General features: G+C 68.8%; 107 protein-coding genes and 4 tRNA genes (2 of these 111 cut by a window edge). 81 read left to right on the forward strand and 30 right to left on the reverse strand.

Annotation, left to right across the window (positions count from 1 at the left end; translation table 11 throughout):
- On the forward strand, positions 1–1,213 hold the 3' portion of the coding sequence (locus tag ACSUZC_RS10655) for a bifunctional acetate--CoA ligase family protein/GNAT family N-acetyltransferase (protein ID WP_439032745.1). 1,697 nt of this gene lie to the left of the window's left edge; only the last 1,213 of its 2,910 coding nucleotides appear in the window; its start codon lies beyond the left edge, outside the window; the stop codon is at positions 1,211–1,213.
- Between the two features lie 24 nt (positions 1,214–1,237).
- On the opposite strand, the gene ACSUZC_RS10660 is transcribed toward ACSUZC_RS10655, so the two are convergent.
- Complete coding sequence (locus ACSUZC_RS10660) at positions 1,238–2,176, reverse strand: sigma-70 family RNA polymerase sigma factor (protein ID WP_238419398.1); 939 nt, start codon at positions 2,174–2,176, stop codon at positions 1,238–1,240.
- A 271-nt stretch (positions 2,177–2,447) separates the two neighbouring features.
- Positions 2,448–2,903 carry a DUF3099 domain-containing protein gene (locus ACSUZC_RS10665; protein WP_439032746.1) on the reverse strand — a complete coding sequence of 152 codons (456 nt, stop codon included), beginning with the start codon at positions 2,901–2,903 and terminating at the stop codon, positions 2,448–2,450.
- A gap of 116 nt (positions 2,904–3,019) precedes the next feature.
- Between ACSUZC_RS10665 and ACSUZC_RS10670 the strand changes: the two genes are divergently transcribed.
- Positions 3,020–3,292, forward strand: a complete 273-nt coding sequence (locus tag ACSUZC_RS10670) for a DUF3039 domain-containing protein (protein ID WP_439032747.1) — start codon at positions 3,020–3,022, stop codon at positions 3,290–3,292.
- Positions 3,293–3,320: 28 nt separating this feature from the next.
- Here ACSUZC_RS10670 and ACSUZC_RS10675 read toward each other — a convergent pair whose 3' ends face one another.
- Positions 3,321–4,559, reverse strand: coding sequence for a YhjD/YihY/BrkB family envelope integrity protein (locus ACSUZC_RS10675; RefSeq protein WP_439033085.1), 1,239 nt, complete (start codon positions 4,557–4,559; stop codon positions 3,321–3,323).
- A gap of 365 nt (positions 4,560–4,924) precedes the next feature.
- Between ACSUZC_RS10675 and ACSUZC_RS10680 the strand changes: the two genes are divergently transcribed.
- A complete protein-coding gene (locus ACSUZC_RS10680) occupies positions 4,925–6,679 on the forward strand; it encodes a DEAD/DEAH box helicase (RefSeq protein ID WP_439032748.1) in 1,755 nt (584 codons plus the stop codon).
- A gap of 99 nt (positions 6,680–6,778) precedes the next feature.
- Here the strand turns inward: ACSUZC_RS10680 and ACSUZC_RS10685 are convergent, their stop codons facing one another.
- From ACSUZC_RS10685 to ppgK, 4 genes are all read right to left on the reverse strand, one after another.
- Positions 6,779–6,985 carry a DUF7455 domain-containing protein gene (locus tag ACSUZC_RS10685; protein ID WP_238419216.1) on the reverse strand — a complete coding sequence of 69 codons (207 nt, stop codon included), beginning with the start codon at positions 6,983–6,985 and terminating at the stop codon, positions 6,779–6,781.
- A 270-nt stretch (positions 6,986–7,255) separates the two neighbouring features.
- Positions 7,256–8,284 (reverse strand): sulfite exporter TauE/SafE family protein, encoded by a 1,029-nt coding sequence (locus tag ACSUZC_RS10690; RefSeq protein ID WP_439032749.1) that lies wholly within the window; start codon positions 8,282–8,284, stop codon positions 7,256–7,258.
- A gap of 393 nt (positions 8,285–8,677) precedes the next feature.
- Positions 8,678–10,234 (reverse strand): RNA polymerase sigma factor, encoded by a 1,557-nt coding sequence (locus tag ACSUZC_RS10695; RefSeq protein ID WP_439032750.1) that lies wholly within the window; start codon positions 10,232–10,234, stop codon positions 8,678–8,680.
- Between the two features lie 56 nt (positions 10,235–10,290).
- On the reverse strand, positions 10,291–11,088 hold the full coding sequence (gene ppgK, locus ACSUZC_RS10700) for a polyphosphate--glucose phosphotransferase (RefSeq protein ID WP_439032751.1): 798 nt from the start codon (positions 11,086–11,088) through the stop codon (positions 10,291–10,293).
- Positions 11,089–11,246: 158 nt separating this feature from the next.
- On the opposite strand from ppgK, the gene ACSUZC_RS10705 reads away from it, so the two are divergent.
- On the forward strand, positions 11,247–12,149 hold the full coding sequence (locus ACSUZC_RS10705; protein WP_439032752.1) for an inositol monophosphatase family protein: 903 nt from the start codon (positions 11,247–11,249) through the stop codon (positions 12,147–12,149).
- A 29-nt stretch (positions 12,150–12,178) separates the two neighbouring features.
- Here the strand turns inward: ACSUZC_RS10705 and cei are convergent, their stop codons facing one another.
- The gene (cei, locus tag ACSUZC_RS10710) at positions 12,179–12,871 is read right to left on the reverse strand and encodes an envelope integrity protein Cei (RefSeq protein ID WP_439032753.1); all 693 of its coding nucleotides are present in this window, start codon (positions 12,869–12,871) and stop codon (positions 12,179–12,181) included.
- A gap of 422 nt (positions 12,872–13,293) precedes the next feature.
- On the opposite strand from cei, the gene ACSUZC_RS10715 reads away from it, so the two are divergent.
- Entirely contained in the window at positions 13,294–13,593 is a 300-nt protein-coding gene (locus ACSUZC_RS10715; protein WP_004018846.1) for a DUF4193 domain-containing protein, read from the forward strand.
- A gap of 164 nt (positions 13,594–13,757) precedes the next feature.
- On the opposite strand, the gene ACSUZC_RS10720 is transcribed toward ACSUZC_RS10715, so the two are convergent.
- Positions 13,758–14,330 (reverse strand): DUF3093 domain-containing protein, encoded by a 573-nt coding sequence (locus tag ACSUZC_RS10720; protein ID WP_439032754.1) that lies wholly within the window; start codon positions 14,328–14,330, stop codon positions 13,758–13,760.
- A gap of 22 nt (positions 14,331–14,352) precedes the next feature.
- Here ACSUZC_RS10720 and dut point away from each other — a divergent pair, with 22 nt between their 5' ends.
- A complete protein-coding gene (dut, locus tag ACSUZC_RS10725; RefSeq protein ID WP_439032755.1) occupies positions 14,353–14,823 on the forward strand; it encodes a dUTP diphosphatase in 471 nt (156 codons plus the stop codon).
- A gap of 123 nt (positions 14,824–14,946) precedes the next feature.
- Positions 14,947–15,819, forward strand: coding sequence for a DUF3710 domain-containing protein (locus tag ACSUZC_RS10730; protein ID WP_439032756.1), 873 nt, complete (start codon positions 14,947–14,949; stop codon positions 15,817–15,819).
- A gap of 78 nt (positions 15,820–15,897) precedes the next feature.
- On the opposite strand, the gene ACSUZC_RS10735 is transcribed toward ACSUZC_RS10730, so the two are convergent.
- Positions 15,898–16,626 carry an alpha/beta hydrolase gene (locus tag ACSUZC_RS10735; protein WP_439032757.1) on the reverse strand — a complete coding sequence of 243 codons (729 nt, stop codon included), beginning with the start codon at positions 16,624–16,626 and terminating at the stop codon, positions 15,898–15,900.
- A 197-nt stretch (positions 16,627–16,823) separates the two neighbouring features.
- Between ACSUZC_RS10735 and ACSUZC_RS10740 the strand changes: the two genes are divergently transcribed.
- Both ACSUZC_RS10740 and ACSUZC_RS10745 read left to right on the forward strand, forming a co-directional pair.
- The gene (locus ACSUZC_RS10740) at positions 16,824–17,198 is read left to right on the forward strand and encodes an OB-fold nucleic acid binding domain-containing protein (protein WP_439032758.1); all 375 of its coding nucleotides are present in this window, start codon (positions 16,824–16,826) and stop codon (positions 17,196–17,198) included.
- On the forward strand, positions 17,177–17,935 hold the full coding sequence (locus ACSUZC_RS10745) for a DUF3159 domain-containing protein (protein WP_439033086.1): 759 nt from the start codon (positions 17,177–17,179) through the stop codon (positions 17,933–17,935). The genes ACSUZC_RS10740 and ACSUZC_RS10745 overlap by 22 nt, the downstream gene beginning before the upstream one ends.
- Here ACSUZC_RS10745 and ACSUZC_RS10750 read toward each other — a convergent pair.
- Together ACSUZC_RS10750 and ACSUZC_RS10755 are read right to left on the reverse strand one after the other, a co-directional pair.
- A complete protein-coding gene (locus ACSUZC_RS10750) occupies positions 17,877–18,539 on the reverse strand; it encodes a potassium channel family protein (protein ID WP_439032759.1) in 663 nt (220 codons plus the stop codon). The two genes, ACSUZC_RS10745 and ACSUZC_RS10750, sit on opposite strands and share 59 nt — an antisense overlap.
- A 46-nt stretch (positions 18,540–18,585) precedes the next feature.
- Entirely contained in the window at positions 18,586–19,251 is a 666-nt protein-coding gene (locus ACSUZC_RS10755) for a potassium channel family protein (protein WP_439032760.1), read from the reverse strand.
- Between the two features lie 78 nt (positions 19,252–19,329).
- On the opposite strand from ACSUZC_RS10755, the gene ACSUZC_RS10760 reads away from it, so the two are divergent.
- The 4 genes from ACSUZC_RS10760 (at position 19,330) to ACSUZC_RS10775 (ending at position 25,979) form a co-directional block, all read left to right on the forward strand.
- A complete protein-coding gene (locus ACSUZC_RS10760) occupies positions 19,330–21,345 on the forward strand; it encodes an APC family permease (protein WP_439032761.1) in 2,016 nt (671 codons plus the stop codon).
- The gene (locus ACSUZC_RS10765; protein WP_439032762.1) at positions 21,342–22,658 is read left to right on the forward strand and encodes a class I SAM-dependent RNA methyltransferase; all 1,317 of its coding nucleotides are present in this window, start codon (positions 21,342–21,344) and stop codon (positions 22,656–22,658) included. Before ACSUZC_RS10760 ends, ACSUZC_RS10765 begins: the two co-directional genes overlap by 4 nt.
- A gap of 168 nt (positions 22,659–22,826) precedes the next feature.
- The gene (dxs, locus tag ACSUZC_RS10770) at positions 22,827–24,785 is read left to right on the forward strand and encodes a 1-deoxy-D-xylulose-5-phosphate synthase (protein WP_439032763.1); all 1,959 of its coding nucleotides are present in this window, start codon (positions 22,827–22,829) and stop codon (positions 24,783–24,785) included.
- A gap of 51 nt (positions 24,786–24,836) precedes the next feature.
- A complete protein-coding gene (locus tag ACSUZC_RS10775) occupies positions 24,837–25,979 on the forward strand; it encodes a carboxylate-amine ligase (protein ID WP_439033087.1) in 1,143 nt (380 codons plus the stop codon).
- Between the two features lie 28 nt (positions 25,980–26,007).
- Here ACSUZC_RS10775 and ACSUZC_RS10780 read toward each other — a convergent pair whose 3' ends face one another.
- From ACSUZC_RS10780 to ACSUZC_RS10790, 3 genes are all read right to left on the reverse strand, one after another.
- Complete coding sequence (locus tag ACSUZC_RS10780; RefSeq protein WP_439032764.1) at positions 26,008–26,436, reverse strand: type II toxin-antitoxin system Rv0910 family toxin; 429 nt, start codon at positions 26,434–26,436, stop codon at positions 26,008–26,010.
- 168 nt (positions 26,437–26,604) lie between these two features.
- Positions 26,605–27,885, reverse strand: a complete 1,281-nt coding sequence (locus tag ACSUZC_RS10785; RefSeq protein WP_439033088.1) for an HRDC domain-containing protein — start codon at positions 27,883–27,885, stop codon at positions 26,605–26,607.
- A gap of 32 nt (positions 27,886–27,917) precedes the next feature.
- Positions 27,918–28,544 carry a DUF3000 domain-containing protein gene (locus ACSUZC_RS10790; protein ID WP_439032765.1) on the reverse strand — a complete coding sequence of 209 codons (627 nt, stop codon included), beginning with the start codon at positions 28,542–28,544 and terminating at the stop codon, positions 27,918–27,920.
- Positions 28,545–28,673: 129 nt separating this feature from the next.
- Between ACSUZC_RS10790 and hemE the strand changes: the two genes are divergently transcribed.
- The 3 genes from hemE to hemQ are packed head-to-tail and all read left to right on the forward strand — an operon-like array spanning position 28,674 to position 31,879.
- On the forward strand, positions 28,674–29,735 hold the full coding sequence (gene hemE / locus ACSUZC_RS10795) for a uroporphyrinogen decarboxylase (protein ID WP_439032766.1): 1,062 nt from the start codon (positions 28,674–28,676) through the stop codon (positions 29,733–29,735).
- On the forward strand, positions 29,735–31,123 hold the full coding sequence (locus ACSUZC_RS10800; RefSeq protein ID WP_439032767.1) for an FAD-dependent oxidoreductase: 1,389 nt from the start codon (positions 29,735–29,737) through the stop codon (positions 31,121–31,123). The genes hemE and ACSUZC_RS10800 overlap by 1 nt, the downstream gene beginning before the upstream one ends.
- Positions 31,124–31,183: 60 nt before the next feature.
- The gene (gene hemQ, locus ACSUZC_RS10805) at positions 31,184–31,879 is read left to right on the forward strand and encodes a hydrogen peroxide-dependent heme synthase (RefSeq protein WP_439032768.1); all 696 of its coding nucleotides are present in this window, start codon (positions 31,184–31,186) and stop codon (positions 31,877–31,879) included.
- A gap of 58 nt (positions 31,880–31,937) precedes the next feature.
- Here the strand turns inward: hemQ and msrB are convergent, their stop codons facing one another.
- The 4 genes from msrB to ACSUZC_RS10825 all read right to left on the reverse strand — a co-directional run bounded on the left by msrB (position 31,938) and on the right by ACSUZC_RS10825 (position 36,244).
- Positions 31,938–32,393, reverse strand: coding sequence for a peptide-methionine (R)-S-oxide reductase MsrB (msrB, locus tag ACSUZC_RS10810; RefSeq protein WP_439032769.1), 456 nt, complete (start codon positions 32,391–32,393; stop codon positions 31,938–31,940).
- Positions 32,394–32,458: 65 nt separating this feature from the next.
- The gene (locus ACSUZC_RS10815; protein ID WP_439032770.1) at positions 32,459–33,739 is read right to left on the reverse strand and encodes a glycosyltransferase family 87 protein; all 1,281 of its coding nucleotides are present in this window, start codon (positions 33,737–33,739) and stop codon (positions 32,459–32,461) included.
- A 52-nt stretch (positions 33,740–33,791) separates the two neighbouring features.
- Positions 33,792–35,402, reverse strand: a complete 1,611-nt coding sequence (locus ACSUZC_RS10820) for an alpha/beta hydrolase (RefSeq protein WP_439032771.1) — start codon at positions 35,400–35,402, stop codon at positions 33,792–33,794.
- A gap of 38 nt (positions 35,403–35,440) precedes the next feature.
- Positions 35,441–36,244 (reverse strand): dihydrofolate reductase family protein, encoded by an 804-nt coding sequence (locus ACSUZC_RS10825; RefSeq protein WP_439032772.1) that lies wholly within the window; start codon positions 36,242–36,244, stop codon positions 35,441–35,443.
- Between the two features lie 35 nt (positions 36,245–36,279).
- Here ACSUZC_RS10825 and zapE point away from each other — a divergent pair, with 35 nt between their 5' ends.
- On the forward strand, positions 36,280–37,293 hold the full coding sequence (gene zapE, locus ACSUZC_RS10830) for a cell division protein ZapE (RefSeq protein WP_439032773.1): 1,014 nt from the start codon (positions 36,280–36,282) through the stop codon (positions 37,291–37,293).
- A gap of 25 nt (positions 37,294–37,318) precedes the next feature.
- Here zapE and ACSUZC_RS10835 read toward each other — a convergent pair whose 3' ends face one another.
- From ACSUZC_RS10835 to ACSUZC_RS10845, 3 genes are read right to left on the reverse strand one after another with little or no spacing between them, the layout of a single operon-like run.
- Positions 37,319–37,846 carry a GNAT family N-acetyltransferase gene (locus tag ACSUZC_RS10835; RefSeq protein WP_439032774.1) on the reverse strand — a complete coding sequence of 176 codons (528 nt, stop codon included), beginning with the start codon at positions 37,844–37,846 and terminating at the stop codon, positions 37,319–37,321.
- A gap of 35 nt (positions 37,847–37,881) precedes the next feature.
- A complete protein-coding gene (locus tag ACSUZC_RS10840; protein WP_439032775.1) occupies positions 37,882–38,700 on the reverse strand; it encodes a sulfurtransferase in 819 nt (272 codons plus the stop codon).
- A gap of 22 nt (positions 38,701–38,722) precedes the next feature.
- On the reverse strand, positions 38,723–40,666 hold the full coding sequence (locus ACSUZC_RS10845) for a SidA/IucD/PvdA family monooxygenase (protein WP_439032776.1): 1,944 nt from the start codon (positions 40,664–40,666) through the stop codon (positions 38,723–38,725).
- A 137-nt stretch (positions 40,667–40,803) separates the two neighbouring features.
- Between ACSUZC_RS10845 and ACSUZC_RS10850 the strand changes: the two genes are divergently transcribed.
- From ACSUZC_RS10850 to ACSUZC_RS10865, 4 genes are read left to right on the forward strand one after another with little or no spacing between them, the layout of a single operon-like run.
- Positions 40,804–41,442: a nitroreductase family protein gene (locus ACSUZC_RS10850; protein ID WP_439032777.1), complete on the forward strand. Its 639-nt coding sequence runs from the start codon at positions 40,804–40,806 to the stop codon at positions 41,440–41,442.
- Positions 41,439–43,049, forward strand: coding sequence for a class I adenylate-forming enzyme family protein (locus tag ACSUZC_RS10855; protein ID WP_439032778.1), 1,611 nt, complete (start codon positions 41,439–41,441; stop codon positions 43,047–43,049). The genes ACSUZC_RS10850 and ACSUZC_RS10855 overlap by 4 nt, the downstream gene beginning before the upstream one ends.
- Positions 43,030–43,659, forward strand: coding sequence for a TetR/AcrR family transcriptional regulator (locus tag ACSUZC_RS10860; RefSeq protein ID WP_439032779.1), 630 nt, complete (start codon positions 43,030–43,032; stop codon positions 43,657–43,659). Before ACSUZC_RS10855 ends, ACSUZC_RS10860 begins: the two co-directional genes overlap by 20 nt.
- A complete protein-coding gene (locus ACSUZC_RS10865) occupies positions 43,656–44,762 on the forward strand; it encodes a CaiB/BaiF CoA transferase family protein (protein ID WP_439032780.1) in 1,107 nt (368 codons plus the stop codon). Before ACSUZC_RS10860 ends, ACSUZC_RS10865 begins: the two co-directional genes overlap by 4 nt.
- 40 nt (positions 44,763–44,802) lie before the next feature.
- On the opposite strand, the gene ACSUZC_RS10870 is transcribed toward ACSUZC_RS10865, so the two are convergent.
- The 3 genes from ACSUZC_RS10870 to ACSUZC_RS10880 form a co-directional block, all read right to left on the reverse strand.
- Positions 44,803–44,877 (reverse strand) — tRNA-Val (locus ACSUZC_RS10870).
- A gap of 20 nt (positions 44,878–44,897) precedes the next feature.
- Positions 44,898–44,971: transfer RNA gene (locus tag ACSUZC_RS10875), tRNA-Cys, on the reverse strand.
- 22 nt (positions 44,972–44,993) lie between these two features.
- A tRNA-Gly gene (locus ACSUZC_RS10880) sits at positions 44,994–45,066 on the reverse strand.
- A gap of 254 nt (positions 45,067–45,320) precedes the next feature.
- Here ACSUZC_RS10880 and ACSUZC_RS10885 point away from each other — a divergent pair.
- A tRNA-Val gene (locus ACSUZC_RS10885) sits at positions 45,321–45,392 on the forward strand.
- A gap of 86 nt (positions 45,393–45,478) precedes the next feature.
- Here the strand turns inward: ACSUZC_RS10885 and ACSUZC_RS10890 are convergent.
- Complete coding sequence (locus tag ACSUZC_RS10890; protein ID WP_439032781.1) at positions 45,479–46,243, reverse strand: GTP pyrophosphokinase; 765 nt, start codon at positions 46,241–46,243, stop codon at positions 45,479–45,481.
- 286 nt (positions 46,244–46,529) lie between these two features.
- Here ACSUZC_RS10890 and ACSUZC_RS10895 point away from each other — a divergent pair, with 286 nt between their 5' ends.
- The 26 genes from ACSUZC_RS10895 to ACSUZC_RS11020 all read left to right on the forward strand — a co-directional run bounded on the left by ACSUZC_RS10895 (position 46,530) and on the right by ACSUZC_RS11020 (position 72,156).
- Positions 46,530–46,826, forward strand: coding sequence for a DUF732 domain-containing protein (locus ACSUZC_RS10895; protein ID WP_439032782.1), 297 nt, complete (start codon positions 46,530–46,532; stop codon positions 46,824–46,826).
- Positions 46,827–46,836: 10 nt separating this feature from the next.
- The gene (locus tag ACSUZC_RS10900) at positions 46,837–47,166 is read left to right on the forward strand and encodes a hypothetical protein (protein ID WP_439032783.1); all 330 of its coding nucleotides are present in this window, start codon (positions 46,837–46,839) and stop codon (positions 47,164–47,166) included.
- A 65-nt stretch (positions 47,167–47,231) separates the two neighbouring features.
- Entirely contained in the window at positions 47,232–48,632 is a 1,401-nt protein-coding gene (locus ACSUZC_RS10905; protein ID WP_439032784.1) for a glycosyltransferase 87 family protein, read from the forward strand.
- Between the two features lie 58 nt (positions 48,633–48,690).
- Positions 48,691–49,176 carry a TIGR02611 family protein gene (locus ACSUZC_RS10910; protein ID WP_439032785.1) on the forward strand — a complete coding sequence of 162 codons (486 nt, stop codon included), beginning with the start codon at positions 48,691–48,693 and terminating at the stop codon, positions 49,174–49,176.
- Between the two features lie 145 nt (positions 49,177–49,321).
- Positions 49,322–51,415 carry a threonine--tRNA ligase gene (gene thrS / locus ACSUZC_RS10915; RefSeq protein WP_439032786.1) on the forward strand — a complete coding sequence of 698 codons (2,094 nt, stop codon included), beginning with the start codon at positions 49,322–49,324 and terminating at the stop codon, positions 51,413–51,415.
- Positions 51,408–51,968 carry an HIT family protein gene (locus tag ACSUZC_RS10920; protein WP_439032787.1) on the forward strand — a complete coding sequence of 187 codons (561 nt, stop codon included), beginning with the start codon at positions 51,408–51,410 and terminating at the stop codon, positions 51,966–51,968. The genes thrS and ACSUZC_RS10920 overlap by 8 nt, the downstream gene beginning before the upstream one ends.
- Positions 51,969–52,064: 96 nt before the next feature.
- A complete protein-coding gene (gene pgsA / locus ACSUZC_RS10925; protein WP_439032788.1) occupies positions 52,065–52,760 on the forward strand; it encodes a phosphatidylinositol phosphate synthase in 696 nt (231 codons plus the stop codon).
- Positions 52,757–53,677: a phosphatidylinositol mannoside acyltransferase gene (locus ACSUZC_RS10930; RefSeq protein WP_439032789.1), complete on the forward strand. Its 921-nt coding sequence runs from the start codon at positions 52,757–52,759 to the stop codon at positions 53,675–53,677. Before pgsA ends, ACSUZC_RS10930 begins: the two co-directional genes overlap by 4 nt.
- 43 nt (positions 53,678–53,720) lie before the next feature.
- Entirely contained in the window at positions 53,721–54,845 is a 1,125-nt protein-coding gene (locus ACSUZC_RS10935; protein ID WP_439032790.1) for a glycosyltransferase family 4 protein, read from the forward strand.
- Positions 54,845–55,390, forward strand: a complete 546-nt coding sequence (locus ACSUZC_RS10940) for an NUDIX hydrolase (protein WP_439032791.1) — start codon at positions 54,845–54,847, stop codon at positions 55,388–55,390. Before ACSUZC_RS10935 ends, ACSUZC_RS10940 begins: the two co-directional genes overlap by 1 nt.
- Positions 55,391–55,485: 95 nt before the next feature.
- Positions 55,486–56,397, forward strand: a complete 912-nt coding sequence (pdxS, locus tag ACSUZC_RS10945) for a pyridoxal 5'-phosphate synthase lyase subunit PdxS (RefSeq protein ID WP_439032792.1) — start codon at positions 55,486–55,488, stop codon at positions 56,395–56,397.
- Positions 56,398–56,528: 131 nt separating this feature from the next.
- Positions 56,529–57,395, forward strand: a complete 867-nt coding sequence (locus tag ACSUZC_RS10950; protein ID WP_439032793.1) for a PP2C family protein-serine/threonine phosphatase — start codon at positions 56,529–56,531, stop codon at positions 57,393–57,395.
- 11 nt (positions 57,396–57,406) lie between these two features.
- Positions 57,407–58,186: a hypothetical protein gene (locus tag ACSUZC_RS10955; RefSeq protein ID WP_439032794.1), complete on the forward strand. Its 780-nt coding sequence runs from the start codon at positions 57,407–57,409 to the stop codon at positions 58,184–58,186.
- A gap of 170 nt (positions 58,187–58,356) precedes the next feature.
- Entirely contained in the window at positions 58,357–58,848 is a 492-nt protein-coding gene (locus ACSUZC_RS10960; protein ID WP_439032795.1) for a LuxR C-terminal-related transcriptional regulator, read from the forward strand.
- A gap of 64 nt (positions 58,849–58,912) precedes the next feature.
- Complete coding sequence (locus ACSUZC_RS10965) at positions 58,913–59,767, forward strand: acyl-CoA thioesterase (protein WP_439032796.1); 855 nt, start codon at positions 58,913–58,915, stop codon at positions 59,765–59,767.
- The gene (gene pdxT, locus ACSUZC_RS10970) at positions 59,764–60,384 is read left to right on the forward strand and encodes a pyridoxal 5'-phosphate synthase glutaminase subunit PdxT (RefSeq protein WP_439032797.1); all 621 of its coding nucleotides are present in this window, start codon (positions 59,764–59,766) and stop codon (positions 60,382–60,384) included. Before ACSUZC_RS10965 ends, pdxT begins: the two co-directional genes overlap by 4 nt.
- Positions 60,385–60,526: 142 nt before the next feature.
- A complete protein-coding gene (locus ACSUZC_RS10975) occupies positions 60,527–61,282 on the forward strand; it encodes a YebC/PmpR family DNA-binding transcriptional regulator (RefSeq protein ID WP_238419297.1) in 756 nt (251 codons plus the stop codon).
- 103 nt (positions 61,283–61,385) lie between these two features.
- The gene (gene ruvC / locus ACSUZC_RS10980) at positions 61,386–61,955 is read left to right on the forward strand and encodes a crossover junction endodeoxyribonuclease RuvC (RefSeq protein ID WP_439033089.1); all 570 of its coding nucleotides are present in this window, start codon (positions 61,386–61,388) and stop codon (positions 61,953–61,955) included.
- Positions 61,952–62,545: a Holliday junction branch migration protein RuvA gene (ruvA, locus tag ACSUZC_RS10985; protein WP_439032798.1), complete on the forward strand. Its 594-nt coding sequence runs from the start codon at positions 61,952–61,954 to the stop codon at positions 62,543–62,545. The genes ruvC and ruvA overlap by 4 nt, the downstream gene beginning before the upstream one ends.
- Positions 62,546–63,634 carry a Holliday junction branch migration DNA helicase RuvB gene (gene ruvB, locus ACSUZC_RS10990; RefSeq protein WP_238419301.1) on the forward strand — a complete coding sequence of 363 codons (1,089 nt, stop codon included), beginning with the start codon at positions 62,546–62,548 and terminating at the stop codon, positions 63,632–63,634.
- Between the two features lie 145 nt (positions 63,635–63,779).
- Complete coding sequence (gene yajC / locus ACSUZC_RS10995; RefSeq protein ID WP_439032799.1) at positions 63,780–64,163, forward strand: preprotein translocase subunit YajC; 384 nt, start codon at positions 63,780–63,782, stop codon at positions 64,161–64,163.
- A gap of 245 nt (positions 64,164–64,408) precedes the next feature.
- Entirely contained in the window at positions 64,409–66,031 is a 1,623-nt protein-coding gene (gene secD / locus ACSUZC_RS11000) for a protein translocase subunit SecD (protein ID WP_439032800.1), read from the forward strand.
- The gene (gene secF, locus ACSUZC_RS11005) at positions 66,028–67,230 is read left to right on the forward strand and encodes a protein translocase subunit SecF (RefSeq protein WP_439032801.1); all 1,203 of its coding nucleotides are present in this window, start codon (positions 66,028–66,030) and stop codon (positions 67,228–67,230) included. The genes secD and secF overlap by 4 nt, the downstream gene beginning before the upstream one ends.
- Positions 67,231–67,239: 9 nt before the next feature.
- Positions 67,240–68,976 carry an ABC transporter substrate-binding protein gene (locus ACSUZC_RS11010; protein WP_439032802.1) on the forward strand — a complete coding sequence of 579 codons (1,737 nt, stop codon included), beginning with the start codon at positions 67,240–67,242 and terminating at the stop codon, positions 68,974–68,976.
- 15 nt (positions 68,977–68,991) lie between these two features.
- Positions 68,992–69,564: an adenine phosphoribosyltransferase gene (locus ACSUZC_RS11015; protein WP_439032803.1), complete on the forward strand. Its 573-nt coding sequence runs from the start codon at positions 68,992–68,994 to the stop codon at positions 69,562–69,564.
- A gap of 111 nt (positions 69,565–69,675) precedes the next feature.
- Entirely contained in the window at positions 69,676–72,156 is a 2,481-nt protein-coding gene (locus tag ACSUZC_RS11020; protein WP_439032804.1) for a RelA/SpoT family protein, read from the forward strand.
- Here ACSUZC_RS11020 and ACSUZC_RS11025 read toward each other — a convergent pair.
- On the reverse strand, positions 72,153–73,073 hold the full coding sequence (locus ACSUZC_RS11025; protein ID WP_439032805.1) for a peptidylprolyl isomerase: 921 nt from the start codon (positions 73,071–73,073) through the stop codon (positions 72,153–72,155). The genes ACSUZC_RS11020 and ACSUZC_RS11025 overlap by 4 nt on opposite strands.
- Before the next feature lie 256 nt (positions 73,074–73,329).
- Here ACSUZC_RS11025 and ACSUZC_RS11030 point away from each other — a divergent pair, with 256 nt between their 5' ends.
- Entirely contained in the window at positions 73,330–74,070 is a 741-nt protein-coding gene (locus ACSUZC_RS11030) for an MBL fold metallo-hydrolase (protein WP_439032806.1), read from the forward strand.
- Positions 74,067–75,332: a histidine--tRNA ligase gene (gene hisS / locus ACSUZC_RS11035; protein WP_439032807.1), complete on the forward strand. Its 1,266-nt coding sequence runs from the start codon at positions 74,067–74,069 to the stop codon at positions 75,330–75,332. The genes ACSUZC_RS11030 and hisS overlap by 4 nt, the downstream gene beginning before the upstream one ends.
- Positions 75,333–75,336: 4 nt before the next feature.
- Here the strand turns inward: hisS and ACSUZC_RS11040 are convergent, their stop codons facing one another.
- Positions 75,337–76,998, reverse strand: a complete 1,662-nt coding sequence (locus tag ACSUZC_RS11040; protein ID WP_439032808.1) for a DUF885 domain-containing protein — start codon at positions 76,996–76,998, stop codon at positions 75,337–75,339.
- 10 nt (positions 76,999–77,008) lie between these two features.
- Positions 77,009–77,869 (reverse strand): KPN_02809 family neutral zinc metallopeptidase, encoded by an 861-nt coding sequence (ypfJ, locus tag ACSUZC_RS11045; protein ID WP_439033090.1) that lies wholly within the window; start codon positions 77,867–77,869, stop codon positions 77,009–77,011.
- 217 nt (positions 77,870–78,086) lie between these two features.
- Here ypfJ and aspS point away from each other — a divergent pair, with 217 nt between their 5' ends.
- From aspS to aroB, 13 genes are all read left to right on the forward strand, one after another.
- The gene (gene aspS, locus ACSUZC_RS11050) at positions 78,087–79,901 is read left to right on the forward strand and encodes an aspartate--tRNA ligase (protein WP_439032809.1); all 1,815 of its coding nucleotides are present in this window, start codon (positions 78,087–78,089) and stop codon (positions 79,899–79,901) included.
- Positions 79,902–79,968: 67 nt separating this feature from the next.
- Positions 79,969–82,716: a circularly permuted type 2 ATP-grasp protein gene (locus tag ACSUZC_RS11055; RefSeq protein ID WP_439032810.1), complete on the forward strand. Its 2,748-nt coding sequence runs from the start codon at positions 79,969–79,971 to the stop codon at positions 82,714–82,716.
- Positions 82,713–83,633 (forward strand): transglutaminase family protein, encoded by a 921-nt coding sequence (locus ACSUZC_RS11060; RefSeq protein WP_439032811.1) that lies wholly within the window; start codon positions 82,713–82,715, stop codon positions 83,631–83,633. The genes ACSUZC_RS11055 and ACSUZC_RS11060 overlap by 4 nt, the downstream gene beginning before the upstream one ends.
- 146 nt (positions 83,634–83,779) lie before the next feature.
- Positions 83,780–84,958, forward strand: a complete 1,179-nt coding sequence (locus tag ACSUZC_RS11065) for a hypothetical protein (protein ID WP_439032812.1) — start codon at positions 83,780–83,782, stop codon at positions 84,956–84,958.
- Between the two features lie 7 nt (positions 84,959–84,965).
- Complete coding sequence (locus ACSUZC_RS11070; protein WP_439032813.1) at positions 84,966–86,345, forward strand: replication-associated recombination protein A; 1,380 nt, start codon at positions 84,966–84,968, stop codon at positions 86,343–86,345.
- A gap of 108 nt (positions 86,346–86,453) precedes the next feature.
- Positions 86,454–89,129: an alanine--tRNA ligase gene (gene alaS / locus ACSUZC_RS11075; RefSeq protein ID WP_439032814.1), complete on the forward strand. Its 2,676-nt coding sequence runs from the start codon at positions 86,454–86,456 to the stop codon at positions 89,127–89,129.
- Positions 89,129–89,590, forward strand: coding sequence for a Holliday junction resolvase RuvX (ruvX, locus tag ACSUZC_RS11080; RefSeq protein WP_439032815.1), 462 nt, complete (start codon positions 89,129–89,131; stop codon positions 89,588–89,590). The genes alaS and ruvX overlap by 1 nt, the downstream gene beginning before the upstream one ends.
- Complete coding sequence (gene mltG, locus ACSUZC_RS11085; protein ID WP_439032816.1) at positions 89,577–91,436, forward strand: endolytic transglycosylase MltG; 1,860 nt, start codon at positions 89,577–89,579, stop codon at positions 91,434–91,436. Before ruvX ends, mltG begins: the two co-directional genes overlap by 14 nt.
- Positions 91,424–92,323, forward strand: a complete 900-nt coding sequence (locus ACSUZC_RS11090; RefSeq protein ID WP_439032817.1) for a shikimate dehydrogenase — start codon at positions 91,424–91,426, stop codon at positions 92,321–92,323. The genes mltG and ACSUZC_RS11090 overlap by 13 nt, the downstream gene beginning before the upstream one ends.
- Before the next feature lie 81 nt (positions 92,324–92,404).
- Positions 92,405–92,800 carry an A24 family peptidase gene (locus ACSUZC_RS11095; protein ID WP_439032818.1) on the forward strand — a complete coding sequence of 132 codons (396 nt, stop codon included), beginning with the start codon at positions 92,405–92,407 and terminating at the stop codon, positions 92,798–92,800.
- A 38-nt stretch (positions 92,801–92,838) separates the two neighbouring features.
- Positions 92,839–94,047 carry a chorismate synthase gene (aroC, locus tag ACSUZC_RS11100; RefSeq protein ID WP_439032819.1) on the forward strand — a complete coding sequence of 403 codons (1,209 nt, stop codon included), beginning with the start codon at positions 92,839–92,841 and terminating at the stop codon, positions 94,045–94,047.
- Positions 94,044–94,607, forward strand: coding sequence for a shikimate kinase (locus ACSUZC_RS11105; RefSeq protein ID WP_439032820.1), 564 nt, complete (start codon positions 94,044–94,046; stop codon positions 94,605–94,607). Before aroC ends, ACSUZC_RS11105 begins: the two co-directional genes overlap by 4 nt.
- A gap of 11 nt (positions 94,608–94,618) precedes the next feature.
- On the forward strand, positions 94,619–95,761 hold the full coding sequence (gene aroB / locus ACSUZC_RS11110; RefSeq protein WP_439032821.1) for a 3-dehydroquinate synthase: 1,143 nt from the start codon (positions 94,619–94,621) through the stop codon (positions 95,759–95,761).
- 70 nt (positions 95,762–95,831) lie between these two features.
- Here the strand turns inward: aroB and ACSUZC_RS11115 are convergent, their stop codons facing one another.
- Complete coding sequence (locus ACSUZC_RS11115; protein WP_439032822.1) at positions 95,832–96,371, reverse strand: B-4DMT family transporter; 540 nt, start codon at positions 96,369–96,371, stop codon at positions 95,832–95,834.
- Between the two features lie 93 nt (positions 96,372–96,464).
- Between ACSUZC_RS11115 and ACSUZC_RS11120 the strand changes: the two genes are divergently transcribed.
- The 18 genes from ACSUZC_RS11120 to ACSUZC_RS11205 all read left to right on the forward strand — a co-directional run.
- Positions 96,465–97,574 (forward strand): M24 family metallopeptidase, encoded by a 1,110-nt coding sequence (locus ACSUZC_RS11120; protein WP_439032823.1) that lies wholly within the window; start codon positions 96,465–96,467, stop codon positions 97,572–97,574.
- A gap of 21 nt (positions 97,575–97,595) precedes the next feature.
- On the forward strand, positions 97,596–98,159 hold the full coding sequence (efp, locus tag ACSUZC_RS11125) for an elongation factor P (protein ID WP_238422303.1): 564 nt from the start codon (positions 97,596–97,598) through the stop codon (positions 98,157–98,159).
- A 3-nt stretch (positions 98,160–98,162) separates the two neighbouring features.
- Positions 98,163–98,648, forward strand: coding sequence for a transcription antitermination factor NusB (gene nusB, locus ACSUZC_RS11130; RefSeq protein ID WP_439032824.1), 486 nt, complete (start codon positions 98,163–98,165; stop codon positions 98,646–98,648).
- A 118-nt stretch (positions 98,649–98,766) separates the two neighbouring features.
- Positions 98,767–99,351, forward strand: a complete 585-nt coding sequence (gene pyrR / locus ACSUZC_RS11135; protein ID WP_439032825.1) for a bifunctional pyr operon transcriptional regulator/uracil phosphoribosyltransferase PyrR — start codon at positions 98,767–98,769, stop codon at positions 99,349–99,351.
- The gene (locus ACSUZC_RS11140) at positions 99,351–100,301 is read left to right on the forward strand and encodes an aspartate carbamoyltransferase catalytic subunit (protein WP_439032826.1); all 951 of its coding nucleotides are present in this window, start codon (positions 99,351–99,353) and stop codon (positions 100,299–100,301) included. Before pyrR ends, ACSUZC_RS11140 begins: the two co-directional genes overlap by 1 nt.
- A gap of 31 nt (positions 100,302–100,332) precedes the next feature.
- A complete protein-coding gene (locus tag ACSUZC_RS11145) occupies positions 100,333–101,658 on the forward strand; it encodes a dihydroorotase (RefSeq protein ID WP_439032827.1) in 1,326 nt (441 codons plus the stop codon).
- Positions 101,655–102,290 carry a PH-like domain-containing protein gene (locus ACSUZC_RS11150; protein WP_439032828.1) on the forward strand — a complete coding sequence of 212 codons (636 nt, stop codon included), beginning with the start codon at positions 101,655–101,657 and terminating at the stop codon, positions 102,288–102,290. Before ACSUZC_RS11145 ends, ACSUZC_RS11150 begins: the two co-directional genes overlap by 4 nt.
- Positions 102,287–103,456 (forward strand): glutamine-hydrolyzing carbamoyl-phosphate synthase small subunit, encoded by a 1,170-nt coding sequence (gene carA / locus ACSUZC_RS11155; RefSeq protein WP_439032829.1) that lies wholly within the window; start codon positions 102,287–102,289, stop codon positions 103,454–103,456. Before ACSUZC_RS11150 ends, carA begins: the two co-directional genes overlap by 4 nt.
- On the forward strand, positions 103,456–106,791 hold the full coding sequence (carB, locus tag ACSUZC_RS11160; protein WP_439032830.1) for a carbamoyl-phosphate synthase large subunit: 3,336 nt from the start codon (positions 103,456–103,458) through the stop codon (positions 106,789–106,791). Before carA ends, carB begins: the two co-directional genes overlap by 1 nt.
- The gene (pyrF, locus tag ACSUZC_RS11165; RefSeq protein ID WP_439032831.1) at positions 106,788–107,618 is read left to right on the forward strand and encodes an orotidine-5'-phosphate decarboxylase; all 831 of its coding nucleotides are present in this window, start codon (positions 106,788–106,790) and stop codon (positions 107,616–107,618) included. The genes carB and pyrF overlap by 4 nt, the downstream gene beginning before the upstream one ends.
- Positions 107,619–108,216: 598 nt before the next feature.
- Positions 108,217–108,531 (forward strand): integration host factor, actinobacterial type, encoded by a 315-nt coding sequence (gene mihF / locus ACSUZC_RS11170; protein ID WP_004021989.1) that lies wholly within the window; start codon positions 108,217–108,219, stop codon positions 108,529–108,531.
- A gap of 52 nt (positions 108,532–108,583) precedes the next feature.
- The gene (gene gmk / locus ACSUZC_RS11175) at positions 108,584–109,201 is read left to right on the forward strand and encodes a guanylate kinase (protein WP_439032832.1); all 618 of its coding nucleotides are present in this window, start codon (positions 108,584–108,586) and stop codon (positions 109,199–109,201) included.
- Between the two features lie 89 nt (positions 109,202–109,290).
- Positions 109,291–109,590, forward strand: a complete 300-nt coding sequence (gene rpoZ / locus ACSUZC_RS11180; RefSeq protein ID WP_086535422.1) for a DNA-directed RNA polymerase subunit omega — start codon at positions 109,291–109,293, stop codon at positions 109,588–109,590.
- A 30-nt stretch (positions 109,591–109,620) separates the two neighbouring features.
- Positions 109,621–110,892, forward strand: a complete 1,272-nt coding sequence (coaBC, locus tag ACSUZC_RS11185; RefSeq protein WP_439032833.1) for a bifunctional phosphopantothenoylcysteine decarboxylase/phosphopantothenate--cysteine ligase CoaBC — start codon at positions 109,621–109,623, stop codon at positions 110,890–110,892.
- Between the two features lie 89 nt (positions 110,893–110,981).
- Positions 110,982–112,190 carry a methionine adenosyltransferase gene (gene metK, locus ACSUZC_RS11190; protein ID WP_439032834.1) on the forward strand — a complete coding sequence of 403 codons (1,209 nt, stop codon included), beginning with the start codon at positions 110,982–110,984 and terminating at the stop codon, positions 112,188–112,190.
- A 58-nt stretch (positions 112,191–112,248) separates the two neighbouring features.
- Positions 112,249–114,225: a primosomal protein N' gene (locus tag ACSUZC_RS11195; RefSeq protein ID WP_439032835.1), complete on the forward strand. Its 1,977-nt coding sequence runs from the start codon at positions 112,249–112,251 to the stop codon at positions 114,223–114,225.
- Positions 114,225–115,184, forward strand: coding sequence for a methionyl-tRNA formyltransferase (fmt, locus tag ACSUZC_RS11200; RefSeq protein ID WP_439032836.1), 960 nt, complete (start codon positions 114,225–114,227; stop codon positions 115,182–115,184). The genes ACSUZC_RS11195 and fmt overlap by 1 nt, the downstream gene beginning before the upstream one ends.
- Positions 115,181–115,343: the start of an RsmB/NOP family class I SAM-dependent RNA methyltransferase gene (locus ACSUZC_RS11205; protein WP_439032837.1), read on the forward strand. The gene runs 1,319 nt beyond the window's last position; 163 of the gene's 1,482 nt are visible here — the first part of the coding sequence; the start codon lies at positions 115,181–115,183; the stop codon falls past the right edge of the window. The genes fmt and ACSUZC_RS11205 overlap by 4 nt, the downstream gene beginning before the upstream one ends.

A 115,343-nucleotide genomic window follows, 5' to 3' on the forward strand; every position in this document is an offset into this window, starting at 1 on the left:
CCTGGCCGCCGACACCGCCCGCAGCGGCGGTCTCGAGGTCGTCGACGCCGTCGACCTGGGTGCCGGGGCATCGGAGGAGGAGTTCGAGCTGACCGTCTCGGCCGCCATGGCCGATCCGGGTGTCGATGCGATCATCGTCGTCTTCGTGCCGCCCGTGGCGGTCGGGGCCGACTGGCACGCACGCGCCCTGATGGCGGCCGCCAACACGCCCGATGCCGACGGTGAGAAGCCGATCGTCACGACGTTCCTCGCCGTCGACGGCATCCCGCCGGGCCTGACCAGACCCGGCCCGAACGGCATGCCGGACAAGGGATCGATCCCGTCGTACGGCTCGCCGGAACGGGCGGCCGCATCGCTTGCCCGGGCGTGGCAGTACGCGCGGTGGCGGATGCGGCCCGAATCGGTGGTGCACCGCGCGGAGGGCACCGATCCCGAGGCGGCACGCATGTACGTCCGCGAGGCGATGGACGTCGACGGCGCTCCCGCTGATGGTCCCGGACACGATTCCCGACCCGACGGCGGTGTCGGGTGGCGCCCCGGCGACCGTCTGCTCGGCCAGGTCGAGTCGGCGAAGCTGCTGCGGTGGTACGGCATCGACGTGGTGCCCTTCCGCGAGGTCACCACGATGCACGAGGCATCGGCCGCGGCACGCGAACTCGGTTTCCCGGTCGCGGTGAAGGCGACGTCACCGCGGTGGCGCGGACGCCTGGATCGAGAGGGAGCTCGACTGGACCTGCCCGACGCCACGACGGTGGTCACCGCGTTCGCCGAGCTGACCGAACTCACCGGGGATTCGGTGCTGCACGTGCAGAAGATGGCGCCGAAGGGCGTCGGTACGGTCATCCGCGTCGAAGACGATCCGTCGTTCGGATCGGTGATGTCCTTCGGCCTGTCCGGCCGGACGTTCGATCTGCTGGGGGATCACGGTTACCGCGCGATCCCGTTGACCGAACTCGATGCCCGCGAACTGATCGACGAACCTCGATCGGCCCCGCTGCTGTCGGGGTATCGCGGGGAGGAACCTGCCGACACCGAAGCACTCGTCGACCTGCTGCTGCGGATCTCGACTCTCGTCGACGACATCCCGGAGGTCCGGGAAGTGTTCTGCGACCCGATCCTGGCGTCGGTGGACGGCGCCGCGGTGCTCAATGCTGAGATACGCGTCGGCCCGGTGCCCGACAGACGGGACACCGGACCGAGACGACTCAGTTGAGGAGGCGGTACTGCGTGTGGACGTTCAGCTCGCGTAAGCGCGCAGACGCTCAGCGCGATCGCCGTGGCGCAGCTTGCCCATGACCTCGCGCTCGATCTGGCGCACGCGCTCGCGCGAGAGACCGAACATCCGACCGATCTGGTCGAGGGTGCGCGGCTGACCGTCGTCGAGGCCGTAGCGCATCCGGATCACCTGCTGCTCACGCTCATCGAGGGTGGCGAGCACCGCGCGAATGTCGGAGTGCAGGAGACCGGCGATGACCGCATTCTCGGCGGAGGTGGCCTCGGCGTCTTCGATGAAGTCGCCCAGGGGTGCCTCCTCGTCGCTGCCGACCGGCATGTCGAGGCTCACCGGGTCCCGGCTGTGGTCGAGCAGATCGGCGATCTTCTCCGCCGGGATGCCCGACTCGTTGGCGAGTTCGTCGTCGGTGGCCTCGCGCCCGAGCTGCTGATGGAGCTCTCGCTTGATGCGCGCCAGCTTGTTGACCTGCTCCACGAGATGGACGGGGAGCCGGATCGTGCGACTCTGATCGGCCATACCGCGGGTGATCGCCTGACGGATCCACCAGGTGGCGTAGGTCGAGAACTTGAAGCCCTTGGCGTAGTCGAACTTCTCCATGGCGCGGATCAGACCCAGGTTGCCCTCCTGGATGAGATCGAGCAACGGCATCCCGCGGCCGGTGTAGCGCTTCGCCAGCGAGACGACGAGGCGCAGGTTGGCCTCGAGGAGATGCGCACGAGCGGCTTCGCCCTCACGCACGATGGTCGCCAGGTCGCGCTTCTTGACGGCCGAGAGCCGCTTCTTGGTCGCCAGAACATGTTTGGCGTAGAGGCCGGCCTCGATCTGCTTGGCGAGTTCGACCTCCTGCTCCGCGTTGAGGAGAGCGGTGCGACCGATTCCGTTCAGATAGACGCGGACCAGATCCGCCGCCGGAGACTGAGCGTCGAGATCCTGTTCGGTCATCGCCGGCCGGGTACCCGGAGGGGTGGGATCGGCGAATCCTGTGGTCGGGGTCGAACGTGCAACTGTCGAGCGTGACATGCGGCCTCCTGACTTGAGTGCGTTCACTGGGTCCAACGTCCATGTGTGGCCGATAGTTCCCGAGAGTGATTCGGCGCAAACCTGCCGGAGGCTTGGTTGACCTGCGAATTCTTTTTCGCGAGTCGACAAGCGGCTGAGAAGTTGCTGAGATGTCGCGCGCGGGGGAACGCGCGTGCCCGCGAGGGGCGGGGCGTCAGCGGCGGGGATCGTCGGGATCGACGACGTGACCGTCGACGGTGCGGGACAGCTGATGCTCGGTGTGGGTCACCGCAGGCGGCCCGACCACGTGGTGATCGGCCCCGTACTTGTACTGCGGCACCTCGCCGCGCTTGCGGGGCGGCCGGTCGTTGGCGATCAGGACAGCCATCCACGGCAGGGGAATGGAGACGGCGACGATCGCCAGGGCGAGCAGACCGGACCCGGTCAGGCTGTAGGCGATACCTGCGATCAGCAGTGCCGGCACACGAAACGCCATGAGGAACAAGTACTTCCGGACTCGCGCTCGGTGCTGTGCCTCGAGGGAGTCGGGGGCATCGGTGATCAGATAGGTCTCGGCGCCGACCGCTTGACTCCCACCGACACGACCGGAGTCACCTGCGTGCGGTGCACTGCTGCGGTGACCGTACTGGTCCCGACCGGTCTCACCCATGTCATCCCTTTGTTCGAACACCTTCTCCACTGTCCCACTTTCGTTCATCGAATGCACCCACGGGCATCGGCAGCCACCGTGTGACGCGCGCAAACCCGGTGACGCACAATAGAGGCATGGGAACCGAAACCATCGAACGTCCGGACCTCGACGAATGGTCCGACACCAAGACAGATGAGCGTCCTGATGCCGACGCGACGGATCGGGGCGACGATGACCGCCCCAAGTTCTTCCACTACGTGAAGAAGGACAAGATCGCCGAGAGTGCCGTCATGGGCAGTCATGTCGTCGCGCTGTGCGGCGAGACGTTCCCGGTGACCCGATCGGCCAAACCGGGATCGCCGGTATGCCCGAAGTGCAAGAAGATCTACAACAAGATGCGCAAGTGATCGCTCGGCTGGCCGGCCCGGGGGTCGGTCAGCCGTGGTCGCTGTCGCGGTGGTGGTGGCGGCGGATCGGACCCGACGACAACCGGTCGGGGAGGGTGCGGAGCTGACCGGTGAAGTCGGAGGTCTGTGAGTTCACCCAGTGGCGGACCTGCGTGGTGGTGGACTCCTTGGCGGGCCAGAACTGTTGGACCGAGGCGTTGAACTCGGCGCCGATCACGATGCCGAAGCCCAGCGAGAACGTGAAGAGCAGGAACGCGATCGGGGTCGCGAGCGCACCGTAGGACACGCCCGCCTCGGTGATCTTGGTCAGATAGATCCGCAGGACATAACTGGCGACCCAGAAGAACACCCCCGCCACGATCGCGCCGCCGATGAGCCGGTGCCATGGCAGCGGATTGGGCAGCGCCAGATGGTAGAGGGTCGTCAGGACGAGCAACAGCACGATGGCGACGAACGGGAAGTAGCCGTAGTCGATGGCCGACGTGATGAACGAACCCCATGATTCGGGGACGATCGCACGGAGGTAGTTCGGGCCGAGCGCGACCAGCGGCAACAGGAACACCGCCACACTGAGGAACCCCACGTAGAGGAACAGTGCGAAGAAGCGCTGCCACACCGGGTGTCGGACCTCGTGCTGGTTGTGGGCGTGCGCGATCGACGCGATGAAACAGGACACCGCCGACGATCCCGCCCACAGGGACAGGATGAACCCGACCGACATCGGACCGATGCGTCCTCGTCCCAGCACGCTGTCGACGGTCGGGATGATGAGGTCGTCGACGACGGTGGGGGTGAAGGTCCGCTCGGCGAAGTCGACGATGCGCGCGTAGATCACGTCGACGGTGTCCGGCCCGAACCACCCCGAGATGTAACCGACGGAGCCGAGCAGGCCGAGAAGCAGCGGCGGCAGCGACAGCGCCTGCCAGAAGGCGGCTTGTGCCGCCCAGCCGATGATGCCGTCGTCCCAGGACTTGACGATCGTGCGCCAGATCACGCGATGGATGTTGGGCAGGACCGGTGGGCCGGGAGTCGCCGCGGGCACCGGGTCGTCGGTGCCGCTGCGGTCCTGTTCGGTGGCTGGGTCGTCCGCCGGTGGCGGGGGTTCGGTCGTCGGCCGGTCGTCGGCGCCCGGGCGTACCGGCCCGACCGGGGTCGGCCCGGCCGCGAGGACCTCGACATCGCCCGATGCGGGTGCCGGCCGTCGTGGTGCGCGCAGCGGTGCGGTGGCGGCGTCGCCGCCGATGGGAGCCGTGACCGCACCCGACACCGCGGGAACCGAGTGGCCCGGTTGGGCGACCCGGCGTCGGGTCCGTCGCGAGAGGGCGTCGCCCGACGGGCGCGGCGCAGTCACCGACGACGTGTCGTCGGCGAGTGGTGCCGGGTTCCTCTTTCGCGTTGTGATGAGTTCAATATCCCCGATCCGGGGTGCAGATGGGTACCCGGGTCACCAGGCGAGTCGTTCGGATCGCGCACCCGCTTCGGTCTCGGCGCCCTCCGGGCGCGGTGTCGCGATGCGGAAACCGTCGGAGGGCGGCGGTACGATTGCCGGGTCCCCTTGGGCGCGGGTCCCGCACGCGAGGGGTCATTTCATGCCCGGCAGGGAACCCGCACGCCGTCAGGAGCAGCACACAGGTGACGTCAGCCGAACCCTCCGCCAGCACCACTGGCACAGCACCTCCGGGACCGAAACTCCAGCTCCGGGCCTGGCAGCGTCGGGCACTGACCAAATATCTGACGCAGAAGCCCAAGGATTTTCTCGCGGTCGCCACCCCCGGCGCCGGCAAGACGACCTTCGGTCTCCGGATCGCTCGTGAACTCCTCGACGATCGCACGGTCGACAAGATCACCGTCGTGGCGCCGACCGAACATCTCAAGCATCAGTGGGCGGAGGCCGCGGCACGGGTCGGTATCGCGCTCGACTCGCGGTTCACCAACGCCGCCGGACAGACGAGTTCGGACTTCCACGGAGTCGTCGTCACCTATGCACAGGTGGCCGCACACCCGGCTCGTCACCGAGTGCGCACCGAGAACTACCGGACTCTCGTCATCCTCGACGAGATCCACCACGGCGGCGACGCCAAGTCGTGGGGCGAGGCCATCCGTGAGGCGTTCGACGACGCCGAACGCCGCCTCCTGCTCACCGGAACGCCGTTCCGGTCCGACGATTCCCCCATCCCGTTCGTCACTTACGAGCCCGAGGCCGGTGGACATCAGCGGTCCAAAGCCGACCACACCTACGGTTACGCCGATGCACTCAAGGACGGCGTCGTCCGGCCGGTCGTGTTCCTGGCGTACTCGGGCGAGGCGAGCTGGCGCGACAGCGCAGGGGAGGAGTACACGGCCCGGCTCGGTGAGCCGCTGTCGGCCGAACACACCACGCGGGCCTGGCGCACCGCTCTCGACGCGCACGGCGATTGGATCCCGGCGGTGCTCACCGCCGCGCACACGCGGCTGGGTCAGTTGCGCGCCACCGGCACCCCGGACGCGGGCGGACTGGTCATCGCTACCGATCAGACCGCCGCGCGTGACTACGCCGAGCTGCTGACGGCGATCACGGGCAAGCCGCCCACGCTCGTGCTGTCCGACGATCCCAAGTCCTCGTCGCGGATCGGGCAGTTCGCGGCGTCCACCGACGAATGGATGGTCGCGGTGCGCATGGTGTCCGAGGGCGTCGACGTTCCCCGGCTCGCCGTGGGCGTCTATGCCACCAGTTCGTCGACGCCGCTGTTCTTCGCCCAGGCGATCGGTCGCTTCGTGCGGTCCCGCCGCCCGGGCGAGACCGCGAGCGTCTTCCTGCCCTCGGTGCCGGTGCTCCTGGATCTCGCCGCCCAGATGGAGGTCGAACGCGACCACGTGCTGGGCAAGCCACACCGGGAGAGCGACGGGCTCGACGATCAGCTGCTCATCGACGCCAACAAGCAGCAGGACGAGCCGGGGGAGGACGAGCCCACCTTCCAGTCCCTGCACGCCGATGCCGAGCTGGACCAGGTGATCTTCGACGGGACGTCGTTCGGCACGGCCACTTTCGCCGGCAGCGACGAGGAGTCCGACTACCTCGGGCTGCCCGGCCTCCTCGACGCCGACCAGGTGCGGGCACTCCTCCGCAAGCGTCAGGAGGACCAGGTCACCGCGCGCACGACCGCCGCCGAGACACCCGCGACGACCGAACAACCCACGCCGGGACGCGCACCCGGAACCACCGGGGACAACCTGCACGCTCTACGCAAAGAGCTCAACACCCTCGTGGCGATGCATCACCATCGCACCGGCAAGCCGCACGGCATGGTGCACAACGAACTCCGCACCCGGCTCGGCGGCCCGCCCACGGCGATGGCCAGCGCGGACCAGCTGAAGGAGCGCATCGCGGCCCTCCGCGAGTGGCGCTGACCCGTCGCCGAACCCGAAACACGAGAGAGCCCGGCCGGAATGCTCCGGCCGGGCTCTCTCGTGTTCAGACGGTGCCCGTGTCAGACCGCCGAACTCGTGTCAGACCAGTTCGCCCGCGGACTCGACGACGGTGGCACTGAGCTCGACGAGACGGGTCTCGTGCTCGTTGAAGTGGTGACGGCAGAAGAGAAGTTCGCCGCCCTTGGGCAGGACGGCACGTACCTTGGCTGCGGCGCCGCAGCGATCACAGCGATCGGCGGCGGTGAGCGGCAGGTAGATCGGGGCTGTGGTGGCGATGTCAGTCATGGTTCCTCCGTCCCGGTCCGGCGCCGGTGTCCGGACGCCTTCCCTTCGAGCCGACACATCCGGGCGATGCGTCAACCTCACTCTGTCAGACGCTGGACGCGTCCGTATTGTTCCGGCAGGTGCGCTCGGTGTGTCGTCACTCACCGTTTACATCGGACAACGAAACGACAACGGAAACGGCGGTTCAGAAACGGCACGCCTTGCGCAGAAGCAGAACGACCCGGCCGGTCGGCCGGGTCGCACCACTCTACGCGCTTCGCGCGCCGGCGATCAGTTCGTGCGGGTGGACGCCTGCGATGCGCTGTCCGAGTCGGATTCGGATGCGGCGTCGGCGGCCGGGATGTCGCCGGTCGACGACGTCTCCGCCTCACCCGCGGCGACGAGGGCCTCCCGCTCCTCACGGAGATGGGTCACCGCGTCGGAGGACTCGTTGTCGCGGTCGCGGAGGTACTCGCGCAGCGAGTAGGCGAACGCGGCGGCCCAGCCGATGGCGATCACGATGTAGAAGACGTTGCGGACGGAGCCGGGGGCGTCGATGAAGTCGCTCTTGAGGAGGCTGCGCGTATTGGTGAGGACGATGAGTCCGCCGACCGAGGAGCCGAGCAGGCGGGGCGGGACGTGGCGGACGAGCCACGCCGCGATCGGTGCCGCGATGACGCCGCCGACCAGGATGGCGCCCACCCACGCGAAGTTGATGCCCTGCGAGCCGAGGCTGAACAGGAAGCCGAGGCTCGCGGCGACCGCGATGATGAACTCGCTCGTGTCGATCGAGCCGATCACCTTGCGCGGTTCGAGGCGCCCGCTGGCCAGGATCGCCGGGGTCCCGACGGGGCCCCATCCGCCGCCGCCCGTGGCGTCGACGAAGCCGGCGACGAAGCCGAGCGGGCTGAGGAAGCGCTTGCGCAGCGGCTTGCCCAGGTTGTGTCGCGGAATGCCCTGGAAGGTGAAGCGAACCAGGATGTAGAGGCCGAGCAGCAGGAGGATCACGGCCATGACGGGCGCAGCGGCCTCGGTGGACAGATTCGACAGGATGGTCGCACCCAGGAACGCACCGATCGCGCCCGGGATGGCGATCCTCCGTACGACGCGCCAGTCGACGTTGCCGAACTTCCAGTGCGAGACACCCGAGACGAGGGTGGTGCCGATCTCGGCGAGGTGGACGGTGGCCGATGCCGCCGCCGGGTTGCTACCGATCGCAAGGAGCAGGGTCGTGGTGGTGACGCCGTAAGCCATGCCGAGACTGCCGTCGACGAGCTGGGCTGCCAGGCCGACGAGGCCGATCAGGACAATCGTTCTCATGGTGGGTCTTTCCGGGAAGTCACGCCGTCAAGGGGCGTGGCGAGGCTGAGCGGGCACGAAGCGGCCGCTGGAAGAGAAACGCAGGGATGGGGACGCACGTGGGCCCCGGGCTGGGTTGGGTCGTCTCACAGACACAGCATCGAGGCTGTGCGCAGCAGGTCGACGGCGGCGCGGCGCACCAGCATGGCGCCACGTCTGCTCCCGGTCACTGCGTATGTCACCGCGCCATCTTATGTAGTGCGCCGGAGAAAGTCCGACTCTGAGCCGTGTCGGAATCGGTGCGCGCACAAATCTTGACAAACGCCGTAACCGCGTGCTCGGGGTCTCGAACCCAGAACGCCGTCGCCCCCGTACCGATGAGGTACGGGGGCGACGGCGTCTGAGAAGCGGGTCCTAGTCCAGATAGTCGCGCAGGACCTGGGAACGCGACGGGTGGCGCAACTTCGACATCGTCTTGGACTCGATCTGCCGGATGCGCTCGCGGGTCACGCCGTAGACCTGGCCGATCTCGTCGAGCGTCCGGGGCTGGCCGTCGGTCAGACCGAAGCGCAGACGGACGACGCCGGCCTCACGCTCGGACAGGGTCTCGAGCACCGACTGCAACTGATCCTGCAGGAGGGTGAAGCTGACCGCGTCGACCGCGACAACGGCCTCGGAGTCCTCGATGAAGTCGCCGAGCTGGCTGTCACCCTCGTCGCCGATGGTCTGGTCCAGCGAGATGGGTTCCCGGGCGTACTGCTGGATCTCCAGCACCTTCTCCGGGGTGATGTCCATTTCCTTGGCGAGCTCTTCGGGCGTCGGCTCGCGTCCGAGGTCCTGGAGGAGTTCACGCTGGATACGACCGAGCTTGTTGATGACCTCGACCATGTGCACCGGTATACGGATGGTGCGGGCCTGGTCGGCCATGGCGCGGGTGATCGCCTGACGAATCCACCAGGTGGCGTACGTCGAGAACTTGTAGCCCTTGGTGTAGTCGAACTTCTCGACCGCGCGGATCAGTCCGAGGTTGCCCTCCTGGATGAGGTCCAGGAATGCCATGCCGCGGCCCGTGTAGCGCTTGGCGAGCGAGACGACGAGGCGCAGGTTGGCCTCGAGAAGGTGGTTCTTGGCGCGGTTGCCGTCGCGCGAGATCCAGTTCAGGTCACGCTTCTGGGCGGTGCTGAGTTTCTCGCCCGCATCCATGATGCGGCGCAGACGCTCGGTGGCGAACAGCCCGGCCTCGATGCGCTTGGCGAGCTCGACCTCCTCCTCCGCGTTCAGCAGCGCGACCTTGCCGATCTGCTTGAGGTAGGCGCGGACGCTGTCCGCCGAAGCCGTGAGCTCGGCGTCCTTGCGTGCCTGTCGCAGGGCCTCGGATTCCTCCTCGTCCCAGACGAAGTCGCCGGACTTGGCGGCCGCGGAGTCGTCCTTCGCCGCTGCTTTGCCGGCAGCCGGGGCCGCGCCCGCGGCGGGAGTTGCCTCTGCGGACTCGTCCTCGGGCTCTTCCGACTCGTCTTCGTCGTCGTCGACCTCGAGGTCGTCGTCGATCTCGACGTCCTCGAGTGCGGCGTCGGGCACGTCGATGTCGTCGATCGAATCCGGGTCGTCGGGCTCGGCGCCCGCGTCCTCGGCTCCCTCGGCAGAAGTGGCCTTCTTGGCAGCCTTCTTCGGTGCCGCCTTCTTGGTGGCCTTCTTCGCTGCTGCCTTCTTCGCTGGAGCCTTGCGGGCGGCGGTCTTCTTCGCAGCCTTCTTGGCGGTCCGCTTGGCCGGGGTGTCGGTCGCGGCGGGGGTCGACTCCGTCGACTCGTCGGCCTCTGCATCACCCTGGTGGGTCGTGATGGCTGCCACGTACAACCTTTCGAACTGTCTTCTGTGGTGTCGTCTGTCGTCTGTCTCCAGACGCGACACGGCAGCACGAGCCGCCGTGGACGAGGTCTTGGTTTCTCGGTTGGAATGACCGGTGACGACCATTGTAACGACATCGCCCTGCCCGGTGTGTCAAAGACCTGGTCAACCCAGGCGTGGCGCTAGGTTTTGAGCCCCTGGGACACGGCCATGGCCGCACCGACGATGCCGGCGGTGTTCAGGAGCGTCGCCGGGACCACGGGCGTCTTGTTGGTCAGCAGCGGAATCCACTTGTCCGCCTTACGGCTGATGCCACCACCGGCGATGAACAGCTTCGGCCAGAAGAGGGCCTCGTAGGTCGCGAGGACCTCGGACACCTTCTCCGTCCACTTCTCGTAGGTCCAGCCCTTCTCCTCGCGCACACGCGAGGAGGCCTGGTGCTCGGCCTCCTTCTTGCCGACCTGGAGGTGACCGAGCTCGGTGTTCGGGACGAGATTGCCGTTGTTCAGGATCGCCGATCCGATACCGGTGCCGAACGTCAGCAACATGACGACACCGTCGACGCCCTTGCCCGCGCCATAGGCGTCCTCGGCCATTCCGGCGGCATCGGCGTCGTTGAGCACCGACACCGTCCGGCCGTCGAGGTGTCTGCTGAAGAGGTCGTACACGTCGGTGCCGATCCAGGCCTTGTCGATGTTGGCAGCCGTGCGCATGACGCCTTCGGTGACGACTCCGGGCAGCGTGATGCCCACGGGCCCCGTCCAGTCGAAATGTGCGACGACCTCGGCCACGCCGTCGGCGACCGCGTCGGGCGTCGCCGGCTGCGGGGTGAGGACCTTGAACCGCTCGCCGACCAGATCGCCGGTGTCGAGATCCACGATCCCGCCCTTGATCCCCGAGCCTCCGACATCGACCCCGAAGGCGAGGTCGGCCGGTTGCTTCGCATCATCGGTGGACGTGGTGGTGCTGGGGGCAGTCATGGTGGGGCTCCCTGTCCGGGTCGGCGGCAATCCGAAGACCAGGCTATCCACGGGCGGGCCCGGATGCGCGTCATCACAGCAGATGTCGGCGACCGAACCGGCCCGGCGACCGAGACTTGGGTCACCGCCGCGCCGGCCCGTCGCGCCGATGTGCTGACATGGGAGGCGTGGATCAGACAATTCCGGTGGACGAACTCGCTGCGGTCGCCGACGCCGTGGCCCAGCAGGCCGCCGCGCACGTGCGCCGTCGTCGACCCGAATTGTTCGGTGCGACACCAGGTCACGGAGCTCCTGACGATGCCGCCACGCCGGCGTCGACGGCGCCGGACCCGGTCGCGACGAAGTCCACCGAGACCGATCCGGTCACGCTGGCCGACACCGAGACCGAACGATTGATCCGAGCGCTGCTGCACGATGCCCGGCCCGACGACGAGGTGCTGGGGGAGGAGGACGGCGGAAGTCGCGCCGTGCCCTCCGGGGTGCGGTGGGTCGTCGACCCGATCGACGGGACCGTCAACTTCATGTACGGCGTTCCCGCCTACGCCGTGTCGGTGGCCGCCCAGGTCGACGGACGTTCGGTGGCGGGCGTCGTGGTCGATGTCGCCCGCCACGTGACCTATGGCGCAACGCTCGGCCGCGGCGCCTGGGTGTCCGAGGGGCACGGTGTCCGGCGACCACTGCGATGCACTTCCGTCGAACGGGCCGAACTGGCGCTGGTGGCAACGGGTTTCGGATACGACGCGGATCGCCGGCGCCAGCAGGGCCGGATCGTCGCCGAATTGCTCCCGCGGGTACGCGACGTCCGCCGGATCGGCGCGGCCGCACTCGACCTGTGCATGGTGGCCTCAGGTGCGGTCGATGCCCACTACGAGCATGGCCTCAGCCCCTGGGACTGGGCGGCGGGCGGCCTCATCGCGGCCGAGGCCGGCGCGGTCGTCCAGACGCCGCCACCGGATTCGCGGGCCGACGAGGGACACATCACGGTCGCGGTCGCTCCCGGGATCGCCGAGGAGTTCTTCGCTCTCCTCGACGAGTTCGATGCCCGGGAACCTCTGCGCTGAGTCTCGGGTTCGCCCTCGACGGGATGCGCTCAGCAGCTCGCCGAGTGAACCGCCTTCACCAGCGCCGGGTCCACACCGGTCTCGGGGTTCTTGGGGTCCGCCGATCGGAGCGCCTCGAGGGCGGCCTGGGCATCCTGGGACATCTCCCCGCCCGAGTGATATGCCCCGAGCGCGACGTCGACGGCCGTACCCCGGCGTCCGTCGTCGATCAGCTGGGCGCAGGGGAAGGCCAGCCATGTGGCGGCGGCCGCAGCGCGCCCGGCAGGCCCGAACCGGATCTGCGCTACACAATTGAGGTCCTGGTTGGGATACAGCGGATCGTCGGCGTACGGGGTGTCGGGCACCGGGGTGAATCCCTGGGCGGTCAGGTCGTCCGACACCGAACGCGCCGCGCCGCGTTCGTCGGAGGCGTTGAGGACCCGGACGCCGAAGGTCGCCAGCGGGGCGGGGACGACCTCCAGCATCTCGTCCCGATCGACCACGGTGAGGGTCGGCGGCGCAGGCGGGGGAGTCGCGCCGGCTTCGACGGAGGTCGGCGGCGTCGGCTGATTGCACGCGGTGGGAACCGATTCGGCGTCATCGCCACCCAGCGCCACCGCCCACACGACGACGCCGAGGATCAGCAGGGCGACAACTGTGACGATCGCCGGGGTGTACCGCCGCCGGCGATACGGTCTGCCGTGCTCGTCGGTCGGATAGCCGGTCGTAATCTTCGACACCACCGTGGACTGGCTCCTCACTGGGTGTTGCGGCCCGCACCGGCCCGCTCGGTCTCGGATCACTCTAGAGGTTGCCGTTCCGCCCGCCGATGCGCCTCGCCGGTTGCACGGTCGGGCGTCGGGAACGACGTCTCAGTTGGAACACCCGACGATTTTTGCACCAATTGGGCGCACTATATTGACCGACGGATACCGGTCGTCTATGCTTCGGGCGCCCGCGCTTCCAGACCCGGGGTGCGCCCGATATCGAATCGTGACTGAACTCACACAATACGCGCGCCGCTCGGGTACGAATCTCGCCCGAGACGACGTTGTAGTGACCCCAACGGCAAGACAAGCCCGGCGGACTCGTGCGCACTCCACGTGGGAGGGCGACCCGCCTTCACCGTGAGCGCCCCTCCCACTCTCGACAAGTTAGGCACACAATGGCAACAGATTACGACGCGCCGCGACGCACAGAGACCGAGGATCTCAACGAGGACTCGCTCGAAGAGCTGAAGGCACGGCGCAGCGAGGCTCAGTCCTCGGCAGTGGACGTCGACGAGAGTGACACCGCGGAGTCCTTCGAACTGCCGGGTGCCGACCTCTCCGGCGAGGAGCTCTCGGTCCGGGTGATTCCCAAGCAGGCCGACGAATTCACTTGCACCAGCTGCTTTCTCGTCTACCACCGCAGCCGGCTGGCAGAAGAGAACGGAAGCTCACTCATCTGCGTCGACTGTGCGTGAGCGCGCCTGAGGGACTCCTCGGGTAGAACGTCCGGGCCGCACCGACGGCCATGGGCGACACAGCCGACGATGCTGTCGAAAGGGGCCGACGCCGATCACGGCGCGGCCCCTTCGTCGTGCCCCAGGTTCGGGTCGTGCCCAGGTTCTGGTCGTGTCCGGTCGCCTCAGGTGGCGACGTCGGGGCGGTCAGCCGCGGCGTCGTCGATGCCCAGCGCGGCGAGCAGCTCGGTCGGGCGGCGCGTCGACACCAGCCAGTAGGGGGTGGGGTCGTCTGGATCGTCGAGCACGATCAGCACCATCGTCTTCACCCAGGATCGGTGCACGAGATACGCGGCCGGATCGAGCTGGCGGCCGAGTGCGGCACTCTTCGCCGTTGCCGGGACGGTCGCGCCGCGGGCCACGACAGCGCGCGGTAGCCGGGCGCGGTGCGCGTGCAGCTCGCGGTCCGGCGACACCCGGACGCGGGTGCGTCCCATCGACCACAACATCAGAGCGCACAGGCACGCGGTGACGACATATCCGATCGCGCTCCAACGACTGCCGTGCGCCGACAGCTGGATCTCGTAGCCGATGACACCGGTCAGGACGACGGCCGCCAGCCACCACCACCACGGAACGTGGAGCCGCTCGTCGAACAGGTCGGCCGTCGAGTCGGTGACGACGGCGTCACGGCCTGCGGGTGCGTGGGGGGCGTCCGACGCGCCTCCGGGGCGTTCAGGCGAATGATCTGCGGTCACGTGACCAGCGTAGTCTGCGTGCGTGACCCCAGAGCTCCCCCCTGTGCCGCCGATCGCGGTGCGCCGCCTCGACCCCGATCTCCCCCTTCCCGTCCGGGCACATCCGGGTGACGCCGGGGTCGACCTGTACTCGACCATCGACCTCGAACTGCCCGCCGGGCGCCGGCAGCTGGTCGGTACCGGGATCGCGATCGCGCTCCCCTTCGGGACCGTCGGGCTCATCCACCCGCGGTCGGGCCTCGCCGCCCGCGCCGGTCTCTCGATCGTGAACTCGCCGGGCACGGTCGACGCCGGGTACCGCGGCGAGATCAAGGTCTGCCTGATCAATCTCGATCCCGAACAGACGATCTCGATCGCCCGTGGCGACCGGATCGCGCAACTCCTCGTGCAGCGTGTGGAGCTCCCGGACTTCGTGGAGGTCGACCAACTCGACGACACCGCCCGCGGCGAGGGCGGTTACGGCTCGAGCGGCGGCCACGCCATTCTCACCTGAGTCCGGGCCCTCCGGAGTCGATTACTGTTCTCTCTGTGACCGGCGGAGCGCTTCGCCGGACTCGCGGTGACGAGGACGAACAGCCCGGGGCATCCGAATGGCCCGGGCGGGCGAGGAGTAGCGATGGCACAGGACGAATCGGACGAGTTGCGGGTCGGTCAGGCGCGGGGACCCTACGACATCGACGCACTCGTCACGGAGCCGCGCGAGCTGGAGAACTCGCATCTGGACCTCGGGTCGGTCCTGGTCCCGGTGGTCGAGGGTGGCCAGGTGACCGTCGAGATGTCCGAGGCGCACCAGCCCCAGAGCGTCTACCTCGTGACTCCCATCGGGCGGATCTCGGTGAGCGCCTTCGCGGCACCCAAGTCGCCGGGTATGTGGCGTGAGGTGGTGCGGGAGCTGGCCGGCTCGTTGCGTGACGACGGCGCGGTGACCAGTGTCGAAGACGGTCACTGGGGCCGCGAGGTGGTTGCCGAGATCGATGGCGCCACGCACCGGTTCATCGGTGTCGACGGCCCGCGATGGCTGGTCAGGTGCGTGGGCAGCGGTCCGTCGGAGAGCGCTGACGATCTCGCGCGCCTGAGCCGGGCCGTTCTCGCCGAGACCGTCGTTCGTCGCGGCTCGGAGCCGTTCCCGCCACGGGACCCGCTGCCGATCGTGTTGCCGCCGGTACTCGCCGAACAGGTTGCCGCCGCCCAGCAGCAGATGTTCGCCGACCCGGCCGCCGCGGAGGCGCAGGCCGCTCCCCAGGCTCCCGTCGCCGATGCGCCGGACACCACGGACGACACGGGTCCGGTGACCGGTGGAGCGCTCGACCAGGTGGCGCACGCCACCGTGTACGGAGACAACGCCTACGCCCACGAGCCCGACGCCGAAGCCGCCCCGCCGAGCCAGGCGGCCGAGCCGTCGACGCCCGCACCTGCCGACGACGCCGACGACGAGCCCCAACCGCCGTCGTCGGGTTCGGCGATGCAGCGCTTTCTTCGCCGGCGATGACGCACTAGCCCACGATGACCGACTGATCACCCGGTCCGGATCCGGATCACTGAGCCCGGATCACTGAGCCCGAATCCGTCACGCAAGCTCGATCAGGCGTGACAGGCCGTCGAGGGCGCTCCGTCCCAGCAGCGCGGCATCGCGACCCCACCCGTCGAGGGTGACCTCGGCGAGCACCGAGCGTGGCGCCGCGCGGTGCCAGTCCCGCGCGACCGCGATCGGATGGACCGGGTCGTCGCCTGCCGCGACGATGGCGAGCGGCACGGCAAGGCCCTCGATGTCCGACGGGGTGGGGGCTCGGTAGGACGACGCCTCGCGCAGCGCGCCGAGCAGGCGCGGGTGCAGGCGTCGCCACGAACGGGTCAGCTCGGCGGCCAGCCAGGCGGGGCTGCTCGCGGACATCTCGGTGATCGTCGCCTCGAGACCGTTGCGCTCGAGCGCCTCGGCCGTGGCCCTCGCGCTTGCCGCGGCCGGCGCGACGCGTGCGTCCCCACTCCATGCGGGCAGCGCCGCGAGCACCCCCGCACAGTGTTTCCCACCATCGGCGAGGGCCCACTCCAGGGCGATCGCGGCGCCGATGGACACGCCGCCGACCAGGATCGGACCGTGGGACCGTGCGGCTCGTGTCAGGGCAAGGCGGTAACCCTCGACCAGCGGCGCGGCGGGTTCGAGGGCGATGAGATCGAGTCCCCGTGCCCCCGCGGCGGGACCGAAGGCGCGGGTGACGTAGTCGGCGTCCGACCCGGTTCCGGGGATCGCCACGAGTGCTGTCGGCCGGGGGCGATCGGAGCGGTCGGTGCCGAGCATCAGACGATCATCCCCTAGGGTGGCCCGGGGTCACGAAGGTGTCCCCGGACCACGGAATTCGACCGTGGTCGTCCACGTTGTCAGTGGACGATGCCGAGGTCTACGCTGGCGGACAGGCCACCGATCATGCGTTCGGTGGCCCACGGACACCGCCGCACACGTCCGCGGTGCCGTCCGAAATCCATTGGGAGGTTGAGATGCCCACTGCCGGCTATCTCAAGCGACTGACCCGTCGGCTCACCGAAGATCTCGGTGACATCGACGCCGAGAAGATCGCCGAGGAGTCGAAGGCGACGGGCGCCCAGCGCGCGTCCGATTGCTGTCGGGGCGAGGAGGTCACGATGCACGGTGAGCTCCGCGCCGTCGAGACCTGTTCACGCTCGGCCAAGGCCGGCGTGAAGGCCGAGTTCTTCGACGGCTCCGACATCGTGATGCTGAAGTGGCTCGGTCGGAACCGGATCACCGGCATCGAACCCGGCCGTAAGGTGACCGTCCGCGGGCGGCTCGCCGAGCAGGACGGCCACAAGGTGATCTACAACCCGTACTACGAATTGCACGGCGCCGACGAGTGAGCGATCCCGAGTCGCGCGCTCCCACGGTCCTCGAACAGATCGGCGGCGTGTCGGGGCTGATCTACTCCACGGTCCCGGTGATGGTGTTCGTCCCGGCCAATTCGTTCTTCGGCCTCACCGTGGCGATCTACGCCGCACTCGGTGTCGCGGCCGCGCTGTTCCTCTTCCGGCTGATCCGCCGCGAACCCCTCACCCCGGCGGTCTCCGGCCTGCTGGGTGTGGCGATCTGCGTCTTCATCGCCCGTGAGGTGGGAGATGCCAAGGGTTACTTCCTCTTCGGCATCTGGACCACACTCGCGTACGCGATCGCGTTCGCTGTGTCGATCCTGGTCCGCTGGCCCCTCATCGGGGTGGCGTGGCACCTGGTCAACGGCGAGGGGTCGGCCTGGCGCAAGCAGCGCAAGACGCTGCGCGCCTACGACATCGCCACCGCTCTGTGGACGCTGGTCTTCGCCGCGCGCTACCTCACCCAATCCGAGCTCTACGACGACGGCGCCACCGGCTGGCTCGCGTTCTCACGCATCGCGATGGGCTGGCCGCTGACCGCCCTGGTGGTGCTGGCGACGATCCTGCTCGTCCGGCGCGCTCACCGTGCCGAGGAGCGAATCGCCGGCAGCACCGACACCGATGTCGTCGCCGACGAGAACACCCCCACCGAGGTCGCGACCTCCGGGACTGTCACCGGGCGATCTGCATCGCCTCGTAGAGCGCGGGTTCCACTTCGGTGGGAGCGATGAAGACCAGCTCGTCTCCACCTTCGATGGGGTCGTCGCTCTGCGGGACGATGACGCGGCCCCCGCGCAGGATGGCCACGAGCGCGGCGTCGCGGGGGAGTGCGAGCCTGCGGACCGGTTTGCCCGCCATCGGCGTGTTCGACGGCAGGGTCAGTTCGACGAGATTGGCCTGACCCTGACGGAACGTCATGAGGCGGACCAGGTCGCCGACCGAGACCGCCTCCTCCACGAGAGACGCGAGCAGTCGCGGGGTGGAGACGGCGACGTCGACGCCCCAGTCCTCGTCGAACAGCCACTCGTTGCGCGGATCGTTGACGCGCGCGACAACCCGGTTGATCGCGAACTCGGTCTTCGCGAGGAGGCTGACAACCAGGTTGGCCTTGTCGTCGCCGGTGGCGGCGATCATCACATCGAACGTCTGCAGTTGTGCCGCTTCGAGATTCGCCAGTTCGCACGCGTCGGCGAGCACCCACGTGGCGCCGGCGACGGCGTCGTGGTCGATGTGGTCGGCGTTGCGCTCGAAGAGGGTGACCTCATGGGTGTTCACCAGCAGCTCGCGGGCGATGGAACGCCCGACCGCGCCGGCTCCGGCGATGGCGACCTTCACAGCGGGATCTCGTTCACTGCAGGGGACTCCTTCGGGGCTGAGGTGGTCACGACTCGGTCTGGGTGAACGGTGCCGCGGCGACTCCGCGGGCGTTCTTGAGGTTGTCGAGCAGGACCGCTCCGTAGATCACATCGTCCTGTTGCAGAACGGTTTTGGCATCGGGGAGGACGGGGCGTCCGACCCGGCTCAGGAAGGCGACGCGGGCGCCGGTCTGCTCCTGGAACTTGCCGACCGACACCCCGATCCAGGTGTCGTCGACGTCGATCTCCGCGAGGGCGAGCGAGCCCGAGGGATCGCGCCACTCCGTCATCGTCGTCTCACCGAGCGCCGAGACGAACCGTTCGGTGGTCCACGGCACGGTGGCCACGGTGGGGATGCCGAGCCGTTCGTAGACCTCGGCGCGTTTGGCGTCGTAGATGCGGGCGACGACACGTTCGACGTCGAAGGTCTCGCGGGCCACACGTGCGGAGATGATGTTGGAGTTGTCGCCCGAGGACACCGCCGCGAACGCGTCGGCATGCTCGATGCCGGCCTTCTCGAGGATCTCGCGGTCGAAACCGACCCCGGTGATGGTGCGGCCCGCGAAGTTCGGGCTCAGGCGCACGAAGGCGGACGGGTCGCGGTCGATGATCGCGACGTCGTGTCCGCGCTTCTGCATCGCCATCGCGAGCGATGACCCGACACGCCCGCAACCCATGATGACTACCTGCACGACATTCCTCTCCCCAGGCGGTCCGTCTGCCGCGAGTCGAACCTACCCGCCTCGCCGCGAACGCTCTAGGGTTGCCTGGTGTCCACCGTCTCCAAGGTGTCCGTCGCGACGAAACGCCTCCTGCTCGGCAGGCCGTTCCGCAGCGACACCCTCGGTCATACCCTGCTGCCCAAGCGGATCGCCCTCCCGGTTTTCGCCTCCGACGCCATGAGTTCGGTGGCGTATGCGCCGCAGGAGATCTTCCTGGTCCTGTCCGTCGCGGGGATCAGCGCGCTCGCGTTCACCCCATGGGTCGCGATCGCCGTCGCGGTCGTGATGATCGTGGTCGTCGCGAGCTACCGGCAGAACGTGCACGCCTACCCGTCCGGGGGCGGCGACTACGAGGTCGCCACCGTCAATCTCGGTCCCAACGCGGGTCTGACGGTCGGCAGCGCGCTGCTCGTCGACTATGTGCTGACGGTGGCGGTGTCGGTCACCTCGGCCGCCGAGAACATCGGATCGGCGATCCCGTTCGTCGGCGAACACAAGGTGTGGTTCTGTGTCGGCGCGATCATCCTGCTCGCCGCGGTGAACCTGCGCGGCATCAAGGAGTCCGGCGCGTTCCTCGCGATCCCGACCTACGGCTTCATCATCGGCGTCCTCGGCATGCTGATCTGGGGCTTCACCGAGATCTTCGTGCTCGGTCAGGACATCCACTCCGAGACCGCGGCGTTCGGGATCGCGGCCGAGCAGGACGACCTCACCGGGCTGGCGCTGATCTTCCTGGTGGCCCGCTCGTTCTCCTCCGGATGCGCCGCCCTGACCGGGGTGGAGGCGATCAGCAACGGCGTGCCCGCTTTCCGCAAGCCCAAATCGCGTAACGCCGCCACGACGCTGCTGTTGCTGGGCGCCTTCTCGATCACCCTGCTGCTGGGCATCGTGCTGCTCGCCGAGAAGATCGGTGCGAAGTACGTCATGAACCCCGAGCAGGACCTGATCGGAGCGCCCGACGGCTATCAGCAGAAGGCGATGATCGCCCAGCTGGCCCATGCGGTGTTCGACTCGTTCCCGCCCGCCTTCTTCTTCGTCGCCACGGTGACCGCGCTGATCCTGTTGCTCGCCGCGAACACCGCCTTCAACGGTTTTCCCGTGCTCGGTTCGGTGCTCGCCCAGGACCGCTACCTGCCCCGCCAGCTGCACACCCGTGGCGACCGGCTGGCGTTCAGCAACGGCATCCTGTTCCTGGCGATCGCCGCGATCATCTTCGTGGTCGCGTTCGGGGCGCAGGTGACCGCGCTGATCCAGCTCTACATCGTCGGCGTGTTCGTGTCGTTCACGTTGAGCCAGACCGGCATGGTGCGGCACTGGACGCGCCTTCTGCGCACCGAGACCGACCCCAGTGCGCGTCGGCGCATGAAGCAGTCGCGGATGGTCAACTCGGTCGGCCTGGTGATGACCGCGACCGTCCTCGTGGTGGTGCTGCTCACCAAATTCACCGAGGGTGCCTACATCGCGGTGATCGCGATGATCGCGCTGTTCGTGATCATGAAGCTCATCCACCATCACTACGCTTCGGTGCAGCGGGAACTCGACCGCGCGGAGAACGACGACGAGGCGGTGCTGCCCAGCCGTACCCACTCGATCGTCCTGGTCTCGAGTCTGCACATGGCGTCCAAACGCGCGCTCCGCTATGCCCGGGCCACCCGGCCGGACGTTCTGGAGGCGATCACGGTCAACGTCGACGACCGCGACACCCGCAAGCTCGTCTCCGAATGGGAGGCCAGCGACATCACGGTCCCGCTCAAGGTCATCGCCTCGCCGTACCGCGAGATCACCGGGCCCGTCATCGAATACGTGCGTCGGGTGCGCCGCGAGTCACCCCGGGACGTCGTCACGGTGTTCATCCCCGAATACGTCGTCGGGCACTGGTGGGAGCAGATCCTGCACAACCAGTCGGCCCTTCGCCTCAAGGGACGCCTGCTGTTCGAACCCGGGGTGATGGTGACCTCGGTGCCGTGGCAGCTCACGTCGTCCGATCGGCGCAAGGAAGAGCCGGCGTACTGGGCACCCGGCGAGACCCGGCGCGCGCTCGGCGAACCGGAACGGCGTACGTGAGCGGCCCGGGTCCCCGGCGCATCGAGGTGCGCGTCGACCGTGCGGCCAACGGCGGCGAGGCGGTCGGACGGGCCGACGGGCGGGTCGTCTTCGTCCGGGGCGCGATCCCGGGGGAACGTGTGCTGGCCGAGATCACCGACGACCGGCACGACGCCTACTGGCGTGCGGACGTCGCCGACATCATCGACGCCTCTGTGCACCGGGTGGAGACGCCGTGTCCCGCGGCCGCAGACGGCGCCGGGTGCTGCGACCTCGGGCACGTGGCACCGGGGTACGCGCGTGAGCTGAAACAGGCTGTCCTGCTGGACGTCCTGGGCCGGGTGGGGCACCTGTCGGACGAGGTCGTCGCCGGTACCGAGCTGGCCGTCCACGGTGTACGACAGCTGGGGAACTCCGACACCGGGTGGCGCATCCGCAGTCGGCTCGCCGTCGACCAGCGCGGGCGGCCGGGCCAGTCGGCCCATCGCGGCTCCCGGGTCGTCGTCGAGCCCTGCGTTCAACCGGCGGCAGGGATGCTCGACGGGCTCGACGACCGGCGGTTCACCCCCGGGGGCGAGATCGCCGTGGTCGTCGACTCGTCGGGTACACGGCACATCACCGAACTCGCACCCGTGCAGGCACCACGGCGGAGCCGGGGGGACAGCCGACGTCGAGCCCAGCAGAACCGCGTCCGCCGGGCGCGTCCGCGCGCCCAGGCCGTCGTCGACGGAGAGGCCTCGGCGCTGCATCGGGTGGGCGACCGGTCCTGGCGCATTCCCGTTGCCGGCTTCTGGCAGGCCCACCGCGACGCCCCGCGGGCCTACTCCGAGACCGTCGTCGAGCTCGCCGGGGCACACCTGACGTCGCCGCCTCGTGTCGCCTGGGACCTGTACGGCGGTGCAGGCGTCTTCGCCGGTGCGCTGCTCGACGCCGGAAAGTTCGGCAACGGTCTGGAGTCTGTGCACATCGTCGACTCCGACGCCTCCGCACTCGATGCCGCGGGGCTCACCTTCGAGGCGGAGCAGGACCGTGTGGTCCGCCATCGCGGCGACGTCGGTGCCGAGATCTCGGGGCCGGCCGCGCCGGCACGCCCCGACATCGTGGTGCTCGACCCGCCGCGCACCGGTGCCGGCGAGCAGGTGATCGGCGCGGTCGCGGCCGCGGGACCGTCCGTCGTCGTTCATGTGGGGTGCGATGCGGCGCGGTTCGCACGTGATCTCGGACTCTTCGAGCGGCATGGCTACCGCGTGACCGAGATCCGGGGTTTCGACGCGTTTCCGCTGACCCACCACGTGGAGGCGATCGCGTGCCTCGTCCCGGCCGCCGCCGGATGACGCGGCGGGGGTCCTGACGGGTCCCGGTCGGGGCATCGACGACCATCCGTGGGTCGGGTCGGTGACGAATGCTTCCGTAGACTGACCACACACGTGCCGGACCCGTCCGGTGCCCACAGCCGACCTGATGTCCTCGCGTGGTGGAGGAACGGGGTGATGGAGGAAAAGATGGGTGTGCTCGACCGGATCAGCTCGCCGGCCGATCTTCGGTCCCTGTCGGACGCGGAGATGGAATCGCTCGCGTCCGAGATCCGCACGTTCCTGATCGAGAAGGTGGCCGCCACCGGCGGTCACCTGGGGCCGAATCTCGGTGTCGTCGAACTGACCCTGGGGATCCACCGCGTCTTCGACTCGCCGTCGGACCCGATCCTGTTCGACACCGGTCATCAGAGCTACGTCCACAAGATCGTCACCGGCCGGAAAGACGGCTTCGACCAGCTGCGCCAGCGCGGCGGCCTCACCGGATACCAGGAGCGTGCCGAATCCGAGCACGACTGGGTGGAGTCCTCCCACGCCTCGGCCGCACTGTCCTATGCCGACGGTCTCGCGAAGTCGTTCGAGCTGACCGGCCAACCGGACCGTACGGTCGTCGCGGTCGTCGGTGACGGCGCTCTGACCGGCGGCATGTGCTGGGAGGCGATCAACAACATCGCCGCCTGCAGCCGACGCGTGGTGATCGTCGTCAACGACAACGGCCGGTCGTACGCGCCGACCATCGGCGGTCTCGCCAGCCACCTGTCCGGCCTCCGGCTTCAGCCCGGTTACGAGCGATTCCTCGACGAGGGACGACGCGTCGTCAAGCAGGTGCCCGTGGTCGGCGAGCCCGCCTATGCCGTCCTGCACGGGATGAAGAGCGGACTCAAGGATCTGCTAGCACCGCAGGCGATGTTCACCGACCTCGGCCTGAAGTACGTCGGGCCCGTCGACGGGCACGACATCGACGCGGTCGAGTCCGCGCTGCGCCAGGCTCGCGACTTCGGCGGACCGGTCATCGTCCACACCGTCACCCGCAAGGGGATGGGGTACGCCCACGCGGAGAACCACGTCGCCGACCTGATGCATGCGACGGGCATCATCGACCCGGTCACCGGCCGACCCACCAGTGTGTCGCCGCAGGACTGGACCGCGGTGTTCTCCGCCGCACTCCTCGACGCGGGCGCCAACCGGCCCGACGTCGTGGCCATCACCGCGGCGATGCCCGGACCGACCGGACTGACCCCGTTCGGGGAGCGCTACCCCGATCGGATGTTCGACGTCGGAATCGCCGAGCAGCATGCGATGACCTCGGCGGCTGGTCTCGCCCTGGGCGGGCTTCACCCGGTGGTCGCCATCTACTCGACCTTCCTCAACCGTGCGTTCGACCAGTTGCTCATGGACGTCGCGCTGCTGAAGCAGCCGGTGACCCTGGTGCTGGACCGGTCCGGCATCACCGGGCCCGACGGGCCGAGCCATCACGGGATGTGGGATCTGTCGCTCATGGCGATGATCCCGGGCCTGCGGGTCGCCGCCCCGCGCGATGCCGTCCGGTTGCGGGAGGAGTTCGACGAGGCGCTCGGGATCGATGACGGACCCACCGCCCTCCGGTTCTCCAAAGGTGCGGTGCCCGAAGACATCCGGGCCGTAGAGCGGCTCGACGACGGCGTCGACGTGTTGCACCGTTCCGATCGTGACCTCGGTCCAGCCGGCGGCGACGTGCTCATCGTCGCGGTCGGGGCGTTCTGTGGTCTGGCCGTCGACACCGCCGAACGGCTGGCCCGGCAGGGGATCGACGCGACCGTCATCGACCCGCGCTGGGTGCTTCCCGTGCCGGCCTCGGTGGTCGAGGTGGCGCGTCGGCACCGCCTCGTCGTGACGCTGGAGGACGGATGCACCAGCGGCGGTGTCGGCGCGGCTGTCGCGGCCGTCCTGTCTGCCGCCGAGGTGATGGTGCCGGTCCAGATCAAGGGCATCCCGCAGGCGTTCATCCCGCATGCCTCCCGGGGCGAGATCCTCGGCGAACTCGGTCTGACCGCGCAGGATCTCGCCCGTTCGGTCACGGCGACCGTGTCCGGGATGCAGGCCGGACCGGGTTTGTCGGGTCAGATCGAGAACCGACCCGACCCGGCCCGGAGTCGCGCCGACGACTAGACCCGGTCCGCACCGCGTTTGGCGGTGAACGGCGCTGGGCATTTCTCCGAGGTGAACGTCGAACCCGGTTCCGCGGGCCGGGATCGGTTGGACTCGCGGGTACCGACGCTCGGTGTCGAAGAGGAGTTCGTCCTCGTCGACCGCGATTCCGGGCGTCCGGTCGGACGCAACCGTGAGGTCGCAGCGGCCGCAGCGACCCGTGGTCTCGACCTCGAACTCGAACTGACCTCGTCCCAGGTCGAGATCGCCACTCCGGCGGCGGTGTCCGGCAACGAGATCGGTGCTCATCTGCGCCGTCTGCGCGCGATCCTCGCCGATGCGGCCGACGACGTCGGTGTCGACGTCGTCGCGTGCGGAGTGCCACCGAGAGTGCCGGACTCGTTCCCGGTGACCGATACCGGTCGGTACCGGGCCATCGCCGAACGGTACGGCATGCTCGCGCACGAGCAGGGCATCAGCGGTTGTCACGTCCACGTCGGTGTCCCCGATACCGACACCGCGGTGTCCGTCTGCAACTGGATGCGGCCATGGTTGCCCGCTCTGCTCGCGCTGTCGGCGAATTCGGCGATCTACCGTGACGCCGACTCCGGACATGCCAGTTGGCGTTCGGTGCTGTGGTCGCGGTGGCCCGCGGCGGGTCCGCCCCCGCACCTGCGTTCGGCCGAGCACTACGCCGACATCGTGGACGTGCTGGTCGCCACCGGCGCGATCCTCGATCCGCACATGCTGTATTGGGATGTCCGTCCGTCGGATCACCTTCCGACGGTCGAGGTGCGGATCGGGGACGTCCAGATGCGGGTCGAAGAGACCCAGGCGTTCGCCACGATCGTCCGCGCGGCGGTGATGACCGCGCTCGACGCGGGCACCCGCAGCTCACGGGCGAGCGCGGTACTGGACCCGGCGTTGCTGTCGGCCGCGTACTGGACGGCGGCCCACGACGGTGTCGAGGGACGGGCCATCGACCCGGCCACGGGTGCACTGCTGCCGGCCTGGTCCCGGGTGGAGCAGTTGCTCACGGTGATCGGTCCGGTACTGGACCGCCTGGGTGAGCGGGAGGCCGTCGAGACGGTGTTGCAGACCATGCGCACCGAGGGCAACGGCGCCTCGCGTCAGCGTCGGATCTTCGATGCCACCGGGACGGGCCTGGCGGTCGTGCGCGCGGCGACCCTGAGACGCGAACCGGGCCACGGCTGACCGGTCCGCGACCCGATCCCTCGAACAGTCAGCGCAGGGTCGCGAGGTTCGAGATCGACTGGTGCACATCCGATTCGAGCACCTTGGCGACGAGTCGGCCCACCGCGCCGCTGAGGAGTCCGCCGGACAGCTCGGCGGAGAGGTCGAAGTGCGATCCGTCGACGATCTCGTCCACCTTCATCGCCAGGTCGATCTTAACCCCGCCGCGGCCGGTGCCCGACAGCGCGATGAGTCGTGGTTCGTCGTAGTCGGTGACGGTCCAGTGGATGACGTTGCGGAACCCCTTGACCTTGATCAGCGACGAGATCGTGGTGCCCTCGCTGATCGTGTCCGGTACCGGGGACCGCCAACCGCCGAAGATGGTCATCCACTCGTCGAACCGTGCGAGGTTGCTGGCGAGCGCCCAGGCGGCGCCCGGATCGAGGTCGGAGTCGTAACCGACGGAGACTGTGGCCACTGAATAGCTCCCATCCGTGAGGGTGGTCCGTGCCGGGAGTTGTCTTACCCCGCTCCGGGTCGTGCACTCGGGTGATGGCTTTCGGGTCGTGACCACCGAATGTAGCGGAGTATCGACAACCGTGCGGGTCCGGCGTCGCGCGACCACGCGCGGCGGGGACGCCGTCGGCTACTCCTCGTCCGCGTCCTGCGCTGGTCGGACCGCATCGCGCAGTGCTTCGGCGAGCGGTTCGGCGCAGAGTCCGCGCTGCCAGGGTCGGGCGCCCGAGGCGGCGAGGCGGGCGTCGAGATTCTCGGCGGTGACCTCTCCGTCGAGACCATCCCAGCAGAGCTGTCTGACGAGATCGGGGGCCAGGAGATTCTCCACGGGCAGGGTGTGGGCCTCGGCGATGTCTTTCAGTACCGGCCGCACCGCGAGCAGACGCGCGTTCGCCTCGGGGTTCCGCTGTTCCCACCTGCTGACGGGTGGCAAACCGGGGCCGTTGGTCTTGCGCGAGGGGAGTTTGCTGTCGGGGAGTTCGCGCGCCCGCTGCAGGGCGCTGAGCCAGACGTTGGCCTGTCTGCGTTGCCGGGGACCGCCGAACACCGGCAGCCGGGTCAGTTCGGACGCCGTCTTGGGATCGACGGTCGCTGCGTTGACGATGGCGGTGTCGGGCAGGATGCGCCCCGGCGCGACATCGCGTCGTTCCGCCAGCTCCTCGCGCGCGGTCCACAGTTCCCGGACCGCGGCGAGGGTGCGGGTGGACTTGATGGTGTGGATGTTCGATGTCTTGCGCCAGCGGTCGGTGCGTGGGGGAGCGGGTGGACGCTTCAGTACGTAGGCGAATTCTTCACGCGCCCAACCGTCTTTGCCGTCGTCGGCGAGAGCGGCGTCCATCGCGTCGCGCAGCTCCACCAGCACCTCGACGTCGAGCGCGGCGTAGTTCAGCCAGTCGGCGGGCAGGGGTCGCCGCGACCAGTCCGCGGCGCCGTGCCCCTTGAGCAGACCGAGTCCCAGGAACTGGGCGACCATGGCCGCGAGATTGACCTTCGCAAGCCCGAGCAGTCGACCCGCCAGTTCGGTGTCGTACAGCTCGACGCACTCGAAACCGAGCTCCCGGAGGCAGGGGAGATCCTGGTCGGCGGCATGCAGGACCCACTCCGGTCCGCGCAACGCGTCGATGACGGGCGCCAGCGCCGCGGGATCGCCGATCGGGTCGAGCAGGAAGCTGCCCGCCCCATGACGCTTGATCTGGATCAGGTAGGCGCGCTGGGAGTATCGGTAACCCGACGCACGTTCGGTGTCGAGTGCGATCGGTCCGCTGCCGGCTGCCAGTGCAGCCGCCGCGTCGGCGAACTCCGCCGCGGTGGACAGCACCGGGGGAACGCCACCCGCGGGTTCGAGTAGTGGCGTGACCTCCGGTGCCGGGTCATCGGCGCCGCCGCCTGCACCCTCGGTCCCGGATGCCACGACCTCCGGTTCGGTCGAACCGGTTGCCTCGCTCACGTCGCGCCGAGTTCGGTCACGCCGACCGGCGGGAGTCCGGCCGCCGAGGCCAGGACGTCGCAGAATGCTTCGAGGTGACTGTTGAGGCCGTCGGCGGTGAGGGCCGTCCAGGAGGCACGCACCTCGAGCTGGTGGGCCCGTGGCGGACCGGCGATGTCGCCGTAGCGGACGGACGTGGTGGAGGTGACGGTCCCGCCCAGTGCGGTGACCTCGATGCGGGTGCCGGTGTCGTCCGGGGTCGAGCCCGCCCCGACGGGGACGCCGAGTGCGTCGCTGAGCCAGCTCCAGGCCACCTCGGGGAGCAGCGGGTCCATCGCCAGCGCGGCCTCGACCTCGGCCTGCAGGAACGCGACGAGTCGGATCGTGCCGTTCCAGGCGTCCTGGCCGGCGGGGTCGTACAGCAGGATCAGACGACCGAACGCGCTGCCCTGCGCGTCCGCGGGGATGTCGTCGAGGTCCTCGGGCGGGCGCACCTCGGCGCCGACGGCGTAGCTGTACGGCGCCAGGCGTTGCGGCGGCCGGATGGGTCCGACCTCGATCTCACGGCGGACCCGGGCAGCGTGCAGCGACTCCACCGCCGCGCGGAAATCAGCAGGCTCGTCCTGAGCTCCCGAAGAGGTCACCGTTCGACCGTAGGGGTGGGGTGCCCGACCAGCGCGGAGGCGCGCCGATGCAGCCCGCCCCCGACATCGGGTGAGGTGGTTGCGCAGGGCTTTCCCGGGCGAATCGGGGGCATGGCAGAGTAAGCGGTGATGACGAACGCAACTGGTACCCGGGTCCATAGGTCGCACCTGCCGCTGGTCGCCGCGGCCACCGGCACGACCCCGTCACGCCGACCGGTGTGGTTCATGCGGCAAGCAGGCCGCTCCCTGCCGGAGTATCGGGCGATCCGCGCCGATCACGGCATGCTCGAGTCCTGCTTCGACGCCGAGCTGGTCTGCGAGATCACCATGCAGCCGGTGCGCCGACACGATGTGGACGCCGCGATCCTGTTCTCCGACATCGTCGTGCCGCTCAAGGCCGCGGGCATCGACCTCGACATCGTCGCGGGCACCGGGCCGGTCATCGCCGAGCCGGTGCGCTCGGCGGAGGCGGTGTCGCGGATCCCGCGTCTGGAACCCGCTGCCGTGGGATCGATCTCGCGCGCCATCGGATTGCTGCTCGACGAGCTGGGCGACACCGCGCTCATCGGCTTCGCCGGCGCCCCCTTCACCCTCGCCTCCTACCTCATCGAGGGCGGCCCGAGCCGCAACTACGAACGCACCAAGGCGATGATGCACGGCGACCCGGAGACCTGGGCCGAACTGATGGCGCGTCTCGCCGACATCACCATCGCGTTCCTCCGCGTGCAGCTCGACGCGGGTGTCGACGCCGTCCAGCTCTTCGACTCGTGGGCGGGCATGCTGTCGGCCGCCGACTATCAGCGGTTCGTGGCGCCGCACAGTGCCCGGGTACTCGCCGAAGTCGCCGAGTACGGGGTGCCGCGCATCCATTTCGGCGTCGGCACCGGGGAACTGCTCGCCCCGATGGCCCATGTCGGTGCCGATGTGATCGGCGTCGACTGGCGTGTCCCCCTCGAGGAGGCCGTTCGCCGTGTCGGTCCGGGCAAGGCCGTGCAGGGCAACCTCGATCCGACGCTGCTGTTCGCCGGCCAGGATGTGGTGGACAGCGAGGTGCGCCGGGTCGTCGCCGACGGCGACCGCGCGGTGGCGGCCGGGGCGATCGGGCACATCTTCAACCTGGGTCACGGCGTGCTGCCCGGCACCGACCCTGACGTGCTGACCAGGGCCGTCGAGCTCGTCCACAGCATCTGATGCCCGGTGTGGCCCGGATTGCGATCGTCGGGGGTGGCATCTCCGGTCTGACCGCCGCGTACCGCCTGCGCCGCGCACTCGGGGCCGAGACGACGCTCGACCTGTTCGAGGCCTCGGACCGGATCGGTGGGGTCCTCCACACGACCACCGTCGGTGGTCAAACCGTCGACGTGGGTGCCGAGGCGTTCATCGTGCGACGTCCCGAAGCGCTGGAGCTGGTCACCGAACTCGGTCTGGCCGATCGGATCGTGTCGCCGACGCCACGACGCCCAGCGGTCTGGTCCGGCGGCCGGTTGCATCCGCTGCCGAGTCCCGCGCTGATGGGCATACCCGCCACGCCCGCGGCAGTGGAGGGTCTCGTCGCGTCGGGCGACCTCGACCGCATGGCCGCCGAGGCCGAACGCCCCCTGGGCTGGCGGACCGGGGCCGACCCCAGCGTCGGCGCCCTCGTCGCCGACCGGTTCGGGGAGTCGGTGGTGGCCCGCAGTGTCGACCCCATGCTCGGCGGCGTGTACTCGAGCCTCGCCGGCGACATCGGGCTGCGGGAGGCCATGCCGGCCCTCGCGGCGCGGCTCGACGGGGGAGCGCCGTCGCTGACCGCGGCGGTGAACGAGCTCATCACGGCCGGAGCGTCCGTGTCCGGTCCCGTCTTCGGCACCCTGGTGGGCGGTTACGGCGTCCTGCTCGATGCCCTGCGCGGTGCGGCCGCCGCCGACGTCCGTGTCGCGTCTCGCGTGCTGGGCGTCGAACCGGCCGGGGATGGATGGCGGGTCCACACCGACGACACCGCACACGCCTACGACGCCGTGGTCCTGGCGACACCGGCGTGGGAGTCGGGCCGGCTTCTGCGCCGGTCCGTGCCTGAACTGGCCGCGCCGCTCGAGGCCGTCCGGGCGGCGTCTTCCGTGGTGGTGTCGATCGCGTTGGCCCCCTCGACCCCGCTCCCCGAGCATTCCGGAGTTCTGGTCGGTACCGGAGAGGGATTGCGCGCCAAGGCATTCACGTTCAGTTCGCAGAAGTGGGCGCATCTGGCGGCTCCGGACCGGCCGGTGTCGGTGCGGGCGTCGTTCGGACGGTTCGGTGCGCCCGTACCGGACGAGAGCGTCGACGATCAGTTGCGCGCCGAGGCGCTCGAGGACCTCGACGAGGTGTGTCGGGCGGCCGGTGCCGCCCCGGTGTCGGACCGTGTCATCGACACCCGGGTGCGACGCTGGAACGGCGGGCTCCCGGTCTACGGACCAGGCCATCTGACGGAGATGGCGCGGATCATCACCGCCCGCCCGCGGCGCCTGGCCCTCACGGGATCGTCGTACGCCGGTGTCGGGGTGCCGGCGTGTATCGGTCAGGCCGGACGCGCGGCTGCCGCGCTGCTCGACGACCTCAGCTGATCGGTCGCCACGGCTGACCTGACTGGTCGACGCGGCGAGGCCGGTGGCACGATGGCAGCCATGAGCCGCTTGGATTACGCAGAACTCAACTCGACGATCCGCTACCTGATGTTCTCGGTGTTCGCGGTCCGGCCGGGCGAACTCGGCACCGACCGGGACCAGGCCAAATCCGATGCCACGGACTTCTTCAAGTCACTCGAGGACTCCGGTGTCGTGGTCCGCGGCGTCTACGACGTCTCCGGTCTGCGCGCCGATGCCGACTTCATGATCTGGTGGCACGCGGAGGATGTCGAGCCCATCCAGGCGGCCTACGCGAAGTTCCGGCGCGAGACCGTCCTCGGGCGGGCGTGCAACGCGGTGTGGAGCAATGTCGCGCTGCATCGACCCGCCGAGTTCAACAAGAGCCACATCCCGGCCTTCCTCGCCGGCGAGGATCCGGGCAACTACATCTGCGTGTACCCGTTCGTCCGTTCCTACGAGTGGTACCTGCTGCCCGACGAGGAGCGTCGCAAGATGCTGGCCGATCACGGGAAGGCGGCCCGCGCCTACAAGGACGTCCGTGCCAACACCGTCTCGTCGTTCGCCCTCGGTGACTACGAGTGGCTGCTGGCGTTCGAGGCGCCGGAGCTCCACCGCATCGTCGACCTCATGCGTGACCTGCGCGCCACCGAGGCCCGCATGCATGTGCGCGAGGAGACGCCGTTCTTCACCGGACCGCGTGTCGAGGTGCCGGCGCTGATCGACGCCCTGCCCTGAGAGTCGGAATCGGTAGCGCCAGTGGGGATATGACGCCCACTGGTGCTACCGATCGCGGCTATTCGGCCGGTTCCAGCGTCAGGCTGATCGAGTTGATGCAGTACCGCAGATCGGTAGGGGTGTCGTAGCCCTCGCCCTCGAAGACGTGGCCGAGGTGGCTCTTGCAGTTGGCACAGAGCACCTCCACCCGCCGCATGCCCAGCGAGGTGTCCTCGAGTTCGATGATCTTGTCGCCGGCCAGCGGGGAGAAGAACGACGGCCAGCCGCAGTGCGACTCGAACTTGTGCTCGCTGCGGAACAGTTCGGTGTTGCACGCCCGGCAGCGGTAGATGCCGACGGTCTTGGTGTCTGTGTACTCGCCGGTGAACGGCGCCTCGGTCCCGGCCTGGCGCAGGACGCGGTATTCGGCAGGGCTGAGGCGCTGCCGCCACTGTTCGTCGGTGAGTTCGGCGGCGTTCGCGGTGGGATTGTCGACGTGATCCTCGGGGCGGGTCGACGCGGTGCTGTCGGTCATGGACTCCACGGTAGCGCGGCCCGCGGCAGAGGCCTCGGTTCCGGGGGCGCAGGCTCCGACGACTCTCAGGTCGACTTGGACAGCGAGGCTGCGGGCTCCGCCTCGGGTGTGTCCCCGGCCGCGGTCGGCGGTCCGGTTTCCGACCGCACCGGCAGCATCGCCCCGGCCACACCGTCGGCGCGCATGTCGAGGTAGCGGAACAGCAGCGAGCAGAAGACGGCGATCATCAGCAGGGACCAGCCCCAGGTGACCTTGTTGTACTCGACCATCCAGCCGAAGGCCGTCCAGCGCTGGGAGTAGAAGCCGTCGAACGTCATGCAGCCGTAGACGCCGAGCCAGGCCGGCCAGTTGCGCATCGGTGATCCGGGGAGCAGCACCGTCATCAGCAGTGGGAACAGCAGCATCGAGTAGTAGCCCTGGCCGAGGGAGCCGACGAGGAACGTCGTGCACAGCAGCACGCCCGACGACGCGGCGAGCCAGAGCAGCTCGTTGGTCTTGCGGTAGTAGCGGTAGAGGAACCACAGCGAGAAGATCGCCATCACCACGAAAGCGACCCGCAGCAACAGGACCAGCCACGGGGCGACCCCGAAGTACGCGCCGTTGCCGGCGATCGAGCTGTTGTAGTAGTCGCGCGCCTCACCCAGATAGGGCAAGGTTCGGCTGACGAACGCGTCGGCGTCGACCGACAGGGGCCACGCGACGACGGTCAGGATGACCGGGATCGCGATGGCGAGGACGAAGACACGCCACTGCCGGTTGAGGAGCGGGAGGAGCATCAGCGGCGCCAGCACGGGTTTGACCGCAAGGGTGAGCCCCATCGGGACGCCGGCCCACCAGTCGTGCCGGGATCGCAACAGCATGAGGAACGCGACGAGTCCGAGCAGTACGAACGAATTGAAGTTGGTGAAGACGAGTGTGTGCGAGACGGTTTCGGTGCTGAAGAAGAAGAACAGCACCGCCGGTGTGACCCACGAGTTGAGCGCGTACCCGAACATCCGGGTGAGCAGGTAGGCGCTGATGAGCAGAGCGATGACGCTGACCGCGATGAACGCCCATCGCGCCCGTTCGTAGTCGATGACCGCCACCGGAGCCATCAACAGCGTCCCCGACGGGGGGTAGAGGTAATGCGGGTCCACGGTCGCGTAGTTCTCGCCGTACACCGGCAGGTTGTTGAGGAAGTTGTAGGCCGCGGAGTACACCGGCTTGAAGTCGTCGGTGCGGTCGCCGTTGACCCCCAGGAACACCGAGCGGTGTACGACCATCAGGAGGCTGATCGGCCAGAGCACCATCGGGATGATCCGCTGAGCACTCATCTGGGGATAGAGGTACCTGTCGAGAACGGCCACCCGCGAACCGTACTACGGGCGACTGAGAGCCCGACCAGAACCCTGTGGCATCTCAGACGGGACAGCCGCGCTGGGTCGGCCCCGACAGCGGCGTCGTCTCGACGTACTGCGCAGCGACCTCGGCCGCACACGCGCTGCGACCCAGCACCGAGTAACCCAGACCGTCCCAGGTGACGGTCACCGGCTCCGAGCCCGCGTTCATGAACAGCGGGACGAGCGCGTTGGCACCGTCACCTCCGTTGATCGAGTCCCGCGTCCCGTTGAGGACGAGCGGATCAGCGGGGAGCGAGGTCGGCGGACGCACCGGGTCACCGGCCGCCCAGCCGTTGCACCGGACCAGCGACAACGCGCTGTTCGCGCCGGTCAGCGGATTCTGCTTGGACCAGGCGTCGATGAGTCCGGGCACCTCGTTCTGGCCGACCGGTCCGGTCACGTCGTTGCACCGGGAGACCAGTGCCCCGTCGGGCAGCCGAAGCGTCGCCGCCTGGTCGGCGAGACGGACCAGGGCGGCGGTCTGGCCGCGATCGGCGGCATCGATCGCGGAGGCGAGATCCAGGAGCGACTGGGGACGGTCGGGGGCCAGTGCGAGGGTCGTCGTGATGGCGTTGAGCGCAGCGGTGTCGGAGAGCGAGCCGAGATCCCCGGCACGCGCCTTGCCGAGCAGGCCGGTCAACTTGGCCACACCGTTGGCGCCGAGGGCGCAGCCCGGAAGCGCGGAGCAGCGCTGGGCGAAGCCCTGCAACGCGACCTGAACACCGCGCGCCTGCGACTGCGCGCGGTCGCGGGCATTCGCGCCGAACGGTGTCGGGGTGTCGAGGATGATCCGCCCGGCCCGTCCGCCGTACAGGGATGCGTAGCTCAGGACGACGTCGGAGCCTTCTCCGACGCCGATCAGACCCAGATGGTCGACGTTCCACCGCTGCCGCAAGGTCTCGAGATCGGCGGCCGCGCTCGCCGCACCGAAGTCGAGTTGATAGGGGGTGAGCGTCTCGGTGCAGCCGTCGGACGCCGACGACGCGGCCGATGCCAGTCGGGAGATCCGCGCGTCGGTGGTGGTCCCGCGTTCGGAAAGCCCGTTGTCGGCGATCGTCGTGCGTTCCAACCGGGTCATGCAGTCGAGGTCGCTGCTGAGCGGGATGCCGCGATGATCGACAGCCACCACGGGATGCGACGCGAGCAGTGTGCGGCCGGCACCCGAGGTCATCACCATGAGGGTGCGCGAGGAGGGCAGGTCGGAGCCGGAGGTCAGGACGAGGGGTGCGGCGTCCGCGGGGGTCTCGGCGGTGCGAGCGCGCGTCAGTGCGATCGACACGACCTCACCGTCGGGCTTGTTCCGGTCGATCGGGGAGTCGTACTCGGCGCACTCGATGGTCACGCCTTCGGGACGCGCGATCTCGTACCGGTTGCTCGTCGCCGACGCGCATTCGCTCCACTCGAGATCGGACTTCGGGGCGCTCAGCGCCGGTGCGGGAGGTTCCGTCGACGACGACGGAGGCGGCCCCTGCTGTCCCGCGCCGCCCGGGATGAGGTCGGGCCCGCGATCGGGACCCACCGCGCATGAGGACAAGGCGATCACGGCGGTCAGGCCGAGGACGACACCGGCGACGGCCTTACGACGAATGGTCGGGGCCGCGCTGCCTGCGGGGGTGTGCGCTCGTGGCATGACCGCGAGGGTAGTCAACAGTTCTGAGAGGAGGCCCGTCACGGGTGTCGTCCCGCGCGGCGCCACCGCGTGAAGACGAATCCGTCGTCGTCGGTGATGATCGAGGCCGGCTCCATGGGGCGGAGGGTCGCCGTCTCGGCGTCTGGGTGGTCGACGACGATGCGGCCGGCGGTGCCGCCGACCAGGTACGGGCTGGTCGTGAGGCACAGCTCGTCGAGCGCGCCGGCACCGGCGAGCGAACCGAGCAGACTCGGACCGCCCTCACACAGCACACGCGACCAACCGCGCTCGCCGCACCGGGTGAGAACCGACGCGATGTCCACGGCGTCGTCGCCGCAGTCGATCAGGGTGGCACCGGCGTCGGTGAGCGCTCTTCTGCGGTCCGCCGGTGCGTCTCGGCACGTGAACACCACGGTCTGCGGGTCGATGACGGGGGCGTAGTCGGGTGGCACCGACAGCGACTTCGAGACGAGGGCGAGAACCGGCGCGGGCTGCTGGCCGTCGGCGTGACGCAGCGCGGCGAAGACGGCGTCGGGCTGCGGCTGACCGTAGTCCTCGGTGGTCGCGGTACCGGCGCCCACGAGGATCACGTCGGCGAGGCCGCGCAGGACGCGGAACAGGGCCTTGTCCCCGTCGCCGCCGAGACCTCCGGACCGTCCCTCGACGGTGACCGCCCCGTCGATCGACGACACCATGTTGGCTCGCACGAACGGCGCGACCGGTCCGGACCCCGTCGTCACTCGGGGCGGATAGGCGTACCGGTGGGCGAGCCAGAGCAGCGTGTCGTCGCCGGGCTGCGCGGCGTCAGATGTGACCTGGGTCGCTTTCTGCAGGTGGAACATGTGTTGATCATTCCGGAGATGGCTACTCTCCACACATGGTGGCCCGATTATGCGATCGCAACCCCGCGACCTCGCCCGACGTACTCATCGATCAGATGGTGCCCCCGTCGACGTTCGACGAGGTGAGTTTCGACTCCTACATCCCGGACCCCGATGAGCCTTCGCAGGCCGAGGCGGTCGCCAAGGCTCGCGACTTCGTGGCGCGGGCCTCGAAGGCCCGCTCGGGCAAGAAGGGCCTCTTCTCGCGCAAGACGCAAGCGCAGGGGATCGGTCTGTACCTCGACGGCGGGTTCGGTGTCGGTAAGACCCACCTCCTGGCGTCGATCTACCACTCGATGCCCGAGCCGAAGTCGTTCGCGACCTTCGTCGAGGTCACGCACGTGGTCGGTGCTCTCGGCTTCGTGAACGCGGTGGAGCGGCTCTCCCAGCACACGGTGCTGTGTATCGACGAATTCGAGCTCGACGATCCGGGCGACACCATGTTGGTCTCGCGGCTGCTCACGGAACTGACCGCCAAGGGCGTCTCGATCGTGGCCACCTCGAACACGCTGCCGGGACAGCTCGGCGAGGGTCGTTTCGCCGCCCAGGACTTCCTGCGTGAGATCCGCAAACTGTCCGCGGTGTTCGAGACTGTCCGCGTCGACGGACCCGACTACCGTCATCGTGACCTGCCCCCGGCCCCCGATCCGCGTAGCGAGTCCGAACTCGCCGAGCTCGCCGAATCGACCAGTGGTGCGACGCTCGACGACTTCGACGCGCTGTGCGACCACCTCAGCACCCTGCACCCGTCGAAGTACAAGGACCTCGTCGAAGGGGTCTCGCTGGTCTGCATCTCGGGTGTCCATCCCGCCAAGGACCAGTCGGTCGCGCTGCGCATCGTGGTGTTGGCCGACCGGCTCTACGACGCCAACATCCCCGTGACGGTGGCCGGCGCCAAGCTCGACGAGATCTTCACCGAGGAGATGCTCGCCGGCGGGTATCGCAAGAAGTACCTCCGCGCGACGTCGCGTCTGCTGGCACTCTCGCGGTTCGCCGAGTCGGCGGTCTGACAGGTCGGGGCTGGTTCGGTCCCGCTCACAACTCCCGCGTCAAGACGTAGTCGTGTTCGGTACTGCTGCCGAGGGTGAATGTCTTTTCCCCGACGCGCGTGAAATCCATCTTCGCGTAGAAGCGCTGGGCACGCGCGTTCTCCTGGTTGACGCCGAGCCACACGACGCTGCTGCCGTGTGATCGGGCACGCTCGAGCGCCGCGGTCATCAACAGACGGGACGGGCTGGCTCCCGGGCGGGAGTGATGGTCGGGGAGTACGTACAGCTTCGACACCTCGGTCACCGGGCGATCGGTGACGACCGCGCACACATCGGGGTCGGTGGGTTCCCGGTGCAGGATCAGCGCGTAACCCACGATCGGACCGCCGACGCCGTCCCGTGCCACGAGGACGTCGCTCTGTGGCGCGGTGATGTGTTCGCGAAAATTGTTCTCGCGCAGGTTGTTCTCGATGAAACCGGTGATGTCGTCGGGTGTCGCGTGCGGCGGGCAGGCAAGCGGGAACGTGCGTGCGGCCACATCCGCGACCGCGGCCGCGGCGGCGGGATCGGTCACTAGTTCGACGGTGAAGGCGGTGTCGTACGCGTCTGTCACGAGAGCGGGCGCGCCGGGTCGGCGGTCCAGGCGTTCATCGAACCGTCGTAGACGGCGACGTCGTCTCGTCCGAGTGTCCGGAGCGCGAGAGCAGCAGCGGTGGCGGCGATTCCGCCGCCGCAGTAGGTGACCGGACGCACCGCTGGATCGAGGGCACCCGCCTCGTCGAACAGTCGACGCAGTTCCTCGAGCGACCGGAGCCGACCGGAGTCGTCGACCAACTCGACGAAGGGGACGTTGACGCTGCCCGGGATGTGGGCGGCGGCGAACGAGTCCCGATCGAGGGCGTTGATGAGCAGCACAGACCGATCCTCGGTGGCGGCGACGACCTCGTCGGTGGACACGATGCGTTCGGGTCGGTGACGCGGAGTGAACGACGCTGTGGGAGGGATGATCTCGCCGGTCTCGACCGGTAGCCCGGCTGTCGTCCACGCGGAGTAGCCGCCATCCAGGACGAGCACGTCGTCGAATCCCTCGAGTCCGAACTGCCACCACAGGCGGGTTGCCCAGATGCCGTTGGCGGTGTCGTAGACGACGACGGTCGAGTCGTCGCCGATCCCGAGGGCGCCGACCGCCGCGGCGAATCGAGCCGGGTCCGCGGCGGCGAAGGGCGCGTCGCCGTCGGGGTCGCTGAGGTCGGTGATCTGGTCGGCGAACACCGCGCCGGGCAGGTGGCCGGCCCGATAGGTCTCCCGGCCGGAGGCGACATGGGCGCCGTCGGCGTCGAAGCTGAGGTGGACGGTGCCGTCGACGACACGCAGGTTCTTCTCGCCGAGACGCGCGGCGAGGTCCGGTGCGGAGATGAGCGGGGTCATGACAGACACGGTAGTACCGCGGTCACCGGAGCGGTTCGGTGGTGAAGTCGGCGAGCTCGACCCGGCGGGTCTTGTCCCAGTAGTCGACGATGCGCCAGGGCAGAACCGCGACGACGCGCCCGGCGGGGTTGCGGTACCAGTTGGTCATCGCCGGGTGCGTCCACACCATCTGCGCGTGGGCGCGGTCGACGGCGTCGTTGTACTCGTCGGTGACGTCGCGCCGGACCTCCAGGGCGCCCAGACGGTTCTCGATCATCGCGCGGATGGCGTCGCACACGTACCGCACCTGGTACTCGAGGATGCTGATGAAGCTGCCTCCGTGCCCGAGTGCGGTGTTGGGGCCGGTGAGGATGAACAGGTTGGGGAAGTCGGGGGCGGTGATCCCCAGGTAGGCGTAGGCGTCGTGGTCGCCCCACGCCTCCACCGTCGTCTTCCCGCTACGCCCGACGACGTCCATCGGGTAGAGGTACCGGTCACTGTGGAACCCGGTGGCGAAGACGATGATGTCGACGTCGTGCGCGGTTCCGGCACTGTCGACGAGCCCCTCGGGCGTCACACGCTCGACCCCCTGCGGCACGAGCTCGACGGTGGGCCGTCGCAGCATGCGAAACCAACCGTTGTCCAACAGCATCCGCTTGCCGAAGGGCGGGTAGTCCGGCGTCGAGAGCTCGACGAGATCGTCTCGGTCGCCGAGTTCGGCGCGCATGTACCGGAGATAGAACTCACGGTGGCCGTGGTTGACGGCGTTGATCGACGCGGTCGGCTCGGGCCACTCCGGGTCGACATGCAGTGTCGAGTGGACCTTGTCGTTGAAGATCCACGACAGTCGCGCGCGGTACCACTCGCGATATCCCGGGAGGTTGTCCATCAGCCAGTGCACACGGTCGCCGACGGGGGCGAAGTAGTCGTCGTTGGGTGCGATCCACTGCGGTGAACGCTGGAAGATCGTCAGCGAGCCGACCCGGTCGGCGATGGCGGGCCCGATCTGCATCGCACTGGCGCCCGATCCGACGATGGCGACGCGTTTGCCCTCCAGTGCTCCGGGCTCGTCGAGTTCGTCCGGCCACTCCGCCGAGTGGAACACGGGTCCGGCGAAGGTGCTCATCCCGTCGAGGTGGGGAAGCTTGGGGCGGTTGAGGATTCCGACCGCGCTGATCAGGATGCGGGTGGTCAGGATGTCCTCGCGGCCGTCTCGGCCGCGAACGGTCACCCGCCACTGCTGGGCGTCGGAGTCGTAGGTCGCCGAGCGCACCTCGGTGCCGAACCGCACGCGGTCCCGGATCGAATGCCGGTCCGCGAAGGCCTGCAGGTACCCCTGGACCTCGTCCCGCTTTCCGAAATGTGTGGACCACGGGTGGTCGAACGACGAGATCGAATACAGGTAGCTGGGGGTGTCGACGCCGGCGCCGGGGTAGTGGTTCTCGTACCACGAGCCGCCGACCTCGTCGTTCTTCTCGAGCACGGTGTGTGCGATGCCGGCTTCGGCGAGCTGTGTGGAGATCAGCATCCCCGCCACTCCGGCCCCGATGACCACCGCGTTCATCGAGGTGGCGGGTTCGGAGGCCAGGTTCGACAGGTGGGCGTCACCGAGGGTGCCGTGAACGATCTCGGTCATCATCGGTCCGAATTCGGGCGGGACGGTCTCCCCGGCGGTGAACGACATCAGGGCGGCCACGAGGTCCTCGCCGGCAGGGCGCCGCGGGGGCATCCCCTGGTCGTACCAGTGCTCGAGGGCGTCGACCACCGCGTCGCAGATCTCCTGCTGCACGTCGTCGGAGAGCCCGCCCGAGGAGTTGTCGTCCATCCCGCGGCTCCGGGTGGGTCGGTATCGGTCCGCCATCCAGCGCCTGTCCCCGGTCATCTCGACGAGTACGGCCAGCAGGGTCGGGATGTTGCCCGCGGCCACGGCCGAACGGATCTCCGCTGTGGTCGGCCGTGTTGTCGGACGCTGGGAAACAGATGTCATGACTAAAACTAACCACCGTTAGTACCTGCACGTCAACACCTGGTTCTTTGACGCTGATCGGCTCTTGACGACGAATTCGAGCTGTGTCACTGTGTCCTCAGTCATACTAACAACGGTTAGTGATCACGGAGGATGACATGGAACTCAGCGAAGCAATGCGCACGACGGGCACCTGCCGCTACTTCAGCGACCGGCCTGTCGAGGACGAGGTGCTGTACCGGGCGTTCGACGACGCGCGCTTCGGTCCGCAGGGCGGCAACCGGCAGCCCGTCCGCTGGGTCGTCGTGCGTGACGAGGCCACGAAGAAGAGCCTGGCCGACCTGTACCTGCCGTTCTGGGAGCCCTACTACAACTCGATCCTGGAAGGCAGCAAGAAGGTCGGCGCCGTACCGAAGACCATCGAGAGTGCCAACTACTTCGCCCACCACCTCGCCGAGGTGCCGGCCCTGATCGTGGTGTGCGCCGAACTGGACGGTCTGCACCCGACCGATCACGAACTCGGCCGACTCAGCGTGGTCGGCGGCGGGTCGATCTACCCGAGCGTGCAGAACCTGACTCTCGCGCTGCGGCAGCAGGGTGTCGCCACCGCCCTCACGACGCTGCTGTGTGCGGCCGAGAACGAGGTCAAGGACCTTCTCGGGATTCCGGACAGCTACCTGACCGCGGCGCACATCGCGGTCGGTTACCCGCGAGATGGTTTCCCGCGCAAGCTCACCCGCAGTCCGGTCGAGGACATCGCGTTCCTCGATCGTTTCGACAACCGGATGTTCGCATGAGCGCGCCCCCGGTGTCGCGTTCCGACCGAACGCTCACCGACGTGCAGAAGTCGCCGCTGGGTCGTGCGACGATCGGCGACCAGTTGCGCAGGCTCGCGCGGTCCCAGGGCTCGACTCCGGCGATCATCTCCTACGACGCCGACGGCGGCCGGTCGTCGACTTCCTACGGCGAGTTGAACGCACTGGCCAATCGGGTGGCGCACGTGTTGCTCGATCTCGGCGTCGGTCGCGGCGACCGGGTGGCGGTCATGAGTCGCAACCGTGTGGAGACGGTCGCCACCTACTACGGAGCCCTCAAGATCGGCGCGGCGTACTCGGGTGTGAGCCCGATGTTCCGGGAGGGCGAGATCGCTCAGCAGCTGGGTCATCTCGAGCCGACGGTGCTCGTTGTCGAGCAGGGGCTGGCCTCGCTTGCCGGGCCGATCGCCGACAGCCTCGGCATCTCGGTGCTGGTCGTCGGTGACCAGGACCCGAATTCGTGGAACTCCTACGACGAGTCGGTGGCTGCCGCAGACGATTCGGAGCCCGAATGCGACGTCGACGAACACGATCTCGCGATGATCGTCTACACGAGCGGTACCGAGTCGACGCCGAAAGGCGTCGAGATCGCGCACCGCAACTATCTGATCTCCACAGCGCCGGCGTACACCTGGGGCCTGCGTTGCCGCAACGACGACGTGTGGCTCTACGTCATGCCGTTCCACACCATCGCGGGCATCGGTTCACTCACGTCGCTGACGCTGCTGGGTGCCACCCTGGTCCTGCCCGCCGCCATTGATCCGGCGACGTCGCTGCGCATGATCCGCGACGAGAAGATCTCGGTTCTGGCGCAGACCCCGACGTTCTTCATCGCACTGGCCAACCATCCCGACTTCGGGCCCGACTCCGTCGGTTCGGTGCGTCGTTGCCTGACCTATGGGGGACAGGTGTCGCCGCATGCGGTCGACGCGTGGGCCGCCGCCACCCCGGAGTCGGTGTGGGGCACCTATTGGGGTCAGTCCGAACTCACCCAGCTCGGCTCGGTGGGCTGGTTCCGTCGCCTCGAGGACGTGCCCGGTCAGGATCCCACCTGGATCGGTAGACCGGTGGGTCATCTCGAGGTGCGCGTGGTCGACGCCGACGGCAACGACGCCGAGGAGGGTGAACTCCTCTGCCGCACACCGTCGGTGATGCTCGGCTACTTCAAGGACCCCGAGCGCACCGCCCAGGTGCTCGAGGGCGGCTGGGTACACACCGGTGACATCGTCCGCATCGACGCCGACGGCAACATGTTCTTCCGCGACCGGCGCAAGGACATGATCAAGACCGGCGGGTTCAACGTCGCCTCGCAGGAAGTCGAGCGGGTCCTGCAGGCGCACCCCGACGTCGAACGTGCCGCCGTCGTCGGATTGCCCGATCCGTACTGGTCCGAGGCCGTCACCGGTTTCGTCGTCCTGCGGGCGGGTGCGGTGGTGAGCGGCGACGACATCCGCGAGTACTGCCGTACCGACCTGGCAAAGTACAAGGTGCCCAAGACGGTCCATGTCGTCGACGCGCTACCGACCGACGCGCAGGGCAAACTGCTCAAACGCGAGTTGAGGAAGGCCTATGGAACCGGTCAGGGCTGAGAACGAGGCGGTCGCGGCGACAACCGGCAGCCGCCGGCCGCGCAGGCGTCGCGACGAGATCGTCGAGGCCGCCGCACGGTACTTCGCCGATCACGGCTACTCCAACGCCGGCATGCGCGACATCGCGCAGGCGGTGGGTATGCGTGGGGCGAGTCTGTACAACCACTTCCAGTCCAAGGAGGAGATCCTCTACGCGATCGCCCTGCGGATGACCGAGGACCCGCAACAGGATCTGCTCCTGCTCGACGGCGAGGGCGGTCCCGTCGAACGGTTGACGAATCTGGTCGAGGCGCATGTGCGGCGCCTGGCGCGTCACCGCGTGGAACATCTTGTCGCACTCCGGGAACTGTCGGCTCTGACCCCGGAGCACCGGCGGGTGGTCACCGACTATCGGAAGTACTACCAGCGTCGGATTCGCGATGTCGTCGACGCCGGTGCCCGGTTGGGGTTGTTCGAGGTGCGGGACCCGCACCAGTCGGCCATCGCGGTGCTGGACCTGATGAACGGGATCAGCTGGTGGCTCAACGATTCTCATGACGTCGACCAGCTGGTGCGCGACTACGTCGACTTCACGATCAACGGCGTGCTCCACCACCGGCCGGCGCAGTGAGCGGGCCGCTCGCAGGACTGCGCGTGGTGGAGATGCCCGGCCTGGGCCCCACCCCGCACGCATGCATGATGCTCGCCGATCTCGGAGCCGATGTGGTCCGGCTCCGGCGACCCGGCCCCGAACCGGCCGGCCCCGACGGGGTCGTCGATGCCGACGCCGGCCTCTACCGGTCGCGTCGCAGTGTCGACGCCGACCTGAAGGATCCGGCGGACCTCGCCCGTATCCGCGAGATGATCTCGCGCGCCGACGTTCTCGTCGAGGGTTTCCGGCCCGGCGTGATGGAGAAGCTCGGCCTCGGACCCGAGATCTGTGCCACCGCACCCCACCTGATCTACGCGCGGATGACCGGCTGGGGCCAGGACGGTGACCGCGCGCTCTCCGCGGGTCACGACATCAACTATCTCGCCGTGACGGGTCTCCTGGAGGCGATGGGACCGGCCGGTCGCGCGCCCGTGCCGCCGCTGTCGCTCGTCGGTGACTTCGGCGGGGGATCGATGCTCCTGGTCGTCGGCGTGCTCGCCGCACTGCGCGAGCGTGAGCGCAGCGGTCGGGGCCAGGTGATCGACGCCGCGATGGTCGACGGTGCCGGCCTGCTGGCGCAGCTCCAATGGTCGTGGAAGACGGCTGGGCGCTGGACATCTCGGGACGAGGGCAATCTGCTCGACGGCTCGGCCCCGTTCTACGCGACCTACCGGTGTGCCGACGGCAAGTTCGTCGCCGTCGGTGCCCTGGAGGAGAAGTTCTGGCGGAATCTGGTCGAGACCCTGGATCTCGGTGACCTCCCGGACCGGTGGGATCGCTCTGCGTGGCCGGTCATCTCGGCCGCTCTCGCGGCACGATTCGGGACCCGCACGCGCGACGAGTGGGCGGTGACGTTCGATGCCGTCGACGCCTGCGTCACCCCGGTTCTCGACTTCGACGAGGCCGTGACCGACCCGGTCGCCGTGCGGCGGGGGAGCCATGTGCGCGTCGGCGGAGCGATCCAGGCCGCGCCCGCGCCGCGATTCTCTCGGACCGAGCTGCCGGCGCCATCGGCGTCGACGAGCGCGGACCTGGGGGAGATCGTCGACGAGTGGGCGGCCCCGGAGACAGAACCGGCGTAGCCGCCACAACAGAAAACCCCCGACGTGGTCGGGGGTTTTGTGGTGCGCGATACAAGGATTGAACTTGTGACCTCTTCCGTGTCAGGGAAGCGCTCTCCCACTGAGCTAATCGCGCGGGTATGAAATTGTGGTGTGTGGAGGTGGCGACGGGAATCGAACCCGTGTACACGGCTTTGCAGGCCGTTGCCTCACCACTCGGCCACACCACCAGATGCGAGTCGACTCGCGCCGAGCGGATGACGGGATTCGAACCCGCGACCCTCACCTTGGCAAGGTGATGCGCTACCAGCTGCGCTACATCCGCATGCCCACGAGCGATCTTGTGGATCGTCTTGCTCGCGGTGCGAAGAGAAACTTACGCGATGGTCTCCGAACTATCCAAATCGCCTGGTCAGACGCGTGGGCCGAGGTGAATCCGCAGCATGTGATTCATCCCGGCGCCGGACTGGGTGACTTGTGATGTGGGACACCCCCGCAATTTGGGAGTTCTGCGCAACCCGTGTAATCTTCTGGCTCGTGCACAGGCGCCTGTGACACTTCGATCCAGGCGCCGGACACGGTCCCGTGGCTCAGTGGAAGAGCGTCCCGTTCACACCGGGAAGGTCGCTGGTTCGATCCCAGCCGGGACCACAGAACAGACGAGAGCCCCGCCGAATCCTCGGCGGGGCTCTCGTCGTTGCGGGCTACGGAGATACCCCGGACCGCCGGCGGGTAGGTCACGGCGTTTCCGGCCGGCTCTCCTCGACCTCTGGCCACGACGAGTGCTGCCGGAGATACCGGATCACGTCATCATCGATAGGGCGTCGCCCCGAACCGGACCCGTCGCCGTGGACCTCTGCGTGCAGCCGTTCCATCCGCTGGTCCAGTTCGTTTGCCGTGCGGGCCGCCGAGGCGAGCTCCGCGGACAGGTGGTCGGGGACTTGGCCGTCGTATTTGTAGAAGATCTTGTGCTCCAGCGTGGCCCAGAAATCCATCGCCACGGTGCGGATCTGGAGTTCGACCACGACCTCGACCGGTCCGGTGGACAGGAAGACCGGGATCGCGACGATCGCGTGCAGACTCTTGTAGCCGTTGGGTTTCGGCGCCGCGATGTAGTCCTTGATCTCGATGACCCGGATGTCGTCGTGAGACGTGAGGGTCTCCAGAATCCGGTACGTGTCCGCGATGAAGCTGCACGTGACGCGGATACCCGCGATGTCGGTGAGGTGTGCGCGAATCGAGGGCAGGTCGGGAGCGATGCCTTTGCGCATGGCCTTGCGCAGGATGCTCTCCGGTGTCTTGACCCGCGACGTCACGTGCTCGATGGGGTTGTAGTGGTGCAGGTGGAGGAACTCGGTACGCAGGATGGTCACCTTGGTCAGGATCTCGTCGACCGCGAACTGGTGCTCCATCTGAAACCGGGTCATGTCGTCTCGCAGTCGCGCCAGATCGCCGAGAATCTCTCGGTCGATCGGACCGTCGCTGTCGCCGGATGCCGTCATCGCTCCTCCGCGGTGTCTCGAGCCGATGGACGCCCAATCGACCCACCGACCATCGACGATAGAAGCCCCCGGGAGCCGGCCACGCCACCCGAGCGCGACGGCGGACCGATTCGCTGGTCAGGGTGGCGTTCGATTGAACGGATGAACAATGCCATCGGCCCCGGTTTCCGGTGCCTCGGGTGGATACGATGCGGCGGCAGTTGTAGCGATCGGTGGCTCACAACTGCAGGCGGACGCTTGGAGACAGACATGACCGAACGGTTCACCACAGCCGACGATGCACTGCATGCCGGTTGGGCAAGCGTCTGCCACCACGGTTGCCGAACAGGCCTTCGTCAACAAGGCCCGGACTTTGCCCACTGCCGCTTGGCCGAACAGTCGGTACACCACTGACGCCGAGATGGTGGCGGGTGGCTATCGAGCCTGTGGCGTCATGGACCGATACCAGGACGCTCAGGTTGCCGAGCGGGTCTTCAACAACCCTGATGGCAGCTACCAGCCCGTGTACGAACAGCGACTGTTCCTGCTGTACGCGACCCAGGACCTTTGTCCTCGCCACGCGTATCGCTACGAGAATTTCTGAGGAGATACCGATGGTCAGAAGGTCCGTCGCCGGATTTGCCATGGCAGCAGCGGTCATCGGAGGTTTGGCTGGTGTCGGCGGGGCGTCGGCGGCACCGTCGTCGGTTCAACGCGAAGGCGGCCCCTGCTATCAGCATGAGTACGGCATGGACTCTGCCGACGGGACGCTGTACTGCTCTGCTGAAGGCGCTGACTGGCGCAGCTACGCGGTATCTCGTTCGCCCAAGGTCCGTCTCGGCAACCCCTGCCCGAAGCTCGGTGCTCGCGCGATGGTGTATCGAACCGACGGCACCGCCACCTGCCGGCAGTCGAACAGCGCCGGTTTGCGGTGGCAGTGGTAGTTGCCGCATCTCTTTCCGCGGCGTTTCGCGTGAGTCAGCTCACAGTTCGGGCGTACTCTCGCCGCGTGGCCGCGAAGACTGCCGTCGATCTGCCGGAGTCGCCACGGGTTGTGCCCGATCCGATCTCGACGCCGACGATCGTCGTCGTGACCGTCGCCGCACTCGGGGTGATCGCCTGGCACATCGCGGCGTTCCCCATCACCAACCCGTTCTACGGGCTCTTCGAGAACGCCACGGACGTGCGCGTTTATCGCGCGGGTGCCGCCACGGTGCTCGACGGCCGCTCCCTGTACGACGACCCGGTGCTGTGGCGCCTGCACTTCACCTATCCGCCCTTCGCGGCCGTCGCCCTCGTCCCGATGGCCGTCGTGACCCAGGCGGTGGCCAACATCTGCTGGTGGGTCCTCGGGTTCGTCGCGCTGGCAGGCGTCATCGCGATAGGGTTGCGCAGCCTGAACTACCGTCTCGACGCGCGGCTGGTCGTGTTCGCGGTCCTGCTCGCGGTCGGCTCGACCGCGCTCGAACCCATTCGCACGACGATCTGGCTCGGTCAGATCAACATCGTCGTGATGGCACTGATCCTCATCGACCTCGTCTTCCTCCGGCCGACGTCGCGGTGGCGGGGGATCGGCATCGGCCTCGCCGCGGGCCTCAAGCTCACGCCGCTGTTCGTGATCGTCTACCTGCTGCTGACACGGCAATGGCGGGTCGCGGGCGTCGCGCTCGCGACATTCGCGGGCACCGTGGCGGTCGGGTTCCTGATCGTCCCACGGGACGCGTGGGCGTACTGGACGCGCCACCTCGTCGACACCGACCGGATCGGCCGAGCCGACTCGCCGGCCAATCAGTCGGTGCGCGGGGCGCTTTCGCAGATGTTCGCGTACTTCGACATCGGGCGTTTCGCCGACGCCGGGCCCGGGGGACCGGTGTATCAGGCACCGACGTGGGTGTGGGTGCCGGTCGCGCTGATCGTCGCCGCGGTGGGCCTGTGCGCTGCGGTCGTCGCGCACTCGGAGTCGAAGGAACTACTCGCGGCCACGATCGTCGGGATGACGATGTGCGCGGTGTCCCCGTTCGCGTGGGGGCATCACTGGGTGTGGTGTGTCCCGCTGCTCGTCGTCGCTCTCGACCTCGCGATGCGACGGGGCACCACAGCCGGATCTTGGTGGTATTGGCTCGGGCCCGTGGGTGTCATCGCGTCGACCTTCACCTGGTGGCGTCACTGGTGGGAGAGCGGGCCCTACCTGACCTCCGACCATGCGATCGCGCTGGGACTGTTCATGATGCCGCGGGTCGCGGATGGGCGACCCTGGGACACCGCCCTGGTCTTCCTCTACTCGTGGTGCTACCCGATGCTGCTCGGGGTCACCGCCCTGGCGACGCTGCTCGGCGGCGTGCGTAAGCGTCGTCGACGACGCCCCTCGGGGCGGTCGTCGACGACCGAGGATGCCGTCGCGGTCGCGTAATCTGGACCTCACTTCTCGCGGCCAGACACCGGAGCCGCTCGACCAGGGTGGGGAGACGATGTCGACATCGGGGGCCAGGGAGACCGGGGCGACGAGATCACCGGGCGCGACGCGTCCTGTCCCTCGCGGGTCCCGGTGGCACCGCCTCCGCATCCGTGCCCGGCACCGCAGGTACCTCGTCCGGAACAACCCGCGCTGGCACCGCGTGTACCGCATCGCCGTCGGTGTCGTCGGCAGCATCGTCCTGGCGTGCGGCATCGTCGCGATCCCGTACCCCGGACCCGGGTGGCTCATCGTCTTTCTCGGACTCGGCATCCTCGCCTCCGAATTCGACTGGGCGCACCGGTTGCTCAAGTTCGCCCGATCCAAGTACGACGCCTGGATGGAATGGATCGGCAAGCAGCACTGGTCGGTACAGGCTGTGTTCTGGATCGGCACATGCGTGATCGTGCTGGCGACACTGTGGCTGCTCGGTCTGCTCTCGACCGTCGCCGGCTGGGTCGGCCTCGACCACGACTGGCTGGCGAGTCCCATCCTCGGGTGAGTTCGGACCGCCCGCGGACCCACGCCGGACCGTCGGCGGTAGGGGTGCACTCCCCGGTCGGTGTCGCGGATACCATCAGAGTCGCAAACGTCCCGTCCCGGACGCGTCTTGACGTGTCCGCCCCGCAGACCCTAGGAGCGCCCCCGTGCCCGACGACGTCCAGGTGACCAGCCCCGCCACCATCCGTGTGACGGCTGGGACGACCGCGGGCACCGCACTGCGCGAGGCCGAACTGCCCAACAAGGGTCCGGGCGCGATCGTCGTCGTCCGTGATGCGGGCGGAGATCTGCGCGACCTGTCCTGGGCACCCGACGCCGACACCGACGTCGAACCGGTCGCGGCCGACACCGAGGCCGGGCGCAGCGTGATCCGGCATTCCGCCGCCCACGTGCTGGCGCAGGCGGTGCAGGAGCTGTTCCCCGATGCCAAGCTCGGCATCGGCCCGCCCATCAAGGACGGGTTCTACTACGACTTCGACGTCGCCGAACCCTTCACGCCCGAGGACATCGCCGCCCTCGAGAAGAAGATGAAGCAGATCGTCAAGTCGGGGCAGCGGTTCTCCCGTCGTGTCTACGCCTCGAAGGACGAGGCGCGTACCGAACTGGCCGCCGAGCCGTACAAGCTCGAACTCATCGACGACAAGGGTGCCGCCGACGACGCCGAGGTCATGGAGGTCGGCGGCGGCGAACTGACGGTGTACGACAACCTCAATCCGCGTACCGGTGAACGGATCTGGTGCGATCTCTGCCGCGGCCCGCATGTGCCGACGACCAAGTACATCGCGGCGTTCAAGCTGACCCGCAGTTCGGCGGCATACTGGCGCGGCGATCAGGCCAACGCCGGTCTGCAGCGCATCTACGGCACCGCGTGGGAGTCGGCGGAGGCGCAGGATGCGCATCTCGCCATGCTCGCCGAGGCCGAGAAGCGCGACCATCGACGCCTCGGCACCGAACTCGACCTGTTCAGCTTCCCCGACGAGATCGGGTCCGGGCTGCCCGTGTTCCACCCCCGGGGCGGGATCATCCGGAAGGAACTCGAGGACTACTCGCGGCTGCGGCACACGCAGGCCGGGTACGAGTTCGTATACACGCCGCACGCGACCAAGGGCGATCTGTTCAAGAAGTCGGGTCACCTGGACTGGTATGCCGACGGCATGTACCCGCCGATGCAGCTCGACGAGGAGGTCGACGCCGACGGCGTGGTGCGGCGCCCTGCGATCGACTACTACCTCAAGCCGATGAACTGCCCGATGCACAACCTGATCTTCAACTCGCGCGGTCGTTCGTATCGTGAACTGCCGCTTCGCTTGTTCGAGTTCGGCACGGTGTACCGCTACGAGAAGTCGGGCGTCATCCACGGACTGACCCGCGCGCGCGGGTTCACCCAGGACGACGCCCACATCTACTGCACCCGGGAACAGATGGGCGAGGAGGTGCGGTCGCTGCTGCAGTTCGTGCTCGATCTGCTCCGCGACTACGGACTCGACGACTTCTACCTCGAGCTGTCGACCCGGAACCCGGACAAGTCGATCGGATCGGACGAGGCCTGGGAAGAGGCCACGGAGGTCCTGCGCGACGCCGCATCGAGCTTCGGTCTCGACCTCGTCGACGATCCCGGGGGCGCGGCGTTCTACGCGCCGAAGATCTCCGTGCAGGCCCGCGACGCCATCGGCCGCACCTGGCAGATGTCGACCATCCAGGTCGACCTGATGCTGCCCGACCGGTTCGAGATGGAATACACCGGCTCCGACGGTGCCAAGCACCGGCCGGTGATGATCCACCGTGCGCTGTTCGGGTCGATCGAGCGGTTCTTCGGTGTGCTCACCGAGCACTACGCGGGCGCGTTCCCGGCGTGGCTCTCCCCGGTGCAGGTCGTCGGAATCCCCGTCGCGGAGGCGTTCGTCGATCATCTGCAGGGTGTCGTCGGCGAGCTGGTCGCCGCGGGTGTCCGGGCCGAGGTCGACTTCTCCGACGACCGAATGCAGAAGAAGATCCGCAACCACACCACCGGCAAGGTGCCGTTCATGCTGCTCGCCGGCGAACGGGATGTCGAGGCCGGTGCGGTGAGCTTCCGGTTCCGCGACGGGACGCAGGTCAACGGCGTGCCCGTCGGCGATGCGGTCGCGGCGATCACCGCCTGGGTCGCGAGCCGGCGCAACGAGTCGCCGACCAAGGACCTGCTCGAGGAGGCCCTCGGCGAGGTGGAGACGGTGGTCGTCGCGGGGGCGCTCGATGAGTGACGCGACGGCCGGCTCGCCCGGCGAGATCCGGGACGAGGGCGTCGGGATCGGCGACCGCCTGCAACGGCTGTGGAGTCCGCACCGGATGACCTACATCGCCGACCCCCAGCCGGCGGAGAAGAGCGGTCATCCGTTCCTCGACATCCCCACCCTGTCCGACGAGGACGGCCTCATCGTGGCGCGCGGTGAGGCGGTGTACGCGGTGCTCAACCTGTACCCGTACAACCCGGGGCACACGATGGTGGTGCCCTACCGTCAGGTGGCCGATCTCGAGGATCTGACGGCCGCCGAGTCCGCGGAGCTGATGGCGTTCACGCAGCGGATGATCCGGACCATCAAGTCGGTGTCGAACCCGAACGCGTTCAACGTCGGTCTGAATCTGGGGTACGCCGCGGGCGGGTCACTGTCGGAGCACCTGCACCAGCACATCGTGCCCCGGTGGATGGGCGACGCGAACTTCATCACGATTGTCGGCGAGACAAAGGTCATGCCACAGTTGCTCCGCGACACCCGCGGACTGCTCGCGGAGGCGTGGCAGCGGCTCGGCGACTGACGCGTGCGGCAGGCGATGGGTGAGCGAGTGTCAGACGATGAGTGACCGGGGCGCGTCGGTGCGCGGCGCGCGGCGACATGGGGAAGGAACTCGGCGATGCTGAGCATTCTGGGTCGGGCGTCGGTCTCCAAGGTGACCCTCCCGATGGGGCGCGCGCTCCTGCGGACCGGGCTGACCCCGGACATCATGACCGTGATCGGCACGGTGGCGACCGTCGCGGCCGCCCTGACGCTGTTCCCGATGGGGCATCTGTTCCTGGGCACGCTGGTCATCTGGCTGTTCGTCATGTTCGACATGCTCGACGGCGCGATGGCCCGGGCCAGGGGCGGGGGCACGCGGTTCGGCGCGGTGCTCGACGCCACGTGCGACCGCATCGCCGACGGCGCCATCTTCGCCGGTCTGGTGTGGTGGTGCACGGTGACCGAACCCCACCACCTGCTCCTGGTGGCCACGCTGATCTGCCTGGTGACCTCGCAGGTCATCTCCTATGCGAAGGCGCGGGCGGAGGCAAGCGGACTGTACGGCGACGGCGGTCTCATCGAACGTCCCGACCGGCTCATCATCGTGCTCGTCGGCACCGGTCTGACCGGGCTCGGCATCGACTGGGCCGTCCATGTCGCGATGTGGCTGCTCGCCGTCGGGAGTGTGATCACCGTCGGGCAGCGCATGTGGTCGATCTCGGAGTCGCCCGGTGCCCGCGACCTGATCCCGATCCCGGCCGAGCCGGAGGAGTCCGACGACCGGCCGGATTCCGGCCCCGCCGATTCCGCGCCACCCGCGGGACATCGATGACCGACGTCGCAGCGCTGGCCGCAGACCTCGGCTACCGCGCGGGCTGGGCCGCGGTCCGGTGGGCCCCGGAACGGGCCGCCCGCGCCGCGTTCGACAAGGCCGGGTCGTTCGCCGGGCGCCGCCACGGAGGCCCGGACCAGTTGCGGCGCAACCTCGCCCGCGTCATCGGCGCCGAACCGGCCGACGTACCCGACGATCTCGTCGCCGACGCGATGCGGTCGTACGCACGGTACTGGTGTGAAGCCTTCCGACTCCCGGCCCAGGATCGTGCGACGGTGTCGGCGACCGTCACCCTCCCCGACGAGGACCGGTCCCGGCTGGACGCCGCGGTCGAACGCGGCAAGGGTGTGGTTCTCGCCCTGCCGCACACCGGCAACTGGGACATGGCCGGCGTGTGGCTGGTCCACCACTACGGCCGGTTCGCCACGGTCGCCGAACGTCTGAAACCGGAATCACTGTTCGACCAGTTCGTCGCCTTCCGGGAGTCGCTCGGCTTCGAGATATTCCCCCTCAGCGGTGGTGAGCAGCCACCGTTCGGACGGCTCGCGGAACGGTTGCGCGCCGGGGGCATCGTCTGTCTGCTCGGTGAGCGCGACATCGCCCGGCACGGGGTCCCGGTGACCTTCTTCGGTGAACAGACCCGCATGCCGGCCGGGTCGGCGCGACTGGCCATCGAGACCGGGGCGGCACTGATGCCGGCACATCACTGGTTCGAAGAGTCGCCGCGCTCCCGGATGTACTGCGGTGAGCCGATCGACGTCTCCGGCGGGGTGGCGGCCGCGACCCAGGCGCTCGCGGACGCCTTCGCCGCCAACATCGCCGCCCATCCCGCGGACTGGCACATGCTGCAGCCGCTCTGGGAAGCCGACTGGACCGAACGGCAGCGCGAGCGCGTGGAACAGGACCGGCAACCGTGACCATGACGATCGTGGACATGGAGACGAGCACGAGGGGAGTGGCATGAGAATCGGGATGATCTGCCCTTACTCCTTCGACGTACCGGGCGGTGTCCAGGCGCACGTCACCGAACTGGCCGACGTCTTCCTCGACCGCGGTCACGAGGTCAGCGTGCTGGCCCCCGCGGCACGGGGTACCCGCCTCCCGGAGTACGTGGTGCGGGTGGGTCCGGCCCTGGCGCTGCCCTACAACGGGTCGGTCTCGCGCGTGAACTTCAGCCCGGCAGGGTATCTGCGGATGCGCCGGTGGATCGCGGAGAACGGCTTCGACGTCCTGCATGTCCACGAACCGAATTCGCCGAGCATCTCGATGCTCTCGCTCATGGTGGCCTCCGGACCGATCGTCACGACATTCCACACCGCGACATCGAAATCGTTGTGGCTCAGTGCCTTTCAAGGGATCCTACGGCCCTATCACGAGCGGATCGCCGGCAAGATCGCCGTGTCGGAGCTGGCCCGCCGCTGGCAGATGGAGTCGCTCGGCTCGGATGCGGTCGAGATCCCCAACGGGATCAATGTCTCGTCCTTCGCCGACGCCCGGCCGCTCGACGGGTATCCGCACCCGGGCGGGACGATCCTGTTCCTGGGCCGATTCGACGAACCCCGGAAGGGCATCGACGTGCTGATGCGTGCGCTTCCGTCCGTGGTCGAGAGATTCCCCTACGTCCGGGTCCTGGTCGTCGGCGGTGGCAATCAGGCGGCGCTGCGCCGGCGGGCGGGCACGCTGGCGGACCACCTGGTCTTTCTCGGTCAGGTGGACGACGCCACCAAGGCGCGGGCGTTGGCTTCTGCGGACGTCTACTGCGCGCCGAACCTCGGCGGAGAGAGTTTCGGGATCGTGCTCGTCGAGGCCATGGCGGCCGGCGCCGCGGTCATCGCCAGCTCGCTCAACGCCTTCCGCCGGGTTCTCGACGACGGCCGTGCGGGGCGACTCGTCGAAACCGGTTCACCCGACGATCTGGCCGCGGGGATCGTCGAACTGCTCTCCGACCCCGAGGCCCGGGATCGGCTCGTCGGTGCGGGCCGCGTGCGGGCCGACAAGTACGACTGGTCGCGGGTGGCCGACCAGATCCTGCGTGTGTACGACACGGTGACCGTCGGCGCCGGTCCGGTCGTGGTGTCGGACTGATGGCGACCTGGATCGTCGTCGGGGTCGTCGCGGCGCTGCTCGTCGTCGGATGGGCGTACCACACGGCCAACCGGCTCGATCGTCTCAACGTCCGCGTGGACCTCGCGCGCCAGGCGCTGGAGTCCACCCTCGACCGACGCTCGGTGGTGGTGCGGGCGGTCGCCGCCGAGATGATCGCGGGCGCCGCGGACGGGGGTTACCGCAAGTCGGACGACGACGAGGTCGCCGTGTCGGCCCGTGCGCTCATCACCCTGGCCGACCGCGCCGAACGCGCCACGCCTGCGGAGCGCGAGGATGCGGAGAACGCCTTGTCGGCGGCGCTGGCGCGCACGGACCCGCGTCGGCGCTCGCCTGCACTCGTCGTGGAACTCGCCGACGCCGAGACGAGGGTGATGATGGCCCGACGTTTCTACAACGACGCCGTCCGAGACACCCGGGCTCTCGCACAGCGCCGGCCGGTGCGTTGGCTGCGGCTCGGCGGGCACGCCTCCCCGCCGGAGTACTTCGAGATCATCGAACGCGTCACCCCAGGCCAGGCGGACTGATCCCTCGTCGGAGGGGATCCGCGGCTCACCTAGACTGGTCGCAGGGCCGCCGCCGTGAACGCGGCAGGTCGAGACTGCGACACGAGGAGATTTGAGTGAGTCACAACGGCGCGACCGTTCCCGAGGTCGGCCAGGGCACCGCCCGGGTCAAGCGCGGCATGGCCGAGATGCTCAAGGGTGGCGTGATCATGGACGTGGTCACCCCCGAACAGGCGAAGATCGCCGAGGACGCCGGTGCGGTCGCGGTCATGGCCCTCGAACGTGTACCCGCCGACATCCGTGCTCAAGGTGGGGTCTCCCGCATGAGCGACCCGGACATGATCGACGGCATCATCGCCGCGGTCTCGATCCCGGTGATGGCCAAGGCGCGCATCGGCCACTTCGTCGAGGCGCAGGTCCTGCAGAGCCTGGGCGTGGACTACGTCGACGAATCGGAGGTCCTGACCCCTGCCGACTACAGCAACCACATCGACAAGTGGGCGTTCACCGTGCCGTTCGTGTGTGGTGCGACCAACCTGGGTGAGGCGCTGCGTCGTATCACCGAGGGTGCGGCAATGATCCGCTCCAAGGGCGAGGCCGGCACCGGCGACGTGTCCAACGCGACCACCCACATGCGCAAGATCCGCGACGAGATCCGGCGGCTGACGTCCCTGCCGAAGGACGAGTTGTACGTCGCGGCAAAGGAACTGCAGGCGCCCTACGATCTGGTGGCCGAGGTCGCCGAGGCCGGCAAGCTCCCGGTGACCCTGTTCACCGCGGGTGGTATCGCGACTCCCGCCGACGCCGCGATGATGATGCAGCTCGGCGCCGAGGGCGTGTTCGTCGGTTCGGGCATCTTCAAGTCCGGCAACCCGGCCCAGCGGGCCGCCGCCATCGTGCAGGCCACCACCTTCCACGACGACCCCGACGTGCTCGCGAAGGTGTCCCGCGGACTGGGCGAGGCGATGGTCGGCATCAACGTCGACGAGATCCCGCAGCCGCACCGCCTCGCCGAGCGCGGCTGGTGACCGTTTCGTCCGGAATGTAGCTGGTCAGCACCACCTTTCACCGCCGCGAGGCCCCCGCCCAACACGCCCGACGACGAACAGTCGACATGCGTGGCGGGTCGGGGGCCTCGCGGCGGTAGTATCTGCTGATCATGGATGCGGCGACCATCGTTCGAGATGCCTCGGTCTCGGGCACACACATCGTGGGTGATTTGCGGCTCGAGTGGTCCGCCGCGTGCAATGTCGGCAGGGTCCGAGAAACCAATGAGGATGCGGCCCTGGCCTTGCCGGGCATGTACCTCATCGCCGACGGTATGGGTGGACACGACAGCGGCGAACTCGCCAGCGAGGCAGCACTGCTCACCCTCTCCGAGGCGACGAGCGCGGGCGAGCTGAAGGCCACCCAGCTGCAACTCGACGACCTGCTGCTCGCCGCCCAGCGGCGGATCGGTGAGATCGACACCGAGACCGACCGGCGTGCGGGCACCACGGCCACCGGCGTCGTACTCGTCACGCACGACCAGGCTCCGCACTGGCTGGTCCTCAACATCGGCGATTCACGGACCTACCGTTTCCAGAACGGCTCGCTGAACCAGCTGACCATCGACCATTCGCAGGTCCAGGAGTTCATCGACGCCGGGTTCCTGACACCTGAGCAGGCCCGAACCGACCCGCGGCGCAACGTGATCACGCGTGCGCTCGGTGCCGGGATGATCGACCCGGTTGCCGACTACTCGACCACCCCGGTCTATCCGGGGGATGTGTTGCTGGTGTGCACCGACGGTCTGACCGGTGAGCTCCCCGACGAGGAGATCAGCGACATCCTGCGGAACGCGTCGGGGTCGCAGGAGGCGTCCGAGCGGCTCGTCGACGCCGCACTGGCGCTCGGCGCACACGACAACGTGACCGTGATCGTGGTGACCGTCCACGAGTCGGTCCCGACACTGACGATGCCCGCGCTCGACGGGACGGCCGAGGGGGAGGCCGCCGGCCGGGCGCCGGCCCCCGACCCGAGCTGATCGGAGATCTGATGACCACGGGTCACGATCGGGCCCCGACCTCCGCGGACTCCGATGACTCCGCAACCGACGCGTCGCTCGACTCCGGTGCGACCTACGTCGAGTACTGCGGTGAGCGCATCGCCCTCGATGCCGAACGCCGGTTCTTCATCGGGCGCGAGGCCGATCTGTCGATCGACGACAATCCCTACCTCCACCGCCGATTCTTGGTGATACACAACGAGAACGGACTGTGGTGGCTCACCAATCTCGGCACTCATCTGTCGGCGAGTGTCTCCGCGGGTGACGTCGGGTTCTCCGCGACGCTGGGGCCCGGAGCGCGTATGCCGCTCGTCTTCGGTGAGACCACCATCGTGTTCACCGCGGGCCCGACCACCTACGAGCTGAGTCTCTTCGCGCGGGCGCCGCAGGTGAAGTCGGTGACCCGCCCGGAATACAGCGGCGGGCACACGACCCAGGGCGTGCCGACGCTGACCGAGAGCCAGAAACTGCTCATCATCGTGCTGGCCGAGGAGATCCTCCGTCGTGAGGGGACGGGGGCGAGCGCGATCCCGTCGTCGGCACAGGCCGCGCGGCGCCTCGGGTGGCCCATCACCAAGTTCAATCGCAAGCTCGACAACGTCTGCGACAAGCTCGACCAGCTCGGCGTCAGCGGGATGCGGGCCGGCGGAGGCAAACTCGCCAGCAACCGGCGGACGAAGCTCGTGGAGTACGCGGTGTCGTCCCGGATCGTCACACGCGAGGACCTGCCGCTCATCGACGCGGAGGCCGCGCGCAACGCCGGCGGTTGATCGAACCTGTTCGGCGGCGCTGTGACCTGGGGTTATGCAACTGGGTAGTTCTCCCCATGGGGAGGGGAGTTCTCCCCATCGACCCCGCGGTCGAAGCCTCATAATCTTCAACTCATCACCGGGACACCCCGGAGGACCACCGGCTCGAATGAGTGAAGAGGAAGCACACAATGACTGCGATCGCCCATCAGGCCCCCCAGCACCTGCGCTCGGTCAACCCTCATCGTGACGCCGCGGCGCTCGCCCGCAGGCAGGAGGCCCTCGCGCGGCTCGCGGCCCGCCGCATGCCGCTGCCGGGCCACCAGCCGCAGCCCTCGCGCCCGGGGCAGGCCGCCGGCCTCGCCCACCGCTCCGGACACCCCCACCTGCACCGGCCGGTGGCCGCTCCGGCGTCGATGGAGATCCCGGCGCCCGCCGAGGTGACCGCCGACCGGGCGAAGCCGAGCCTGACCTCGCGTGAGGTCGAGGTCCTGCGCACCTGGATGCTCGTCGATTCGAAACCCGCAGTCGCACAACAGCTCTACATCTCTCTCGGCACGGTCAACACTCACCTGACCCGCATCCGCGCCAAGTACGCCGAGATCGGCCGTCCGGCCCCGACCAAGGCGTCGCTGGTCGCCCGGGCCATCCAGGACGGGATCATGACGCTCGACGAGCTCTGATCGTCGAGCCGCGGTCCGGCGGGCAGGGGAGTGCCCACCGGTCCGGTGCGCGATACTGGTCTGCGTGGCAGCCATCGAGGACATTCTCCAGGTCGAGCAGATCGAGACCGACATCTACCGCGGCGGTGCGTTCCCGAGTCATCTCCAACGCACCTTCGGCGGTCAGGTCGCAGGCCAGGCCCTGATGTCGGCGACCCGGACGGTGTCCGCCGAGTTCGACGTCCACTCGCTACACGGGTACTTCCTGCGTCCCGGCGACCCGGACCGTCCCGCGGTGTTCCTCGTCGACCGCATCCGCGAGGGACGGTCATTCGTGACCCGGCGGGTGACCGGAGTCCAGAACGGCGAGGCCATCTTCACCATGTCGGCGTCGTTCCACGTCCGCACCGACGAGGGCTACGAACACCAGGACCGGATGCCCCCGGCGCCGCAGCCGGACGAGCTCACCGACCGCCTCGACGAACTGGGTGCCGAGGAACGGGCCGTGTTCAAGGAATGGCGCAACTTCGACCTGCGCATCGTGCCCCCGGAGAAGATGGTCACGTCGTCGTATTTCGCGGCACAGCAACGAGTCTGGTTCCGTTATCGTCACCCGCTGCCCGATGACACCGTCTTCCACGTCGGCACACTCGCCTACATGAGCGACATGACACTGCTCGGCTCCTCGCGGGTGCCCCACCCCGAGTCCAATCCGCAGGTCGCCTCCCTCGACCACGCCATGTGGTTCATGCGTCCCTTCCGCGCCGACGACTGGCTGCTCTACGACCAGACGTCGCCCTCCGCCGGTGCGGGCCGGGCCCTGACCCAGGGGCGGATCTTCGACCACCGGGGTCGTCTCGTCGCGGCGGTCACCCAGGAGGGCCTCGCACGCACCGGTCGTCAGATGCCGGCCGACCAGCACGCCCGGACCGATCGGTGACCGGGACACACCGACCACGCATCGGGGTCCTGGCGCTGCAGGGCGACGTCCGCGAGCATGTCCACGCGCTCGAGGCCAGCGGTGCCGACGCCGTCGCCGTCCGTCGTCCGGCCGAGCTCGACGAGATCGACGGCATCGTCATACCGGGCGGCGAGTCGACCACGATGAGCAAGTTGCTCGGCATCTTCGACCTGTTCGACCCACTGGCGGCGAAGCTGTCCGACGGCCTGCCCGCCTACGGGTCCTGCGCGGGGATGATCATGCTCGCGTCCACGATCCTCGACACCCGACCCGACGCACGGCATCTCGATGCCCTCGATATGACGGTGCGCCGCAACGCTTTCGGCCGTCAGGTCGAGAGTTTCGAGACCGATCTCGACTTCACCGGGATCACCGACACCGACGGTGCGGACCCGATGCGGGCGGTGTTCATCCGCGCGCCCTGGGTCGAATCGGTGTCGCCGGAGGTCGAGGTTCTCGCGCGGGTGCCCGACGGTCCCGCGGCCGGGCGGATCGTCGCGGTCCGCCAGGGGAAGGTCCTCGCCACGTCGTTCCATCCCGAGGTGACCGGCGATCGGCGCGTACATGAATACTTCGTGCAGATGGTGCGTCGGTAAGATCGTGCCGAACCATCGGTGAGTCCACGAGCCCCGGCAGCAGCCGGGACCAACTGAGCAGGGCCACCGAGTAGCCAGAGGAACGTCGGAGGTGGGCCGCGGCCCGCTGCGGGTACCGGCGCCGGGAAAGGAATCGACGGACATGAGCGGCCACTCCAAATGGGCCACCACCAAGCACAAGAAGGCGGCCATCGACGCCAAGCGCGGCAAGATGTTCGCGAAGCTCATCAAGAACATCGAGGTCGCGGCTCGCACCGGTGGCGGCGACCCGTCGGGCAACCCGACGCTGTTCGACGCGATCCAGAAGGCCAAGAAGTCCTCGGTCCCCAACGACAACATCGAGCGGGCACGCAAACGCGGCGGCGGTGAAGAAGCAGGTGGCGCCGACTGGCAGACCATCATGTACGAGGGCTACGGACCCAACGGTGTCGCGGTGCTCATCGAGTGCCTCACCGACAATCGCAATCGTGCCGCGGGCGAGGTACGCACCGCCATGACCCGTAACGGCGGCAACATGGCCGACCCGGGTTCGGTGTCCTACCTGTTCACGCGCAAGGGCGTGGTGACGCTGGAGAAGAACGGGCAGTCCGAGGACGACGTCCTCATGGCCGTGCTCGACGCCGGCGCCGAAGAGGTCACCGACCTCGGCGAGTCCTTCGAGATCGTCAGCGAGCCGGGCGATCTGATCGCGGTGCGCAGCGCACTGCAGGAAGCCGGTATCGACTACGACTCCGCCGAGGCGAGCTTCCGGGCCTCGGTCGAGGTCGCCGTCGACGCCGACGGTGCGCGCAAGGTGTTCAAGCTCATCGACGCCCTCGAGGATTCCGACGACGTCCAGAACGTGTACAGCAACGTCGACATCAGCGACGAGGTCCTCGCCGAACTCGAGAACGACTGACCGCCGGGCAGCCGGTGTGTTGATCACCGGACTCGCTCGCCCCTGCCGATAGAATCTCGAACAACTGTTCGCAAGAGGTTCGTCGATGCCTGGGAGGGTACGAGTGCGCGTCATGGGCGTCGATCCGGGTCTGACCCGGTGCGGGATCGCACTGGTGGAGTCGGGTCGCGGCAGGTCGGTGACGGCGCTCGACGTCGACGTCGTGCGGACACCGAGCGACATGGAGCTCGCCGAACGGCTGCTCGCGATCTACACCTCGGCGTCGCACTGGCTCGATGTCCACCAGCCCGATGTGGTGGCCATCGAGCGCGTGTTCGCGCAGAACCAGGTGTCCACGGCGATGGGGACCGCGCAGGCCGGCGGTGTCATCGCGCTCGCCGCCTCGCAGCGCGACGTCCCGGTGCGGTTCCACACGCCGTCGGAGGTGAAGGCCGCGGTGACCGGCAGTGGACGCGCCGACAAGGCGCAGGTGACCGCGATGGTCACCCGCATCCTCGGGATGCAGACCAAGCCGAAGCCCGCGGACGCCGCCGATGCACTCGCCCTGGCGATCTGCCACTGCTGGCGAGGGCCCATGATGGAGCGCATGGCCGCCGCGCAGAAGCAGGCCGATGCCGCCGCGGCGCGACACCGCGCGCGTGTGGCCCAGGCCCGAGAGGGGAGTCGCGCATGATCGCGTCAGTTCGCGGACCGGTGCTCGAGGTGGCCCTCGACCACGCCGTGATCGATTGCGCCGGAGTGGGTTACCGCGTCCTCGCGACGCCCGTGACGCTCTCGCGGTTGCGACGAGGCGACGAGGCGACGCTGCTGACCTCGATGATCGTCCGCGAGGACTCGATGACGCTGTACGGGTTCACCGAGCCCGATGCGCGGGCGCTGTTCGCGCTGCTGCAGACCGTCACCGGCGTCGGCCCTCGGCTGGCGATGGCGACACTCGCGGTTCTCGAGCCCGACGCATTGCGCCGGGCGCTCGCCGAATCCGACACCAAGGCCCTCACATCGGTGCCGGGCATCGGCAAACGGGTCGCCGAACGACTGTGCGTCGAGTTGCGGGACAAGGTCGACCGCCCCGCGGGTGAGCCGACGGTCGGGATCGCCGCCGTCGGCGGAATCCGGGAGCAGGTCACCGAGGCCCTCGTCGGGCTGGGTTTCACCGCCGCGCCCGCCGAGAAAGCGGTCAACGCGGTACTCGCCGACCGTCCGGACGCCGATGCCTCGACGGCACTGCGGCACTCGCTCTCGTTGCTGGGCAAGGCGTCGTAGATGTTCGACGACACCGACGACCTCGAGGACCGGGACGTCAGCGCCACGCCGGTGCGCTCCGACGGCGATCTCGACGCCGGCCTGCGCCCGAAGTCGCTCGCCGACTTCATCGGGCAGCCGCGCGTCTGCGAGCAGCTCGAACTCGTGCTGCACGGTGCCAAGGGTCGTGGCGGCACCCCCGATCACATCCTCCTGTCGGGACCCCCGGGGCTCGGCAAGACCTCGCTCGCGATGATCATCGCGTCGGAGATGGGCGCGGCCATCCGCGTGACGTCGGGTCCGGCGCTCGAGCGCGCGGGCGATCTCGCCGCCATGCTGTCCAACCTCGTCGAGGGCGACGTCCTGTTCATCGACGAGATCCACCGCATCGCGCGCCCGGCCGAGGAGATGCTCTACCTCGCGATGGAGGACTTCCGCGTCGACGTCGTGGTCGGCAAGGGGCCGGGTGCGACGTCGATCCCACTGGACGTCGCTCCGTTCACACTCGTCGGCGCCACGACGCGGTCGGGGTCGCTGACCGGACCGCTGCGTGACCGCTTCGGGTTCACCGCCCACATGGAGTTCTACGAACCCGAGGAACTCGTCCTCGTGCTGCACCGTTCGGCGGGCATCCTCGGGATGGAACTGCGCGGCGACGCGGCCGGGGAGATCGCCCGCCGGTCGCGCGGCACGCCCCGCATCGCGAACCGGCTGCTGCGTCGGGTCCGTGACTACGCCGAGGTGCGTGGCGACGGCTCGATCACAGTGGACGTCGCCCGGGCGGCGCTCGCGGTCTACGACGTCGACGACCTCGGCTTCGATCGCCTCGACCGCGCCGTCCTCGACGCCCTCATCCGTGCTTTCGGCGGGGGACCGGTCGGCGTGTCCACGCTCGCCGTGGCCGTCGGCGAGGAACCCGCCACGGTCGAGGAGGTGTGCGAACCGTTCCTCGTCCGGGCCGGGATGATCGCGCGCACCCCGCGCGGTCGGGTCGCGACCGCTGCCGCCTGGCATCACCTCGGACTCACGCCGCCGGCCGGTGCGATGAACGCCACTTTCGGCGTGCGCCCGCGCGAGGTCGGGGCGGACACGCTCTTCGACGATCTCTGACCACCGCACCACCTGCGGGGATGACCAACGCGGCGGACGTGGCACACTGTGTGGAGCACAGCTGAGCCGACGGCCGCACAGGACTCGTCCGGACGCCGCTCGCTCACGCCGTACATCCCGATACACAAAGGACTGACTCTCACCCATGGACGCTCTGCTCTTCCCGCTCCTGCTCGCCCTGCTGGCCGGCTTCATGTTCCTGTCGATGCGGAAGCAGAAGAAGCGCGTGTCCGAGATGCAGGAGATGCAGAACTCGGTGTCCACCGGCACTCGCGTTCAGCTCACGTCGGGTCTGTTCGGCACCGTGATCGACGCGAGCTCGCCCGACGTGGTCGACGTGGAGATCGCGACCGGTGTGGTCACCCGCTGGAACCGACTGGCCGTCATGCGCGTCGTCCCCACCGACGAAGCCGCTGCCACCTACGCCGGTCACGTCGCGCCGGAGAGCGATCCGGCCGACTACGACGACGTCGACTCGGTCAGCCTGGACAAGCCTGCCGCGGACGACGCGCGCGACAACGACAAGTAAGCCGGCCCAGCGCCGCGTCGCCGAGGCGACGTGGCGCGCCGATCTGTTCCACGTTCGACGGTGCGTTCCCGCACGTCACGACCACGGGACAGACGGCTCACGCCGGTTCACACGCCTGTCGGCCGGCTGACGCTCTCAAGGAGACCTGAACAGCTGTGACAACTCCCTCTCGGACTTCAGGGAAGGACCGGACTGCGAGGAAGCGGTCGCGACCGACTCGTGAGATCCCGCCGTGGCGGCCACTGGTGGCCTTCATCGGTCTGCTCGCGATCGTCTACGGCCTGATCTTCTTCACCGGTCCCCAGACGATCGAGCCGAAGCTGGGCATCGATCTCCAGGGCGGCACGCGGGTGACGCTGACCGCGCGTACCGAGGACGGCAAGACGCCCACTCGAGAGCAGCTCGACCAGGCCAAACAGATCATCGAGCAGCGCGTCAACGGTCTCGGTGTCTCGGGTTCCGAGGTCGTGGTCAGCGGTGACAATCTGATCATCACGGTGCCCGGTCAGGACGGCGCCCAGGCCAAGTCGCTGGGCCAGACCGCGCGTCTCTACGTCCGCCCCGTCATCGGGCAGCCGGTGATGGCGACCCCGCAGCCGCCGAAGCCCGAGGGCGCCGACGGCACCGACGAACAGACCAACGCGCTGCCGACCGAGGCCGCGGCCGCGGCCATCGAGGAGCAGCGGAAGCTGCGTCAGGCCCCGGGCAACGCGAGCCAGGAGCAGTTGGCGGCCCTGCAGCAGCAGATGGCCAAGATGGACTGCGCGCCGACGGCCAACGACCCGCTGCTGGGCAATGACCGGCCGGATCAGTACCTGGTGGCCTGCTCCACCGACGGCAGCGAGGTGTATCTCCTCGGTCCGCAGATCATCGACGGCCGCGACATCAAGAACGCCAACGCGGGCACCGACCCGCAGACCGGCGAGTGGGTGGTGACCCTCGAATTCGAGGGCAAGGCCGCCGACTTCTGGCCCAAGTACACCGCCGAACAGGCACCCAACCGCACCCAGACCGCGTTCACACTCGACTCGCGCGTCGTCTCCGCGCCGGCCATCAACGAACCCATCCCGGGTGGTCAGACGCGGATCAGCGGTGGCAGCGCGAGCCCGTTCACCGAATCGTCGTCCAACGAGCTCGCCAACGTGCTCAAGTACGGTTCACTACCGCTGTCGTTCACCGCGTCCGACGCCGAGACCATCTCGGCGACACTGGGTCTCGCATCATTGCAGGCCGGTCTCATCGCCGGCCTCGTCGGCCTGATCGCGGTCTTCATCTACGCGTTGGCCTACTACCGGATGCTGGGCATCCTGACCATGCTGTCGCTGGTGCTGGCCGGCGCCATGGTCTACGGCATCATCGTGCTGCTCGGACGCTGGATCGGGTTCACCCTCGACCTCGCGGGCATCGCCGGCCTGATCATCGGTATCGGTATGACCGCCGACTCGTTCGTCGTGTACTTCGAACGCATCAAGGACGAGATGCGCGAGGGACGCAGCTTCCGGTCGGCTGTCCCACGGGGCTGGGTGAGCGCGCGACGCACCATCTGGTCGGGTAACGCGGTGAGCTTCATCGCCGCTGCCGTGATCTACATCCTGGCGATCGGCGAGGTCCGGGGTTTTGCGTTCACGTTGGGCCTGACCACGATCCTCGACGTCATGGTCGTGTTCCTGGTCACCCATCCGCTCGTGGTCTACGCGAGCCGGTCGCAGTTCCTGTCCAAACCCAGCGTCAACGGCCTGGGGGCGATCAGTGAGGTGGCACGTCAGCGCCGCGTCGCGTCGCGCCGGGTGGAGGGCGACGACGCGACTGCGGCCCCTCCGACGGCGGACACCGCCGACACCATTCGTGAGAAGGGAACGGTGCGATGACCGGTCCGGACAAGAAAGCCGCCGGATCCTCGGCAGTCCTCGACGCCGAATCCGCACAGCCGGGTTCCGACGCGGACTTCGTCGCCGACCGGCAGCGATCGTTCCTCTCACGCCTCTACACGGGTACGGGCGCCTTCGAGATCGTGGGCCGCAGGCGGATGTGGTACGCCATCACCGCCGCGATCCTGCTGGTCTGCCTGGCGTCCATCGGTATCCGGGGATTCACGCTCGGTATCGATTTCGAGGGCGGCACCCAGATGTCGGTGCCGGTCGCGTCGTCGGAGGTCACCGCCGACGGCGTCGAAGAGGTCGTCACCGAGGCGCTCGGTGAAGAACCCGAATCGGTGCAGACCGCAGGCTCCGGCGGGAGCGAGACCGTACAGGTGCGCACCGAGACCCTCGACCTCGCGCAGGCGGAGTCGGTGACGCGGGCGCTGTCGGAACGGTTCGGACCCGAACTGTCCCCGGCGGAGGTGAGCATCTCCGACGTCAGCTCGACCTGGGGACGCGAGATCACCGAGAAGATGGTCCTCGCGCTCGCGGTGTTCCTCGTGATCGTCTTCGTCTACATCGCCGTCCGGTTCGACCGGGAGATGTCGATCGCGGCAATGGCGTCGCTGTTCTTCGACATCGTGTGCACGGCTGGCATCTACTCGCTGGTGGGCTGGGAGGTCACGCCCGCGACGATCATCGGCCTGCTGACCATTCTCGGTTTCTCGCTGTACGACACCGTCGTCGTGTTCGACAAGATCGCCGAGAACACCCGCTCGGTCCTGCAGACGACGCGTCGCACCTACGCCGAGCAGGCGAACCTCGGCGTCAACCAGACGTTGATGCGATCGATCAACACCACGGTCATCTCGGTGTTGCCGATCATCGCGCTGATGATCATCGCGGTGTGGCTGCTCGGGGTCGGCACGCTCAAGGACCTCGGCCTCATCCAGCTGGTCGGCGTCGTCGTCGGTGCCTACTCGTCGATCTTCCTGGCCGCGCCCCTGCTGGCGACGCTCAAGGAGCGGCGCACCGACGTCGCGCGACACACCGAGCGGGTCCTCCGTCGCCGCAACGGAGTCGAGACCGGGACGGTCGCCGACGAGCAGCGTCCGGTCCGTGGCCGCCGCCGGGCAACGGGGTCCGCGGTCGACACCGACGACGCGGACCGTGCGGTGCCGACCGGTAAACGTCGCCGCAACCGCTAGTCTCTGGTCGTGATCGTCCGGCGCGAGGAGACCGTCAAGATCGTAAGCCTGCTCGTCGGGCTCGTCCTGGCTGCCGGTGTGCTCACCGCCTGCGGAGACGACGGTCCGCCGACCATCGACTACGTCGTCGATGCGCGGATCTCGACATACAACGCGAACACGGTGGGCGGCAACGCCGATGGCGCACTCATGGCGACCACCAGGCTGTTGCCCGGCTTCAGTCTGTTGGGTCCGGCGGGCCAGGTGATCCCGGACCGGGACGTCGGCACGGTCGAGCAGGTGCCGGCCCGGGTCCCGACCTTCCGTTACGACTTTTCCCCGCAGGCCGTCTTCTCCGACGGGGTCGCACTCGACTGTGACGATCTGTTGCTCGCCTGGGCGGCGATGAGCGGTCGGTTGCCCGGGTTCACCCCGGCGACCACCGCCGGCTACCGGGACATCGACAGAGTCGACTGCGCCGCCGGGGACAAGAGCGCGACGGTGACCTTCGCGCCCGGCCGCGAGTACCGCGACTGGCTCGGACTCTTCGGCGCCGGGACGATGCTGCCCGCGCACGTCGTGGCCCGGGACGCCGGCGTCCCCGACGTCGTCGGCCCGATCCGCGCGACCGACCGCGCGACGCTCGCACGGATCGCGCAGGCGTGGAACACCGGATTCGACCTCGAGTTCGGACCCGTCGAGCACGCGAACTTCCCGGCGTCCGGGCCGTACCGGATCGATCGTTATTCGCGGTCGGGTGGACTGGTTCTCGTCCCCAACGACAAGTGGTGGGGAGATCGGCCGGAGACCTCCCGTGTCGTCATCTGGGGTCGCGGGACGGACGCCACGCGGAGGCTGCCCGACGGCAAGTTCGACATCGTGGACGTGACCGCGGGCATCATCGACGGCGACATCGCCGGATCGCCGGGCGCGAGCGGTGCGTCCGCGCCCACACGTGCGCTCGGTGTCGAGGAACTCGTACTAGCCGGCCGGGGCGTCTTCGGCGACCTCCGGATGCGGCAGGCCTTCGCCTCGTGTGTGCCGCGAGCCGACCTCGCACGCGACTTCGGGGCAGGCGCGCCGGTGTGGAATCTGCGGGTCCAGTCTCCGGCCGACAACCTGGCGGGGCAGATGAACGGCGAGTTCGGCCAGGCCTATCCGCGACCCGACATCGAGCGGGCGCGTGGACTCGTCCGTGCCGCCACCGGACAGGGTGCCGCGGACCAGGATCCCGGCGTCGACGGGACCTCGGCGACCGGGGCGACCCTGCAGCCCCGCAAGGTTCGCATCGGCTACCTGGCGCCCACGCCGCGTTGGCAGCGGATGACCGCCGCGATCGCCGCGTCGTGCCGGGCCGCCGGCTTCGTCGTCGAAGACGCCTCGTCGCCGGATCTGCGACCCGGTGCGCTCGGCAAGGAGGTCGATGCGTTGATCGTCGCCGGGGGAGCGTCGTTCGCAGCGGCCGGCGCCGCCGACCCAAGCCGGGACGCCTACGCACTGCGCGGCGGCGACCCCCTCAACCTGTCGGGCACGCGGGAGCCGCAGGTCAGCCGCGGGGTGGACCAGTTCGCCGTGACGGTCTCGGCGCCCGATCGCCTGCGGCTGACGCGGTCGATCGAGAACGCCACATGGTCGACGATGCCGTCGATACCCCTCTTCGCGGCGCCTCGGGCGCGGCAGTGGAAGGATCGGGTGGGCAATGTCGCCGCCGGTCTCGGCCGGAACGGCACCGGATGGAACATGGATCGCTGGAAGATCCGCGGATGAGCAGGCGGGAGTGAGTTGATGGGCGTCGTGCCCGAACGAACGGCGGACGCGGTGACGCGCGCACAGGCGGCGATCGCCCGGCACACCCGACTCGTCGACGATTTTCCCAGTCCGGGAATCGCTTTCAAGGATCTGACCCCGGTGCTCGCCGACCCCGACGGACTGTCGTCGATCGTCACCGCTCTCACCCACGGATGTTCCGACATCGATCTGGTGGCGGGCATCGACGCCCGCGGCTTCCTGCTCGGCGGAGCGGTCGCGCGCGAACTGGAGGTCGGGGTCCTCGCGGTGCGCAAGGGCGGCAAGCTCCCCCCGCCGGTGCACGCGATCTCCTACAGTCTCGAATACGGCACGGCGACGCTCGAGATCCCGGCCGACGGACTGGACCTGACCGACCGGCGCGTGTTGCTCGTCGACGACGTCCTGGCGACCGGGGGGACGGCCGTCGCCGCCGCGGATCTGCTGCAGCGGGCCGGCGCGAAGGTCGTCGGCGTCGCCGTGATCATGGAACTCGGGGGTCTCGGTGGGCGGGACACCATCGTGCGCGGACTCGGCGACGTTCCCGTGCACGCGGTGACCCGGGACTGACGACCCAGCACCGGTGACGCTCGGCGCATCGCCGCCCGGCCCGGGACTAGACTCGCGTGGACCGGCTCGGTTGAGCACGGTGCGAACACCATGGCGTGAGGAGGCCCGGTCATGCCCGATGAATCCGACACGGCTCAGCGGGGCCTGACCCCGGTGGGGTCGCCGGCGAACGGCGATGCCGGAGCCGACCGGTCCGGCGGTCCGGTCCAGACGTCGACCACCCAGACGCCGACCTCCCAGGCATCAACCACCCAGGCATCAACCACCCAGGCATCAACCACGCAGGCACCGGACTCCCAGCCGCCGATCGCCCAGCCGGGTTCACCGTCGACCTCGACCTCGGCGTCCCGACGGGTGCGTGCGCGTCTCGCCCGCCGGATGACCGCCACCCGCAGCCAGGTGCGTCCGGTCCTCGAACCGCTCGCCACGCTGCACCGGGAGATCTACCCGAAGGCCGACGTCGCCCTGCTGCAACGGGCCTACGACGTCGCCGACGAGCGGCACAGCGGGCAGAAGCGCAAGTCCGGCGACCCCTACATCACCCACCCGCTGGCGGTGGCCACCATCCTCGCCGATCTCGGCATGGACACCACGACGCTGATCGCGGCCCTCCTGCACGACACGGTCGAGGACACGGGGTACTCCCTGCAGGCCCTGGAGAGCGACTTCGGCTCCGAGGTGGCGCACCTCGTGGACGGCGTCACGAAGCTCGACAAGGTGGCCCTCGGCAGTGCGGCAGAGGCCGAGACGATCCGCAAGATGATCATCGCGATGGCCCGCGACCCGCGGGTGCTGGTCATCAAGGTCGCCGATCGTCTCCACAACATGCGGACGATGCGTTTCCTGCCACCGGAGAAGCAGGCGCGCAAGGCCCGGGAGACACTGGAAGTCATTGCGCCACTGGCGCATCGACTCGGTATGGCGACCGTGAAGTGGGAACTCGAGGACCTGTCGTTCGCGATCCTGCACCCCAAGCGGTACGAGGAGATCGTGCGGCTCGTCGCCGACCGGGCGCCCTCCCGTGACACCTACCTCGCCCGCGTCCGCGCCGACATCAACAACGCGCTGGCCGGGGCGCGGATCACCGCGACCGTCGAGGGTCGCCCCAAGCACTACTGGTCGATCTACCAGAAGATGATCGTCAAGGGCCGCGACTTCGACGACATCCACGACCTCGTCGGCATGCGCATCCTGTGCGAGGAGGATCGCGACTGCTATGCGGCGGTCGGCGTCGTGCACTCCCTGTGGCAGCCGATGGCCGGCCGGTTCAAGGACTACATCGCCCAGCCCCGGTTCGGCGTGTACATGTCGCTGCACACCACGGTGATCGGCCCTGAGGGCAAACCGCTCGAGGTGCAGATCCGCACCCACGAGATGCACCGGACCGCCGAGTTCGGCATCGCCGCGCACTGGCGATACAAGGAGAACGGCTACCGGCGGTCGGGTAAGAAGTCCGACACCGCCGAGATCGACGACATGGCCTGGATGCGTCAGTTGCTCGACTGGCAGCGCGAGGCGGCCGACCCCGGTGAGTTCCTGGAATCACTGCGCTACGACCTCGCGGTCCGGGAGATCTTCGTGTTCACCCCCAAGGGCGACGTCGTCACCCTGCCCGCCGGGTCGACGCCGGTGGATTTCGCCTATGCCGTCCACACCGAGGTCGGGCATCGCTGCATCGGAGCGCGGGTCAACGGCCGACTCGTCGCGCTCGAACGCAAGCTGGAGAACGGCGAGGTGGTGGAGGTCTTCACCTCCAAGGCTCCGACCGCCGGACCGTCGAAGGACTGGCAGACGTTCGTGGTATCCCCGCGGGCCAAGGCCAAGATCCGGCAGTGGTTCGCCAAGGAGCGTCGCGAAGAGGCCCTCGAAGCGGGTAAGGACGCGATCGCGAAAGAGGTCCGCCGTGGCGGGCTCCCGCTGCAGCGATTGCTGAGTGCGGAATCGATGTCGGCGATCGCGCGGGAACTGCGCTACACCGACGTCACCGCGCTGTACACCGCGGTCGGCGAGAACCATGTCTCCGCGCGGCATGTCGTCAACCGTCTGGTGGCGTCCCTCGGCGGCATCGAGGACGCCGAGGAGGCGATCGCCGAACGGTCCACGCCGTCGACGATGCCGACCCGTTCGCGTCAGGGCGGCGACGCGGGTGTCGTCGTCGACGGCATCGACAACGTCGTCATCAAACTCGCCAAGTGCTGCACACCGGTCCCCGGCGACGAGATCATGGGCTTCGTGACCCGCGGTGGCGGCATCAGCGTCCACCGGACCGACTGCACGAATGCGGAATCGCTTCGGCAGCAAGAGGAACGAATCCTCGACGTGTCATGGGCGCCGTCGCCGGAATCGGTGTTCTTGGTGGCGATCCAGGTCGAGGCGCTCGACCGTCACCGCCTGCTGTCCGACGTGACCAAGGTGCTCGCCGACGAACGCGTGAACATCCTGTCCGCATCGGTGACGACGAGCCGCGACCGGGTGGCCATCAGCAAGTTCACCTTCGAGATGGGCGACCCGAAGCACCTCGGACACGTCCTGAACGTCGTCCGCAACGTGGAGGGCGTCTACGACGTGTACCGGGTGACCTCGGCCGCCTAGTCGATGGTCGCGGTCTCGATGGTCACCGGCAGCTTGGGCTCGCCGTCGCCGGGCTGGCTGCCGACCGGGCCGGGGTTGATGCCGCCGGCGTAGACCTTGTCGAGCACCGCCAGACCGGGTTCGTCGACCTTGCCGACGATCGAGTAGTCGGGACCGAGTTCGCTGTCGTTGATGACGATGAACAGCTGGCTCGAGCCGGTGTTCGGGTTCTGTCCACCCTGGCTGCTGTTGGCGATCGCGATGGTGCCGCGCGGGTAGATGACGGGCTGTGATCCCGTCATCGGGTCGGGCTGGCCGGCCTTCTTCAGATCGGTGGGCGGCTCGTCGGGGCTGGTCCAGCCCGGTCCGCTCATGCCGGTTCCGGTCGGGTCGCCGCACTGCAGGATCTTCAGCTTGTCGCTGGTGGTCATGCGATGGCAGGTCGAGTCGTCGTAGAACTTGTTCTCGATCAGCGAGGTCACCGCAGCGGTGTTGCAGGGCGCGCCGTCGCGTTCGAGGGTGATGGGCAGGACGCCCTGCGAGGTGGTGAAGGTGACCTGCTCGGTGCCCGATTTGAGGACGCGATCATCGGGTTTGGGTGAGGTCCGCTCGTTCTTGGCGGCGGCCTTGAGTTCGTCGAGTTCGGCCTGGTACTGCGCCCGCTGATCGGCGGGGACGTTGTCGGGTACCTGCGCGGGGAGCTGATCGAAGCGACTCGGGGAGTCCTCGAAGGCGCAGGTCGTCCAACGCGCCGCCTCGCGGTCGTCCATGATCTTCTTCACCACGACGGCCGTCACACCCGCGACCACGGCCACCACGACGGCCGTGGAGATGGACGCGATCATGATCTTCCGCTTGCGCCGGGCGAGGCGCTCGCTCTCGAGGCGTTCTTCGAGCTTCCGCTTGGCCGCCTCGCGGCGCTCCTCATTGGTGGACACGCGGGTGGATCCTCCTGAATCCGGCACTCAGTGCCGACGATTGCGCGGCACTGAGGTGCCGACGAATGCGCGGACGTCACTACTCGGTAGGCAAGTGTGCCAGTTGTACCTGAGAAGCTGATGCGGCGGGTGGCGAGCCGGGACCCACCAGCAGCGGGAGTCCGCCGGAAACGCACCGATGTCGGGTGCGCGGGCCTCCTGCGCAACAATGGACCCCGACATCTGGCGTCACCAGCCGAGCCGACCGAGGAGCATCATGCTGATCACCGGATTCCCCGCCGGGATGTTTCAGACGAACTGCTACGTCGTCGCCACCGGGCCGGGATCGGATGCGGTGATCATCGACCCGGGTCAGGATGCGGCACCGCAGGTCCGGGAACTGATGGCCGAGCACGAGCTCACCCCGGTGGCGGTGCTGCTCACCCACGGACACCTCGATCACACGTGGAACGCGACCGAGCTGTGCGACGAGTACTCGATCCCGGCCTACATCCATCCCGCCGACCGTCCGATGCTCACCGAGCCCGGTCTCGGCATCGGACGGGCGCTGGGCGCGATGATCGGCGACGAAGAGTTCGCCGAGCCGGAGAAGGTGATCGAGTTCGTCGACGGTGAGGCGGTCGATCTGGCTGGTATCTCCTTCTCGGTCGATCTGGCGCCGGGCCACACCCAGGGGTCGGTGCTCCTGGGCGTGGAGGTCGACGTCCCGCCGGAGACCCGCGAGGCCGCCGGCGGCGACACGCCCGCGGTCGTGCCGGTCTGCTTCTCGGGTGACGTACTGTTCGCCGGGTCGATCGGACGGACCGACCTGCCGGGCGGCGATCATCAGCAATTGCTCGATTCGATTGCTGCGAAGCTGCTCCCGCTGCCCGCGGAGACCCTGGTCCTGCCCGGGCACGGACCCCAGACCACCATCGGCCAGGAGAGCGCGAGCAATCCGTTCCTGTCCGGCCTCGACACCCAGAGCACACGACCGAAGGGACGACACGGACTGTGAGCGGAGCATTTCAGGCCCCCCGGGGCATCCCCGACTACCTCCCGCCCGCCTCGGCGGACTTCCGGCGGGTTCGGGACACGCTCACCGACGCCGCACGGCGCGCCGGGTACGGCCACATCGAACTGCCCGTCTTCGAGGACACCGCGCTCTTCGCACGCGGGGTCGGCGAGTCGACCGACGTGGTGAGCAAGGAGATGTACACCTTCGCCGATCGAGGTGACCGCTCGGTGACGCTGCGGCCGGAAGGCACCGCGGGCGTCGTCCGCGCCGTCATCCAGCACGGTCTCGACCGCGGCCAGCTGCCCGTCAAGGTCTGCTACGCCGGGCCGTTCTTCCGCTACGAGAAGCCACAGACCGGGCGCTACCGTCAGCTGCAGCAGGTGGGCGTCGAGGCCATCGGCGTCGACGATCCGGCACTCGACGCGGAGGTCATCGCGATCGCGGACGAGGGTTATCGACGTCTGGGGCTGTCCGGGTTCCGGCTCGAGATCACCTCACTCGGCGACGACGAGTCCCGCCCGCGGTACCGGGAAGCGTTGCAGGAGTTCCTCTTCGGCCTCGACCTGGACGAGGCGACACGCGCCCGCGCCGAGATCAACCCGCTGCGCGTGCTCGACGACAAGCGCCCCGAGATCAAGGAGGCCACCGCGGGGGCGCCCCTTCTGATCGACTACCTGTCCGACGACGCCAAGGCCCACTTCGACCTCGTCCTCGCGCACCTCGACCGTCTCGGCGTCGCCTACGAGATCAATCCGCGCCTGGTCCGCGGCCTGGACTACTACACCAAGACGACCTTCGAATTCGTGCACGACGGGCTTGGTGCCCAGTCGGGCATCGGTGGCGGCGGGCGCTACGACGGTCTGATGCGGCAACTCGGTGCCAAGCAGGATCTCTCCGGCATCGGTTTCGGGATCGGCGTCGACCGCACCATGCTCGCTCTCGAGGCCGAGGGTGTCGCGGGGACGGACGCGGCTCGCTGCCAGGTCTTCGGCGTCCCGCTCGGAGCTGCGGCCAAGGCCGAACTCGTCGGTGTGGCGGGTGCACTGCGCGCTGCCGGGATCAGCGTCGACCTCGCCTACGGTGACCGCGGCCTCAAGGGTGCGATGAAGGCCGCCGACCGTTCGGGTGCGCGGCTCGCCCTGGTGCTGGGGGAGAACGAACTCGCCGAACGGCGGATCGAGGTCAAGGATCTCGGCAACGGCGAACAGCATCAGGTGGCGCTCGACGACGTCGTGGCCGAGGTGTCGCAGCTCCTGCGCTGACGCGTCAGCGAACCACCTCGTCGGCCAGGACGTCGAGCGATACGCCGCCCAATGCCAGTGCGCGCGAATGGAAGTCCTTGAGCGTCCAGTCCGGATGTGCGCGTAATGCCGCGGTGCGGGTCTGCTCCCAGACCCGCTGACCCAGGGCGTAGGACGGTGCCTGACCCGGCCAGCCGAGGTAACGGTCGAGTTCGAACCGCAGGACCGCATGGTCCATGGCGACCGACGAGGTCAGGAACTCCCAGGCCTTGTCCGCATCCCAGATGCCGCCGCCGAGTGAGTCCGGCGCGGGCAGCCGGCAGTGCACCCCGATGTCGACGACGACCCGCGCCGCCCGGAGCCGCTGCGAGTCCAGCATTCCCATCCGGTCACCGGGATCCTCGAGCCAGCCGAGCTCGTCCATGAGTCGCTCGGCGTAGAGCGCCCAGCCCTCGCCGTGACCGGAGGTGAAGGAGGCGAGTTTGCGCCACGAGTTCAGGTCGGGATCGACGATGGCGGAACCGAGTTGCAGGTGATGGCCCGGCACGCCCTCGTGGTAGACGGTCGTCTTCTCCTGCCAGGTGTGGAAGACGGTCTGGTCCTGCGGCACCGACCACCACATGCGTCCCGGCCGTGACAGGTCTGCCGTCGGCTGGGTGTAGTAGATGATCCCGGTCGAGGACGGGGCGAGGCGACACTCGAGCCGGGACAGTCGAGCCGGGATGTCGAAGTGGGTGCCGCCCAGTCCGTCGACCGCGGCGTCGGACGTCTCCTGCATCCAGTCGACGAACCGGTACCGGTCGTGGATCTGGTATTGCGGTTGCCGGTCGAGCCAGGCGAGCGTGTCGGCGACTCCACGTCCGGGGAGAAGCCCTTCGGCGATCTCGTGCTGCTCGGCGGCGATCTGTTCGAGTCGGGTCATCGCCCACGCGTAGGCGTCGTCGGGGTCGGCGTCCGCGCCGAGATAGGCGGGCAGGTGGAGCAGGTACCGCTCCCGGCCCACGGCGTCGTCGTCGAGCACGCTGCCCGCGACCCCGGTGCGGAGATAGTTCGCGAACGTCCCGAAGGCGGTGCGGGCGGCGTCGAGTGCGGTGCCCAAGGTGCCCGCCAGTGCCGGGTCGGCCGCGATCGCCGCGGTGTTCGCCGAGATTGCCTCGGCCGCCGACTCGGACTGCCGTGCGACGGCCTCGACCTGCCGGCGTGCGAGAGACGGCCCGTGGCGGAGGCGGTGTGCCAGCCCGTCGACGACGCCGGTGAGTGCGCCGGGGACGGCGGTCAGACGGGCGACGAAGATCTCGCGCTCCTCCCGGGTCCCGGTCGGCATGAGGTCGAAGATGTCGCGGATGGCCTGCAGCGGGGACGCGATGACGTTGCAGTCGCCGATCTGCTCACCGGCGTCGGCGAGCGCGAGTTCGCGGCGCAGCGACGCGCTCATCGTGGCCACTGTGACCCGGTCGACGGCATCGGTGATCTCGACGTCGCCGAGCGCGGTCAGTGTTGCCGCCGCGACCTCGGCACGTTCGGAACAGGCCTGCGCGGAGAAATCGGTCAGCCGGTCGTCGTGCTCCCCGTGCCCGATCTCGGTGGCGAACAGCGGGTCGAGTGCGCACAGACGGTCGAGATGCGCGTTCGCGATGGCGTCGACCGCGGTGGGCGGACGAGTCGAGACCTGGTCGGCGGCGGTCACAGGTCGGCGGTCACAGGTCGTCGGTGGCGAACGTGTCGCATCGGTCGGGGTCGCCGGACTGGTAACCGACGGAGAACCACCGGGTGCGCTGGGCGGCCGACCCGTGCGTCCAGCCCTCCGGATTGGAGCCGGGCCCCTGGATCGTGTCGTCGCCGATCGCCTTGGCCGTCTGGATCACGGTCGCGATCTGCTCCTCGGAGATCGGCGCGAGCAGGGCGTCGGGGCCGTCGTCGGCGTGGTGGGCCCACACCCCGGCGAGGCAGTCCGCCTGCAACTCGACCCGTACCGAACCCGAGCGGGGTCCCTGCGAACCCATCCGCTGGCCTTTCGCGAGGGCGCCCGTCAGGTTCTGGACATGATGGCCGTATTCGTGGGCCACCACGTACTCCTGGGCGAGCGGCCCGTCGCTGCCACCCATCCGGCGCAGCTGTGTGAAGAACGACGGGTCGAAGTAGGCGGTGGAATCGGCGGGACAGTAGAACGGGCCCGTCGCCGAACTCGCGGCACCGCAGCCGGTGCGGACGGCGTCGGCGAAGATCACCGTCTCGGGCGGCTGGTAGTCCGGCCAGAGGTCCGACCACACCGTGTCGACGCTGACGGTGGTCGCCTTGATCCGGCAGATCGTGTTCTCGTTCGCCATCTCATAGGTGCACGAGTCGAGTTGCTGCTGGATCTGCGCGGCGTCCGAGGACGTGCCCTGCTGGGGGCCTTCGGTTCCGAGGATCTCGCCGGGATTCACGCCGAAGAGCAGCGCGACGATCGTCAGGATCAGTCCCGCGCCGCCGCCGAGCGCGATCCGGCCGCCCCCGCCACCCCCGCCGCCTCCGGAGACGCTGCCGGTGTCGATCGATCCGCTGCCCTGGAAGGTCACGCGACCCATTCTGGCACGGTCGCCGGGCAGCCTCCGCCGGTTGAGCGGGTCGCCGAGCGAGAGGTACGACCCGTGGCCTCCGCTGGTGGGGCCGTGTCGACGCCCCGTGCCGACTCGGCGCAGGCATGCGATTGACGTCCATGACCGCCGATACGGCACCATGGACACCTGGCCTGCGTTCCCGTCGGGCCGATCCGATCGTTGGGAAGGACTCTCAGTGCTCCGCACGCATTCCGCAGGTTCGCTGCGTCGCGCCGACGCGTCGCAGACCGTCACCGTCGCCGGGTGGGTCGCACGCCGGCGTGATCACGGTGGCGTCGTCTTCATCGACCTGCGTGACTCGACCGGGCTCGTCCAGGTGGTGTTCCGGGACGAGGCGGTCGCCGCGGCCGCGCACCGGTTGCGCGCCGAGTACTGCGTCGCCGTGACCGGCGTCGTCGAAGTGCGGCCCGAGGGCAGCGAGAACCCCAACCTCAGCTCCGGCGAGATCGAGATCAACGCCGTCGACCTCGTGGTGCTCAACGAGTCGGCACCCCTGCCGTTCCAGCTCGACGAGTCGCCGGGCGAGGAGGCGCGTCTGCGTCACCGGTACCTCGACCTCCGTCGTGAGGGCCCGAGTGCGGCGCTGCGCCTGCGCTCGAAGGCGAACGCGGCCGCGCGCGGGGTGCTCGCCGCACACGACTTCACCGAGATCGAGACGCCCACACTGACCCGGTCCACGCCGGAGGGGGCTCGTGACTTCCTGGTCCCGGCGCGCCTGCAACCGGGTACGTTCTACGCACTGCCGCAGAGCCCGCAGCTGTTCAAGCAGCTGCTCATGGTGGCGGGTATGGAGCGCTACTACCAGATCGCGCGCTGCTACCGCGACGAGGACTTCCGCGCCGACCGGCAGCCCGAGTTCACCCAGCTCGACATCGAGATGAGCTTCGTCGACCAGGACGACGTGATCGCCGTCGCCGAGCAGATCCTTGTCGCACTGTGGAAACTGATCGACGTCGACATCACGACCCCGATCCCACGCATGACCTACGCCGACGCGATGCGCCGATTCGGTTCGGACAAGCCGGATCTGCGATTCGACATCGAACTCGTGGAGTGCGCCGAATACTTCGCGAACACCCCGTTCCGCGTCTTCCAGGCCCCGTATGTCGGAGCCGTGGTCATGCCCGGCGGTGCGTCGCAACCGCGTCGCCAGCTCGACGCCTGGCAGGAATGGGCCAAGCAGCGCGGCGCCCGGGGCCTCGCGTACGTCCTGATCGGGGAGGACGGCACGCTCTCGGGTCCGGTCGCCAAGAACCTGTCCGACGACGAGCGCGCCGGACTGGCCGCCCACGTCGGCGCGCAGCCCGGCGACTGTGTGTTCTTCGGTGCGGGCGAGGTCAAGTCGACCCGCGCGCTGCTCGGCGCCGCGCGCGGCGAGATCGCCTCGAAGCTGGGTTTGATCAAGCCGGGCGACTGGGCGTTCACGTGGGTCGTCGATGCGCCGATGTTCGAACCCGCCGCCGATGCGACCGCGTCCGGTGATGTCGCCCTGGGACATTCGGCGTGGACGGCGGTGCACCACGCGTTCACCTCACCCAAGCCCGAGTCGATCGACGCGCTGGAGTCCGATCCGGGTGCCGCCCTCGCGTATGCCTACGACATCGTGTGCAACGGCAACGAGATCGGCGGCGGATCGATCCGTATCCACCGTCGTGACGTGCAGGAACGCGTCTTCGAGATCATGGGCATCAGCCACGACGAGGCGCAGGAGAAGTTCGGCTTCCTCCTCGACGCCTTCGCCTACGGCGCACCGCCGCATGGCGGCATCGCCTTCGGCTGGGATCGCATCACCGCGCTGCTCGCCGGTGAATCCTCGATCCGCGAGGTGATCGCGTTCCCGAAGTCCGGCGGCGGCGTCGACCCGCTGACCGAGGCGCCCGCCCCGATCACCGCCCAGCAGCGCAAGGAGTCGGGCATCGACGCCAAACCCGCACCGCGGGGCGGCGCCGAGGCCGCTGACGGCCAGAAGGCACAGGCGCCGGGCAGCTGACACCACCGCGGTGAGGCCTCCGGGTCCCCGGGACGCGGGAACGGTGACCGGCACGTACAGTGCTCCGGTGACCTCTTCGCCGGGCAACGCTTCCGCGGTGTTCGATCGCTACCGCGCCGAGGGGTACACGCTCTTCGATCCGGACCGGATCGCCGAAGCCGGGCCCGGTGCCGACCGGCCGGTCGAGCACTACGACGAGCTCCTCGATTCCGGCGGTACCGTTCGTTCCGCGTGGGAAGACCTCGCGCGGGTCTACCAATCGCGCGGCGATGGTCGTCTGCGGGAGTCGGCGGCCCGGCTCGCCGCGTCGGTCAGCGACGACGGCGTCGTCTACAACGAGTTCGACGGCCACGACACGGTCACCCGCGACTGGGAGGTCGACGCGGTCCCGCTGGTCGTCGACGGTGTCGAGTGGGCCGAACTCGAGAAGGCGATCGCCCAGCGCTCGATGCTTCTCGACCTCCTGCTCCGCGATCTGTATCGCGATCAGAGGACGATCACCTCCGGTCTGGTCGCGCCCGAGATGGTGTTCGGGCATCCGGGCTACATCCGCAAGGCGGCGCGCCTCGAGGTCGCCGGGCCCCACGCACTGTTCCTGCACGCGGTCGACATCTCCCGGACCGCCGACGGGCGCTTCGTCGCCTACCGCGACCGCACGCAGGCGCCGTCGGGTGTCGGCTACGCGATCGTCGGGCGCCGCCTCATGTCGAAGACCTTCCCGCAGCTGTTCCAGGCGTGTGCGCCGCGCCCGATGACGAACTTCGCCGCCACGATGCGGTTGGCCCTCACCGAGTACGCGCCACCGGGGGTCGATGACCCCACGGTGGCGGTGCTCAGTCCGGGCAGCATGTCCGAGACCGCCTTCGATCAGGCGTATCTGGCGTCGGTGTTGGGTTTCCCGCTCGTCGAGGGCGCCGACCTCACCGTCCGCGACGGGGCCGTCTACATGCGCTCGCTCGGCCGGTACAAACGAGTCGATGTGCTCCTGCGGCGCGTCGACGCGGCCTACGCCGACCCCCTCGACCTGCGGACCGACTCCCGGCTGGGAGTCACCGGTCTGGTCGAGGCGATCTCACGCGGCAACGTGACCGTGCTCAACACCCTCGGCTCGGGGGTGTTGGAGAACCCGGCTCTGCACACCGTGTTCGAACGGCTCGCGCCGGCGCTTCTCGACGATGACCTGCTGTTGAGATCGGTCCGGACCTATTGGGCCGGTGATCCGTTGCAGCGCACGAAGATCCGAACATCCCTCGCTTCGTTGGTGGTCACCAACACCTGCACGGACGAGGAGTTCGTGGGCCCGATGCTGGCTGCGGCCGACAGAGCCGACCTCGCCGCGCGCATCGAGGCCCAGACCTGGCAGTGGGTGGCCCGCGAGCTCGAAGCGTTCTCGGTGGCGCCGACCATCACGCCCGGCGGAACGCGGTCGGGACAGGTGCAGGCGCGCACGCTGCGGGCGGCGCCGGTCTCGGTGCGCGCGTTCAGTGTCGCGCAGGGCCCCGGATACGCCGTCATGCCCGGCGGCCTGGGTGCGGTCCTGGCCGATGGGGCAGAGGGTGCGGCGCACCACGTGGTGGCCGCGAAGGACGTGTGGGTGACGAGCACCGACGTCGGCGGACACGTGTCGCGCCGCGCGGAGACGCGCGCCGAGCCGGCCGAGGAGGTCGCGGTCATCGCCCCGCGGCGGGCCGTGCCGAGCGGATACTCCGACGTCGCGGCCGCCGCCAGTCCCCGTGTTCTGGCCGATCTGTTCTGGCTGGGCCGCTACGGCGAACGCACCGAACTGATCACCCGGTTGGCGAAGGTGTCTCGCGAGCGCTATCAGGATTTCCAGTACCGGCCCTGGATGGCGGGCACCCAGGCGGTCCCGCTGGTGTTGCACGCGGTGGCGACGGTGACCGGCACCGCGGGCTATCTGGGCACCGCCGATCTGTTGATGTCCGGCTCCGACCGCCCGCCGTCACCCGACCAGGTCAACGAGGCGATCGAGAAGATCGCCGACCTCACCGTCGCGAGGTCGGTGCCCGGGACCATCGCCTACTCCGTGGAGCGGCTCGTGAGCAGTGCGCGGGCCGTGCGCGACCAGATGTCGACCAGTACGTGGATGGTCCTCGCGCCGGTCGAACGCGCCGTGGCGGCCACCTCACGGCTGCTCGCCGACTCGCGGTCCGAGTCGGGTCCTGACGGTCTCGGTGACGCCGCACTCGACCTCGGTCCCGAGCTCGCGCGTGCACATGCGGAGATCCTCCACGGTGTACTCGCTCTGACCGGTCTGCAGGCGGAGTCGATGGTGCACGACGCGGGCTGGATGTTCATGGATCTCGGCCGGCGGATCGAGCGGGCCCTGACGCTGGCCGATCTGACGCGGGCGTTCTTCGTCGACGCCGGTGACACCGACGTCGAGCAGGCGCTGATGGAGTCCTTCCTCGTCGCGAACGAGTCCTCGGTGATCTATCGACGCCGCAACCGGGGTCTGTACCGACCGGACGCCGTCGTCGACCTGCTGCTCTTCGACCCCACCAACCCGAGGTCGATGATCTTCTCACTGGAGAAGATGAACGCCGACCTGTCCGCCGCACCCGAGACCCTTCGGTCGGCGGGCGCCGAACGAGCGGTGCAGGAGATGATCGCCGAACTGCGCCGCAGCGATCCCGCCGGCCTCGTCCGCGTCGACGCCGAGCGCCGCCGCCCCGATCTCGACGAACTGATGGGCAGCCTGCGTGGCGGAGTCCGAGAGCTGTCGGACCTGCTGACGCGGACGCGGTTCGCCACGCCGCAGCAGGCGCGACCGATCTGGGGTGGTGGTCAGTCGTGAGTTCACGTCTGTACCGGGTGATGCACCGGACCAGCTACACCTACGACGACGACGTGTCGTCCTCCTACGGTCGGTGTCATCTGACCCCCCGGGACCTCCCGGGCCAGCGGGTGCGATCGACATCGCTGGAGATCGAGCCCGAACCCGACGATCGTTCCACCGGTGTCGACGTCTACGGCAACAACGACAGCTACTTCCATGTGCGCACCTCGCACCGCGCGCTGACGGTCACGGCCCGATCGGTGGTGGAGGTGGATCCCATCGACGAGGGGTTGCTGCTGAGTCCCGCGGCCCGGTCCGCCTGGGAGGCCGCGCGTCCCGGCACCCTGACCGGTCGGGATGCCGCACTGGCCGCGGAGTTCGTCCTGGACCTCGATCCGCCCGAGATCACCCCGGCGGTCCGCGCCTATGCGGCCGAGGTGTTCGTGCCGGGCCGTCCGCTGATCGAGGCGGTCACCGACCTGACGACCAGGATCTTCACCGACTTCGCCTACCGTTCCGGTTCGACCGCGATCTCCACCCGGGTCGACACGGTGATGACCCGTCGAGAGGGCGTCTGCCAGGACTTCGCACGCGTCGCGATCGCCTGCCTGCGCTCGGTGGGACTCGCCGCGCGGTACGAATCGGGATACCTGGCCACGGACCCGCCGCCGGGCAAGGAGAAGATCTTCGGAGCCGACGCCAGTCATGCCTGGGCCGCGGTGTGGCTGCCCGACGGCCGGTGGCTGGCGTTCGACCCGACCAACGACAAGCTGGTCGACGAACGCCACGTCACGCTGGCGTGGGGTCGTGACTACGACGACGTCCCGCCGCTCCGCGGCGTCATCTACACGGACTCCACCCGGAGCCAGATCGACGTCGCGGTCGACGTCAGTCCGGCGGAATCCGCGGCTGGGGAGGGACCCGACCCGGGCTGAACACCGCTCGTCGGTTCGCGTTCGGCGAAACCGCTGTGCCGCAGGGATTTCGGCGCTCGTTTCGGCACTTTACCAGTAGCAACGTGGTACAGATGGACGAACAGTGCTGTTGCGACCTCGTTGCAACGGGTAGGTTGGTGGGCGACATGACGGTCATTACGGAAAGCCGCATCACCAGCGTGGTGCGGGCGGCAGAGGCGCTGCTGTCACATCGCGCCGGATCAGCGGTCGTGCTGGACGATCCCGAGGACCTCGGCGGGAGCGGACGCACGACGGTGGTGCGGGTGAGGGTCGCACAGAACCCTCTCAGCCTGGACCGATCCCTGGTGATCAAGGCGCTGCCCGGGCACGAGGATCCCCAGGCCTTCCACCGTGAGATCGCGTCGTACAAGTACGCGACCGCGCTCCCGAACGAATCCCGTCCGGGCCCGCAGCTGATCGCGTCGGACACCGATCAGCGCATCATGGTCCTGTCCGACCTCGGTCACGGTCGATCGATGCTCGAGTTCCTGGCCGGCGTCGATCCCGTCGAGACCTCGCGCGCGGTCAGTGCCTGGGGTCAGGCACTCGGCCGGATGCACGCGGCCACGGTCGGTGGCGAGGTCGACTTCCTCGCGCTGCTGCGCCGCGGGCCGTCGGGTACCCAGGGACGCGACATCCTCCGCGACGAGGCGCTGCGCGCGATCGACTCGGTCGCCGGACACGCCGCGGTGCTGGGCGTGGATGTTCCCGAACACGTGATCGCTTCGCTGCGCGTGGCAGCCACGCTGTTCGACGACGGTGACCATCGCGCGTTCAGCCCGTCCGACGTCGGACCGGAGAACATTCTCCTCAACGACGACGGCGTCCAGTTCATGGATTACGAGTGGGGCGGCTTCCGCGACGCGACGCTCGACATCGCCTACGCACTGGTCACCATCACGGCTCAGTTGCCGCCGCGTACCTCGGCGCGCGCCACCGATCTCGAGGTGTCGATCGTCGACGCCTGGCGGTCGGAGGTGCACTCGATCTGGCCGGCCCTCGCCCACGAGCGTGAGATGCAGCGCAAGGTCCTGCTCGCACGGCTGCTGTGGGTGTGGCTGTCGACCGCGTGGATGCTGCCGGGTGATGCCGAGACCGATTCCGACCCTGCCGCCGACTCCGACGCGCTCACGTTCTCGGCCGCCGGGTTCACCCACGACTGGGCCCTGCACACCAACGACCCGCGTGTGATCGTGAGCCGCTGGACCGATCTCGCGGCCGCCGCCGGGCGCGCCGGAGATGACGAGACCTCGGTGTTCGCGACCTCGATGGGCGTCGCGCTGCAGCGCATCTGGCTGGCCTGACACGCTCGTGGACGGACTGTTCGACCCACCCGACGACCCTCGGGCCGGTACTGCCGGGCCCGGACCGGGCGGGCTCATCGCACCGCCCCCGGGCGCACCGCTCGCGGTGCGGATGCGTCCGCAGAACCTGGACGAGATCGTCGGGCAGCAGCACCTGCTGGGCACCGGTTCGCCGCTTCGGCGACTGATCAACGGCTCCGGGGCGGCCTCGGTGCTGCTGTACGGGCCGCCTGGAACCGGCAAGACCACGATGGCCTCGCTCATCGCCCGGGCCACGGGCGGCCGGTTCGAGGCGCTGTCGGCGTTGTCGGCGGGCGTCAAAGAGGTCCGGGCGGTCATCGACGTCGCCCGCCGCCGTCTCATCGGTGACACCACGAACGGCGGTCAGCAGACGGTCCTGTTCATCGACGAGGTCCATCGGTTCTCCAAGACCCAGCAGGACGCGCTTCTCGACGCCGTCGAGAACAGGATCGTGCTGCTGGTGGCGGCCACCACCGAGAATCCGTCGTTCTCGGTCGTCGCGCCGCTGCTGTCCCGGTCGCTGGTCCTCCAGTTGCGTTCGCTCACCGACTCCGACATCCGCGAGGTGCTCACGCGTGCCGTCGCCGACCCTCGCGGACTCGGCGGTGAGGTCGAGGTCACCGACGCCGCCTACGACCATCTGGTCGCCGTGTCCGGTGGTGACGCGCGGCGGGCGCTGACCGCGCTCGAGGCCAGCGCGGACGCCACCGACCGGATCGACCTGGCCGACGTGGAGACCGCGATCGACCGCGCCGCGGTCCGGTACGACCGCGACGGCGACCAGCACTACGACGTGACGAGTGCGTTCATCAAGTCCATCCGGGGTTCGGACGTGGACGCCGCCGTGCACTACCTGGCGCGGATGATCGCGGCGGGGGAGGACCCGCGATTCATCGCGCGTCGCCTGATGATCCACGCGAGCGAGGACATCGGCATGGCCGATCCGACGGCGTTGCAGACGGCCGTGGCGGCCGCCCAGGTGGTCAACCTCGTGGGGATGCCCGAGGCCAAACTCGCGCTGACGCAGGCCACCATCCACCTGGCGACGGCACCGAAGTCGGCGGGGGTCGTCGCGGCGATCGGCGCCGCACTCGCCGATGTCGAGTCGGGGAAGGCCGGCGCCGTGCCCGCGCATCTACGGGACAGTCACTATCCGGGCGCCAAGAAGCTCGGCAGCGGCGTCGCCTATCGATATCCACACGACGATCCCGACGGTGTCGTGCCGCAGCAGTATCCACCCGACGATCTTGTCGGGAGGGATTACTACGTCCCGACCGACCACGGACTGGAACGCGAGATCGGGCCGCGGGTGGCCAAGCTGCGGTCGATCGTGCGCGGGGCGGTGTCGCGGAGACGCTCTCGCTGAGTTCGCGCAGATGAGAGTCCATGCGCCGCTGCGCGGTGCGCCGACGGTAGTCTGAGATGTCGCGACAACCGACGGCCGCTACCACCAATGGCGAGGACGAACCCCACAGTGCAGACGCATGACATCCGGAAGCGCTTTCTGGACCATTTCATCAAGGCCGGGCACACCGAGGTGCCGAGTGCCTCGTTGCTGCTCGACGACCCCAACCTGCTGTTCGTCAACGCCGGCATGGTCCCGTTCAAGCCGTTCTTCCTGGGTGAGCAGACCCCGCCGTACTCCCGGGCGACCAGCGTCCAGAAGTGCGTCCGGACCCTGGACATCGACGAGGTGGGCATCACCACCCGGCACAACACCTTCTTCCAGATGGCCGGGAACTTCTCCTTCGGCGACTACTTCAAGCGTGAGGCGATCACCTTCGCCTGGACGCTGCTGACCGGCAGCGTGGCCGACGGCGGTTTCGGCATCGACGCACAGAAGCTGTGGCCGACTGTGTACCTCGACGACGACGAGGCCGAGGCCATCTGGCGCGACGAGATCGGCGTGCCCGCCGAGCGCATCCAGCGACGCGGGATGAAGGACAACTACTGGTCGATGGGCGTGCCCGGTCCGTGCGGTCCGTGTTCGGAGATCTTCTACGACCGCGGCCCCGCCTACGGCGTCGAGGGCGGTCCCGAGGCCGACGAGGACCGCTACATCGAGATCTGGAATCTCGTCTTCATGCAGAACGTCCGCGGCCCCGGCGGCGGCAAGGACAACTACGAGATCCTCGGGCCGCTGCCGAAGCAGAACATCGACACGGGCATGGGCGTCGAGCGCGTGGCCTGCATCCTGCAGGGCGTCGACAACGTCTACGAGACCGACCTGTGCAAGCCGATCATCGACCTCGCGGCGGAACTGTCCGGTCGGGCGTACGGCGCCGGTTCGCACGATGACGACGTCCGGTTCCGCGTCGTCGCCGACCACGCCCGCACGTCGGCCATGCTGATCGGCGACGGTGTGCTGCCCGGCAACGACGGCCGGGGATACGTCCTGCGTCGTCTGCTGCGTCGGGTCGTGCGGTCCATGCGCCTGCTCGGTACCGGCGACAATCAGCCGACCATGGGCACGATCATCGGCAAGGTCATCGATCTCATGGCGCCGTCGTATCCCGAGCTCGAGACACAGCGTCGGCACATCGTCGACGTTGCGGTGGGTGAGGAGACCTCCTTCTCCAAGACCCTCGCCGCGGGTTCGAAGCTGTTCGCCGACGCCGCGACCGCCACCAAGAGCGCGTCACGCACCACCATCAGCGGCTCCGACGCCTTCACCCTGCACGACACCTACGGTTTCCCGATCGACCTCACCCTCGAGATGGCGGCCGAGGCCGGTCTCGCCGTCGACCAGGAGGGCTTCACCGCCCTCATGGCCGAGCAGAAGCAGCGTGCCAAGGCAGACGCCACCGCCCGCAAGACCGGTCACGCCGACCTGAGCGTGTACCGCGACTTCCTCGACCGCGGGCCGACCGAGTTCACCGGATTCGACGAACTCGTCTCGGAGGCACGGGTTCTCGGTCTCGTCGCCGATGGTGCTCGACTCCCGGCGGCGTCGGCCGGCCAGGAGCTGACCGTCGTCCTCGACCGCACCCCGCTGTACGCCGAATCCGGCGGTCAGATGGCCGATGTCGGCACGATCACCACCGGTTCGGGTGTCCGCATGTCGGTCACCGACGTGCAGAAGGTCGGAAAGTCGGTGTGGCTGCACAAGGTCCGCATCGACGAGGGCGAGATCGAAGAGGGCGACGAGGTGCTCGCTGCCGTCGACACCGCCTGGCGGCACGGCGCCACCCAGGGCCACTCGGGCACCCACATGGTCCACGCCGCGCTGCGCGAGGTCCTCGGCCCCGGCGCCACCCAGGCCGGTTCGCTGAACCGCCCGGGCTACCTGCGCTTCGACTTCAACGCCACCGGCCCGGTCACCGAGGCCCAGCGCCGCGAGATCGAGGAGATCAGCAACGCCGCTGTCGAGGCGAACTACCAGGTCAACACCTTCGAGACAGGTCTGGCCGAGGCCAAGGCCATGGGCGCGATGGCGCTGTTCGGCGAGAACTACGGCGACCTCGTACGCGTCGTCGAGATCGGCGGGCCCTTCTCGATGGAACTGTGTGGCGGTACGCACGTCGCGTCGTCGTCGCAGATCGGCCCGATCACGCTGATCGGGGAGTCCTCGGTCGGTTCCGGTGTCCGGCGCGTCGAAGCGTATGTCGGCATGGACTCGTTCCGCTTCCTGTCGAAGGAGCGGGCGCTGCTCGCCGGCCTGGCCTCGTCGCTCAAGGTGCCCTCAGAAGAGGTGCCCGGACGCGTCGAGCAGCTCGTCACCAAGCTCCGCGACGCCGAGAAGGAACTCGACCGGGTGCGCGCCGAGGCGGCCCGCGCCGCGGTCTCCGGTCTCCTCGACGCCGCGAGAACGGTCGGTGCCACCCTCGTGGTCGAGGGGCGGGTGCCGGGGCTCGACGCCAACGGCCTGCGCTCGGTGGTGACCGACCTGCGCGGCCGGGTCGCCGACCGGCAGGCCGTGATCGCTCTGTTCTCGCCGAGCGGTGACGGCCCGGATGCCAAGGTGCCGTTCGTGATCGCGACCACCGCCGCCGCGCGCGACGCCGGGATCAAGGCGGGCGACCTCGTGAAGGAGGTGGCCCCGCTGGTGGGTGGCCGTGGCGGCGGCAAGCCCGATCTCGCCCAGGGCTCGGGTACCGATCCGGCCGGGATCGACGCCGCGCTCACACGTATCCGCGAGTTCGTCGGCTGATGCCGGACCCGCAGCCCCTGCCGGACGGGCCCTCACGGCCCCGCGGTCGACTCCTCGGCATCGACGTCGGGAGTGTGCGCATCGGGGTCGCCGTCTGCGACCCCGACGGCATCCTGGCCACGCCGGTCGAGACCGTCCGTCGAACCCCTTCGAGCACAGCCGATCTCGATCGGATCGCAGAGCTCGTCGCGGAGTACGAGGTGCTCGGGGTGGTCGTCGGCTTGCCGAAGACGCTGAAGAACACCGCGGGGGCCGCCGCCGACACCGCGCGCGAGTTCGGTGACCGGCTCGCCGACCGCATCGCGCCGGTGGCCGTGCAGTGGCAGGACGAACGTTTCACCACGGTGACCGCGCAGCGGGCCCTCCATGCGAGTGGGAGGTCGGTGAAGTCGTCGCGCGGGGTGATCGACCAGGCGGCCGCGGTCGCTATTCTTCAGGGATGGCTCGATGCGCGACGGTGAATCAGGCGACCCCTCAACAGAGTCGGGAGAGGACCCTTCGGTGACCGAGGATCGGCGTCGCACTCGACACCGGGACAGCCAGGGGCGCCGAGCCGAGGGCATGGATCCCGAGCGCCTGCGGTACTTCACCCAGTCGACGGAGGGCTCACCGCACACCCGGCATCGCCGGCGCCGCGCGGGTCAGGCGCCCGCGGACCCGGCCGGACGCCGGCCCGCACCACCCGCGATACCCCCGGCCGAGCAATCACGGCCGGTGCCTGACGCGTCCCGGCCCCGCGCCACGCCGGTCCGGATCCCGCCCGGAGAGGCGCCCCCGATGGCCCCGCCCCGATCGGAGGCTCCGCCCCGCCCCGATGCACCCCCTCGTCCGGAGGCGCCCACGCGTTCGGTGGCACCCCCGCGTCCGGAGGCGCCCACGCGCCCGGCCCCGCCTCGCGCGACGCCGCCGGCCACCCGGTCGGTGACCCCGCCGCCCGCGCCCCCGAGGAGTGCACCCGTCGAGGAGGACGACCTCGACACCGACTTCACGATGGCCCGCCCGCACGCGCAGGTCCCGTCGTACCGCGACGAGGTCGACCACGACGACGCCCGGACCCGTTCGTCGCAGGCTCGCGGGATCGAGACGCCGGACGACGACTGGTGGCCCGGAGTCGACGACGTCGAGCCGGCCCAGCAGACCCGACGCCCTCCGCGTCGCAGCCGCAAGAAGCGACGCATGGTGCTGGTGCTGGCCCTGGTCTTCATGCTGGCGCTGATCACCGGCGTCGGCTACTACGGGCTGCGGGCCACCGGAATGCTCGAGTCGCGCAAGGACTATTCCACCGCCGCAGGCGCGGGTGATGTCGTCGTCGACATCCCCGACAACTCGACGCTCGCCGACTTCGGTCGCATCCTCGTCGACGCTGATGTGGTCGGCAGTGTGCGCGCATTCGTCGACGCAGCCGACGGTCAGCCCATCTCGGGCGGTCTGTACAAGATGCGCACCCAGATCCCCGCCAGCACGGCCGTCGAGATGTTGACCGACGACGGGGCCCAGCACCGCGTCGGTCGCGTGGTGATCCCGCCGGGCCTCCAGCTCGATTCGAAGACCGGTGTCGACGGCAAGGTCACACCGGGCATCTTCCAGCTGATCGAGAACGCGACCTCGTTCTCCGTCAACGGTCAGCAAGAGGGTGTCACCGTCGCCGACCTCGAGAAGGCGGCCGCCGACGCCACCCCGGAGGAGCTCGGCGTACCGGAGTGGGCACAGCGGAACGTCAGCGAGATGACCGGTGATCACCGGCGCATCGAGGGCCTCATCGCACCGACGACGTGGGAACGCGTCGAGCCGGACCACACCGCGACCCAGATCCTGCAGGAGCTGATCTCCCAGAGCGGCGCGATGTTCCAGCAGTGGGGTCTGGTGGATCGCAACAACTCCGGGCTCGATCCGTATCAGACACTGATCGCCGCGTCGATCGTGGAACGCGAGGTGCGTCACGTCGAGGACGCGCCGAAGGTCGCACGCGTGATCCGCAACCGACTCGACCGGGATCAGTTGCTGCAGATGGACTCGACGCAGAACTACACCGCCGACATCACCAACATCGACGTGCACGGCGAGGCGTACAAGGCCGACAACGAGTGGAACACCTACCGGTACAAGGGGTTGCCGCCGACCCCGATCGCCGCCGTGGGCGTACCCGCACTGGAGGCCATGCTCGATCCGGCGCCGGGATCCTGGTTGTACTTCGTGACCGTCGACACCGCCGGGACCACGTTGTTCGCGGACACCTTCGAAGAACACAAGCGCAATCGCGAGGTCGCCTGCCGGAACAAGCTGGTGGCCACGGGATGCAGTCAGTGAGCAGCGTGCCCGCCGTGAACACCGCGCCCGCCCACACCCGATCGCCGTACGGCGATCATCGGCGCGCTGCGGTCCTCGGCTCTCCGATCGCGCATTCACGTTCGCCGCGTGTGCATCTCGCGGCATATCGCGCCCTCGGGCTCCTCGACTGGGGTTACGACCGGATCGAGTGCACGCCAGATCAGTTGCCCGGGATCGTCTCCGGGGCCGATCCCGAGTTCATCGGTTTCTCGGTCACGATGCCGAACAAGCTGGCGGCGCTCGAGTTCGCGACGGAACGGACTGAGCGCGCCGAGCTCGTCGGTTCGGCCAACACCCTGGTGCGCATCGACGGCGGATGGCGGGCCGATTGCACCGACGTCGACGGGATGGCCGGGGCACTGACCGACCTCGCCGTCGATGCCGACATCGCGGGCGGCGCGTCGCCGGTCGCCGTCGTCGTCGGCGCCGGCGGGACCGCGCTCCCGACGGTTCTGGCGCTCGCCGGTGCCGGCGTCACCGATCTCACCGTCGTCGCGCGCGATTCCCGACGCGCCGCAGCGGTCCTCGGGCTGTGCGAGCGGCTGGGGGTCGCCGGCAGCGTGTCCGCGTTCGAGACCGGTCCCGATCTGGATCGCGCGTGCAGCGGCGCGGCCGTCGTCGTGTCGACGGTGCCGGCCCCGGCTGCCGCGACACTGGCGGCGTCGGTGGCGCGGGCCCCCAAAGTGGTCGATGTGATCTACGACCCGTGGCCGACGCCGCTCGCGACCACCGTGGCCGCCGCCGGCGGGCGGGTCGTCGGGGGGCTGGTCATGCTCGTCAACCAGGCCTTCCGCCAGGTCGAACTGTTCACCGGACTGCCTGCCCCTCGAGACGTGATGGTCGAGGCGCTCACCACCGCCGGCTGATCGGCACCCGGACCCTCCACAGGTATCACCGGTTGGGGATGGACGACAGTCGGTTGTCGCTGGAGACGGCACGATTCGTCGATGGCCGAGATCACCATTCTGTTGTGGCTGATCGCCATCGCGGTCACCGACGTACGCACCCTGCGAATCCCCAACCGTCTCGTCTGGCCGGGAGTCTGGGCGGTGACGGCGCTGGGTGTGGTGCACCCGGAACCCGCACTGGCCGCCCTCGTCGCCGCCACGCCCTACGCGCTGTGCTTCGGCAGGCGGTGGTGTGGGGGAGGTGACGTCAAGCTCGCCGCGGTCTGCGGTGGTCTCACGCTGCGGTGGGATGCGGCCCTGCTCATGGTCGCGGTGGCCGCGACCCTGTCGTTGGGCCTCGTGGCCTACCGTGCCGTGACCCGCCGAGACACCATCGTCCACGCCCACGGACCGGTCCTCGTTTCCGCGACCGTCGTCGTCGCGGGCCTCCTGTGAGGTCTCGTCGGCGCCGCCGTCGGCCCGGCCGGACCCGCATGGAACAATCGATCACTGTGTTGCGCTGGATAACTGCCGGAGAATCCCACGGACCTGCCCTGGTCGCCATCGTCGAGGGCATGGTGGCCGGCGTCGAGGTCACCTCATCGGACATCGCCGAACAGCTGGCGCGCCGTCGCCTGGGCTACGGCCGCGGTGCGCGGATGAAGTTCGAGGCCGACAAAGTGACCGTGCTCGGCGGGGTCCGCCACGGCGAGACCATGGGCGGTCCGGTCGCGATCGAGATCGGCAACACCGAGTGGCCCAAGTGGGAAACCGTGATGGCGGCCGACCCGGTCGACGCCGCCGAACTCGAGGGGAGCGCCCGCAACGCGCCGCTCACCCGTCCCCGGCCCGGGCATGCGGACTACTCCGGCATGCTCAAGTACGGTTTCGACGACGCGCGTCCGGTGCTCGAGCGGGCGAGTGCCCGCGAGACCGCAGCCCGTGTCGCCGCCGGTACCGTCGCCCGGAATTTCCTTCGCCAGGTCCTCGGTATCGACGTCGTCTCCCACGTCATCTCGATCGGCGCCAGCGATCCCTACGACGGCCCGCCGCCGCGCATCTCCGACCTGGAGGCCATCGACGCCAGTCCGGTCCGCGCCTTCGACGCAGACGCCGAAGCGTCGATGATCGCCGAGATCGAGGCTGCGAAGAAGGACGGTGACACCCTCGGCGGCGTCGTGGAGGTCGTCGCGACCGGTGTGCCCGTCGGCCTGGGCTCGCACGTCAGCGGCGAGACACGTCTTGACGCGCGCCTGGCCGCGGCTCTCATGGGCATTCAGGCGATGAAGGGTGTCGAGGTGGGCGACGGTTTCACCACCGCCCGGCGTCGTGGCAGCGAGGCGCACGACGAAATGGTCCCCGGCGCCGACGGCGTCCTGCGGTCGACCAATCGTGCGGGCGGTCTCGAGGGAGGCATGACCAACGGCGAGGACCTGCGGGTGCGGGTGGCGATGAAGCCCATCTCGACGGTGCCGCGTGCGCTCTCGACGGTCGACATGGCCACGGGCGAGACCGCGAGCGCGATCCACCAGCGCTCCGATGTGTGCGCAGTGCCCGCTGCGGGTGTGGTGGCCGAGGCGATGGTCGCGCTCGTCGTCGCGCAGGCGGCGCTCGAGAAGTTCGGGGGCGATTCGGTCACCGAGACCGCGGCGAACCTCCGTGCCTACCTGGCCGCCGTCGAGGCGCGGCCGCCGCGCGCATGACACAGCCCCCGACCCCGACGACCCCGTCCCCGACGCGGGCGACGACGGGGAGGCGTCCGGCAGCGGTGCTGATCGGCTTCATGGGGGCCGGCAAGTCGACGGTCGGCCGCGTGCTCGCCGACCGGCTCGGTGTCGACTTCATCGACACCGATGTGGAACTCGTCCGCCGCACGGGGCGCAGCATCCCGGAGATCTTCGAGTCCGACGGAGTGGCAGCCTTCCGGACGATCGAGGAGAACGTGGTCACCGACGTCCTGGACAACCACGGTGGCGTGGTCTCCCTCGGCGGCGGTGCGGTGACGACTCCCGGGGTGCGCGACGCGCTGACCGATCAACGGGTCGTCTACCTCCGCGTCTCGCCCGAGCGTGGGTATGCGCGGGTCTCCGGAACCGACCGTCCGCTCCTGGCGGCCGCCGACCCCGCTGCGCGCTACGCGGAACTGCTCGCCGAACGAACTGGGACCTACACGTCGGTGTGCTCGTTCGAGGTGGACGCCGATGCCGATCCCGACACCGTCGCCGACGCCGTCGTCGTGCGACTCGCCCGCGAACTGATGTGAGGAAGCCGATCATGTCCGAACCAGACCAGACCGGGGCCGACCAGGCCGGAACCGACCCCATCGCGATCCGGGTCAACGCCGGCGCTCCCTACGACGTGACGATCGGCCGCGGTCTCCTCGGTGAGGTCGCCGCCGCCGCTACGGGCGCCGACCACATCGCCATCCTGTATCAACCGCCCCTGGCCAAGACAGCCGAACAGGTGCGGGAATACCTCGCGGGCAAGGGATTCGACGCCCATCGGGTCGAGATCCCCGACGCCGAGGCCGGCAAGGACCTGTCCGTCGCATCCTTCTGCTGGGAGGTGTTCGGCCGCATCGGACTCAAGCGCAACGACAAGGTCATCAGCCTCGGCGGTGGCGCGGCGACCGATCTCACCGGCTTCGTCGCCGCGACGTGGATGCGCGGCATCGGCGTGATCCACATCCCGACGACGCTGCTCGCGATGGTCGACGCGGCCGTCGGCGGCAAGACCGGAATCAACACCGAGGCCGGGAAGAACCTGGTCGGCTCGTTCCATGAGCCCGACGCGGTCCTCATCGACATCGGCACCCTGGAAACGGTGCCGCGCAACGAGATCGTCGCCGGCCTCGCCGAGGTCATCAAGACCGGCTTCATCGCCGACCCGACGATCCTCGACATCATCGAGGCCGACCCCGAGGCCGCGCTGGATCCGACCGGACCGGTGCTGCCCGATCTGATCCGCCGTTCGGTACAGGTGAAGGCGGACGTGGTGTCGGCCGACCTCAAGGAGTCCTCCCTACGGGAGATCCTCAACTACGGGCACACACTCGGGCACGCGATCGAGCGTCGCGAGCGCTACCGCTGGCGTCACGGGGCCGCTGTCTCGGTGGGTCTGGTCTTCGCGGCCGAACTCTCGCGTCTGGCCGGGCGTCTCGACGACGCGACCGCCGACCGTCACAAGCGAGTCCTGGAACTCGTCGGGCTGCCCACGACCTACGATCCCGACGCGTTCGGCGATCTGCTCGAGGGGATGGCGGGGGACAAGAAGAACCGCTCGGGTGTGCTGAGATTCGTCGTGCTGGACGGCCTGGCGAAGCCGGGCCGCCTCGAAGGGCCGGACCCCGGCCTGCTCGCCGCGGCCTATTCGGCGGTGGCCGGCGGCGCGCCGGCCGGCACCTCGATACTCCTCTGACCGCGACACTCCGGTAGCCGGGTACCCGTTCAGCCGCGTCACCCGTCGCGGCTGAACGACCGGCGTCGGCTCAGCGGATCTGCTGGGTCGGCGCGTCGTCGGCGGTGGAGTCGCGGTGGGTGCCGTCTCCGTGATCGGCATGCCGATCCTCGTGAACCGACCAGTCGTCGTCGGACGCGCTCTTGTTCTGCTCGCGGCGGATGAGCCAGCGGCCGATCGCGGCACCCACGAAGGCCGGGACGAAGACGAGCAGGGCGGTGAACGAGGCCCCGGCGATTAGCTCGATGAACAAGCTGGCCTGGCCGATGCCCGCGAGCACGACGGTGCCGAGAATCCAGGAGATCAGGCCCGCGAGTACGCCAGCCAGAACGCCCGCCTGCAGCCACCGGACCGTCAGATCCTCGTAGTCGTCGGGATCGGGGTTGGCGCGGGCGTCGCGAATCCCGTCGTAGCCGCCCCACAGGATCGCCACGAGTACGACGGCGGCGATCGCGATGGTTCGCCAGACGGTGGAGTTGAGGGGTGCCTGCACCACCGCCACTCCGAGCAACACACGGGCGAGGACGTGAACGGCGGTCATCGTCAGACCGCGCACCAACCACGAAGACATGCGCGTCATACTACGCACCACGGTGGTGACTGCGGACACACCTGGTCGATGTCGTGGTTCGCCCGGGGCGGGCGCTCGCCGTAGCGTGGCAGGGTGCCGATCAACCACGACACCGCAGGCCGACGTGACCGCCTCCGGTCGCAACTCCGATCCGCCGACGAGCCGGTCTCGGCCCTCGTCGTCTCCGACCTCGTCAATGTCCGATATCTGACCGGCTTCACCGGTTCGAACGCGGCCGTCCTGATCGACGCCGACGATCCGGCGGCCGACCGGGTGGCGACCGATGGCAGATACATCACGCAGGTCGCCGCCCAGGTGCCCGACGTCGCACCGATCATCGAGCGAGCCTGCGTTCCGGCTCTCGTCGACCACGCGCGCACGGCCGGTGCAAGACGCATCGGCTTCGAGGCCGACACCGAGACGGTCGCGGCCCATCGCGCGCTGGCCGCCACGCTCGACGGGTCGGGGATCGAGCTCGTGGGCCTGTCCGGGACCGTGCAGCGGCTACGCGCGATCAAGGACGCGCATGAGGTCGCCCTGCTGCGGGCGGCGTGCGCCATCGGCGACGCGGCACTGGCCACCATCATCGCCGACGGTGTTCTGCGTGCCGGTACCACCGAACGGGAGGCCGCCCGGGCGCTCGAGTGGGAGATGTACCGGCTCGGCGCGGACGGGATCGCCTTCGAGACGATCGTGGCCGCGGGAGCTCATTCGGCGATTCCGCATCACCGACCCACGCACACGGCGCTGGCCGACGGGGACTTCGTCAAGATCGACTTCGGCGCCGTCGTCGCCGGATATCACTCGGACATGACGCGCACGTTCGTCCTCCGTCGTGCGGCGGCCTGGCAGCGCGATCTCTACGAACTCGTGGCGACCGCGCAGGAGGCGGGCCGCAAGGCCCTGGCCCCCGGCGCCGAGCTGCGGGCCGTCGACGCCGCTGCCCGCGACGTCATCGCCGACGCGGGCCGGGGCGAGTATTACGTGCACGGCCTGGGCCACGGGGTGGGCCTGGAGATCCACGAAGCGCCGGGGATCGGCAAACTCGCGGCGGGTACACTGCCTTGCGGTGCAGCGGTCACCGTGGAGCCCGGTGTGTACCTGCCCGGATGGGGCGGGGTCCGGATCGAGGACACACTGGTGGTCACCGAGGGTGACCCCGACCTGCTGACCGCCACCGACAAGACATTCACCGTCATCTGACTGCAAGGGAACGAATACCACATGGCATCCACCGCCGACTTCAAGAACGGCCTCGTGCTGCGCATGGACGACCAGCTCTGGCAGATCATGGAGTTCCAGCACGTCAAGCCGGGCAAGGGTCCCGCGTTCGTGCGCACCAAGATCAAGAACGTGCTGAGCGGCAAGACCGTGGACAAGACCTTCAACGCGGGCGTCAAGGTCGAGACCGCAACCGTCGATCGTCGTGACATGACCTTCCTCTACAACGACGGCACCGATTACGTGTTCATGGACTCGCAGGACTACGAGCAGTTCTCCCTCTCGCCGGCCACCGTCGGCGACGGCGCGCGCTTCCTGCTGGAGAACATGACCGTGCAGGTGTCGCTGAACGAGGGCAACCCGCTGTTCGTCGAGCTGCCGGTCACCGTCGAGCTGATCGTCGCCCAGACCGATCCCGGCCTGCAGGGTGATCGCTCCACCGGCGGCACCAAGCCCGCCACCCTCGAGACCGGCGCCGAGATCCAGGTCCCGCTGTTCATCAACACCGGCGACAAGCTCAAGGTCGATTCGCGCGACGGCAGCTACCTCGGCCGCGTCAACTCCTGACCTGTGAAACAACCCGGAACCCGACACAAGGCGCGGCGTCGCGCCGTGGATCTGCTCTTCGAGGCGGAGGCCAAGGGCGTCAGTCCCGCCCAGCTGGTCGCCGAGCGTCGTGAGTATGTGCGATCGGACGAGAGCGTGGGCTCCATCCACGATTACACCGCGACCGTGATCCAGGGTCTGGCCGACGATCAGTCCCAGATCGATGCGGTCATCTCGTCGTACCTGCGCGACTGGACCCTCGAGCGGCTCCCCGCCGTCGACCGCGCCATCATGCGCCTGGCGACCTGGGAGCTGTTCAACTCCCTCGACGTCGACACGATCGTCGTCGTCGACGAGGCGGTGGAGCTCGCCAAGGAGCTGTCGACCGACGACTCGCCTGCCTTCGTCAACGGCGTGCTCGCCAAGATCGCCGAACTCGCCCCTCAGGTGCGGGCAGCTGCCTCCGCCGAGCCCGGCGGGGCCGCACCCGGAGGACCGGAGCACAACTGAACCGCGCCGGGTGTGGCGTACGTCGCGGGAATTCGTGGGCGTCGCCGCCCGGTGTAGAGTGTCGCGAGACAGACATCCTTTAACGATCCGTCCTGCGAGGCGGAGAAGGAGGTCGGCTTTGGCCAGCCCCGCTCCCAGGGTGCTGCTCGATGCCGCTGACGTGTCGCGCACGATCGCTCGTGTCGCGCACCAGGTGATCGAGAAGACTGCCCTGGACTCGCCCGACGCACCCCGCGTCGTTCTCATCGGAATCCCCACTCGCGGAACATCTCTGGCGACCCGGCTGGGCGCCAGGATCGGCGAGTTCTCGGGTGTCGACGTGCCCGTGGGTTCGCTCGATATCACTCTCTATCGCGACGATCTCCGAGGCAAGCCACACCGGCCGCTCGAACGGACCGTGGTGCCCGTCGGCGGTGTCGACAACGCCGTCGTGATCCTCGTCGACGACGTCCTGTTCTCGGGGCGGACGGTGCGCGCGGCACTCGACGCGCTGCGCGACCTCGGGCGCCCGGCAGCGGTGCAACTCGCCGTCCTCGTCGACCGCGGTCATCGCGAACTGCCGTTGCGCGCGGACTATGTCGGCAAGAACATCCCGACCGCACGCGACGAGCAGGTCTCGGTGCATCTCGTCGAACACGACGGCACCGACGAGGTCGTGCTCGGTTCGGCGTCGAAATCGACTACGACCGAGAGTGATTCGTGATGCGGCATCTGCTCTCGACGCAGGACCTGAGTCGTGAGGACGCCACCGCGCTTCTCGACGACGCCGAACGCTTCGAGCAGGCGCTCACCGGCCGCGAGGTCCGCAAGCTCCCCACACTTCGCGGTCGCACGGTCATGACCGTGTTCTACGAGAACTCCACCCGCACCCGGGTCTCGTTCGAGGTCGCGGGCAAATGGATGAGCGCCGACGTCATCAACGTGAGCGCCTCGAGTTCGTCTGCGGGCAAAGGGGAGTCGCTGCGCGACACGGTGAAGACCCTGCACGCCGCCGGTGCCGATGCGCTGATCGTCCGGCACCCGGCCTCGGGTGCGCCGGCCCAGATCGCCGACTGGACCACCTCTCCCGAGGGCGACGGTCCCGCGGTGATCAACGCCGGTGACGGGACACACGAACATCCCACCCAGGCGCTGCTCGACGCCCTGACCCTGCGGCAGCGCCTCGGCTCGCTCGACGGGCGCCGCGTCGCGATCGTAGGAGACATCGTCCACTCCCGGGTGGCACGTTCCAACGCGCACCTTCTCTCGACACTCGGCGCGGAGGTCGTTCTGGTCGCGCCACCGACACTGCTGCCGGCCGGGGTCGAGGAGTGGCCGGTCAGGGTGTCGGGCAGCCTCGACGCCGAACTCGCCGCCGTGGACGCCGTGATGATGCTGCGCGTCCAGGCCGAGCGGATGAACGGCGGGTTCTTCCCCAGCGCCCGCGAGTACGCGGTCCGCTTCGGACTCAACGACCGTCGGCTCTCACTGCTGTCCGATGACGCCGTCGTCCTGCATCCGGGACCGATGTTGCGCGGTATGGAGATCGGCTACTCGGTGGCGGACTCGCCCAAGGCCGCCGTGCTCGAGCAGGTCCGCAACGGCGTGCATGTGCGTATGGCGGTGCTGTTCCGTCTGCTCGTGGGCTCCGATTCCGCGGGAGCCCACCTATGACCCCCCACGAGACCGTTCCAGGAGTTGAGAAGTGACCGCCGCCACCGGACCCGTCCCGCCGACCGGGTCCGTCCTGCTCACCGCCGTCCGACCCTACGGCGAAGGAGATCCCGTCGACGTCCTCGTCGTCGACGGCGTCATCTCCGAGATCGCTTCCGGCATCACGGTTCCCGACGACGTGGAGGTGATCGACGGCGACGGTGGCGTGCTGCTGCCCGGTTTCGTCGACCTGCACACCCACCTGCGCGAACCGGGGCGTGAGGACACCGAGACCATCCGGTCGGGTTCGGCGGCCGCCGCGCTCGGCGGTTACACCGCCGTGTTCGCGATGGCCAACACGAGTCCGGTCGCGGACAACTCGACCGTCACCGACAACGTGTGGCGCTCGGGTCGCGAGGTCGGGCTCGTCGACGTCTACCCGGTCGGTGCGGTGACCGTCGGTCTCGAGGGCCGGGAGCTCGCCGAGATGGGCATGATGGCCGCCGGTGCCGCCGGAGTACGGATGTTCAGCGACGACGGCAAGTGCGTCGACGATCCGCTGCTCATGCGGCGCGCGCTCGAGTACGCCACCGGGCTGGGCGTCCTCATCGCCCAGCACGCCGAGGAACCGCGTCTGACGGTCGGTGCCGTCGCGAACGAGGGGCCGACCGCGTCCCGACTGGGCCTCGCGGGATGGCCGCGTGCGGCCGAGGAGTCGATCGTCATCCGCGACGCGCTGCTCGCCCGCGACGCCGGAGCACGCATCCACATCTGCCACGCCTCGACCGAGGGCACCGTCGAACTGCTGCGCTGGGCCAAGGATCAGGGGATCGCGATCACCGCGGAGGTGACACCGCATCACCTGCTGCTCGACGACTCCCGGCTCGAGACGTACGACCCGATCAACAAGGTGAACCCGCCGTTGCGCGAGGTCCGCGACAAGGAGGCGCTGCGGCAGGCGCTGGCCGACGGAATCGTCGACTGTGTGGCCACCGATCACGCGCCCCACGCCTCGCAGGAGAAGTGCTGCGAGTTCGCCCAGGCCAAGCCCGGCATGCTCGGCCTGCAGACGGCGCTGCCGATCATCGTGGAGACGCTGGTGAAGCCGGGTCTGCTCGACTGGCGCGGCGTGGCCCGTGTCATGAGCGAACGGCCCGCGCAGATCGTCGAGCTCGCCGACCAGGGACGACCCATCGCGGTCGGGGAGCCGGCGAACCTCACGGTGGTCGATCCGCAGGCTTCGTGGGTGGTGCGTGGTCGCGAGCTGGCGAGCCTGTCGGACAACACCCCGTTCGAGACGATGACGATGCCGGCCTCGGTCACGGCCACCGTGCTGCGCGGGATCGTCACCGCACGCGACGGGCAGGTCACCCGATGAGCATCGCATCGAGGCGCGGGACGATCCCGGCACTCCTCGCGGTGCTGGTGGTGGCCTCGGTGATCGCCACCGTCTCCGGATACGGCAAAATAGTCTTCAACGCGTGGTTCATCGGAGTGGTCGCACTCCTCGCGATCGGTGTGCTGTCGGTCTTCTACCTGCTGGCGACCGGCAATCGGAAGAAGGTCGCGGAGCAGGAAGCCGTGATCGGTGAGCTGCCCGTGTGCCCCGCGGACCCGGGTGTGGTCCTGCGAGGCCCGGACACCGGCCTGTACCTCGGCAGCACGCTCGCACCGAGCTGGCAGAACCGGGTGACCGTGGGCGACATCGGCGATCGGGCGTCGTCGGTGCTGACCGAATTCGAAAGCGGCGTCCTGATCGCCCGCCAAGGCGCGAGCGACATCTGGATACCCCGCGAATCGATCACCGCGGTCCGCACCGAACGCGGCATCGCGGGCAAGGTGATGACCGCCGACGGAGTGCTTGCGATCCGCTGGGTGTTGCCCAGCGGCACCGAGATCGACTCCGGCGTACGCGCGGACGACAAGACGATCTATCCCGGCTGGGTGCACGCCTTCGCCGGGCAGCAGGACAGTGGACATGGGCCACAGGGACAAGGGGCACAGGAATGAACACAGCGGTCTTGGTGCTGGAGAACGGCCAGGTGTTCACCGGCCGGAGTTTCGGCGCCGTCGGCGAGACCCTCGGCGAGGCGGTGTTCTGCACCGCGATGACCGGGTATCAGGAGACCTTGACCGATCCGAGCTACCACCGGCAGATCGTCGTGGCCACCGCGCCGCAGATCGGGAACACCGGTTGGAACGACGAGGACGGCGAGAGCACCGGCAGTGCCGGCAGCACCGACCTCGACGGTGACTCGGGCAAGATCTGGGTCGCCGGGTACGCCGTGCGCAACCCCACCCGTCGCGTCTCCAACTGGCGTGCGACCACCTCGCTCGAGGACGAACTGACCAAGCAGGGGATCGTCGGGATCGGGGGTATCGACACCCGTACCGTCGTGCGCATCCTGCGCGACCACGGTTCGATGAAGGCGGGCATCTTCTCCGGTCCGGCGCTCGCCGACAAGGACGAACTGATCGACCGGGTGCGCAACCAACCGGACATGAAGGGCGCCCGTCTCGCCGACGAGGTGACCACCAGCGACGGCTATGTCGTCGAACCCATCGACCAGCAGCGGTTCACCGTGGCCGCCATCGACCTGGGGATCAAGACCAACACGCCCCGCATGTTCGCCGAACGCGGAGTGCGCACCCATGTGCTGCCCGCGACCGTCGCGCTCGAGGCGATCGCCGACCTCAAGCCCGACGGTGTGTTCCTGTCCAACGGTCCGGGCGACCCGGCCACCGCCGACGACGTCGTGGAACTCACTCGTGGAGTCCTCGGCCAGGACATCCCGCTGTTCGGCATCTGCTTCGGCAACCAGATCCTGGGCCGCGCGCTCGGCCGCTCGACCTACAAGATGAAGTTCGGGCACCGCGGCATCAACATCCCGGTCGTCGATCACGCCACCGGCAAGGTCTCGATCACCTCGCAGAACCACGGCTTCGCTCTCGAAGGCGAGGCGGGGGAGGAGTTCGACTCCGACTTCGGCCGCGCCCGGGTCAGCCATGTCTGCGCCAACGACGGCACCGTGGAGGGCGTCGAGTTGCTCTCCGGTCGCGCCTTCTCCGTGCAGTACCACCCGGAAGCGGCCGCCGGACCCCACGATGCCGCGTATCTGTTCGACAAATTCGTCACCCTGCTCGAGGGCGACGAAGCAAGAGGAACGAGGGCCTGATGCCGCGTCGCGAAGACATCAACCACGTCCTGGTCATCGGCTCCGGACCGATCGTCATCGGCCAGGCCTGTGAATTCGACTACTCCGGGACCCAGGCGTGCCGCGTGCTCAAGGCCGAAGGCCTGCGGGTGTCGCTGGTGAACTCCAACCCGGCGACGATCATGACCGACCCGGAGTTCGCCGACGCCACCTACATCGAGCCGATCACGGCCGAGTACGTGGAGAAGGTCATCGAGGCCGAACGCGACGCCGGACACCCCATCGACGCGGTGCTGGCGACCCTCGGCGGTCAGACCGCGTTGAACACCGCTGTCGCACTGCATGATCGGGGTTCGCTGGAGAAGTACGACATCGAACTGATCGGTGCCGACTTCGACGCGATCCAGCGGGGCGAGGACCGCCAGATGTTCAAGGACATCGTCGAGAAGGTCGGAGGCGAGAGCGCGCGGTCACGCGTGTGCCACACCATGGACCAGGTGCGCGAGACCGTCGCCGAGCTCGGTTTCCCCGTGGTCGTACGACCCTCGTTCACGATGGGCGGCCTCGGTTCCGGCATGGCCTACGACGATGCGGATCTCGACCGCATCGCCGGTGGCGGTCTGGCCGCATCGCCGACGGCGAACGTCCTCATCGAGGAGTCGATCCTCGGCTGGAAGGAATACGAACTCGAGCTGATGCGCGACAACCGCGACAACGTGGTGGTCGTCTGCTCGATCGAGAACCTCGACCCGGTCGGCGTGCACACCGGTGACTCGGTGACGGTCGCCCCGGCGATGACGCTCACCGACCGCGAGTACCAGATCATGCGCGATCTCTCGATCGACATCCTCCGCGAGGTCGGCGTCGACACGGGCGGCTGCAACATCCAGTTCGCCCAGGACCCGCGCGACGGCCGGCTCGTCGTCATCGAGATGAATCCACGGGTGTCGCGGTCGTCGGCGCTGGCGTCGAAGGCCACCGGCTTCCCGATCGCGAAGATCGCCGCGAAGCTCGCCATCGGCTACAGCCTCGACGAGATCGTCAACGACATCACCAAGGAGACCCCGGCCTGTTTCGAGCCGACGCTCGACTACGTCGTGGTCAAGGCGCCGCGGTTCGCGTTCGAGAAATTCCCGGGCGCCGACGACACCCTCACCACCACGATGAAGTCGGTGGGTGAGGCGATGAGCCTCGGCCGCAGCTTCGCCGAGGCTCTCGGCAAGGTCATGCGTTCGCTGGAGACGAAGGCCGGTGGATTCTGGGCCGAGCCGAACCGCCCCGACCCGGCGACGGTCGATCTGCCCGCGCTGCTCGAGGACATCAAGACCCCGAAGGACGGTCGGCTGTACAAGCTGATGCTGGCCTTCGACGCGGGCGCGACGGTCGAGGACCTGTACGAGGCCACCGCCATCGACCCGTGGTTCCTCGCCGAGATCGGTGGCATCGCCGCGCTCGGTGCGGAGATCCGCGACGCCGACACCCTCGACGAGGCTTTACTCCGCGAGGCCAAGTCCACCGGCTTCTCTGACCGCCAGATCGCTGCTCTGCGTTCGGATTTCGCCGACGAGGCAGCCGTACGCGCCCATCGGATCGGGCTGGGGGTGCGTCCGGTCTACAAGACGGTGGACACCTGCGCGGCCGAGTTCGAGGCGAAGACGCCGTACCACTACTCCAGCTACGAGCTCGATCCCGCGGCGACCAGCGAGATCGCACCGCAGACCGAACGGCAGAAGGTCCTGATCCTGGGGTCGGGGCCCAACCGCATCGGACAGGGCATCGAGTTCGACTACTCGTGTGTGCACGCCGCGCTGACGCTGTCGGAGGCCGGATACGAGACCGTGATGGTCAACTGCAACCCGGAGACCGTGTCGACGGACTACGACACCGCCGATCGCCTCTACTTCGAGCCGCTGACCTTCGAGGACGTGCTGGAGGTCTATCACGCGGAGTCGCAGTCGGGCACCGTCGCCGGCGTCATCGTGCAGCTCGGCGGTCAGACGCCGCTCGGCCTGGCGCACCGGCTCGAGGAGGCCGGTGTACCCATCGTCGGTACCAGTCCGGCCGCCATCGACCTGGCCGAGGACCGCGGCGAGTTCGGCAAGGTCCTCACCGCCGCCGGGCTGCCGGCACCGGCGTTCGGGACCGCGACGAGCTTCGCCGAGGCTCGTGACACCGCGGCACGCATCGGATACCCGGTGCTGGTCCGGCCGTCGTACGTCCTCGGTGGGCGCGGCATGGAGATCGTCTACGACGAGAAGTCCCTGGAGGACTACATCTCTCGCGCCACCGAGCTGACCCCGGATCACCCGGTGCTCGTCGACCGGTTCCTCGAGGACGCGGTGGAGATCGACGTCGACGCCCTGTGTGACGGTGACGAGGTCTACATCGGCGGCGTCATGGAGCACATCGAGGAGGCCGGCATCCATTCCGGCGACTCCGCGTGTGCGCTGCCGCCGGTGACGCTCGGGCGCGCCGACCTGGAGATGGTGCGGAGCTCGACCGAGGCGTTGGCCAAGGGCATCGGCGTGAAGGGGCTGCTCAACGTCCAGTACGCGCTCAAGGACGACGTCCTCTACGTGCTGGAAGCGAATCCTCGTGCGAGCCGGACGGTCCCGTTCGTGTCCAAGGCGACCGCGGTGCCCCTTGCCAAGGCGTGTGCCCGGGTCATGCTCGGTGCATCGATCGGGGAGCTGCGCGAGCAGGGCATCCTCCCCGCCACCGGCGATGGGGGCGAGGCCCCGGCCACCGCACCGATCTCGGTGAAGGAAGCGGTCCTGCCGTTCAACCGGTTCCGGCGACATGACGGAAGCGGCGTCGACAACCTGCTGAGCCCCGAGATGAAGTCGACGGGTGAGGTCATGGGCATCGACGCCGACTTCGGACGCGCCTTCGCCAAGTCGCAGACCGCTGCCTACGGATCGCTGCCCACGAGCGGCAAGATCTTCGTGTCGGTGGCCAACAAGGACAAGCGGGCGCTGATCTTCCCGGTCAAGCACCTCGCCGATCTCGGGTTCGAGATCCTGGCCACCGAGGGCACCGCGGACGTGTTGCGTCGCAACGGGATCAAGTGCGAGACGGTGCGCAAGCACTTCGAGGCCGCCGACGGTCAGCGCACGATCGTCGACATCATCCGGGCCGGCGAGGTGACGATGGTCATCAACACCCCGTACGGCAATTCCGGTCCGCGCGTCGACGGCTATGAGATCCGGAGCGCGGCGGTATCGGTCAACATCCCGTGCATCACCACGGTGCAGGGGGCCAGTGCTGCGGTGCAGGGCATCGAGGCCGCGATGACCGGCGACATCGGCGTCCGGTCGCTGCAGAACCGCCACGCGGACCTGGCCGGCCGGTCGTGACCGAGGCGTCCGGCTTCGGCGCCCGTTACCGGCGGGCGGTCGCAGAGCGCGGACGCCTCTGTGCCGGCATCGACCCGCATGCCGAACTACTCGAGGAGTGGGGGCTGCCGGTCACGGCCGACGGCCTGGCGCGGTTCGCCGACATCTGCGTCGCCTCGCTGGGGCCGGTGGCCGCGGTGATCAAACCGCAGGTCGCGTTCTTCGAGCTGTTCGGGGCGGCCGGGTTCGCGGTGCTCGAACAGGTCATCGCGGGCTGCCGTGATGCGGGTGCGCTCGTCATCGCCGACGCCAAGCGAGGTGACATCGGTTCGACGATGGCGGCCTACGCGCAGGCGTGGCTGTCCGCGTCGTCGCCGTTGTGCGCCGATTCGGTGACCGCATCGCCGTACCTCGGCTACGAATCCCTCCGCCCCGCGCTCGACCTCGCCCGTGAGGGCTCGCGCGGAGTGTTCGTGCTGGCGCGGACATCCAACCCGGAGGGCGGAGGCATCCAGCGTGCGCGGACGGGGGAGCGGACCGTCGCGCAATCGATCGTCGATGCCGCGGCGTCCGAGAACGCCGACGGCAGCGCCACGGCGGGGCTGGTCGTCGGAGCCACTCGTGAGCACGGGCTCGACCTCGCGAATCTCCGCGGCCCCATCCTGGCGCCGGGCCTGGGCGCACAGGGTGCGACCGCCGCCGATCTACCGGTGGTGTTCGACGGTGCCGACCCTGGTTGGGTGCTGCCCGCCAGTTCTCGCGGGGTTCTCCGCGCCGGGCCGGACCCGGCCTCGCTACGCGACGCGTTCGTCCGCACACGGGACGATGTCGAGGCGGCTCTGGGCTGAGTGTTCGCGGTGGGCCACCATCGCATCGCGCCGCCCTGTGATGCCACTGCGCACGCCGGGGTCGTCGTGCTCACTCGCGAGTTGAGATTGCTCACACCGGTCGAGCGGGGGAGCCCTGCGCTCCACCGTCGACAACGGCCGGCTCATCCCGCGACACGCGCGGTGCGGCGTGCAATTCCCGACGATCTCCGACACATCACACTTGTCACACGCGTCTCACCAATTCGACCACCGGGTCTCAGGTCGTTCGCACAGCTACCGATGTCGGTGTGGTCACTGGTGGTTCTGAGCTGCGGAAACAGCACATACTGCGTAGTCACAGGCGTGGGGATCACGGTGAATTCCCGCTGTGCTCACCTGAACGCCCGCAAGGCCCTACAACATGAGAAAACGCCGCGAAAACGGGGGGTCGCACTCGCAAATGCCTGCTCACGTGGGTACGGTCGCAATCGCCGCCAACATTTCATGGCGTCGGCCGAGTGCACACCCGGTCGATACGCCGGGGATGGCGACCCAGCCGAGGTCGTACGGCACAGCGCCTCGGACGCCCCCGGGCGAACGATGCAGTCCCAATCGAGAACGAAAGACGGAGGAACCCGTGGCCCTTCCCCAGTTGACCGATGAGCAGCGCGCCGCTGCGTTGGAGAAGGCAGCTGCCGCTCGTCGTGTCCGCGCGGAGCTCAAGGAGCGCCTGAAGCGCGGTGGCACCGATCTCCAGCAGGTGCTCAAGGATGCCGAGAACGACGAGATCCTGGGCAAGATGAAGGTCTCGGCGCTGCTCGAGGCCCTGCCCAAGGTCGGCAAGGTCAAGGCGCAGGAGATCATGACCGAGCTCGAGATCGCCCCGACCCGCCGCCTGCGCGGTCTCGGCGATCGTCAGCGCAAGGCTCTGCTCGAGAAGTTCAGCTCCTGAGCGTGAGCAACCCAACCGAACACGGCAGCGTGACGCAACCGTGGACCGGTCGGTGACCGACCGGCAGGACCACGCGGAAGCCGCACGCACGAGGGGTCGACTGATTGTTTTGGTCGGCCCCTCGGCCGTCGGCAAGTCCACCGTGGTCGCCAAGGTGTGCGCCGCTGTCCCCGACGTGTACTTCAGCGTCTCGGCCACGACCAGGGATCCACGCCCCGGCGAGGTCGACGGTCGTGACTACCACTTCGTCTCCGCCGAGGAGTTCGACCGGATGATCGCCGGTGACGAGCTCCTCGAGTGGGCAGAGATCCACGGTGGCCTGCAACGATCCGGCACGCCGATCGCTCCGGTGCTCGCCGCGCTCAAAGCCGGGAAACCCGTGCTCGTGGAGGTCGATCTCGTCGGTGCGCGCAATGTGGTCGCCCGGCTACCCGAGGCCGTCACCGTCTTTCTCGCCCCGCCCAGCTGGGACGAACTCGTCGCGCGATTGACCGGCCGTGCGACCGAGAGTCCGGAGGCGATCGAGCGCCGACTCGGCACCGCCCGCACCGAGATGGCCGCCCAGGACGAGTTCGACCACGTCATCGTGAACAGCGAAGTCGACCAGGCCGCCGATCAGTTGGTATCCTTGCTGGTCGGACCCGAACAGCCCACCGCGCCCGCGACCTGACGGCCCTCCAGACCAGAGCTACATCCGCCGATCGACCCTGGACAACGGTTCAGACGCCCGGCACCCCAGACCTCGACGCAGGAGTTTGTGTGAGCACCCCGACCAATTTCGACATCACCGACATCGCCGACGCACCGGCATACGACACGCCGCTGGGTATCACCAATCCGCCGATCGACGACCTCCTCGATCGCGCATCGTCGAAGTACGCGCTCGTCATCTACGCAGCGAAGCGTGCGCGTCAGATCAACGACTACTACAACCAGCTCGGCGACGGGATCCTGGAGTACGTCGGACCGCTCGTGGAGCCCGGCCTGCAGGAGAAGCCCCTCTCGATCGCCATGCGTGAGATCCACTCCGACCTTCTCGAGCACACCGAGGGCGAGTAGTCCGGCCCGTCGGCGATCTGCGAACCGTTGATGACCACACCCACCGGAACCCGACGCCGTGTCCTGATCGGCGTCGGCGGCGGAATCGCGGCGTACAAGGTGTGCTCGGTCATCCGGCATTTCACCGAGTCCGGCCACGACGTCCGCGTCGTCCCCACCCGCGCGGCCCTGGAGTTCGTCGGCAAGGCGACTTTCGAGGCCCTGAGCGGCAACCCAGTGTCGACGACGGTCTTCGACGACGTCGACGAAGTGGCCCATGTGCGGCTCGGACAGGGCGCCGACCTCGTCGTGATCGCTCCCGCGACGGCCGACCTGATGGCTCGCGCGGCGCAAGGACGGGCCGACGATCTGCTCACTGCCTCGCTGCTGACCGTCCGTTGTCCCGTGCTCTTCGTCCCGGCGATGCACACCGAGATGTGGGAGCACCCCGCGACGCAGGCCAACGTGGCAACTCTGCGAGCGCACGGCTCCGTCGTCATGACGCCCGCTTCCGGACGCCTCACCGGTACCGACTCAGGTCGCGGGCGGCTCCCGGATCCGCAGGAGATCGCGCTGGTCGGTGAGCTGCTCCTCGACCGTCCGGACGCGCTGCCCTACGACCTCGCCGGAGTCCGGGTGCTGATCAGCGCAGGCGGCACCCGCGAGCCGCTCGATCCCGTCCGCTATCTCGGCAACCACAGCTCCGGGAAGCAGGGTTTCGCACTGGCCCGTGCGGCAGCTCAACGTGGCGCGAGTGTCACGGTCGTCGCCGGATCGACCGCCGACCCCGGCATGCCGGCGGGTGTCGACATCGTCCGGATCGCCACCGCCGAGCAGCTCGCCGAGGAGATGACCAAGCGTGCCGCGGACGCCGATGTCGTCATCATGGCCGCCGCGGTCGCCGACTTCCGCCCGATCACCGTCGCCGACGCCAAGATCAAGAAGGGTGACGCGGGCCCGGCACCCATCGAGCTGACCACGAACCCGGACATCCTCCGCGGACTCGTCACGGCTCGCGACGACGGCCGCATCCCCGCCGACACGGTGATCGTCGGCTTCGCCGCCGAGACCGGCGACGAGACGGGCGGTGTCCTCGATCACGGCCGCGCCAAGCTCGCCCGCAAGGGCTGCGACCTCCTGGTGGTCAATGCCGTGGGCGATGGCAAGGCCTTCGGTACCGAGGACAACACCGGCTGGTTGCTCGCCGCCAACGGCGACGAGACCGCGCTGCCCTTCGGGTCGAAAACACTCATGTCGAGTCGGATACTTGACGAAGTGCGACAACTGGTGCCTGATGGTCGGGGAGCTCGACCGACCGATTAGGTTGGAAGTATTCACCCGGCCAGTCGCACCTGGCCGACACTGCCAGCGGCGCGGCGACCACCGACGCGCGTAGATCTCGAGAGGATCTGATGACCACCTCGTCACGCCTGTTCACGAGCGAATCCGTCACCGAAGGACACCCCGACAAGATCTGTGACGCGATCAGCGACTCGATTCTCGACGCCATCCTCACCGACGATCCGCAGGCGCGTGTCGCGGTCGAGACCCTCGTGACCACCGGACAGGTGCACGTCGCCGGTGAGGTCACCACCACCGCTTACGCCGACATCCCCAAGATCGTGCGCGACAAGGTCCTGGAGATCGGTTACGACTCCTCGACCAAGGGCTTCGACGGCGCATCGTGCGGCGTGAACGTCGCGATCGGTGCACAGTCACCGGACATCGCGGGAGGCGTCTTCAACTCGCATGAGAGCCGCAGCGGCATCTCGGAGGACGAGATCGACAGCCAGGGTGCCGGCGATCAGGGCCTCATGTTCGGCTACGCCACCAACGAGACCCCCGAACTCATGCCGGTGCCGATCGCGCTGGCCCACCGCCTGTCACGCCGTCTCACCGAGGTGCGCAAGAACGGCACGCTGCCGTACCTGCGTCCCGACGGCAAGACGCAGGTCACCATCGAGTACGACGGCGACACCCCGGTCCGTCTCGACACCGTGGTCCTGTCGACCCAGCATGCGGCCGACATCGACCTCGACAACCTGCTCGCGCCGGACATCAAGAAGCAGGTCGTCGACGCGGTGCTCGCCGAGATCGACCTGCCGTCGCTCGACACCAGCGACTATCGTCTCCTGGTCAATCCGACGGGCAAGTTCGTCCTCGGCGGCCCGATGGGCGATGCCGGCCTGACCGGCCGCAAGATCATCGTCGACACCTACGGCGGCATGGCCCGCCACGGCGGCGGCGCGTTCTCCGGCAAGGACCCGTCGAAGGTCGATCGCAGCGCGGCCTACGCGATGCGATGGGTCGCCAAGAACGCTGTGGCCGCGGGTCTGGCGAACCGCATCGAGGTCCAGGTCGCCTACGCCATCGGCAAGGCGGCCCCGGTCGGCCTGTTCGTCGAGACCTTCGGCACCGAGAAGGTCGACACGGCGGTCATCGAGCGCGTGATCAAGGAGAACTTCGACCTGCGCCCGCTCGCGATCATCCGCGACCTCGACCTGCTGCGTCCGATCTACGGTCCGACCGCGGCGTACGGCCACTTCGGTCGCACCGATGTCGATCTGCCGTGGGAGCGGACCGACCGCGCCGACAAGCTGCGGGCCGCCGCGGGTCTGTAGACCCAGGCGAAAGTCACTGACCCCCAAGGGAGCACGGGTCCCGGCAGCTGAGCTGCCGGTGGCCCGTGTTCTGCCTGTTCTGGGCCTTGCGCACCTGGACCGGCCGTTCGACTACCTCGTCGACGTCGACCAGGACGAGAGCGCGGTGCCGGGAGTGCGGGTGCGCGTCCGCTTTTCGGGCCGGCTCGTCGACGGATACCTTCTCGAGCGCATCGAGACGAGCGATCACCCTGGCAAGCTCGGGTGGCTCGACCGCGTCGTGTCCGCCGAGCCGGTTCTGACACCCGATCTGGCGGTGCTGTGCCGCGCGGTCGCCGACCGTTACGCCGGCACGATGGGTGACGTCGTCCGACTGGCCATCCCGCCGCGGCATGCGCGCACCGAGAAGGAGACGACCCCGGAGCCGACCGCGGTCGTCGAGACCCCCGACCTCTCGGAGTGGGAGCGATATCAGCTCGCCGATGCCTACGTCGAGAACCTCGCCGAGGGTCATCCGCGCGCCGTCTGGCAGGCGCTGCCAGGGGAGGACTGGCCACGCCGCCTCGCCGAACTCGCGGCCGCTACCCTCGCGCAGGGCCGCGGCTGCATTATCGTCGTTCCCGACCAGCGTGACCTCGACCGCGTGTGGGCCGAGTGCGATCCGCTCATCGGCGATCGCGGTGTCGCGTTGTCGGCGGGGCTGGGACCCACCGCACGCTACCGACGATGGCTGGCCGTGCGTCGCGGTGCCGCGCAGCTCGTGATCGGCACCCGCAGTGCGGTGTTCGCGCCTGTCGCCGACCTCGGCCTGGTCGTGGTCTGGGACGACGGGGACGACAGCATGGCCGATCCGCGTGCGCCGTACCCGCACCCGCGGGAGGTCGCGGTGCTGCGGTCGCACCACTCGAAGTGCGGGATGCTGCTCGGCGGATTCGCGCGGACGGCCGAGGCGCAGGCGCTCGTGGCATCCGGTTGGGCACACGACCTCGTCGCCGATCGGGCGACCGTACGACGCCACACGCCCCGGGTGCAGGCCATCTCCGACGATGATCGGCAGATCGCACGTGACCCGATGGCGCGGTCGGCGCGCGTCCCCGAGGTCGCCTTCGACGCCGCTCGATCGGCGTTCGCGGCCGACAAGCCGGTGGTGTTCAGCGTTCCCCGTCGCGGATACGTTCCGTCCCTGGCGTGCACCCGGTGCCGGGAGCACGCGCGATGCCGGGCCTGCCACGGACCGTTGCAACTCGACGCGGATCAGCAGTTGAGCTGCCGATGGTGCGGGCGGCCGGAACGGTCCTTCCGCTGCCCGGAATGCGGGAACACCTCGGTGCGTGCGACGGTCACCGGGGCACGACGCACCGCGGAGGAGCTGGGGCGGGCGTTTGCCGGCATCCCGGTGGTGACCAGCGGCGGTGACACCATTCTCGACGAGATCGAACCGGGCGCGCGGCTCGTCGTGTCGACACCGGGCGCCGAACCCGTGGCGCCGGGCGGTTACGGTGCGGCGATCGTCGTCGACACCTGGGCGCAACTGGACCGCGCCGACCTCCGTGCCGAAGAACACGCGGTACGGAGGTGGATGGCTCTGGCGGCCATGGTCACCGCCCACGGTGACGGGGGTCGTGTGGTGATCGTCGCCGATTCGTCGCTGGCACCTGTACAGGCCCTGATTCGTTGGGACCCGGTCGGTTTCGCGACCATGCAACTGAATCAGCGCATGGAACTGGGGTTCCCGCCCGCCGTGACGATGGCGTCGGTCGACGGCCCGACGGGGGTCATCACCGATTTCGTCGACCATCTCGAGTTACCCGACGGCGCCGACGTTCTCGGCCCCGTCCCGTTACCGCCGGGGGTACGGCCCCCGGCGGGGAGCGCCGAATGGGAGGCCGCCGCCTCGGCCGACGCAGGCAACGAGATGGACCGCATTCTCGTGCGGCTGCCGCGCAGACACGGACGTCTGCTCGCGCAGGCGCTCGTCGCAGGCCAGGTACGTCGGAACACACATCGCGAGACCGGGCCGATCCGGGTGCAGATCGATCCGCCTACGATCGGATGATGCGCATCGTTTTCGCCGGGACCCCGGAGGTCGCCGTCCCGTCGTTGCAGGCCCTCATCGATTCGCTGCACGACGTCGTCGGGGTGATCACCCGTCCCGACGCGGTGTCCGGCCGGGGGCGCAAGATCGTCCGGTCGCCCGTCGGGATACTCGCCGACGAACACGGCCTCGAGGTGATCACCCCGCGGCGGTTGTCCGAGCCCGACGTCGACGAGGTTCTCCGACGGTGGGCACCGGATTGTGGTGCCGTCGTCGCCTACGGTGGGCTCGTCCCGCCCGGATTGCTCGACCTGCCCACGCACGGGTGGGTCAACCTGCACTTCTCGGTGCTTCCCGCCTGGCGCGGGGCCGCCCCGGTTCAGGCCGCGATCGCCGCGGGCGACGAGGTGACCGGCGCGAGCACCTTCCGTCTGGAGAAGGGGCTCGACACCGGCCCGGTGTTCGGTGTGCTCACCGAGACCATCCGGCCCACCGATACCAGCGGCGACCTGCTGGAGCGTCTCGCCCGCGCCGGTTCGGGCTTGCTACTGTCCACACTCGACGGCCTCGAGGCCGGGGGCCTCGTGCCGGAGCCGCAGCCGTCGACGGGCGTGAGCCACGCACCCAAGGTCGAGGTGGACGACGCCAGGATCCGCTGGAACCTCCCGGCGCACATCATCGATCGTCTCGTCCGGGCGTACACGCCGGCGCCCGGGCCGTGGACGAGTCTCGACGACGCCAGGATCAAGGTCGGTCCGATCAGGGTGGTCGACTCCACCGACGACCAGGCACTGCCGGAGGCCGTTCGCGACGGTTCGCTTTCTCCTGGAACGCTCGCGGTCACCAAGAAGGCGGTGTTCGTCGGAACCGGTTCGCAGCCGGTCACACTGGGTACGGTTCAACCACCGGGCAAGAAGCCGATGCCTGCCGCCGACTGGGCGCGCGGCGCGCGGTTGACCGACGGGACGGTGCTCGGATGAGCGCCGATCGACGGGACTCCCGCGGGCCCGGGTCCGGCAGGCGCGAGAACCCCGGAAAGCCTGAGAACCCCGGAAAGCGTGAAAACCCCGGAAAGCGTGAAAACACGGCCAAGTTCCGGCAGAAGGATCTGGATCCGGCCCGAGTGGCGGCGCGCGACA

Source organism: Gordonia terrae, from assembly GCF_051789125.1.
Classification (GTDB): Bacteria; Actinomycetota; Actinomycetes; order Mycobacteriales; family Mycobacteriaceae; genus Gordonia; species Gordonia terrae_A.

Excerpts from the sequence above, each read along its gene's own strand:
- ACSUZC_RS10660 (WP_238419398.1), bottom strand. The coding sequence starts at position 2,176 with ATGACCGAACAGGATCTCGACGCTCAGTCTCCGGCGGCGGATCTGGTC.
- ACSUZC_RS10665 (WP_439032746.1), bottom strand. The coding sequence starts at position 2,903 with ATGGGTGAGACCGGTCGGGACCAGTACGGTCACCGCAGCAGTGCACCG.
- ACSUZC_RS10670 (WP_439032747.1), top strand. The coding sequence starts at position 3,020 with ATGGGAACCGAAACCATCGAACGTCCGGACCTCGACGAATGGTCCGAC.
- ACSUZC_RS10685 (WP_238419216.1), bottom strand. The coding sequence starts at position 6,985 with ATGACTGACATCGCCACCACAGCCCCGATCTACCTGCCGCTCACCGCC.
- ACSUZC_RS10690 (WP_439032749.1), bottom strand. The coding sequence starts at position 8,284 with ATGAGAACGATTGTCCTGATCGGCCTCGTCGGCCTGGCAGCCCAGCTC.
- ACSUZC_RS10695 (WP_439032750.1), bottom strand. The coding sequence starts at position 10,234 with ATGGTCGTCACCGGTCATTCCAACCGAGAAACCAAGACCTCGTCCACG.
- ppgK (WP_439032751.1), bottom strand. The coding sequence starts at position 11,088 with ATGACTGCCCCCAGCACCACCACGTCCACCGATGATGCGAAGCAACCG.
- ACSUZC_RS10705 (WP_439032752.1), top strand. The coding sequence starts at position 11,247 with ATGGGAGGCGTGGATCAGACAATTCCGGTGGACGAACTCGCTGCGGTC.
- ACSUZC_RS10715 (WP_004018846.1), top strand. The coding sequence starts at position 13,294 with ATGGCAACAGATTACGACGCGCCGCGACGCACAGAGACCGAGGATCTC.
- ACSUZC_RS10730 (WP_439032756.1), top strand. The coding sequence starts at position 14,947 with ATGGCACAGGACGAATCGGACGAGTTGCGGGTCGGTCAGGCGCGGGGA.
- ACSUZC_RS10735 (WP_439032757.1), bottom strand. The coding sequence starts at position 16,626 with ATGCTCGGCACCGACCGCTCCGATCGCCCCCGGCCGACAGCACTCGTG.
- ACSUZC_RS10740 (WP_439032758.1), top strand. The coding sequence starts at position 16,824 with ATGCCCACTGCCGGCTATCTCAAGCGACTGACCCGTCGGCTCACCGAA.
- dxs (WP_439032763.1), top strand. The coding sequence starts at position 22,827 with ATGGGTGTGCTCGACCGGATCAGCTCGCCGGCCGATCTTCGGTCCCTG.
- hemE (WP_439032766.1), top strand. The coding sequence starts at position 28,674 with ATGACGAACGCAACTGGTACCCGGGTCCATAGGTCGCACCTGCCGCTG.
- ACSUZC_RS10800 (WP_439032767.1), top strand. The coding sequence starts at position 29,735 with ATGCCCGGTGTGGCCCGGATTGCGATCGTCGGGGGTGGCATCTCCGGT.
- hemQ (WP_439032768.1), top strand. The coding sequence starts at position 31,184 with ATGAGCCGCTTGGATTACGCAGAACTCAACTCGACGATCCGCTACCTG.
- msrB (WP_439032769.1), bottom strand. The coding sequence starts at position 32,393 with ATGACCGACAGCACCGCGTCGACCCGCCCCGAGGATCACGTCGACAAT.
- ACSUZC_RS10820 (WP_439032771.1), bottom strand. The coding sequence starts at position 35,402 with ATGCCACGAGCGCACACCCCCGCAGGCAGCGCGGCCCCGACCATTCGT.
- ACSUZC_RS10825 (WP_439032772.1), bottom strand. The coding sequence starts at position 36,244 with ATGTTCCACCTGCAGAAAGCGACCCAGGTCACATCTGACGCCGCGCAG.
- zapE (WP_439032773.1), top strand. The coding sequence starts at position 36,280 with ATGGTGGCCCGATTATGCGATCGCAACCCCGCGACCTCGCCCGACGTA.
- ACSUZC_RS10840 (WP_439032775.1), bottom strand. The coding sequence starts at position 38,700 with ATGACCCCGCTCATCTCCGCACCGGACCTCGCCGCGCGTCTCGGCGAG.
- ACSUZC_RS10845 (WP_439032776.1), bottom strand. The coding sequence starts at position 40,666 with ATGACATCTGTTTCCCAGCGTCCGACAACACGGCCGACCACAGCGGAG.
- ACSUZC_RS10850 (WP_439032777.1), top strand. The coding sequence starts at position 40,804 with ATGGAACTCAGCGAAGCAATGCGCACGACGGGCACCTGCCGCTACTTC.
- ACSUZC_RS10855 (WP_439032778.1), top strand. The coding sequence starts at position 41,439 with ATGAGCGCGCCCCCGGTGTCGCGTTCCGACCGAACGCTCACCGACGTG.
- ACSUZC_RS10860 (WP_439032779.1), top strand. The coding sequence starts at position 43,030 with ATGGAACCGGTCAGGGCTGAGAACGAGGCGGTCGCGGCGACAACCGGC.
- ACSUZC_RS10890 (WP_439032781.1), bottom strand. The coding sequence starts at position 46,243 with ATGACGGCATCCGGCGACAGCGACGGTCCGATCGACCGAGAGATTCTC.
- ACSUZC_RS10895 (WP_439032782.1), top strand. The coding sequence starts at position 46,530 with ATGCCGGTTGGGCAAGCGTCTGCCACCACGGTTGCCGAACAGGCCTTC.
- ACSUZC_RS10900 (WP_439032783.1), top strand. The coding sequence starts at position 46,837 with ATGGTCAGAAGGTCCGTCGCCGGATTTGCCATGGCAGCAGCGGTCATC.
- ACSUZC_RS10910 (WP_439032785.1), top strand. The coding sequence starts at position 48,691 with ATGTCGACATCGGGGGCCAGGGAGACCGGGGCGACGAGATCACCGGGC.
- ACSUZC_RS10920 (WP_439032787.1), top strand. The coding sequence starts at position 51,408 with ATGAGTGACGCGACGGCCGGCTCGCCCGGCGAGATCCGGGACGAGGGC.
- pgsA (WP_439032788.1), top strand. The coding sequence starts at position 52,065 with ATGCTGAGCATTCTGGGTCGGGCGTCGGTCTCCAAGGTGACCCTCCCG.
- ACSUZC_RS10930 (WP_439032789.1), top strand. The coding sequence starts at position 52,757 with ATGACCGACGTCGCAGCGCTGGCCGCAGACCTCGGCTACCGCGCGGGC.
- ACSUZC_RS10935 (WP_439032790.1), top strand. The coding sequence starts at position 53,721 with ATGAGAATCGGGATGATCTGCCCTTACTCCTTCGACGTACCGGGCGGT.
- ACSUZC_RS10940 (WP_439032791.1), top strand. The coding sequence starts at position 54,845 with ATGGCGACCTGGATCGTCGTCGGGGTCGTCGCGGCGCTGCTCGTCGTC.
- ACSUZC_RS10950 (WP_439032793.1), top strand. The coding sequence starts at position 56,529 with ATGGATGCGGCGACCATCGTTCGAGATGCCTCGGTCTCGGGCACACAC.
- ACSUZC_RS10955 (WP_439032794.1), top strand. The coding sequence starts at position 57,407 with ATGACCACGGGTCACGATCGGGCCCCGACCTCCGCGGACTCCGATGAC.
- ACSUZC_RS10960 (WP_439032795.1), top strand. The coding sequence starts at position 58,357 with ATGACTGCGATCGCCCATCAGGCCCCCCAGCACCTGCGCTCGGTCAAC.
- ACSUZC_RS10975 (WP_238419297.1), top strand. The coding sequence starts at position 60,527 with ATGAGCGGCCACTCCAAATGGGCCACCACCAAGCACAAGAAGGCGGCC.
- ruvA (WP_439032798.1), top strand. The coding sequence starts at position 61,952 with ATGATCGCGTCAGTTCGCGGACCGGTGCTCGAGGTGGCCCTCGACCAC.
- ruvB (WP_238419301.1), top strand. The coding sequence starts at position 62,546 with ATGTTCGACGACACCGACGACCTCGAGGACCGGGACGTCAGCGCCACG.
- yajC (WP_439032799.1), top strand. The coding sequence starts at position 63,780 with ATGGACGCTCTGCTCTTCCCGCTCCTGCTCGCCCTGCTGGCCGGCTTC.
- secF (WP_439032801.1), top strand. The coding sequence starts at position 66,028 with ATGACCGGTCCGGACAAGAAAGCCGCCGGATCCTCGGCAGTCCTCGAC.
- ACSUZC_RS11020 (WP_439032804.1), top strand. The coding sequence starts at position 69,676 with ATGCCCGATGAATCCGACACGGCTCAGCGGGGCCTGACCCCGGTGGGG.
- ACSUZC_RS11030 (WP_439032806.1), top strand. The coding sequence starts at position 73,330 with ATGCTGATCACCGGATTCCCCGCCGGGATGTTTCAGACGAACTGCTAC.
- ACSUZC_RS11065 (WP_439032812.1), top strand. The coding sequence starts at position 83,780 with ATGACGGTCATTACGGAAAGCCGCATCACCAGCGTGGTGCGGGCGGCA.
- ruvX (WP_439032815.1), top strand. The coding sequence starts at position 89,129 with ATGCCGGACCCGCAGCCCCTGCCGGACGGGCCCTCACGGCCCCGCGGT.
- mltG (WP_439032816.1), top strand. The coding sequence starts at position 89,577 with ATGCGCGACGGTGAATCAGGCGACCCCTCAACAGAGTCGGGAGAGGAC.
- ACSUZC_RS11090 (WP_439032817.1), top strand. The coding sequence starts at position 91,424 with ATGCAGTCAGTGAGCAGCGTGCCCGCCGTGAACACCGCGCCCGCCCAC.
- ACSUZC_RS11095 (WP_439032818.1), top strand. The coding sequence starts at position 92,405 with ATGGCCGAGATCACCATTCTGTTGTGGCTGATCGCCATCGCGGTCACC.
- aroC (WP_439032819.1), top strand. The coding sequence starts at position 92,839 with ATGGAACAATCGATCACTGTGTTGCGCTGGATAACTGCCGGAGAATCC.
- ACSUZC_RS11105 (WP_439032820.1), top strand. The coding sequence starts at position 94,044 with ATGACACAGCCCCCGACCCCGACGACCCCGTCCCCGACGCGGGCGACG.
- aroB (WP_439032821.1), top strand. The coding sequence starts at position 94,619 with ATGTCCGAACCAGACCAGACCGGGGCCGACCAGGCCGGAACCGACCCC.
- ACSUZC_RS11115 (WP_439032822.1), bottom strand. The coding sequence starts at position 96,371 with ATGTCTTCGTGGTTGGTGCGCGGTCTGACGATGACCGCCGTTCACGTC.
- efp (WP_238422303.1), top strand. The coding sequence starts at position 97,596 with ATGGCATCCACCGCCGACTTCAAGAACGGCCTCGTGCTGCGCATGGAC.
- ACSUZC_RS11140 (WP_439032826.1), top strand. The coding sequence starts at position 99,351 with ATGCGGCATCTGCTCTCGACGCAGGACCTGAGTCGTGAGGACGCCACC.
- ACSUZC_RS11150 (WP_439032828.1), top strand. The coding sequence starts at position 101,655 with ATGAGCATCGCATCGAGGCGCGGGACGATCCCGGCACTCCTCGCGGTG.
- carA (WP_439032829.1), top strand. The coding sequence starts at position 102,287 with ATGAACACAGCGGTCTTGGTGCTGGAGAACGGCCAGGTGTTCACCGGC.
- carB (WP_439032830.1), top strand. The coding sequence starts at position 103,456 with ATGCCGCGTCGCGAAGACATCAACCACGTCCTGGTCATCGGCTCCGGA.
- coaBC (WP_439032833.1), top strand. The coding sequence starts at position 109,621 with ATGACCACACCCACCGGAACCCGACGCCGTGTCCTGATCGGCGTCGGC.
- metK (WP_439032834.1), top strand. The coding sequence starts at position 110,982 with ATGACCACCTCGTCACGCCTGTTCACGAGCGAATCCGTCACCGAAGGA.
- fmt (WP_439032836.1), top strand. The coding sequence starts at position 114,225 with ATGCGCATCGTTTTCGCCGGGACCCCGGAGGTCGCCGTCCCGTCGTTG.